The 112,330-nt window shown below is 64.4% G+C and carries 105 protein-coding genes, 1 tRNA gene, 2 pseudogenes and 1 riboswitch (1 of these 109 running past the window's edge); of the genes and pseudogenes, 57 read left to right on the forward strand and 51 right to left on the reverse strand.

All coding sequences use genetic code 11. From position 1 onward, the window contains the following. The first annotated feature begins 190 nt into the window (after nt 1-190). Nucleotides 191-1,504 (forward strand): DUF3422 family protein, encoded by a 1,314-nt coding sequence (locus tag ALVIN_RS01445; protein ID WP_012969527.1) that lies wholly within the window; start codon nt 191-193, stop codon nt 1,502-1,504. A 3-nt stretch (nt 1,505-1,507) separates the two neighbouring features. Here the strand turns inward: ALVIN_RS01445 and ALVIN_RS01450 are convergent, their stop codons facing one another. From ALVIN_RS01450 to ALVIN_RS01470, 5 genes are all read right to left on the reverse strand, one after another. Further along, on the reverse strand, nt 1,508-1,939 hold the full coding sequence (locus ALVIN_RS01450; protein WP_012969528.1) for an alpha/beta hydrolase: 432 nt from the start codon (nt 1,937-1,939) through the stop codon (nt 1,508-1,510). A gap of 90 nt (nt 1,940-2,029) precedes the next feature. After that, nucleotides 2,030-2,536, reverse strand: coding sequence for a retropepsin-like aspartic protease family protein (locus ALVIN_RS01455; RefSeq protein ID WP_050750265.1), 507 nt, complete (start codon nt 2,534-2,536; stop codon nt 2,030-2,032). Nucleotides 2,537-2,538: 2 nt separating this feature from the next. Beyond that, nucleotides 2,539-3,078: a retropepsin-like aspartic protease family protein gene (locus tag ALVIN_RS01460; RefSeq protein ID WP_012969530.1), complete on the reverse strand. Its 540-nt coding sequence runs from the start codon at nt 3,076-3,078 to the stop codon at nt 2,539-2,541. Beyond that, a complete protein-coding gene (gene odhB / locus ALVIN_RS01465; protein WP_012969531.1) occupies nt 3,071-4,336 on the reverse strand; it encodes a 2-oxoglutarate dehydrogenase complex dihydrolipoyllysine-residue succinyltransferase in 1,266 nt (421 codons plus the stop codon). Before odhB ends, ALVIN_RS01460 begins: the two co-directional genes overlap by 8 nt. Beyond that, nucleotides 4,333-7,206: a 2-oxoglutarate dehydrogenase E1 component gene (locus tag ALVIN_RS01470; RefSeq protein WP_012969532.1), complete on the reverse strand. Its 2,874-nt coding sequence runs from the start codon at nt 7,204-7,206 to the stop codon at nt 4,333-4,335. Before ALVIN_RS01470 ends, odhB begins: the two co-directional genes overlap by 4 nt. A 228-nt stretch (nt 7,207-7,434) precedes the next feature. On the opposite strand from ALVIN_RS01470, the gene ALVIN_RS01475 reads away from it, so the two are divergent. The 4 genes from ALVIN_RS01475 to ALVIN_RS01490 all read left to right on the forward strand — a co-directional run bounded on the left by ALVIN_RS01475 (nt 7,435) and on the right by ALVIN_RS01490 (nt 11,404). After that, nucleotides 7,435-7,701, forward strand: a complete 267-nt coding sequence (locus ALVIN_RS01475) for a hypothetical protein (protein ID WP_012969533.1) — start codon at nt 7,435-7,437, stop codon at nt 7,699-7,701. Between the two features lie 187 nt (nt 7,702-7,888). Further along, entirely contained in the window at nt 7,889-8,815 is a 927-nt protein-coding gene (gene hemC, locus ALVIN_RS01480; RefSeq protein WP_012969534.1) for a hydroxymethylbilane synthase, read from the forward strand. Between the two features lie 3 nt (nt 8,816-8,818). Then, a complete protein-coding gene (locus tag ALVIN_RS01485; RefSeq protein ID WP_012969535.1) occupies nt 8,819-9,574 on the forward strand; it encodes a uroporphyrinogen-III synthase in 756 nt (251 codons plus the stop codon). A gap of 48 nt (nt 9,575-9,622) precedes the next feature. Next, nucleotides 9,623-11,404 carry an AAA family ATPase gene (locus tag ALVIN_RS01490; RefSeq protein WP_012969536.1) on the forward strand — a complete coding sequence of 594 codons (1,782 nt, stop codon included), beginning with the start codon at nt 9,623-9,625 and terminating at the stop codon, nt 11,402-11,404. A 98-nt stretch (nt 11,405-11,502) separates the two neighbouring features. On the opposite strand, the gene ALVIN_RS01495 is transcribed toward ALVIN_RS01490, so the two are convergent. Together ALVIN_RS01495 and ALVIN_RS01500 are read right to left on the reverse strand one after the other, a co-directional pair. Next, a complete protein-coding gene (locus tag ALVIN_RS01495; RefSeq protein WP_012969537.1) occupies nt 11,503-12,123 on the reverse strand; it encodes a hypothetical protein in 621 nt (206 codons plus the stop codon). A 189-nt stretch (nt 12,124-12,312) separates the two neighbouring features. Beyond that, a complete protein-coding gene (locus ALVIN_RS01500) occupies nt 12,313-12,600 on the reverse strand; it encodes a 2Fe-2S iron-sulfur cluster-binding protein (RefSeq protein ID WP_012969538.1) in 288 nt (95 codons plus the stop codon). A 15-nt stretch (nt 12,601-12,615) separates the two neighbouring features. Between ALVIN_RS01500 and ALVIN_RS01505 the strand changes: the two genes are divergently transcribed. The 4 genes from ALVIN_RS01505 (at nt 12,616) to ALVIN_RS01520 (ending at nt 14,968) form a co-directional block, all read left to right on the forward strand. Continuing rightward, a complete protein-coding gene (locus ALVIN_RS01505; protein WP_012969539.1) occupies nt 12,616-13,512 on the forward strand; it encodes an SDR family oxidoreductase in 897 nt (298 codons plus the stop codon). 16 nt (nt 13,513-13,528) lie between these two features. Further along, nucleotides 13,529-13,927, forward strand: coding sequence for a Rap1a/Tai family immunity protein (locus tag ALVIN_RS01510; protein ID WP_012969540.1), 399 nt, complete (start codon nt 13,529-13,531; stop codon nt 13,925-13,927). A 90-nt stretch (nt 13,928-14,017) separates the two neighbouring features. Then, entirely contained in the window at nt 14,018-14,245 is a 228-nt protein-coding gene (locus tag ALVIN_RS01515) for a glycine zipper domain-containing protein (protein WP_012969541.1), read from the forward strand. Nucleotides 14,246-14,689: 444 nt separating this feature from the next. Further along, nucleotides 14,690-14,968, forward strand: coding sequence for an RNA recognition motif domain-containing protein (locus tag ALVIN_RS01520; protein WP_012969542.1), 279 nt, complete (start codon nt 14,690-14,692; stop codon nt 14,966-14,968). A gap of 16 nt (nt 14,969-14,984) precedes the next feature. On the opposite strand, the gene ubiD is transcribed toward ALVIN_RS01520, so the two are convergent. From ubiD to ALVIN_RS01540, 4 genes are all read right to left on the reverse strand, one after another. Then, the gene (gene ubiD / locus ALVIN_RS01525; RefSeq protein ID WP_012969543.1) at nt 14,985-16,469 is read right to left on the reverse strand and encodes a 4-hydroxy-3-polyprenylbenzoate decarboxylase; all 1,485 of its coding nucleotides are present in this window, start codon (nt 16,467-16,469) and stop codon (nt 14,985-14,987) included. 22 nt (nt 16,470-16,491) lie between these two features. Continuing rightward, entirely contained in the window at nt 16,492-18,534 is a 2,043-nt protein-coding gene (prlC, locus tag ALVIN_RS01530; protein ID WP_012969544.1) for an oligopeptidase A, read from the reverse strand. 143 nt (nt 18,535-18,677) lie between these two features. Continuing rightward, on the reverse strand, nt 18,678-19,247 hold the full coding sequence (locus tag ALVIN_RS01535; RefSeq protein ID WP_148217431.1) for a CNP1-like family protein: 570 nt from the start codon (nt 19,245-19,247) through the stop codon (nt 18,678-18,680). Nucleotides 19,248-19,341: 94 nt separating this feature from the next. Next, nucleotides 19,342-22,737, reverse strand: a complete 3,396-nt coding sequence (locus ALVIN_RS01540) for a transglutaminase family protein (RefSeq protein ID WP_012969546.1) — start codon at nt 22,735-22,737, stop codon at nt 19,342-19,344. Nucleotides 22,738-22,844: 107 nt separating this feature from the next. On the opposite strand from ALVIN_RS01540, the gene ALVIN_RS01545 reads away from it, so the two are divergent. Beyond that, nucleotides 22,845-24,146 (forward strand): sensor domain-containing diguanylate cyclase, encoded by a 1,302-nt coding sequence (locus ALVIN_RS01545; protein WP_012969547.1) that lies wholly within the window; start codon nt 22,845-22,847, stop codon nt 24,144-24,146. A 10-nt stretch (nt 24,147-24,156) separates the two neighbouring features. On the opposite strand, the gene ALVIN_RS01550 is transcribed toward ALVIN_RS01545, so the two are convergent. The 10 genes and pseudogenes from ALVIN_RS01550 to ALVIN_RS01590 form a co-directional block, all read right to left on the reverse strand. Next, on the reverse strand, nt 24,157-27,366 hold the full coding sequence (locus ALVIN_RS01550) for an EAL domain-containing protein (RefSeq protein ID WP_012969548.1): 3,210 nt from the start codon (nt 27,364-27,366) through the stop codon (nt 24,157-24,159). A 4-nt stretch (nt 27,367-27,370) separates the two neighbouring features. Continuing rightward, nucleotides 27,371-27,802 (reverse strand): response regulator, encoded by a 432-nt coding sequence (locus ALVIN_RS01555; protein ID WP_012969549.1) that lies wholly within the window; start codon nt 27,800-27,802, stop codon nt 27,371-27,373. Next, a pseudogene (locus tag ALVIN_RS18265) lies at nt 27,799-28,524 on the reverse strand (sensor histidine kinase); the annotation flags it as partial. The gene ALVIN_RS01555 and the pseudogene ALVIN_RS18265, both read right to left, overlap by 4 nt. A 210-nt stretch (nt 28,525-28,734) precedes the next feature. Further along, nucleotides 28,735-29,394 (reverse strand): annotated as a pseudogene (locus tag ALVIN_RS18270) (CHASE domain-containing protein); the annotation flags it as partial. Nucleotides 29,395-29,548: 154 nt separating this feature from the next. Continuing rightward, nucleotides 29,549-30,613, reverse strand: a complete 1,065-nt coding sequence (gene fba / locus ALVIN_RS01565; RefSeq protein ID WP_012969551.1) for a class II fructose-bisphosphate aldolase — start codon at nt 30,611-30,613, stop codon at nt 29,549-29,551. Nucleotides 30,614-30,681: 68 nt separating this feature from the next. Next, entirely contained in the window at nt 30,682-32,124 is a 1,443-nt protein-coding gene (gene pyk, locus ALVIN_RS01570) for a pyruvate kinase (protein WP_012969552.1), read from the reverse strand. Between the two features lie 106 nt (nt 32,125-32,230). Then, a complete protein-coding gene (locus ALVIN_RS01575; RefSeq protein WP_012969553.1) occupies nt 32,231-33,412 on the reverse strand; it encodes a phosphoglycerate kinase in 1,182 nt (393 codons plus the stop codon). Nucleotides 33,413-33,532: 120 nt separating this feature from the next. Further along, nucleotides 33,533-34,534 (reverse strand): type I glyceraldehyde-3-phosphate dehydrogenase, encoded by a 1,002-nt coding sequence (gene gap / locus ALVIN_RS01580; RefSeq protein WP_012969554.1) that lies wholly within the window; start codon nt 34,532-34,534, stop codon nt 33,533-33,535. Between the two features lie 87 nt (nt 34,535-34,621). After that, nucleotides 34,622-36,625 (reverse strand): transketolase, encoded by a 2,004-nt coding sequence (tkt, locus tag ALVIN_RS01585; RefSeq protein ID WP_012969555.1) that lies wholly within the window; start codon nt 36,623-36,625, stop codon nt 34,622-34,624. 279 nt (nt 36,626-36,904) lie between these two features. Beyond that, a complete protein-coding gene (locus ALVIN_RS01590) occupies nt 36,905-37,462 on the reverse strand; it encodes a thioredoxin family protein (RefSeq protein ID WP_012969556.1) in 558 nt (185 codons plus the stop codon). 212 nt (nt 37,463-37,674) lie between these two features. On the opposite strand from ALVIN_RS01590, the gene metK reads away from it, so the two are divergent. From metK to ALVIN_RS01625, 7 genes are all read left to right on the forward strand, one after another. Beyond that, nucleotides 37,675-38,865 (forward strand): methionine adenosyltransferase, encoded by a 1,191-nt coding sequence (metK, locus tag ALVIN_RS01595; protein ID WP_012969557.1) that lies wholly within the window; start codon nt 37,675-37,677, stop codon nt 38,863-38,865. Between the two features lie 190 nt (nt 38,866-39,055). Continuing rightward, nucleotides 39,056-39,808 carry a class I SAM-dependent methyltransferase gene (locus ALVIN_RS01600; RefSeq protein ID WP_012969558.1) on the forward strand — a complete coding sequence of 251 codons (753 nt, stop codon included), beginning with the start codon at nt 39,056-39,058 and terminating at the stop codon, nt 39,806-39,808. 70 nt (nt 39,809-39,878) lie between these two features. Continuing rightward, nucleotides 39,879-39,971, forward strand: a riboswitch (S-adenosyl-L-homocysteine riboswitch). Between the two features lie 21 nt (nt 39,972-39,992). Next, entirely contained in the window at nt 39,993-41,399 is a 1,407-nt protein-coding gene (gene ahcY, locus ALVIN_RS01605; protein WP_012969559.1) for an adenosylhomocysteinase, read from the forward strand. 80 nt (nt 41,400-41,479) lie between these two features. Continuing rightward, nucleotides 41,480-42,337 (forward strand): methylenetetrahydrofolate reductase [NAD(P)H], encoded by an 858-nt coding sequence (metF, locus tag ALVIN_RS01610; protein ID WP_012969560.1) that lies wholly within the window; start codon nt 41,480-41,482, stop codon nt 42,335-42,337. 208 nt (nt 42,338-42,545) lie between these two features. Beyond that, a complete protein-coding gene (locus ALVIN_RS01615) occupies nt 42,546-43,862 on the forward strand; it encodes an MFS transporter (RefSeq protein ID WP_012969561.1) in 1,317 nt (438 codons plus the stop codon). Nucleotides 43,863-43,955: 93 nt separating this feature from the next. Continuing rightward, nucleotides 43,956-44,204 (forward strand): FitA-like ribbon-helix-helix domain-containing protein, encoded by a 249-nt coding sequence (locus tag ALVIN_RS01620; RefSeq protein WP_043795821.1) that lies wholly within the window; start codon nt 43,956-43,958, stop codon nt 44,202-44,204. Further along, nucleotides 44,201-44,632 (forward strand): type II toxin-antitoxin system VapC family toxin, encoded by a 432-nt coding sequence (locus ALVIN_RS01625; RefSeq protein WP_012969563.1) that lies wholly within the window; start codon nt 44,201-44,203, stop codon nt 44,630-44,632. The genes ALVIN_RS01620 and ALVIN_RS01625 overlap by 4 nt, the downstream gene beginning before the upstream one ends. Nucleotides 44,633-44,665: 33 nt before the next feature. Here the strand turns inward: ALVIN_RS01625 and ALVIN_RS01630 are convergent, their stop codons facing one another. Continuing rightward, nucleotides 44,666-46,702, reverse strand: coding sequence for a sodium-translocating pyrophosphatase (locus ALVIN_RS01630; RefSeq protein WP_012969564.1), 2,037 nt, complete (start codon nt 46,700-46,702; stop codon nt 44,666-44,668). Nucleotides 46,703-47,004: 302 nt separating this feature from the next. On the opposite strand from ALVIN_RS01630, the gene ALVIN_RS01635 reads away from it, so the two are divergent. After that, the gene (locus tag ALVIN_RS01635) at nt 47,005-48,861 is read left to right on the forward strand and encodes a V-type ATP synthase subunit I (RefSeq protein ID WP_012969565.1); all 1,857 of its coding nucleotides are present in this window, start codon (nt 47,005-47,007) and stop codon (nt 48,859-48,861) included. A 60-nt stretch (nt 48,862-48,921) separates the two neighbouring features. Here ALVIN_RS01635 and ALVIN_RS01640 read toward each other — a convergent pair whose 3' ends face one another. From ALVIN_RS01640 to ALVIN_RS01660, 5 genes are read right to left on the reverse strand one after another with little or no spacing between them, the layout of a single operon-like run. Then, nucleotides 48,922-50,049, reverse strand: a complete 1,128-nt coding sequence (locus ALVIN_RS01640) for an FAD:protein FMN transferase (RefSeq protein WP_012969566.1) — start codon at nt 50,047-50,049, stop codon at nt 48,922-48,924. Between the two features lie 3 nt (nt 50,050-50,052). Then, nucleotides 50,053-50,472, reverse strand: coding sequence for a 4Fe-4S dicluster domain-containing protein (locus tag ALVIN_RS01645; protein ID WP_012969567.1), 420 nt, complete (start codon nt 50,470-50,472; stop codon nt 50,053-50,055). Nucleotides 50,473-50,477: 5 nt separating this feature from the next. Further along, a complete protein-coding gene (locus tag ALVIN_RS01650) occupies nt 50,478-51,560 on the reverse strand; it encodes a hydrogenase large subunit (RefSeq protein WP_012969568.1) in 1,083 nt (360 codons plus the stop codon). Nucleotides 51,561-51,563: 3 nt separating this feature from the next. Beyond that, nucleotides 51,564-51,968: an NADH-quinone oxidoreductase subunit C gene (locus tag ALVIN_RS01655; protein WP_012969569.1), complete on the reverse strand. Its 405-nt coding sequence runs from the start codon at nt 51,966-51,968 to the stop codon at nt 51,564-51,566. Further along, complete coding sequence (locus ALVIN_RS01660; RefSeq protein WP_012969570.1) at nt 51,965-52,429, reverse strand: NADH-quinone oxidoreductase subunit B family protein; 465 nt, start codon at nt 52,427-52,429, stop codon at nt 51,965-51,967. The genes ALVIN_RS01655 and ALVIN_RS01660 overlap by 4 nt, the downstream gene beginning before the upstream one ends. Before the next feature lie 796 nt (nt 52,430-53,225). On the opposite strand from ALVIN_RS01660, the gene ALVIN_RS17445 reads away from it, so the two are divergent. Continuing rightward, the gene (locus ALVIN_RS17445) at nt 53,226-54,362 is read left to right on the forward strand and encodes a DUF6575 domain-containing protein (RefSeq protein WP_148217432.1); all 1,137 of its coding nucleotides are present in this window, start codon (nt 53,226-53,228) and stop codon (nt 54,360-54,362) included. A 75-nt stretch (nt 54,363-54,437) separates the two neighbouring features. Here the strand turns inward: ALVIN_RS17445 and ALVIN_RS01665 are convergent, their stop codons facing one another. From ALVIN_RS01665 to ALVIN_RS01690, 6 genes are all read right to left on the reverse strand, one after another. Next, the gene (locus tag ALVIN_RS01665; protein WP_012969573.1) at nt 54,438-54,698 is read right to left on the reverse strand and encodes a Txe/YoeB family addiction module toxin; all 261 of its coding nucleotides are present in this window, start codon (nt 54,696-54,698) and stop codon (nt 54,438-54,440) included. Next, a complete protein-coding gene (locus ALVIN_RS01670; protein WP_012969574.1) occupies nt 54,695-54,946 on the reverse strand; it encodes a type II toxin-antitoxin system Phd/YefM family antitoxin in 252 nt (83 codons plus the stop codon). The genes ALVIN_RS01665 and ALVIN_RS01670 overlap by 4 nt, the downstream gene beginning before the upstream one ends. A gap of 196 nt (nt 54,947-55,142) precedes the next feature. Next, nucleotides 55,143-56,006, reverse strand: a complete 864-nt coding sequence (locus tag ALVIN_RS01675) for a respiratory chain complex I subunit 1 family protein (RefSeq protein WP_012969575.1) — start codon at nt 56,004-56,006, stop codon at nt 55,143-55,145. Further along, a complete protein-coding gene (locus ALVIN_RS01680; RefSeq protein ID WP_012969576.1) occupies nt 56,003-57,937 on the reverse strand; it encodes an NADH-quinone oxidoreductase subunit 5 family protein in 1,935 nt (644 codons plus the stop codon). The genes ALVIN_RS01675 and ALVIN_RS01680 overlap by 4 nt, the downstream gene beginning before the upstream one ends. 79 nt (nt 57,938-58,016) lie before the next feature. After that, the gene (locus tag ALVIN_RS01685; RefSeq protein ID WP_012969577.1) at nt 58,017-59,279 is read right to left on the reverse strand and encodes an SLC13 family permease; all 1,263 of its coding nucleotides are present in this window, start codon (nt 59,277-59,279) and stop codon (nt 58,017-58,019) included. 54 nt (nt 59,280-59,333) lie between these two features. Continuing rightward, a complete protein-coding gene (locus ALVIN_RS01690; protein WP_012969578.1) occupies nt 59,334-60,116 on the reverse strand; it encodes an alpha/beta fold hydrolase in 783 nt (260 codons plus the stop codon). Nucleotides 60,117-60,248: 132 nt separating this feature from the next. Between ALVIN_RS01690 and ALVIN_RS01695 the strand changes: the two genes are divergently transcribed. From ALVIN_RS01695 to ALVIN_RS01710, 4 genes are all read left to right on the forward strand, one after another. Beyond that, entirely contained in the window at nt 60,249-61,535 is a 1,287-nt protein-coding gene (locus tag ALVIN_RS01695; RefSeq protein WP_012969579.1) for a paraquat-inducible protein A, read from the forward strand. Next, the gene (locus tag ALVIN_RS01700) at nt 61,532-63,205 is read left to right on the forward strand and encodes a PqiB family protein (RefSeq protein WP_012969580.1); all 1,674 of its coding nucleotides are present in this window, start codon (nt 61,532-61,534) and stop codon (nt 63,203-63,205) included. Before ALVIN_RS01695 ends, ALVIN_RS01700 begins: the two co-directional genes overlap by 4 nt. A gap of 24 nt (nt 63,206-63,229) precedes the next feature. After that, nucleotides 63,230-63,895, forward strand: a complete 666-nt coding sequence (locus tag ALVIN_RS01705; RefSeq protein WP_012969581.1) for a PqiC family protein — start codon at nt 63,230-63,232, stop codon at nt 63,893-63,895. Nucleotides 63,896-64,012: 117 nt separating this feature from the next. Beyond that, a complete protein-coding gene (locus ALVIN_RS01710) occupies nt 64,013-65,218 on the forward strand; it encodes an ammonium transporter (RefSeq protein WP_012969582.1) in 1,206 nt (401 codons plus the stop codon). 120 nt (nt 65,219-65,338) lie between these two features. Here the strand turns inward: ALVIN_RS01710 and ALVIN_RS01715 are convergent, their stop codons facing one another. From ALVIN_RS01715 to ampD, 5 genes are all read right to left on the reverse strand, one after another. Further along, nucleotides 65,339-65,641 (reverse strand): TusE/DsrC/DsvC family sulfur relay protein, encoded by a 303-nt coding sequence (locus ALVIN_RS01715; protein ID WP_012969583.1) that lies wholly within the window; start codon nt 65,639-65,641, stop codon nt 65,339-65,341. Nucleotides 65,642-65,723: 82 nt separating this feature from the next. Next, nucleotides 65,724-66,506, reverse strand: coding sequence for a DUF3050 domain-containing protein (locus ALVIN_RS01720; RefSeq protein ID WP_012969584.1), 783 nt, complete (start codon nt 66,504-66,506; stop codon nt 65,724-65,726). Nucleotides 66,507-66,612: 106 nt separating this feature from the next. Further along, nucleotides 66,613-66,885 (reverse strand): energy transducer TonB, encoded by a 273-nt coding sequence (locus ALVIN_RS18130; protein ID WP_050750267.1) that lies wholly within the window; start codon nt 66,883-66,885, stop codon nt 66,613-66,615. Between the two features lie 632 nt (nt 66,886-67,517). Beyond that, nucleotides 67,518-68,078: a pseudouridine synthase gene (locus ALVIN_RS01730; protein WP_050750269.1), complete on the reverse strand. Its 561-nt coding sequence runs from the start codon at nt 68,076-68,078 to the stop codon at nt 67,518-67,520. A gap of 74 nt (nt 68,079-68,152) precedes the next feature. Further along, the gene (gene ampD / locus ALVIN_RS01735) at nt 68,153-68,764 is read right to left on the reverse strand and encodes a 1,6-anhydro-N-acetylmuramyl-L-alanine amidase AmpD (protein WP_012969586.1); all 612 of its coding nucleotides are present in this window, start codon (nt 68,762-68,764) and stop codon (nt 68,153-68,155) included. Between the two features lie 124 nt (nt 68,765-68,888). Here ampD and nadC point away from each other — a divergent pair, with 124 nt between their 5' ends. From nadC to ALVIN_RS01750, 3 genes are all read left to right on the forward strand, one after another. Continuing rightward, the gene (gene nadC / locus ALVIN_RS01740; RefSeq protein ID WP_012969587.1) at nt 68,889-69,752 is read left to right on the forward strand and encodes a carboxylating nicotinate-nucleotide diphosphorylase; all 864 of its coding nucleotides are present in this window, start codon (nt 68,889-68,891) and stop codon (nt 69,750-69,752) included. Between the two features lie 155 nt (nt 69,753-69,907). Beyond that, nucleotides 69,908-70,480, forward strand: a complete 573-nt coding sequence (locus ALVIN_RS01745; protein WP_012969588.1) for a PDC sensor domain-containing protein — start codon at nt 69,908-69,910, stop codon at nt 70,478-70,480. 72 nt (nt 70,481-70,552) lie between these two features. Continuing rightward, nucleotides 70,553-72,217: a methyl-accepting chemotaxis protein gene (locus ALVIN_RS01750; protein ID WP_012969589.1), complete on the forward strand. Its 1,665-nt coding sequence runs from the start codon at nt 70,553-70,555 to the stop codon at nt 72,215-72,217. 23 nt (nt 72,218-72,240) lie between these two features. Here ALVIN_RS01750 and ALVIN_RS01755 read toward each other — a convergent pair whose 3' ends face one another. The 3 genes from ALVIN_RS01755 to ALVIN_RS01765 all read right to left on the reverse strand — a co-directional run bounded on the left by ALVIN_RS01755 (nt 72,241) and on the right by ALVIN_RS01765 (nt 73,952). Further along, on the reverse strand, nt 72,241-73,167 hold the full coding sequence (locus ALVIN_RS01755; RefSeq protein ID WP_012969590.1) for a DnaJ C-terminal domain-containing protein: 927 nt from the start codon (nt 73,165-73,167) through the stop codon (nt 72,241-72,243). Nucleotides 73,168-73,233: 66 nt separating this feature from the next. Next, nucleotides 73,234-73,728: a DUF2442 domain-containing protein gene (locus ALVIN_RS01760; protein WP_012969591.1), complete on the reverse strand. Its 495-nt coding sequence runs from the start codon at nt 73,726-73,728 to the stop codon at nt 73,234-73,236. Continuing rightward, nucleotides 73,725-73,952: a DUF4160 domain-containing protein gene (locus ALVIN_RS01765; RefSeq protein WP_043795472.1), complete on the reverse strand. Its 228-nt coding sequence runs from the start codon at nt 73,950-73,952 to the stop codon at nt 73,725-73,727. Before ALVIN_RS01765 ends, ALVIN_RS01760 begins: the two co-directional genes overlap by 4 nt. A gap of 197 nt (nt 73,953-74,149) precedes the next feature. On the opposite strand from ALVIN_RS01765, the gene ALVIN_RS01770 reads away from it, so the two are divergent. The 3 genes from ALVIN_RS01770 (at nt 74,150) to sgpB (ending at nt 77,307) form a co-directional block, all read left to right on the forward strand. Continuing rightward, the gene (locus tag ALVIN_RS01770) at nt 74,150-75,700 is read left to right on the forward strand and encodes a 2-isopropylmalate synthase (protein ID WP_012969593.1); all 1,551 of its coding nucleotides are present in this window, start codon (nt 74,150-74,152) and stop codon (nt 75,698-75,700) included. Nucleotides 75,701-75,710: 10 nt separating this feature from the next. Next, nucleotides 75,711-76,706 (forward strand): uracil-DNA glycosylase, encoded by a 996-nt coding sequence (locus ALVIN_RS16850; RefSeq protein ID WP_012969594.1) that lies wholly within the window; start codon nt 75,711-75,713, stop codon nt 76,704-76,706. A 226-nt stretch (nt 76,707-76,932) separates the two neighbouring features. After that, nucleotides 76,933-77,307: a sulfur globule structural protein SgpB gene (sgpB, locus tag ALVIN_RS01780; protein WP_012969595.1), complete on the forward strand. Its 375-nt coding sequence runs from the start codon at nt 76,933-76,935 to the stop codon at nt 77,305-77,307. 66 nt (nt 77,308-77,373) lie between these two features. Here sgpB and ALVIN_RS01785 read toward each other — a convergent pair whose 3' ends face one another. Beyond that, on the reverse strand, nt 77,374-78,129 hold the full coding sequence (locus ALVIN_RS01785; protein WP_012969596.1) for a glutaminyl-peptide cyclotransferase: 756 nt from the start codon (nt 78,127-78,129) through the stop codon (nt 77,374-77,376). Beyond that, on the reverse strand, nt 78,126-80,144 hold the full coding sequence (gene uvrB, locus ALVIN_RS01790) for an excinuclease ABC subunit UvrB (protein ID WP_012969597.1): 2,019 nt from the start codon (nt 80,142-80,144) through the stop codon (nt 78,126-78,128). Before uvrB ends, ALVIN_RS01785 begins: the two co-directional genes overlap by 4 nt. A gap of 143 nt (nt 80,145-80,287) precedes the next feature. Between uvrB and ALVIN_RS01795 the strand changes: the two genes are divergently transcribed. Together ALVIN_RS01795 and ALVIN_RS01800 are read left to right on the forward strand one after the other, a co-directional pair. After that, the gene (locus ALVIN_RS01795; protein ID WP_012969598.1) at nt 80,288-81,478 is read left to right on the forward strand and encodes a pyridoxal phosphate-dependent aminotransferase; all 1,191 of its coding nucleotides are present in this window, start codon (nt 80,288-80,290) and stop codon (nt 81,476-81,478) included. A 41-nt stretch (nt 81,479-81,519) separates the two neighbouring features. Further along, nucleotides 81,520-81,595 (forward strand) — tRNA-Asn (locus ALVIN_RS01800). A gap of 165 nt (nt 81,596-81,760) precedes the next feature. On the opposite strand, the gene ALVIN_RS17455 is transcribed toward ALVIN_RS01800, so the two are convergent. Beyond that, nucleotides 81,761-83,602 carry a methyl-accepting chemotaxis protein gene (locus tag ALVIN_RS17455; protein WP_012969599.1) on the reverse strand — a complete coding sequence of 614 codons (1,842 nt, stop codon included), beginning with the start codon at nt 83,600-83,602 and terminating at the stop codon, nt 81,761-81,763. 360 nt (nt 83,603-83,962) lie between these two features. Between ALVIN_RS17455 and ALVIN_RS01810 the strand changes: the two genes are divergently transcribed. After that, a complete protein-coding gene (locus ALVIN_RS01810) occupies nt 83,963-85,318 on the forward strand; it encodes a PocR ligand-binding domain-containing protein (RefSeq protein ID WP_012969600.1) in 1,356 nt (451 codons plus the stop codon). 54 nt (nt 85,319-85,372) lie between these two features. Next, complete coding sequence (gene trhP, locus ALVIN_RS01815; RefSeq protein WP_012969601.1) at nt 85,373-86,725, forward strand: prephenate-dependent tRNA uridine(34) hydroxylase TrhP; 1,353 nt, start codon at nt 85,373-85,375, stop codon at nt 86,723-86,725. A 16-nt stretch (nt 86,726-86,741) separates the two neighbouring features. Here trhP and ALVIN_RS01820 read toward each other — a convergent pair whose 3' ends face one another. Next, nucleotides 86,742-87,176: a YcgN family cysteine cluster protein gene (locus ALVIN_RS01820; protein WP_012969602.1), complete on the reverse strand. Its 435-nt coding sequence runs from the start codon at nt 87,174-87,176 to the stop codon at nt 86,742-86,744. A 140-nt stretch (nt 87,177-87,316) separates the two neighbouring features. Between ALVIN_RS01820 and ALVIN_RS01825 the strand changes: the two genes are divergently transcribed. The 6 genes from ALVIN_RS01825 to ALVIN_RS01850 all read left to right on the forward strand — a co-directional run bounded on the left by ALVIN_RS01825 (nt 87,317) and on the right by ALVIN_RS01850 (nt 91,647). Further along, nucleotides 87,317-87,838: a methylated-DNA--[protein]-cysteine S-methyltransferase gene (locus ALVIN_RS01825; protein ID WP_012969603.1), complete on the forward strand. Its 522-nt coding sequence runs from the start codon at nt 87,317-87,319 to the stop codon at nt 87,836-87,838. Between the two features lie 7 nt (nt 87,839-87,845). Next, the gene (gene xerD / locus ALVIN_RS01830; protein ID WP_012969604.1) at nt 87,846-88,739 is read left to right on the forward strand and encodes a site-specific tyrosine recombinase XerD; all 894 of its coding nucleotides are present in this window, start codon (nt 87,846-87,848) and stop codon (nt 88,737-88,739) included. Between the two features lie 87 nt (nt 88,740-88,826). Further along, nucleotides 88,827-89,309, forward strand: a complete 483-nt coding sequence (locus ALVIN_RS01835) for a YajQ family cyclic di-GMP-binding protein (protein ID WP_012969605.1) — start codon at nt 88,827-88,829, stop codon at nt 89,307-89,309. A 12-nt stretch (nt 89,310-89,321) separates the two neighbouring features. Then, entirely contained in the window at nt 89,322-90,056 is a 735-nt protein-coding gene (locus ALVIN_RS01840) for a DsbC family protein (RefSeq protein WP_012969606.1), read from the forward strand. Nucleotides 90,057-90,083: 27 nt separating this feature from the next. Then, nucleotides 90,084-90,866 (forward strand): PP2C family protein-serine/threonine phosphatase, encoded by a 783-nt coding sequence (locus ALVIN_RS01845; protein WP_012969607.1) that lies wholly within the window; start codon nt 90,084-90,086, stop codon nt 90,864-90,866. A gap of 7 nt (nt 90,867-90,873) precedes the next feature. Further along, a complete protein-coding gene (locus ALVIN_RS01850) occupies nt 90,874-91,647 on the forward strand; it encodes a queuosine precursor transporter (protein WP_012969608.1) in 774 nt (257 codons plus the stop codon). A 158-nt stretch (nt 91,648-91,805) separates the two neighbouring features. On the opposite strand, the gene ALVIN_RS16855 is transcribed toward ALVIN_RS01850, so the two are convergent. From ALVIN_RS16855 to ALVIN_RS18135, 3 genes are read right to left on the reverse strand one after another with little or no spacing between them, the layout of a single operon-like run. Then, the gene (locus ALVIN_RS16855) at nt 91,806-92,018 is read right to left on the reverse strand and encodes a hypothetical protein (RefSeq protein ID WP_012969609.1); all 213 of its coding nucleotides are present in this window, start codon (nt 92,016-92,018) and stop codon (nt 91,806-91,808) included. Further along, a complete protein-coding gene (locus ALVIN_RS01855) occupies nt 92,015-92,437 on the reverse strand; it encodes a hypothetical protein (RefSeq protein WP_223295246.1) in 423 nt (140 codons plus the stop codon). The genes ALVIN_RS16855 and ALVIN_RS01855 overlap by 4 nt, the downstream gene beginning before the upstream one ends. Nucleotides 92,438-92,458: 21 nt before the next feature. Beyond that, nucleotides 92,459-92,593 (reverse strand): hypothetical protein, encoded by a 135-nt coding sequence (locus ALVIN_RS18135; RefSeq protein WP_263053325.1) that lies wholly within the window; start codon nt 92,591-92,593, stop codon nt 92,459-92,461. 640 nt (nt 92,594-93,233) lie between these two features. Here ALVIN_RS18135 and ALVIN_RS01860 point away from each other — a divergent pair. Further along, nucleotides 93,234-93,476 (forward strand): hypothetical protein, encoded by a 243-nt coding sequence (locus tag ALVIN_RS01860; protein WP_012969610.1) that lies wholly within the window; start codon nt 93,234-93,236, stop codon nt 93,474-93,476. On the opposite strand, the gene ALVIN_RS01865 is transcribed toward ALVIN_RS01860, so the two are convergent. Then, entirely contained in the window at nt 93,452-94,636 is a 1,185-nt protein-coding gene (locus ALVIN_RS01865; protein WP_012969611.1) for a glycosyltransferase, read from the reverse strand. The genes ALVIN_RS01860 and ALVIN_RS01865 overlap by 25 nt on opposite strands. A gap of 82 nt (nt 94,637-94,718) precedes the next feature. On the opposite strand from ALVIN_RS01865, the gene ALVIN_RS01870 reads away from it, so the two are divergent. The 7 genes from ALVIN_RS01870 to ALVIN_RS01900 all read left to right on the forward strand — a co-directional run bounded on the left by ALVIN_RS01870 (nt 94,719) and on the right by ALVIN_RS01900 (nt 102,042). Continuing rightward, on the forward strand, nt 94,719-95,132 hold the full coding sequence (locus ALVIN_RS01870) for a hypothetical protein (protein WP_012969612.1): 414 nt from the start codon (nt 94,719-94,721) through the stop codon (nt 95,130-95,132). Nucleotides 95,133-95,269: 137 nt separating this feature from the next. Next, nucleotides 95,270-96,313: a PstS family phosphate ABC transporter substrate-binding protein gene (locus tag ALVIN_RS01875; protein ID WP_012969613.1), complete on the forward strand. Its 1,044-nt coding sequence runs from the start codon at nt 95,270-95,272 to the stop codon at nt 96,311-96,313. Nucleotides 96,314-96,398: 85 nt separating this feature from the next. Beyond that, nucleotides 96,399-97,790: a phosphate ABC transporter permease subunit PstC gene (pstC, locus tag ALVIN_RS01880; RefSeq protein WP_012969614.1), complete on the forward strand. Its 1,392-nt coding sequence runs from the start codon at nt 96,399-96,401 to the stop codon at nt 97,788-97,790. Next, the gene (gene pstA / locus ALVIN_RS01885) at nt 97,783-99,087 is read left to right on the forward strand and encodes a phosphate ABC transporter permease PstA (RefSeq protein ID WP_012969615.1); all 1,305 of its coding nucleotides are present in this window, start codon (nt 97,783-97,785) and stop codon (nt 99,085-99,087) included. Before pstC ends, pstA begins: the two co-directional genes overlap by 8 nt. 94 nt (nt 99,088-99,181) lie before the next feature. Beyond that, entirely contained in the window at nt 99,182-100,024 is an 843-nt protein-coding gene (gene pstB, locus ALVIN_RS01890; protein ID WP_407637049.1) for a phosphate ABC transporter ATP-binding protein PstB, read from the forward strand. Nucleotides 100,025-100,043: 19 nt separating this feature from the next. Then, complete coding sequence (gene phoU, locus ALVIN_RS01895) at nt 100,044-100,802, forward strand: phosphate signaling complex protein PhoU (protein WP_012969617.1); 759 nt, start codon at nt 100,044-100,046, stop codon at nt 100,800-100,802. Between the two features lie 118 nt (nt 100,803-100,920). After that, the gene (locus tag ALVIN_RS01900; protein WP_012969618.1) at nt 100,921-102,042 is read left to right on the forward strand and encodes an extracellular catalytic domain type 1 short-chain-length polyhydroxyalkanoate depolymerase; all 1,122 of its coding nucleotides are present in this window, start codon (nt 100,921-100,923) and stop codon (nt 102,040-102,042) included. On the opposite strand, the gene ALVIN_RS01905 is transcribed toward ALVIN_RS01900, so the two are convergent. After that, complete coding sequence (locus ALVIN_RS01905) at nt 102,034-102,876, reverse strand: transglycosylase SLT domain-containing protein (protein ID WP_223295247.1); 843 nt, start codon at nt 102,874-102,876, stop codon at nt 102,034-102,036. The genes ALVIN_RS01900 and ALVIN_RS01905 overlap by 9 nt on opposite strands. Before the next feature lie 278 nt (nt 102,877-103,154). Here ALVIN_RS01905 and ALVIN_RS01910 point away from each other — a divergent pair, with 278 nt between their 5' ends. From ALVIN_RS01910 to dnaQ, 3 genes are read left to right on the forward strand one after another with little or no spacing between them, the layout of a single operon-like run. Continuing rightward, nucleotides 103,155-103,922, forward strand: coding sequence for a class I SAM-dependent methyltransferase (locus ALVIN_RS01910; RefSeq protein ID WP_012969620.1), 768 nt, complete (start codon nt 103,155-103,157; stop codon nt 103,920-103,922). Further along, on the forward strand, nt 103,915-104,358 hold the full coding sequence (rnhA, locus tag ALVIN_RS01915; RefSeq protein ID WP_012969621.1) for a ribonuclease HI: 444 nt from the start codon (nt 103,915-103,917) through the stop codon (nt 104,356-104,358). The genes ALVIN_RS01910 and rnhA overlap by 8 nt, the downstream gene beginning before the upstream one ends. A 2-nt stretch (nt 104,359-104,360) precedes the next feature. Continuing rightward, on the forward strand, nt 104,361-105,083 hold the full coding sequence (gene dnaQ / locus ALVIN_RS01920) for a DNA polymerase III subunit epsilon (RefSeq protein ID WP_012969622.1): 723 nt from the start codon (nt 104,361-104,363) through the stop codon (nt 105,081-105,083). On the opposite strand, the gene fnr is transcribed toward dnaQ, so the two are convergent. Continuing rightward, nucleotides 105,084-105,851, reverse strand: a complete 768-nt coding sequence (fnr, locus tag ALVIN_RS01925) for a fumarate/nitrate reduction transcriptional regulator Fnr (protein ID WP_012969623.1) — start codon at nt 105,849-105,851, stop codon at nt 105,084-105,086. Nucleotides 105,852-106,152: 301 nt separating this feature from the next. Here fnr and ALVIN_RS01935 point away from each other — a divergent pair, with 301 nt between their 5' ends. The 7 genes from ALVIN_RS01935 to truD form a co-directional block, all read left to right on the forward strand. Continuing rightward, on the forward strand, nt 106,153-107,796 hold the full coding sequence (locus tag ALVIN_RS01935; protein WP_012969624.1) for a CTP synthase: 1,644 nt from the start codon (nt 106,153-106,155) through the stop codon (nt 107,794-107,796). Beyond that, nucleotides 107,793-108,626, forward strand: coding sequence for a 3-deoxy-8-phosphooctulonate synthase (gene kdsA / locus ALVIN_RS01940; RefSeq protein ID WP_012969625.1), 834 nt, complete (start codon nt 107,793-107,795; stop codon nt 108,624-108,626). Before ALVIN_RS01935 ends, kdsA begins: the two co-directional genes overlap by 4 nt. A 126-nt stretch (nt 108,627-108,752) precedes the next feature. After that, a complete protein-coding gene (gene eno, locus ALVIN_RS01945) occupies nt 108,753-110,030 on the forward strand; it encodes a phosphopyruvate hydratase (RefSeq protein WP_012969626.1) in 1,278 nt (425 codons plus the stop codon). Between the two features lie 61 nt (nt 110,031-110,091). After that, complete coding sequence (gene ftsB, locus ALVIN_RS01950) at nt 110,092-110,394, forward strand: cell division protein FtsB (protein WP_043795474.1); 303 nt, start codon at nt 110,092-110,094, stop codon at nt 110,392-110,394. After that, nucleotides 110,391-111,092 carry a 2-C-methyl-D-erythritol 4-phosphate cytidylyltransferase gene (gene ispD / locus ALVIN_RS01955; protein ID WP_012969628.1) on the forward strand — a complete coding sequence of 234 codons (702 nt, stop codon included), beginning with the start codon at nt 110,391-110,393 and terminating at the stop codon, nt 111,090-111,092. The genes ftsB and ispD overlap by 4 nt, the downstream gene beginning before the upstream one ends. Before the next feature lie 12 nt (nt 111,093-111,104). Then, nucleotides 111,105-111,584: a 2-C-methyl-D-erythritol 2,4-cyclodiphosphate synthase gene (ispF, locus tag ALVIN_RS01960; RefSeq protein ID WP_012969629.1), complete on the forward strand. Its 480-nt coding sequence runs from the start codon at nt 111,105-111,107 to the stop codon at nt 111,582-111,584. An 8-nt stretch (nt 111,585-111,592) separates the two neighbouring features. After that, nucleotides 111,593-112,330, forward strand: the 5' portion of a protein-coding gene (gene truD / locus ALVIN_RS01965; protein ID WP_012969630.1) for a tRNA pseudouridine(13) synthase TruD. 348 nt of this gene lie beyond the right edge of the window; 738 of the gene's 1,086 nt are visible here — the first part of the coding sequence; the start codon lies at nt 111,593-111,595; its stop codon lies beyond the right edge, outside the window.

Genomic DNA, 112,330 nt, shown 5'->3' on the forward strand with positions numbered 1-112,330 from the left:
TTGTCCGACTTTGGGAGCCGGGATACCAGACCAAACGGATCTCACGTCCATGTGCCGTTCGCCCGTCCCCCCGCGGTCGGGTGCGTCCATTGCGTTCGAAACACTTGGATTCGGAATGGTTCTAAACGTCGTATTTCGAGGCGATACTTGCCGCCGATTCCAGCCTCATCCATTCAGGAGATCCAGATCCATGCCAGTGCCCTTCAAGGAGCATCCACTGCGCCATCAGCTCGTCACCGAGTTGCATGCACGCACCTATATCCCGTTGCAGGCGCCGGCGCGGCTGTCGCACATCGCGGCCGTCTGTGGCGAGCGCGGGAGCGGCCGTACCGTGCGCCATCTGTACGAGCTGCTCGAACACTATGGTGTGCCGCGTCCGGAGCGCGTCGAGCAGTATTATCTGGTCCACTTGGGCGACATCCGGCTGCTCTGGGAGCGTCACACCGAGTTCGTCAGCTATACCTTCAGTCTACCGGGGGCGTTTGCGCATCCTTTCGCCAATCCGGTCATCGCCCAGCTGCCGGCCGATTGGCTCGCCGGGATTCCGGGCGAGGTCGTTGCCGCCGTCTCGCTGGCACTCGAACCGGCCGGCGAGGCCGAGTATTCGCTCGACGAATTGAGCGCACTGTTCGGCGGCAATCCGGTGATCGGCTCCGAGGTGGTCGGCGGTCTGGCGCGCGCCTATTCGGATCTGCACATCCACAGTGATGGATTCTCGCGCATCCTGCTGCGCGATCAGGGGTTGTCGCCGAATCAGGCCGGGCGTCTGGCCAAGCGTCTCCTGGAGGTCAGTTCCTATCGCGCCATGGCGCTGCTTGGACTGCCGCCAGCGCGCGAGGCCAATGCCTGTCTGAGCGATGCCGAACGGCGTCTGGTGGCCGTCTCCTCGCGCATGGCCTGCCAGGAGGATCGCAGCCACGAGGTTCCCGAGAGCGAGCTGCTGGCCGAGCTGACCGATCTGGCCGCCGAGATCGAGGCGGTGGCCGCGCGCACCAGCTATCGCTTCGAGGCCTCGCGCGCCTATTACAGCGTGGTCATGCAGCGTCTGGAGCAATTGCGCCAGCGGCGTATCGAGGGGTTGCAGACACTCACCGAGTTTCTCGACGCACGTCTGACCCCGGCGATCGCGACCTGTGAATCGACCGCCAAGCGTCAGCAGGGACTGGCCGAGCGCGCGGCGCGTCTGACCAGTCTGCTGCGCGCGCGTGTCGAGGTCGAGCTACAGAAGCAGAATCGCGGTCTGCTCGAATCCATGAACAAGCGCGCCAAGCTGCAACTGCGCCTCCAGGAGACGGTCGAGGGGTTGTCGGTGATCGCCATCGGTTACTACGGCGTCGGACTGCTGGGCTATCTGTTCAAGGGGCTGGAGGCCCATGGTCTGCCGTTCATGTTCGATGCCACCTATGCCACGGGGCTGGCCGCTCCGCTGGTGGTGCTGATCGCCTGGCTCGGCATCCGGCGCATGAAGGCGCGCCTGCTCAAGTCCGAGCACGCCAATGTCTAGGGGTCATGTCGCCTGTTCGATCCGAGCGTTTTCGATTGCGGCGCAGAGGGATCGCAAGGCGTCCAGCGAATCCGGGTCGACCAGGCGATGATCGGCCCCGGTCGTGATCAGCCGCGAGGCGGGCAGGCCGCTGTGTGCCAGCAGCTGTTCCGAGTCGGCATAGGCCACGACGTCATCCTGCCGTGAGTGCAGAATCCAGGTCTCCGGTTTGACGCGATCGACCCGGCCGTGGTTGCGCCAGGCCGGGCACAGCAGGACCAGGGGTGTGTCGCGGGACTGGAGGTGCATGGCCACGGCCCCGCCGCGCGAAGAGCCGACGATGACATCGGGAGCGTGCCGGCCGTAAGCGGTCTGGGCGACGTCGACGGCCAACTGGAAGTCATCGTCATCCAGGGCGGGATTGAGTACCTCATGTCCCAGGCTTTGCAGAAACATGGGTTTCACGCCGCCTGGAGCTGAGTACCAGCCGTGTAAAAACAGGATTTTCATCGGGTCACATGCGATTGGGAGGAACGTCGATTCAATTCATGGGGTTACATACGGCCGCAACCGCATCCGCCCCCCAGCCAGCCACACCTCCATATGCTTGAGGTACGCCATCCCGAGCAAGGCTTGTTCACCGGCCATGTTCGGCAGCACGGTCGCCTTGACCTGATGCGCGACCACTCCCCCGACATCGACACTGTCGAGCCAGGCCGTCCAACTGCGCACATTGCCGTTGCCGGTCTTGCTCACCGCCCCCGGATGCAGCCGCAGACCGAGCCGCTGCGCCACCTCATAGGGCAGGGCGACATCCGCCGCGCCGGTATCGACCAGAAACTCGATACGCTCGCCATTGATGCGTCCAGTGACCACATACTGATCGAGCTGGTTCTGCTTGAGCACCACCTCGGGTACTCCATCGCTGCCCAGATAGGCCACCGGACGCGGATTGGGATTGCCCCGCCGACCGACCTGGCTCAGCACGAGCACGATCGCCAGCCCTAGCAGGGCCACGAGCGCCAGACGGCCATACCGAAAGGATCCAGGCATCTTCAAGGCAAGGTACCTCGCAGAGTCAGGGTATCGCCGCGCTGAATGAGTTCGAGCGGCTTGAGGAAGCTCATGCCCAGCAACACCTCGTCGCCCGGCATGTTCGGCAGCACGCTCGCGCGCACGCCATGCGCGACCAGTCCGCCGAGTTCGACCCGCGCCAGCCGCGTCGGCCAGGTGCGGGTGATGCCGTTGGCGGTGCGGCTGGCGCCCTCCGGACCGAGCCGCAGATCCAGCCGCCGCGCCAGATCCAGCGACAGCGCCACATCGGTCGCCCCCGTGTCGACCAGAAAGCGCACCGGCTCGCCGTTGATCTTACCGCTCGCGACATAGTGTCCGGCGCGATTGCGCTGGAGCACCACCTCGACCACGCCGTCGGCCCCCTGGACCGTGAGCGGATTCGGATTGGGATTGTTGTCCCGTTCCAGCCATTGATGGAAGAACAGCGCCAGCAACGCCAGCCCGGAGATCCAGGCCCCGAACAGCATGGCCCGACCGAGACGGGCGGGCCAGTCGTCGCGGACGCGCTCCTCGTCAGACACGCAGCAGCAGTCGCGCCGGATCTTCCAGCAGCTCCTTGATCGCGACCAGGAACTGCACCGCGTCGCGCCCGTCGATGAGCCTGTGGTCATAGGTGAGCGCCAGATACATCATGGGCGCGACCACGATCTGACCGTTCTCGACGATCGGACGCTCCTGGATCTTGTGCAGACCCAGGATGGCGCTCTGCGGCGGATTGAGGATCGGCGTCGACAGCAGCGAGCCGAACACCCCGCCATTGGTGATGGAGAAGGTGCCGCCGGTGAGTTCCTCATAGCTGAGACTGCCGTCCCTGGCCTTCTGACCGAAGTCGGCGATGCCCTGCTCGACCTCGGCCATGCCGAGCTGATCGGCGTTGCGCAGGATCGGCACCACCAGACCGCGCGGCGAGCTGACCGCAATGCCGATGTCGTAATAGCCGTGATAGAGGATGTCCTCGCCGTCGATCGAGGCGTTGAGCACCGGGAAGCGTTGCAGGGCTTCGACCGCCGCCTTGACGAAGAACGACATCAGCCCCAGCCGCACGCCATGCCGTTGCTCGAAGGTCTCTTTGTAGCGCGCGCGCAGGGCATTGACGGCGCTCAGATTGACCTCGTTGAAGGTGGTCAGCAACGCCGCGTTCTGCTGCGCCTGGAGCAGACGCTCGGCGATGCGCGCGCGCAAACGGGTCATGGGCACGCGCTGCTCGGGGCGGCCGGCCTCGCCACTGAGTGCCGGCGTTGGGGCGAGCGCGGGTTCGACCGGCGTCTGGGCGGCCGGTGCGGCGGCGAGATCGGGATGACGCTCCGGCGCCTGATGTTCGCGCGCATCCAGATAGGCCAGCACATCGGCCTTCTGGATGCGTCCATCGCGGCTGGGGATCTGGCTCGGCTCCAGGTGCAGTTCCTTGACCAGCTGACGTGCCGAGGGCGTGACATGGGGTGGTGCGTTCGGCTGGGTCGCTGCGGCGGGCGGCGTGGGCGTTGCGGTCGGAGCGGTGCTTGGCGTGCTCGCCGGCTTGGGGGCGGGCGCGACGCTCACCGCCCCCTCGCTGATCAGCGCCAGGACGTCATCGGTATGGACCATGGCGCCCTCTGCGGCCAGGATCTCGCTGAGCACGCCGGTACGCGGCGCCGGCACCTCCAGCACCACCTTGTCGGTCTCCAGCTCGACCAGATTCTCGCCCTCCCTGACCGCCTCGCCCGGCCGTTTGCTCCAGGTCAACACCCGTGCATCGGCGACGGATTCAGGTAGGGCGGGTACGCGGACTTCGAGACTCATTGCGGCGGGATCCTTTTGTTCATGGTCGGGTTGTACTGGCCGTTCAGGGCCTCGTCGATCAGACGCTCATGCTGTTCGACATGGGCGGCGCGATGACCGACGGCCGGAGCGGCGGAAGCGGGGCGGCCGACATAATAAGGCCGCTTGCCCTCCTGGATGAGGTTGTGGAAGCGATGCTTGATCTGGTCCCAGGCGCCCTGGTTCTGCGGCTCTTCCTGACACCAGACGATCTCCTCGACGTGCGCATAGGGTTCGAGCGCGCTCGCAAAGGCGTCCTTGGGGAAGGGATAGAGCTGTTCGATACGCAGCAGCGCGACATTGGTCTGACCGCGCGCGCGCCGGGCCTCCAGCAGATCGTAATAGACCTTGCCGCTACAGAAGACGACGCGTTCGACCTCGGCCGGATCGATGGGATCGGTCTCGGGGATGAGCACCTGGTACTGGCCGTGGGTCAGCTCGTCGAGCGAGGAGACGGCGAGCCGATGGCGCAGCAGACTCTTGGGCGTCATCACGATCAGCGGCGTGCGATAGGGCCGCACCATCTGGCGACGCAGCAGATGGAACATCTGCGCCGGCGTGGTCGGCACGCAGACCTGGATGTTGTGCCCGGCACAGAGTTGCAGGAAGCGCTCGGGACGCGCCGACGAGTGCTCGGCGCCCTGGCCCTCCATGCCGTGCGGCAGCAGCATCACCAGACCGCAGTACAGACCCCACTTGGTTCCGGCCGAACTGATGAACTGGTCGATGACCACCTGCGCGCCGTTGGCGAAGTCGCCGAACTGCGCCTCCCAGAGCGTGAGCGCATGCGGTTCGGCGGTGGCGAAGCCGTATTCGTAACCGAGCACCGCCTCTTCCGACAGGATCGAGTCGATGGCGATGAAAGCGCCCTGATGCGGCCCCAGATGCTGGAGCGGAGTGTAGGACTCGCCCGTCACCTGATCATGGATCTTGGCATGACGATGGACGAAGGTGCCGCGTCCGACATCCTGACCCGACAGCCGCACCGGGATGCCGGCATCGAGCAGTGACGCATAGGCCAGATTCTCGGCATAGCCCCAGTTGAGCAGCTGATCGCCCAAGGCCATCTTGCGCCGCTCCTCCCAGAGTTTCTCGACGCGCGGATGCAGCTCGAAGCCCTCGGGCAGCCGCAGCATGGCCTCGCTGAGCGTGCGCAACGTCTCCAGCGGCACGCCGGTGTCGATGTCCTGGTTCCAGTGCTTGCCGCGACAAAAACTCCAGTCGACCCGCGCGATGTTGTCCAGACCGCAGAGCACCGGACGCGCGATGAGCACGCCTTGTTCGATGGAGTCGCGATAGGACGTGACCATCGCCTGCTCTTCGTCGTGCGTGAGCAGCCCCTGGGCGATCAGCCGCTCGGCATAGACCGCGCGCGGCGTCGGATGCTGGCGGATCTTCCGGTACATCATCGGCTGCGTGACCGCCGGCTCATCGGCCTCGTTGTGCCCGAGCCGGCGATAGCAGATCAGATCGACGATGACGTCCTTGTGGAACTGGTTGCGGAAGTCGAGCGCCAGCCGGGTGACGAAGATCACCGCCTCGGGATCGTCGCCGTTCACATGGAACACAGGCGCCTGCACCATCTTGGCGACATCCGTGCAATAGGGCGTGGAACGCGCGTCGAGCGGATGGCTGGTGGTGAAACCGATCTGGTTGTTGATGACGATGTGCACCGTGCCGCCGGTGCCGTAGCTGCGCGTCTGCGACAGTTGCAGCGTCTCCATCACCACGCCCTGACCGGCGAAGGCGGCATCGCCGTGGATGAGCACCGGCAGCACCTGATCGCCGGTCCGATCGCCCCGGCGGCGCTGGCGCGCACGCACCGAGCCTTCGATCACCGGGTTGATGATCTCCAGATGCGAGGGATTGAAACCGAGCACCAGATGCACCAGCCCGCCGGGCGTCTCCACATCGGTCGCAAAGCCCATGTGATACTTGACGTCGCCGACCATCTGGCGCCAGTCCATCTGGACCCGGCCCTCGAACTCGTCGAAGATGTCGGCCGGCGGCTTGCCGAAGATGTTGGTGAGCACGTTGAGCCGGCCACGATGAGCCATGCCGATCACGATCTCCTGCATCCCCTGGCGTCCGGCGCGCTGGATCAGCTCGTCGAGCATTGGGATGAGCGCATCGCCCCCTTCGAGCGAGAAGCGCTTTTGGCCCACATAGCGCTGATGCAGATATTTTTCGATGCCCTCGGCGGCGGTCAGGAGCGTCAGCAGCCAGCGCCGCCCCGCAGCGTCCAGCTCGGGTTTGGCGCGATAGCCTTCCAGACGCTTCTGGATCCAGCGCTTCTCCTGCGTGCTGGTGATGTGCATGTACTCCGAACCGACCGTGCCGCAGTAGGTCTCCTGGACCATGCTGACGATCTCGCGCAGCGGCAGGCGATCCGGGGCATAGAGCGAGCCGGTGTTGAAGACCTGGTCCATGTCCTCCGGACCCAGATTGTGATAATCCAGGTCCAGGTCGGCGATGCGCGGCGCCTCACGCAGCCGGATCGGATCGATGTCGGCGACCTGATGGCCGCGGTAGCGATAGCCGTTGATGAGACTGAGCACGGCCGCCTGCTTCTCGGCGGCGGCCGGGTCCAGACAGTCGGCCGTGCGGCTGGAGGCGTGTGCGCGCGGCTCCTGGGCGAGACGCCGGAAGTTGTCGCGGATCGGGCCATGAGGCGTTTCAGCGGTGGCCGGCTCGTTGGCCGCCTCCTGGCGCAAGCCGTCGAAGCGCGCGCGCCAGGCGACATCGATGCTCTCCGGGTCGACCAGATAGCGCTCGTAGAGATCCTCGATGAAGGCCGCATTGCCGCCATAGAGCGCGCTGGAGCCTCGGAACAGGTCTAGGAGTGTGCTCATGCTTGAGTGCTCGATCGTCTTTGGTGGTATCTGTCGTTTTTATTGGGGATGGTTCGGACGACATCGGCGGATGCGGCCCGACGCGCGAGTTTTATAGCATACTCGACAGTGTACCCGACACGTCGTCACGGGTAGCTTGCGGTCAATGGAAGCAATTGAAACGATCGTTTCGTTAAATAGTCGGGCCGAACCGACAGTGATCGTGCAACAGACGAATCCGAAACAGCCATGCCAAACGATCTGGATTCCGCCGAACGTCTTGCGATCCCTGATTTCATGGAGGATCGTCAGAGCGATGCACTGGAGCGTCGTGAGGCACGCATCCGGCTGGCCAAGCTTGAGGCCGACATCGCCTATTTCCAGGCACGCCTCGAACTGATCGGCGAACCCAACAGCAGCCACCGCGCCGCGCAACGCAAGCTGTTCCATCTATTGCACAAGGCCACGGCCAAGCAGATCCTCGACACCAGGCGCCGTCATACCGAACTGCGCTGAGGTCGGTTCCGCGTACCGATCCGAGACCTGCTGCGTCATCCTGTGACACAATCGCCCCCCAAGCCGCGTCCTGCGAGCAGGCACTCACGCCGACGCGGTCGATCAATCTTGTTTTCAATCTTGAACCGCGTCGGCGGCGACGTCTGCGCCCGTTTCGGTCGAACGCGGTTTGACTCCAGGATCCAACATGTCCAACAGCATTCGTATCGCCACCCGCAAGTCCCCCCTGGCCATGTGGCAGGCCGAGCACGTCACCGCCCGTCTCAAGGCGCTCCATCCCGGTCTCACCGTCGAGATCATCGGCATGACCACCAAGGGCGACCAGTTGCTCGACTCGCCCCTGTCGAAGGTCGGCGGCAAGGGTCTGTTCGTCAAGGAGCTGGAGCAGGGGATGCTGGCCGGCGAGGCGGACATCGCCGTGCACTCGATGAAGGACGTGCCGGTCGAGTTCCCCGAGGGGCTGCATCTGGCGGTGATCATGGAGCGCGAGAATCCCTATGACGCCTTCGTCTCCAACACCTATGCCAATCTCGCCGAGTTGCCCGAGGGCGCCTGCGTCGGCACTTCCAGCCTGCGTCGTCAGTGCCAGCTCGCCGACCGCCGTCCCGATCTGCGCATCGAGCCGCTGCGCGGCAACGTCAACACCCGTCTGGCCAAGCTCGATGCCGGCGAGTACGACGCCATCATCCTCGCCGCCGCCGGACTGATCCGGCTCGGTTTCGAGTCGCGCATCCGTGACTGCATCGATCCGGTCGACTCGCTGCCGGCCATCGGTCAGGGCGCCATCGGCATCGAGTGCCGCGTCGACGACGAGCGCGTGCATCAGCTCATCGCGCCGCTGGCCGACCGCGACACCACCGACCGCGTGCTCGCCGAGCGTGCCATGAACGCGCGGCTCAACGGCGGCTGTCAGGTGCCGATCGGCGGTCATGCCGTGCTCGATGGCGATCGGTTGATCCTCAAGGGGCTGGTCGGGACCACCGACGGTTCGCGCATCCTGCGCGCCGAGGCGTCCGGTCCGCGCGCCGAGGCCGAGGCCATCGGCGTGCGCGTGGCCGACGATCTGCTCGGGCAGGGCGCCGATGCCATCCTGAGTGCACTCATGGGGCACTGAGCGATGAGCACGCCTGCCGATCTCGCCGGTCGCGGCGTGCTGGTGACGCGTCCCGCCGGTCAGGCCGAGCCGCTGTGCCGCCTGATCGAGTCGGCGGGCGGGCGCGCCATCCGCTTTCCGACCATCGCCATCGAGCCGACCCACGACCCTGAAGCCACGGCGCTCCTGGCCGAGTCCTGGGATCTGCTGTATTTCGTCAGTCCCAACGCGGTCGAGCAGGCGCAGGCGTTGGTCGCCGACGGCACCTGGCCGCGTGTCGAGCGGGTGGCGGCGGTCGGACGCGGCACGGCGCGCGCGCTGGAAGCTGCCGGGCGTGCGCCCGATCTGGTGCCGAACGATCGTTACGAGAGCGAAGCGCTGCTGGAGATGCCGGAGCTTTCTGACATGCGCGGTCGGCGGGTGCTGATCGTGCGCGGTGTGGGCGGGCGAGGACTCTTCGCCCAGGCCATGAGCGAGCGTGGGGCCGAGGTGCGCTTCGCCGAGGTCTATCGTCGCGCACGGCCGGCGGTCGATGTCGCGCCGCTGCTGGCGCACTGGCGCGAGGAAGTCGACTTCGTGATGGCGACCAGTGACGAGGTATTGCTCAATCTGGCCGAGCTGCTGGGGCAGGAGGGACAGGCGTCTCTGCTGGCTACGCCGCTGGTGGTGATCGCCGAGCGCACCGCCCAGACGGCACGAAATCTGGGCTTTCAGACTATCCGGGTCGCCGAGCGCGCCGACGACTCATCCATCGTGCGCGCACTGATCGCGTTGTCCTGACCGGAGTGTGCGAAAACCCGTCCTTCAAGGTGAGGAGGCTGTGAAATCATGCAATTTCCCTATGGTCTGAGCGATTTCGGCAAACTCATCCGTGGCGGTTACTGGTACCTCGACCGCACCGACCGCCTTGCGATCCTGGAAGCTATGGGGGATCAACTGATCTTCCTGCGCCCGCGCCGCTTCGGCAAGAGCCTGCTGCTGTCGATGCTGGAGCACTATTACGATCTCAATCGCGCCGACCGGTTCGATGCACTGTTCGGCTCGCTGGCCGTGGGGCGGAATCCCACGCCGTTGCGCAATCAGTATTTCGTCCTCAAATGGGACTTCTCGCTTATCCCCGCCTATGGCGAGATCGCCGACATCGAAGCGGCCCTGCATCGCTATCTCAACGGCTGTCTCACCCAGTTCGTCGCCGACTATCAGGATCACTGGACCCGCGAGATCCAGCTTCATCCCGGCGACGCGCTGGCCTCTTTCCAGTCCGTGCTGGGTGCCGTGCATGCGACCCCGCACCGGCTCTATCTGCTGATCGACGAGTACGACAACTTCGCCAACGAGGTGATGATGGCGGATCGTCCCGGCAGTCAGGATCGCTACCAGACCCTATTGCAGGGTGAAGGGCTGTTCAAGAGCGTGTTCAAGGCGGTCAAGGCGGGGGCCGGTGGACTGGGCGTGGATCGAGTGTTCATCACCGGCGTCTCGCCGATCGTGCTCAGCGACATGACGAGCGGCTACAACGTCGGCGAAGACATCTATCTGTTGCCCCAGTTCAATGATCTGTGCGGCTTCACTGAGTCCGAGGTCTCGGCCGTGCTGCGGCAACTGGCGGGGGAGGGCGGCGACTGGTCGGCGGATGATGCGCTGGCGACCATGCGTACCTTCTATAACGGCTATCGGTTCAGCGAGGACGCTACTGAGAGCCTCTACAATCCGACCCTGAGCCTTTATTTTCTCAAGGCGCTGGCGCATCAGGGGCGGTATCCGCGTCGGATGCTGGATGAGAATCTGGCGATGGACCGCAACAAGCTGATCTATATCGCGCAGTTGTCCGGCGGCGAGGAACTGCTGGTCGAGGCGCTGAGCGGCGAGGATCAGGTACTGGTGCCGGAACTGGTGCAGCGCTTCGGCGTGGCCGATGTGCTGGCGGCGGTGAAGGATGAGCCGTTCATGGCCTCGCTGCTCTATTTCTTCGGCATTCTGACGCTGGCGGGTCTGACGTCCTTCGATGAGTGTCGACTGCGCATCCCCAATCTGGTGGCGCGCGGACTCTATGTCGAGCGACTACGCGAACGCTGGCTGCCGTTGACCGAGAGTGCGCGTGAGTTGCCCGAGGCGACGCGCGCACTGGGGCAGCGAGGCGATCTGGTGCCTCTGGCTGAGTTGATCGAACAGCGTTACTTCCGGGTGCTCTCCAACCGCGACTATCGCTGGACCAATGAGCTGCTGGTCAAATTCGCCTTTCTGACCCTGCTGTTCGACGATCGGCTCTACATGGCCGTCTCCGAGCTGGAGACCGGGCGCGGATATGTCGATCTGGCGTTGATCGTGCGCCCGGACAAGCGTCGCTTCCAGGTGCTGGATCTGCTGCTGGAGTTCAAGTATCTGAGCCTGAAGGAACTGAATCTGACCGGCGAGCAGGTGCGCGAACGGTCACGCGAGGCGCTTGCCGAGCTGGCGCCCGTGGCGAAGAAGCTCGACGAGGCCGAGGCTCAGGCGCGTGCCTATGGGGCTGCTCTGAAAGAGCGCTATGGCTTCGCGGAGCTGCACGCTTTTGCTGTGGTTGCGCTTGGCCTTGAGCGTGTGGTGTGGCGGACATTGAAAGTCGGGTGATCCTGGCTTGTTCTTTCCGTTGATGTAGCGGCGGCACGTCGTATTGGAGCTTTGGTTTCGACGCTGAAGTCTTTCGTGCTATCTGCACGCTTGCGCCTTCAACGGCTTGGCAAAAAACCATCCCGCTGCATCTGAGCGACGATCTCCTCGATCACCTGACTGATGGTGGTGCGCTCCGAGGTGGGGTCGAGCGGTTGGGAGCGGCCGGACCAGACCAGCCGCTCCTGCTTGGCGTCATAGAGATTGGTTTCGAGCCGCAGCGACTTGAGATCGCTGTAGTAGCCCGGTGCGCAGACTTCCTCGTAGACCTGGCTGAAATAGCCGACCAGGTGGCGGTAGTGATCGGGCACCGAACCGATCCGCGCCGCCGGTCGGGGGTTGGGCGCTTCATCGGACACCAGATGGGTGATGAGGACGCCATCGGCCTTGACCTTTGCATAGCCCTCGGTCAGCCGCGTCAGTCGACCGAGATTCCGATCCGAGACCAGTTCATGTCCGGCCCTGGCCGTTACGCCAAGCGCCTGGAGCTGCTTGACGAAGTTGTCTTCATAGGCACGCCGTACCTTGGGACTGTTGGTCACGCCGAAGACTACCAGCCGCTCGTACTGTCTGGGCGTTTGGCCCGGCTGGGTCCAGACCGAGGAGACGGGGCCGGTGGCACAGGCGCTCATGAGCAGAGCGAGCAGACCAGCGAGGAAGACGCGCACAAAGGGATACATCAGTCGATCGACTCCAGTGTTGGCGCGGCATCCAGACATCGGGTGGATTCGGCGCCCTGTAGGCAAGGTGTCGTTGGGGGTTGACGGTCAGGGAATCGGCCAAGGCGACTCGGTTTGCTGCGACGCAACCGCGCGCCATCGGCGTCAGCACTCAGTATGCCGAAGCCGCCTGTCTTCTGGCTAGCACCGTCACAGTGCCAGCACGGGCGGCGGCTTGACCTCGATGGTCAGATCCGAGTGCGCGACCGCCTGACAGGTCAGACAGGTACCGGCCGGTCGGCCATGCAGCGCCTCGATCTCTCCACTGGGATAATGGATGAAGCCGCTCTTGAGCGTGATTGCGCAGGCGCCGCAATGGCCGCTGCGACAGCCATTGGGCAACTCGACGTCCTGACGCAGCGCGGCCCGGAGCAGGGTCTCGCCGGGATTGGCCTCGAAGCTCGGGCCATCGGGTAAGATCTCGATCTTGAAACTCATGGTGGAAGCAAACTCATGCAGCATATCGTGATTGTCGGCTGTGGCTATGTGGGCGAGCGTCTGGCGCGCCAATACATCGAACGGGGCGACTCGGTGCTCGGTCTGGTCCGGAGCCGGAGCGGACTGGAGCGTCTGGCCGCCGCCGGCATCCCGGCCGTGCGCCATGATCTGACCGGCGCCGATCCCATGCCCGGCTCACTGGCCGGAACACGCCTGTTTCATCTGGCCCCGCCGCCGGCTCAGGGACAAGAGGATCTGCATACGCGCCGGCTGGTCGCCTCCTTCGACCAGGCCGGTCATCCCCGCCGCCTAGTCTACATCAGCACCACGGGCGTCTATGGCGACTGCGCCGGTGCCTGGGTCGACGAAGACTGGCCGACTCAGCCTACGCTGGACCGTTCGCGGCGGCGCCTGGACGCCGAGGAGTGTCTGCGCCGCTGGAGCCGGGAACACGGCGGCGAGCTGATCGTGCTGCGGGTCGCGGGTATCTACGGCCCTGACCGCCTGCCGCTGGAGCGTCTGAAACGCGGTCTGCCCCTGGTGCGTCCCGAAGAGGCGCCCTACAGCAACCGTATCCATGTCGATGATCTGGTGACGGTCTGTGTCGCCGCCATGGAACGGGGACGCCATGGCGCCATCTTCAACGTCAGCGACGGCCAGCCGAGCACCATGACCGATTACTTCATCCGGATCGCCGAGGCAGCCGGTCTGCCCCACCCGCCGCTGATCACCATGGCCGAGGCCTCCGCGCATCTGTCCGAGGGCATGATGGGCTATATGAGCGAATCGCGACGGCTGTCCAGCCGCCGACTGCGCGAGGATTTGGGTGTCGAGTTGCGTTATCCGACCCTGAGCGAAGGGTTGGCTCAGGCACTCGGCGAACAGGGCCTGCACAGGCCGACGATGGCGTGACAATCTGGAGAGATCGATGATGAAGACACACGCTCTACCTCTGGCGCTGCTGTGCGCCGCGACCCTGGCCAGCCAGGGCGCTGGCGCAACCGACGAGGCGTCCTTCCGCTTCGACACCACGGCCAATCTCTACGAGGTTTGTGCCCTGACCGAGGACTCGCCCGGATTCGTGGTGGCCAATCAGGCCTGTCGTGCCTTCATCGAGGCGACCGTGCAGTATCACGACGAGATCAGTGCACGCCGCAAGCTCAAGCGGCTGGTCTGCTATCCCAAGGGCACGACCATCGAGGACGGCAAGCAGGTTTTCATTGCGTGGGCCGATCGCCAGTCCGACGATGCCAAGCTGATGGCCGAGCAGCCGGTCGTCGGATTGGTGCGCGCGCTGGCGGCCAAGTATCCCTGCGAGCGCCGCTGAACCCAGCGGGTGATCCAGGACTCAAAACGACGAGGGCCGGGTCAGAACACCCGGCACGTCATCGAACGCAACGATACGAGGTATCCAACCATGAAAGCGATGGCATTCATTGGCATTCTGTCGGCGGCTCTGGTGCTCGCCGGCTGTGGCACCACCACGGGTAGCCGCGCGGGAAGCGGCGCGGCCATGGGCGCGGCCGGCGGTGCGCTCATTGGCTCCATGAATGCCAACGCCGGTCGGGGCGCCCTGATCGGGGCCGGTGTCGGCGCGCTGGGCGGTTATCTCTACGACCAGCACGAAAAGGGCCATATCGACTAGGTGATAATACTTGGTCGAGAACTACGGTTTTTTATCGAACCCCGGTTGACGCAAGGACGCGCATCCACTAGCTTTCGCTCAAACTGCAATCGGTGGCCAAGGCCAGGATTCCAACAGCCCAAGCGAGCACTCAATACCTTGCCACTCCGGATGTTCCGGGGTTTGTCATTGGCCAGCGCGCCCGCCCATGCGTCCGCCGAGTCCATCAGACAGACCGGCTGTCTGGCCGCCAGCGGTCAGCCGCCCGCTCAAACTCCGCCCACTCCTGGTTTGGCCCGCTCGATCGGTCGATCCTCTGGTCCGTCTCCGACTCACGCCTGTTGTTGGCCCGCTGTCATCGAGGTCAGTACGGTGTTTCCATGGCTGTCGCGTCGGCTTGTGTGTTGGCCCGCGGCGGTATCGACCGATCGACACACACCACGATGAGCGTGAGAGACAGAAGCGATGAGGATCTACGTAGGCAATCTGCCCTATAGCATGAACGACGACGAACTGCGGAACATCTTCGGTCAGTTCGGTGAACTGGCCTCCGCCGAGGTGATCAAGGACAAGTTCTCGGGTCAGTCGAAGGGATTCGGCTTCGTCGACATGCCCAACAACTCCGAGGCCGACGCGGCCATCAAGGCCCTGAACGAAACCGAGATGAAGGGCCGCAAGCTGACCGTCAACGAGGCCAGACCGCGCGCCGAGCGTCCCCGTGGGGGCGGCGGCGGTCGCTACTGATCGACCTCGAACCGCGTCAGCCCTGGCGCGGTTCGAGCTGTATCCCCAAGTCTCCCCAGATCCGGTCGACCCGTTCGCGGACGCCTTCGTCCATGCGGATCGGCTGTCCCCATTCGCGCGTCGTCTCCCCAGGCCACTTGTTGGTGGCATCGAATCCGATCTTCGAGCCTAAGCCGGATACCGGCGAGGCGAAGTCCAGATAGTCGATCGGCGTGTTCTCGATCATCAGGGTATCGCGTGCCGGGTCCATGCGCGTGGTCATGGCCCAGATGACATCGGTCCAGTCGCGCGTGTTCACGTCCTCGTCGACCACGATCACGAACTTGGTGTACATGAACTGGCGCAGGAACGACCACACACCCATCATCACCCGCTTGGCGTGTCCCGGATACTGCTTGCGGATGCTGACCACCGCGAGCCGGTAGGAACAGCCCTCGGGCGGCAGATAGAAATCCTGGATCTCGGGGAACTGCTTGCGCAGGATGGGCACGAACACCTCGTTCAGCGCCACGCCCAGCACCGCCGGTTCGTCGGGCGGACGGCCGGTGTAGGTGCTGTGATAGATGGGGTCGCGCCGGTGGGTCATCCGCTCGATGGTGAAGACCGGGAAGGAATCGACCTCGTTGTAATAGCCGGTGTGATCCCCGAACGGTCCCTCGGGGGCCATGTCGTCCGGGTAGATGTGGCCTTCGAGCACGATCTCGGCGTTGGCCGGAACCTGGAGATCGGATTCCAGACAGGACGCCAGCTCGGTGCGGCTGCCGCGCAGCAGACCGGCGAAGGCATATTCCGACAGCGTGTCCGGTACAGGCGTCACGGCGCCGAGGATGGTCGCCGGATCGGCGCCCAGCGCCACCGCGACCGGGAAAGGTTTGCCGGGTTTGGCGCGCTGCCAGTCGCGATAGTCGAGCGCCCCGCCGCGATGCGACAGCCAGCGCATGATGACGCGGTTGGGTCCGAGCACCTGCATGCGGTAGATGCCCAGGTTCTGACGCGGCTTGTCCGGCCCGCGCGTGATGACCAGTCCCCAGGTGATGAGCTTCGCCGCATCCCCCGGCCAGCAGTGCTGGATCGGCAGGCGACCGAGATCGATCTCCGAACCGCTCAGTACGACCTCCTGACAGGCCGGGTTGCGCCGTACCTTGGGCGCCATGTCGAGCACCTTCTTGAAGATCGGCAGCGTCTCCCAGGCCTGTTTCATGCCCTTGGGCGGATCGGGCTCCTTGAGGAAAGCGAGCAGCCGACCGACCTCGCGCAAGGCTTCGACCGATTCCTCACCCATGCCGAGCGCTACCCGCTTGGGCGTGCCGAACAGATTGCCGAGCAGCGGAATCCGCGATCCCTTGGGCCGCTCGAACAGCAGTGCCGGACCGCCCGCGCGCAGGGTGCGGTCGCAGATCTCGGTGATTTCAAGATAGGGATCGACCTCGACGCTGACGCGGTGCAGCTCGCCGCGCTGTTCGAGCTGGTCGATGAAGTCGCGCAGATCGCGGTATTGCATCCTGGTTCGAGACTCCTGTTAGTTAAGCCGCTTCGGCGACGATGCCCGAATGACGCAGCAGCGCATCGGTCGTCGGCTCGCGTCCACGGAATTTGACGAACAGCGTCATGGCGTCTTCCGATCCGCCCTTCTCCAGAATGTTCTCCAGGAAGGAACGCCCGGTGTCGGCATCGAAGACGCCGTGCTCCTCGAACAGCGAGAAGGCATCCGCCGAGAGCACCTCGGCCCATTTGTAGCTGTAGTAACCCGCCGCATAGCCGCCGGCGAAGATGTGTGAGAACCCATGCGCGAAGCGGTGGAAGGCCGGCGGACGGATCACGGCGACCTGATCGCGCACGGCGTCCAGGATCTCGTAGATCCGCCCGCCGCGCGCGGGATCGTATTCGCGATGCATCCGAAAATCGAACAGCGCGAACTCCAGTTGACGCACCATCTGCATCGCCGACTGGAAGTTCCTGGCCGCGATCATGCGCGTATAGAGTTCCTCGGGCAGGGGCGCGCCGGTCTCCCAGTGCGCGGCGAACAGATCCAGCGACTCGCGCTCCCAGCACCAGTTCTCCATGAACTGGCTCGGCAATTCGACCGCGTCCCAGGGCACGCCATTGATTCCGGCCACGCCCGGATAGTCGACACGCGTGAGCATGTGATGCAGACCGTGCCCGAACTCGTGGAACAGGGTCTCCACCTCGTTGTGCGTCAGCAGCGAGGGCTGATCCCCGACCGGCGGGGTGAAGTTGCAGACCAGATAGGCGACCGGGATCTGATCGCAGCGGCTGGTGTGCATCCGGTTGGTGCAGACGTCCATCCAGGCCCCGCCGCGCTTGTTCGGACGCGCGAAGGGATCGAGATAGAACTGCGCACGCAGCTCGCCGGTGAGCAGGTCGCGGATCTCGAAGAAGCGCACGTCCGGGTGATAGGTCTCGAAGGCCGGCGCCTCCTGGATGTGGATGCCGAACAGTCGCTCGACCACGCCGAAGAGTCCGAACAGGACGCGCGTGATCGGGAAGTAGGGGCGCAGTTCCTCTTGGCTGATCTGGTAGCGATGGACGCGCAGCTTCTCGGAGTAATAGGTGATGTCCCAGGGTTCCAGCTGCTCGACGCCATGCTGTTCGCGTGCGAATGCCTCCAGTTCGGCCAGCTCGCGCCGTGCCTGTCCGACTGAGCGCGCGGCCAGATCGTCGAGGAAGCCCAGCACCGCGTCAGGCGAGCGCGCCATCTTGGTCGCGAGCGAGCGCTCGGCATAGTTGGCGAATCCGAGCAGTTGCGCCAGCTCGTGACGCAGGGCCAGGATGCGTTCCATCAGTTCGGTGTTGTCCCACTGTCCGGCGTGCGGTCCCTGATCCGAGGCGCGCGTACCGAAGGCTTCGTAGAACTTGAAACGTAGCTCACGGTCGTCGGCATAGGTCATGACCGGCAGGTAATAGGGCATGTCGAGCGTGAACAGCCAGCCGTCCAGTCCCTGACGTTCGGCGTTCTGACGCGCCAGCGCCAGCGCCGATTCGGGCAGGCCGGTGAGCCGCGTCTGGTCCGTGATGTGTTTACTCCAGGCGTTGGTCGCGTCCAGCACGTTTTCGGAATACTTGCTGGTCAGTTGCGACAGCTCCTGGCTGATCGCCTTGTAGCGCGCCTTTTTCTCTGGCGGCAGATCCACGCCCGAGAGATGGAAGTCGCGCAGCGCGTTCTCCAGCAGCTTGCGTTGCGCCGCGTCCAGATGTTCCTGGGCTGCGACGGCGCGATAGGCCTGGAACAGCGCCTCGTTCTGACCGACCTCGGTGCCGTACTCGCTGAGCTTGGGCAGACAGGCGTTGTAGGCCGCGCGCAGCGCCTCGCTGTTGAGTACGCCGTTGAGGTGTCCGACCGGCGACCAGGTGCGGTTCAAGCGATCGTCGACCTCGTCGAGCGGCTCGACGAAGTTCTCCCAGGTCGGCACCGCGACCTCGCGCGTCAGCCGTTCGATCGCTTCACGACACTCGGCCAGCCGGGCGTCGACGGCCGGCTCGATGTGCTCGGGACGGATCAGGTTGAAGGCCGGCAGACCGGCTTGATCGAGGAGTGGATTGGGCATGGATGGCGTGATCCGTGGTCGGTTGACGAGTGTTCGGTGGACGACCGCGCGCGTGGTCATCGAACGGTCATGATAAAGCCTTGCGCGTCAGACCGACAAAAGATCGCGGCTCCAAACCGTCATTCAAGGCCGTTCGAGGCGATTCAGTCCGGCAGGAAACCGCTGTTCTGGCGTGGGGCGATGTGCCCCTGGAGCGAGCGTTTGATGTCCTTGAGCGGCCTGGGTTTGAAGGCGCGCGGAATGCAGAAATGATGGCGCTGGAGTTCGACCCGATAGCGCTCGGTCGCCGGACCGATCCCTTGCCAGTCTTCGTTCACGGGCGTGAATCCGCTGCCGGTGCCATAGGCGAAGACCCGGTAGTGGCCCTGAGGCGTGCAGCGGATGCCCTCGAAGGAGAGGTTGCGCGCGCCCGTGCCGGAGCGCGCGACCAGGGTATAGCGCACCACCTCATCGGGACCGACGTTCAGATGCTTGCCGTCGATGAAATAGCGAAACGAATCCTGGGGGCCGTCGAGCCTGAATTCGATCAGATCCGCGTCGGCCGGCAACGGCGGCAACCGGGTCAGCGCCTCGGTCCAGGGTGTTCCGGGCTTGACGCTCGACGGCGTGAAGGGTTCCGGCTCGTGGATGAAGGGACTCTCCTCGGCGGGAACCGAGGTGGCCCAAAGAATGGCGAACAGGACATAGAGTCGTGTGAATCGGATCTGTCTCATTGGGTGCCATGGGTCATGCATCGAGAGGAGGCCGACCATGATGCGACAGGACTCGCCTTGGGTCGAGTCCATCGTCGCCGCTCCTTGGGCTGAATCAGCATCCGGGTCGATAGCGCAGATCCAGGGTATAGGGATGCTCGCCGGCCGGTTCCTCGGGCGGCGGGTCGATCTCGCCTGGGGTGTGCCCCATGACGCGGAAACGCGCGATGCGCCGGCTCTCGGCCTCATAGCTGTTGACCGGGAAGCTCGACTCACTGCGTCCGCCCGGATGAGCGACGTAATAGGTACAGCCGCCGAGACTGCGCCGGTTCCAGAGATCGACGATCTCGAACACCAGCGGATTGTGCGCCGGGATGGTCGGATGCAGACCGGACGGCGGACTCCAGGCCTTGAAGCGGATGCCGGCGACGAATTCGGCACGGCGTCCGGTCGGGCGCAGCGGCACGCGCCGTCCGTTGCAGACCAGGACGTGCCGATCGCCGACCATCCCGTTCACCTTGACCTGCATCCGCTCCACCGAGCTGTCGACGAAGCGCGCCGTACCCTGGGCCGTGACTTCCTCGCCGAGCACGTGCCAGGGTTCGATGGCCGCGCGCAGTTCCATGTCGATCCCGTTGTCGGTGATCAGATCGCCATAGTGCGGGAAGCGGAACTCGAAGAAGGGCTCGAACCAGTCCAGCTCGATCGGATACCCGGCGCGGCGCATGTCACAGATGACATCGGTGAAATCCTGACGCACGAAATGCGGCAGCAGGAAGCGGTCGTGCAGCTCGGTGCCCCAGCGGATGGGTTGGCGCCGATAGGGTTCCTTCCAGAAGCGCGCGACCAGGGTGCGCAGCAACAGCATCTGCGCCAGACTCATCCGATGATGCGGCGGCATCTCGAAGCCCCGGAACTCCAGCAATCCCTGACGCCCTGAGGCACTGTCGGGCGAATAGAGCTTGTCGATGCAGAACTCGGTGCGATGGGTGTTACCCGTCACATCGGTCAGCAGGTTGCGCAGTACCCGATCGACGATCCAGGGCTGAGGCACCTCGCCGGGCGGCATCTGCTGGAAGGCGATGTCCAGTTCATAGAGCCGGTCATCGCGCGCCTCGTCGACCCGTGGGGCCTGACTGGTCGGGCCGATGAACAGCCCCGAGAACAGATAGGACAGGCTCGGATGATGCTGCCAGTAGGTGATGAGGCTCTGCACCAGATCCGGCTTGCGCAACAGCGGACTGTCGGCCGGGGTCGGGCCGCCGAGCGTGACATGGTTGCCGCCGCCGGTGCCGGTGTGACGGCCGTCGAGCATGAACTTCTCGGTGCCGAGGCGCGCGAGCCGTGCTTCTTCGTAGAGGATCTGCGTATCCGAGACCAGTTGGTCCCAGCTCTCGGCCGGATGGATGTTGACCTCGATGACGCCGGGGTCCGGAGTGACGGCGAGCTTTTGCAGACGCGGATCGCGCGGCGGCTCATAGCCCTCGATGATGATCGGCAGTCCGAGTTCGGCGGCCGTGTCCTCGATGCACATGACCAGATCCAGCCAGTGTTCCAGATGCGTCACGGGCGGCATGAAGCAGTAGAGGCGGCCCAAGCGCGGTTCGATGCAGAGCGCGGTGCGGATCAGATCCGGGTGTGGGGTGTCGCTGGGTGCTGTCTGCGGACGCACGTCCTGATGGGCCTCGTCGCGCGGAGCGAGACGGCCGTAACGCGCCGCGAGATCGCGCGGCTGGACACCCTGCTCACGCAGCGTCTGGGGCGTCCGGGCCGGTTCGACCAGGCGGCTGTAGCGGCGCGCCACTTCGTCATAGGGCGAGCGCAGGGGGGCAACCGGCTCGAATGGGTTGCGCTCCAGTAGCGGTTCCTGATCGCCATCCGGGACATGGGGCAGGGCGTCGAGCGGCAGTCGCAGTCCCATCGGCGAGTCGCCCGGGATCAGGAACAGCCGCCCGTCGCGGAAGGTCCAGCGTCCGCTCTTCCAGCCCCCTTCGATCCCGAGTCCCCACCAGCGCAGCGGCAGCACGAAGCCGGCCACGCGGTTCAAGCCCTGATCGAACAGCCGGGCGATGCGTTGGCGTTCATTGGGGTCTTTGAGCTTGTTGTCGAGCGGATCGACGTTGACCGGCAGCCGCGCCTCGCGCCACAGGTAATACCAGGCGTCCTCGTGGGCCGGCGCGGCATGGTCCGGGTCGACGCCCAGATGCCGGGCAAGGGTGCGGATGAAGTGCTCGGCCTCGGCCGGGCCATGGCCGTAGTCGCCGTCCTCGTGCCCGAACAGCGCCGTATCGCGCCATACAGGTTCGCCGTCCTTGCGCCAGAAGCAGGACAGCGCCCAGCGCGGCAGTTGCTCGCCCGGATACCACTTGCCCTGACCGAGATGCAGCAAGCCACCGGGCGCAAAACGCGCGTGGAGCCGGCGCAGCAGATCCTCGGCGAGCACCTTCTTGGTCGGGCCGAGCGCGGCCGTATTCCATTCTTCCCCGTCCATGTCGTCGATCGAGACGAAGGTCGGCTCGCCGCCCATGGTGAGCCGCACGTCATTGGTCCGCAGTTCGGCGTCGACCTGATGGCCAAGCGCCTCGATCGCCGTCCATTGTTCCTCGGTATAGGGCTTGGTGACGCGCGGGTCTTCGTGGATACGCTCGATCTGGTTGTGGAAATAGAACTCGACTTCGCATTTGTCGGTCGCGCCCTCGATCGGTGCGGCCCCGCGCGGGGCGGGCGAGCAGGCGAGCGGGATATGCCCCTCGCCGGCGAACAGCCCAGAGGTCGGGTCCAGTCCGATCCAGCCCGCGCCCGGCACATAGACCTCGGCCCAGGCATGCAGGTCGGTGAAGTCCTGCTCCGGCCCCGATGGACCGTCGAGTGCTTTGACGTCCGCCGTCAACTGCACCAGATAGCCGGAGACGAAGCGCGCCGCCAGCCCCAGATGACGCAGGATCTGCACCAGCAGCCAGCCGGTGTCGCGGCAGGAACCGAGCCGTTTTTCGAGCGTTTCCTCGCAGCTCTGCACGCCCGGCTCCATCCGAATCACATAGCCGATGTCCTGTTGCAACCTCTGGTTGAGGTCGACCAGGAAATAGACCGTCTCGCGTTTGGTGCGGTCGACGCCCGCCAGCCACTCGCGCAACAGCGGGCCGTCATCGGTGATCTCCAGATAGGGCGCCAGCTCCTTGCGCAGATCGGGCGCATACTCGAACGGATAGTGATAGGCCGACTCCTCCAGGAAGAAATCGAAGGGGTTGATGGTGATCATCTCGGCGATCACATCGACCTCGATCGACAGCCGCCGCGTCTTCTCGGGGAAGACCAACCGGGCCAGATAGTTGCCGAAGGCATCCTGCTGCCAGTTGATGAAGTGTCCTTCGGGTTCGACCTTGAGCGAATACGCTCGGATCGGGGTGCGGCAATGGGGCGCCGGACGCAGCCGCACCACATGGGGCGAGAGTCCGACAGAGCGGTCGAAGCGGTACTCGGTCTTGTGGTTCAGGGCGACCAGGATAGACATCAGGTGTGCTTCCCGTAAGACGTGGCGTTTGAGCTTACGATCCCACAAAATGCCGCGCCTGTCTTGCCTCGGCGCATACGCGCGCTCCACAGATTCAGAGGAGGTCCATGGAAACCACAGACACCGTCATGCCCTACGAGGCGATCGACGCCAGCGCCCTGCTGAACTCGCTGCATGCAGGTGTCGTCGTGCATGGTCCGGGGACCGAGATCCTCTATGCCAATCCGCGCGCGCTGGAACTGCTGCGTCTGTCCGCCACCCAGGCCCTGGGCAAGGCGGCGCTGGATCCCGAGTGGCGTTTCCTCGACGAACACAAGCGCCTGCTGCCGGTGGAGCAATATCCGGTCAATCGTGTCCTGGCGCGCAACGAGGCCGTGACCAATCAGATCATCGGGGTCGTCGATGGCCGCTCCGCAGACATCACCTGGGTGCTGGCCAATGCCTATCCCGAACGCGACCAAAATGGAATCATCGCCAAGGTCGTGGTGAGCTTCATCGACATCACCGGCGAGAAGCGGGACATCCCGTTCGAGCAGATCGTCGCCTATGCCAGCGATCCGGTGGTCGTGACCGAAGCCGATCCCGTGGTCGGGCAGGGACCGCGCATCCTCTATGTCAACGATGCCTTCACCGATCTCACCGGCTATACGCCCGAGGAGGTCATCGGACAGTCGCCGCGCATCCTGCAGGGCGAACACACCGATCCAGAGGCCCGTGCGCGCATCCGTCAGGCACTCATCGATCGCGCTCCGATCCGCGAGCAGATCCTCAACTACACCAAGGGCGGCCAGGAATACTGGGTCGAACTCAAGATCGTGCCGCTGCGCAATGCCAGGGGCGAGGTGACGCATTTCGCCGCCATCGAGCACGACATCACCGTGCAGAAAGCCGAGGAGCTGGTCCTGCGCGAGCTGGCGACCACCGACCCGCTGACCGGTGTGCTCAACCGCCGAGGTTTTTCGGAGCAGGCCCAGGGGCGTCTGGCCGGTGCCTTGCGCGATGGGCAGGAACTCTCGCTGGCCATGATCGACATCGATTTCTTCAAGCGCATCAACGATACCCATGGCCATGCGGTCGGCGATCAGGCGCTCATCCATCTGGCGGGACTGCTACGCACCTCCTTTCGCGAGAGCGACGTCATCGGGCGGCTCGGCGGCGAGGAGTTCGCCGTCCTGCTGCCGGGCGCGACGCTGGAGCAGAGCCATGTGCTCATGGACAGGTTCAGGATGCGACTCGCGGCCACGCCGCTGAAGCTGCACGATGGCCGGTGGCTGGGGTTCACGGCCAGTATCGGGGTCGCCGAGCTGAATCCGGAGAAAGCCGGTCTCGCGGCGCTCACCAAGGCCGCCGACAGCGCGCTCTACGCCGCCAAGCACAGTGGGCGCAACCGGGTGTATCTGGCACCCTGAGGACGGACGATCAGCACGCCGTCGTCCCGCACGCACGCATCACCTGCGCGAACGCCTCGGCCGGCAACGGACGCCCGAACAGATAGCCCTGACCGGCCGTGCACCCCTGACGGATCAGGAAATCGCATTGCTCCGGCGTCTCGACACCCTCGGCGATGACGTTGAGCCTCAGATTACGGGCCATGGCGATGATGGTGGCCGCGATCTCCATGTCGCTCGAATCCTCCGGGATGTCGCGCACGAAGTCGCGATCGATCTTGAGCTCGTCGATCGGCAGGCGCTTGAGATAAGCCAGCGAGGAATAGCCGGTGCCGAAGTCGTCGATCGACAGCCGCACACCGAGCGCCTTGAGCGCGCGAAGACGCTCCAGTGCCTGCTCGCGCTGGTCCATGATCATGCTCTCGGTCAGCTCCAGCTTGAGCCGTTCGGCCGGCAGGCCGGTCTCGCGCAGAACCCGGGTGACGCGCTCGACCAGATCCGGACTGCGCAGTTGCCGGCCCGAGAGGTTGACGGCGACTGTCAGATCCGTCAGTCCGCGCGCGCGCCAGGACTGGCAATCGGCACAGGCCTGACGCAGCACCCATTCGCCCAGCGGCACGATCAGGCCGGTCTCCTCGGCCAGCGGAATGAAGCGGTCGGGAGCCACCAAGCCCTCGGTGGCCGAGTGCCAGCGCACCAGGGCCTCGCAGCCGATCAGACGCCCGTCGCGCATGTCGATCTGCGCCTGATAGTGCAGCACGAACTCCTCGCTGGCGAGCGCCCGGTGCAGACGCGCCTCCAGCCCCAGGCGCTCGCGGGCGGTCTGGGTGAGACTCGGGGTGTAGAAACGGTAGGTGTTGCGCCCTTCCTCCTTGGCCTGGTACATGGCGACATCGGCATGCTGGATGAGATCCGTCACCGTGTGTCCGTCGTCCGGGTAGAGGCTGATGCCGATGCTGGCGCCGACATAGAGTTCCTGGCCGTTGGGGAGATGGAAGGGCTGTTGCAGCAGGCTCAGGAGGGATTCGGCGACCGCGGCGGCATCCTCCGGACGCTGGAGGTTCTCCAGCAGCACCAGGAACTCGTCGCCGCCGAGCCGGGCGAGGGTGTCGTCCTCGCGCACCCGCTCGCTCAGCCGCCGCGCAAGCAGTTCCAGCAGCACATCGCCGCTCGGATGCCCCAGACTGTCGTTGACGGTCTTGAAGCGATCCAGATCCACGAAGAGCACCGCGACCCGTCCGCCCTGGCGGTCGGCGCGTTCCAGGGCGTGTTCCAGACGCGACTGAACCAGACGGCGATTGGGCAGATTGGTCAGAGGGTCGTAGTGGACCAGATGTTCGAGCCGTGCCTCGGACTGCTTGAGCTGGCTGATGTCGGTCATGACGCCGACATAGTGACTCGGCCGGCCCTGACTGTCGGCGACCGTGTTGATGGTGAGGATCTGCGGATAGAGTTCGCCGCTCTTGCGTCGGTTCCAGATCTCGCCCTGCCAGTGCCCGGTCGTCTTGAGGCTGTGCCACATGGCCTGATAGAACGCGTGATCCTGGCGGTTGGAGCGCAGGAGGCTGGGATTGCGGCCCAGCACCTCGGGTTCGCTGTAGCCGCTGATCTCGGTGAAGGCGCGGTTGACGTCGAGGATGCGCCCCTCCAGATCTGTGATGATGACACCCTCGCGAGTGCTCTCGAACACGGTCGCGGCCTGACGCAGCCGGGTGTCTGCCCGTACCCGCGTGACGGCCAGGCCGGCGATGCAGGCGCATTCATCGATGAGTTCGCGCTCGGTCGGCGTCGGAGCGCGCGGCTCGACATAATGGACAAACAGACGGCCGAGCATCTGTCCGGCACCATCCTTGAAGGGCGCGACCCAGTCCGCCGGACGTTCGGGAACCGTTCTTTCGGCGGGCAGGTGGGGGCCATCGCTGCCGATCTGGATGCTGACCCGCATGTCCGGTTCCATGCGCTCCAGGCGCGTGGCGATCTCACCGAGGATGTCGGTGAGCGAGTGCTTGTCGATCAGCGCGTCGAGCACCGCCAGGCGCGTCTCGCGCATCTGCTCGCCCGTCTTGGTCGCGGTGATGTCGTGCCAGGCACCCGTGGCCTCGTGGGTCGTGCCGCCATCGGTCTCCAGGAGCGTCACCTCGTCCTGGATCCAGCGCACCCGTCCCTGGGCATCGATGAGGCGATAGGCGTGCACCATCGCGCCGCCCCGGTCCAGCTCGCGCAGCCAGTCGAGTGCCGCCTCCCGATCCTCCGGGTGCAGCCGCGAATTCCACCAGCCGGGTTGGAGCGCCAGCGTCGGACTGTAGCCGAGCAGACGCGCGATGTTCTCGCTGATCCAGGTCAACGGACGCTCGTCCGGACCGAGCCGGCGGCTGTAGAGGATCACCGGGCTGGTGGCCAGCGCCAGAGCCAGCCGCTCGGAGGCGGCGCGCAGATTGGCGCGCTCACGCTCCAGTTGGGTCAGGCTCCAGGCCTTCTCCAGTGTGGCCGGGAGCTGGTGCAGATAGCCGGGGTGTTTGGAAAGGTAGTCGTTGACGCCCAGATGCATGGCGCGCGCGGCCACCTCCTCGCTGCCCTGACCCGAGACCATGACGATCGGGATGTCCAGCCCGCGTTCGGCGCGCAGCACCTTGACGGTCTCCAGGGCATCGAGTCCCGGCAGACGATAGTCCAGCAGCAGCAGATCGAAGGCCGTCGGTGTCAGCGGGTCGGTCGGCAGTCGCTTCAGGATCTGCTCGGCGTCGTCGACCACCGTCAGCCGGATGTGGGGCGCATAGCGTGCCAGATGGCGCCGGGTCAGGTCGATGTCGGCGGGGGTGTGCTCGGCATAGAGCACGCGCAGTGGGCGGGCCTGACGGGTCTGGGCCAGACGGAAGCGGCGCCAGGCGTCGCGCAGGGTCGTCGGCAGACGCTCGAAGGCGCGCTCACCCTTGGTCAGATAGTCGTCGGCCCCGGCCTGGAGCGCGGCGATGGCCGCATCCTGATCGCCCGAGCCGGTGAGCACCACCACGGCCAGCGGCAGACGCCGTTCGCGGATCCAGGCCAGCAGATCCAGTCCGGAACCGTCGGGCAGGCGCAGATCCAGCAGCGCCAAGTCGTAGCGTCCGGGAACGGGCAGGCGCTCCAGTGCGTCCGACTGGCGGTCGACCTGATCCAGTTCGATGTCGGGCGCGCGACGCGCCAGCCGCCGCCGGGTCAGATCGGCGTCGGCTGGATTGTCTTCGACGTGCAGGACGCGCATTCACTCACCTCGCTGGATGGTTGAGCAGACACCAGTACAGTTCGATCTGGGCCGCTACCTCGGTGAATTTCTCGAAGTCCACCGGCTTGACGATATACGAATTGGCGCCCAGACGGTAGGCGGCCTGGATGTCCCGATCCTCGCTGGAGGAGGTGAGTACCACCACCGGCAGATGCTCGCTGACCGGATCGGCGCGAAACTGGCGCAACACCTCCAGACCGTCCAGACAGGGCAGCTTGAGGTCGAGCAGCACGACCAGGGGCGTCGGCGCGCCGGCCGCCCAGCGCGGAATCCAGTCCAGCGCCTCCTGGCCATCGCGCGCGACCTCGATGGGGTTGGCCAGCTTGCGCCGGCGAAAGGCGCGCAGGGTCAGATCCAGGTCCATCGGATTGTCCTCCACCAGCAGTATGGGGCGCGCCCCCGTGGTATCGATCATCGTGGCAGCTCCAGATGGAAGGTGGTCCCGTGCCCCGGCCGGCTCTCGGCGTGGATGCGTCCCCCCATGCGCTGCATGGCCTTGCGCACCATGGCCAGTCCGACACCCGTGCCTGGAAAGTCTTCGGCGCGTTGCAGGCGCTGGAAGATCTCGAAGATGCGGTCATGGAAGCGCATGTCGAAGCCGATGCCCTGGTCCTGGATGTCGAGCCGAACGGTCGTCTCGGTCGCTTGGGCGCGGAGGCTGATGACAGGCGGCTCGCCCGGACGGTGGAACTTGAGCGCGTTGTCGAGCAGATTGCGCAGCACCAGCAGCAGGCCGTCCGGGTCGGCGTGCACGCTCAATCCGCCGAGATCGACCTCCAGGCGCGCGCCGCTGGCCTGGATGTCGTCCTGGAGTTCGCGGATCAGACGCTCCACCATCGGCTCCAGATCGATCTGCACGCCGTGCAGTTCGCGCCGCTCCATGCGCGAATAGTCGAGCAGATCCTCAATCAGCTGGCCCATCTGCGCCACGCCCTGGCGCACGTTGTTGAGAAAAAGCTGACCTTCCTCGTCGAGCCGATCCCGATGGTCTTCCAACAGCAGCCGGCTGTAGCCGTCGATGCCGCGCAGCGGCGCCTTGAGGTCGTGCGAGACAGAATAAGTGAAGGTTTCCAGCTCCTTGTTGATAGTTGCCAGCTCGGCGGTGCGCGCCGCAACGCGCGCCTCCAGGATCTCGTTGGCATGTACCAGCAGATAGGTCATGGCGGCTGCCGCCAGGGCGACCAGTAACCCCAGGAGTTGTATGGGCACGTGGCTGTGGATCGCGTTGTGCCAACCGGACCGTGGCACGGCCGACAGGCGCCAGACACCGCCGGGGATCTCGATGACGATCGATACCGGCTCCTGAGCCAGGGTCGCGGGATCGCCGAAGAAGACGGCTCCCCCGGCCTCTGTGCCGTCGATCGCCTGAAGCGCCAGCCGCAGCCTGGGCAAGACCTCCGGCAGACCGGTCTGACGATAGAGTCGGTCCATCTCGATCACGGCCGTGACCAGCCCCCAGGCACGCCTGGGCGCGTCAGGCGTCGCGGACGTGACGAAGACCGGGTCGCGCAGCAGGAAACCCATGCCGCCCTGGATCAGCGGCAGGGGACCGGCCAGCACCGACTGTCCGCTGTCCAGGGCTTTCAGCGCCGCCGGTCCCTGGATCGGGTGACGAAGATAATCCAGTCCGATGACGCTTTCGTTACCGGGCAACGGATAGAGCAGCGAGACGACCAGATCCGGTGCGCCGGCGATGTTGCGCAAGGCGTGGCGCTCGTCGACCAGTCCATGGGCGATACGACTGAACTCGGCTTGGCCGATGTCCGGGTGCGCCGAGATGACGGCCGTCAGACCATGCACCAGCAGCAGATGGGCATTGATGACGCCCTCGATGTGCGCCCCTAGGGCGGCGAGTTCGGTGATGAGGCCCAGCCGCTCCTGCTCCAGGTCGCGCTCGCGCGCGAGCCGCTCGATGAACTGAACCGTGGCCAGTACCAGGAGCAGCACCAACCCGGCCAGGAACCAAGAGCGTCTGGATGGAGTGGATCGGCTCGAACGCGCCTGCATGAAGGGGGTCCGGGATGTTCGATGTCGGAGTCGTGATTAAACCCGAAACCGGCCCCCGGCCTCCAGTCCCGCTCCGCTCCGATGTGTCTGCTCGCAAACAGGGCGCCCGCAGGCGCCCTGTGATGAACTGGGCGGTCTCGTGCCGCCCAGAACGTCAGTTGACCCGAGGATCGAGTTCGCCCTTTGCATAGCGCGCGGTCATGCCTTCGAGCGAGATCACCTTGATCTTGCTGGCGTTGCCGGCGGTGCCGAAGGCTTCGTAACGCGCCTTGCAGATGTCCTTCATCGCCTTGGTGGCGGCGGTGAAATACTTGCGCGGGTCGAAGTTCTTGCGGTCGTCGTGCAGGCTCTTGCGGATGGCGCCGGTGGAGGCCATGCGCAGATCGGTGTCGATGTTGACCTTGCGCACGCCGTGCTTGATGCCCTCGACGATCTCCTCGACCGGCACGCCATAGGTCTCGCCCATGTCGCCGCCGTGCTCGTTGATGATCTTGAGCCACTCCTGCGGCACCGAGGAGGAGCCGTGCATGACCAGATGCACGGTCGGGATGCGGGTGTGGATCTCCTTGATGCGCTCGATGGCCAGGATGTCGCCTGTGGGCGGACGGGTGAACTTGTAGGCGCCGTGCGAGGTGCCGATGGCGATGGCGAGCGCGTCGACGCCGGTCTTCTTGACGAAGTCGGCGGCTTCATTGGGATCGGTCAGGAGCTGGCTGTGATCCAGCGTGCCCTCGGCGCCGATGCCGTCTTCCTCGCCGGCCTGTCCGGTTTCGAGCGAACCCAGACAGCCCAGCTCGCCCTCGACGGAAACGCCGCAGGCATGCGCCATCTCGACCACGCGCCGCGTGACCTCGATGTTGTACTCGTAGCTGGTCGGAGTCTTGCCGTCCTCGCCCAGCGAACCGTCCATCATGACCGAGCTGAAGCCGAGCTGGATCGAGCGCTGGCAGACGGCGGGCGAAGTGCCGTGGTCCTGGTGCATGCAGACCGGGATGTGCGGCCACTCTTCGATGGCGGCCAGGATCAGGTGACGCAGGAAGGGCGCACCGGCGTACTTGCGCGCACCGGCGGACGCCTGGACGATGACCGGGGAGTCGGTCTCGTCGGCGGCTTCCATGATGGCGCGCATCTGCTCCAGGTTGTTGACGTTGAAGGCCGGCACGCCGTAGCCGTGTTCGGCGGCGTGGTCCAGCATCTGGCGCATTGAGATCAGGGCCATGAGTCGTCCTCGTTTTCTGTGGTTGGAGAAGTCGTTGTCGGGCAGGATTCAGTCGAGCGTTCCGTCCATCAATCCTCGTTCAGGAGCCGGTGCTCGCCGACGCGCATGATCTTCATGATGTTGGTCTGGCCCTCGACACCCGAGCGGTCGCCCTTGGTGATGATGACCAGATCGCCGTGCTGCACCGTGCCATGGCGCAGCAGCTCCTCGATCACCTCGCGGTTGACCTCGTGCATGTCGGTGCTGGCCACATCGAAGGCCACCGGATAGACGCCCCGGAACAGCCGCACCTTGCGCTGAGTCGGCACCGAGCGTGTCAGGCCGTAGATGGGGATGCCCGAGCTGATGCGCGACATCCACTTGACCGTCGAGCCGGTCTCGGTGAGTGCGGCGATCGCCTTCACACCCAGATGGTTGGCGGTATACATGGCCGCCATGGCGATGGCCTCGTCGACACGGCCGAACACCGAATCGAGCCGATGGCCCGAGCGGGTGGCGCTCTTCTCGGCCTCCAGACAGATGCGATCGAGCGCCTCGACCACCTTGGCCGGGTTCTTGCCGATGGAGCTTTCGGCCGAGAGCATCACGGCGTCGGTGCCGTCGAGCACGGCGTTGGCCACATCGAAGACCTCGGCGCGGGTCGGGATCGGACTCTCGATCATCGACTGCATCATCTGCGTGGCGGTGATGACGACGCTGTTGAGTTCGCGCGCGCGGCTGATGAGGCGTTTCTGGACCGCCGGCAGTTCAGCGTCACCGATCTCCACACCCAGGTCGCCGCGCGCGACCATGATGGCATCGGCGGCGTTGATGATGTCGTCGATGCCTTTGAGCGACTCGGCGCGCTCGATCTTGGCGACGATACCGCCGCGCCCGCCGGCCTCATAGAACAGCTCGCGTGCCAGACGCACGTCGTCGCCGTTGCGCACGAAGGAGACAGCCAGATAGTCGGCGTCGATCTCGGCGGCGAAGCGGATGTCGTCCTTGTCCTTGTCGGTCAGGGCCGGGGCCGAGAGTCCGCCGCCCTTCTTGTTGATACCCTTGTTGTTGGAGAGCGTGCCGCCGGTGACGACCTGACACGCGATGCGACCGTCGACGACCGCGTCGACCCAGAGCTCGATCGCGCCGTCGTCGAGCAGTAATGTATCGCCGTGGCGCACGTCATTGGCCAGCTCGACATAGGTGGTGCCCACGCGCGTCCGGTCGCCGGCGTCGATCGGACAGTGGGTGTCGATGGCGAAACGGTCACCCCGAGCCAGTTGGATCTTGCCGTCGGTGAATTTGCCGATGCGGATCTTGGGACCCTGCAGATCCATCAGGACCGCGATCTCCTGACCGGCGGCCAGCGCGCGCTCGCGAATGCGCGCGGCGCGTTCGCGGTGGCGGTCATGGGTGTCGTGCGAGAGATTGAGGCGAACGACGTCCACGCCGGCGGCGAGGATCTCGTCCGTGACCGAGACCGGATCGGTCGCCGGCCCCAGGGTTGCAACGATCTTGGTGCGTCTTGGCATGGTTGTAGTCGCGTCTCGTGCGTCCAGCATTCAGGGGTTTTAGCGTTCGGTCGTCAGCCGGTTTCAGGCGTGAACGACCGGACGCCCATGTTGCCGCGACGCCGGCTCAGTCCTTCGCCCGTGCTTCGAGCATGGCCACGGCCGGCAGGGTCTTGCCTTCCAGATATTCGAGGAAAGCGCCGCCGGCGGTCGAGATGTAGGAGACCTGATCGTAGATGTCGTATTTCTGGATCGCGGCGATGGTGTCGCCGCCGCCGGCCAGACTGAAGCCCGCCGCTTGGGCGATGGCCATGGACACGGTCCTGGTGCCTTCGCCGAACTGATCGAACTCGAACACGCCGACCGGGCCGTTCCAGACGATGGTGCCGGCCTTGGCGATGATGTCGGCCAAGGCTTGCGCCGAATCCGGGCCGATGTCGAAGATCATGTCATCCTCGGCGACCTCGGACGCGGCCTTGGTGACGGCCGGCTCGTTCTCGTTGAACTGCTTGCCGCAGACCACATCGGTGGCGATCGGGATGGACGCACCGCGCGCGGTCATCTTCTCCATCAGCGCCTTGGCGGTCGGGATCAGGTCTTCCTCGCACAGCGACTTGCCGACCGGGAAGCCGGCCGCCGCCAGGAAAGTGTTGGCGATGCCGCCGCCGACCACGAGCTGATCGACCTTCTCGGAGAGCGATTCGAGCACCGTGAGCTTGGTCGAGACCTTGGAACCGCCGACGATGGCGACCATGGGGCGTGCCGGGTTGGCCAGTGCTTTCTGGAGCGCGTCCAGTTCCTCGGCCAGCAGCAGACCGGCGCAGGCGACCGGGGCGAACTTGCCGGCGCCATGGGTCGAGGCCTGGGCGCGGTGCGCGGTGCCGAAGGCGTCCATCACGAAGACGTCGCACAGGGCGGCGTACTGCTTGGACAGGTCTTCGTTGTCCTTGCCCTCGCCCTTGTTGAAGCGCACGTTCTCCAGCAGCACCAGCTCGCCGTCGGCGACCGTCGGCGGGGTGTCCAGATAGTCGCGGATCAGTCGGATATCGCGGCCCAGCTTGGCGGCTAGCGCCTCGGCAACCGGCTGGAGCGAGTCGGCCTCGGAGAACACGCCTTCCTCGGGGCGGCCCAGATGCGACATGACCATGACCTTGGCGCCGGCCTTGAGACAGTGCTCGAAGGTCGGCATCGAGGCGGTGATGCGCGCATCGGACGTGACCTGGCCGTTCTTGACCGGGACGTTCAGATCCGAGCGGATCAGCACCCGCTTGCCGGCCAGATCCAGGTCGGTGAGCTTGATGAAGGACATGAGTCGTGTCTCCTCGTGAGTTTCGAATTGTGATGTCAAAGCGATCCGCAAAGCCCGGGGGCTTGGCGCATGGCTCTAACGCCTCTGGCTCCCACGCTCCAGCGTGGGAGCCACAGTCGCTTACTTCGCGACGTACTCGACCAGACGCAGCATGTTGCAGGTATAGCCGTACTCGTTGTCGTACCAGGTCACGACCTTGATGAAGGTGCCGTCCAGGGCGATGCCGGCCTCGGCGTCGAAGATCGACGGATAGGGGCAGCCACGGAAATCGGTCGAGACCACCTTCTCGTCGGTGTAGGCCAGGACGCCGGCCAGATCACCCGACGTGGAGGCGGCCTTCATGGCGGCACAGATCTCGTCGTACTTGGCTTCCTTTGACAGCTCGATCGTCAGGTCGACGACCGAGACGTCGGAGGTCGGCACGCGGAAGGCCATGCCGGTGAGCTTGCCGTTCAACTCGGGCAGCACCTTGCCGACGGCCTTGGCCGCGCCGGTGGAGGAGGGGATGATGTTCTCCAGGATGCCGCGACCGCCGCGCCAGTCCTTCATCGAAGGGCCGTCGACCGTCTTCTGGGTCGCGGTGGCGGCGTGGACCGTGGTCATCAGACCGCGCTTGATGCCCCAGTTGTCGTGCAGAATCTTCGCGACCGGCGCCAGACAGTTGGTGGTGCAGGAGGCCGCCGAGACGATGGCCTGACCGGTGTATTCCCTGTGGTTGACGCCATAGACGAACATCGGGGTGGCGTCCTTGGAGGGCGCGCTCTGCACCACCTTCTTGGCGCCGGCATCGATGTGTTTCTGGCAGGCTTCCTCGGTGAGGAAGAAACCGGTCGACTCGATGACCAGATCGACCCCGACTTCGCCCCACTTGAGGTTGGCCGGATCCTTCTCGGCCGTCAGGCGGATGGGCTTGCCGTTGACGATCATGGTGTGGCCGTCGACCGCGATGTCGCCCTTGAAGTTACCGTGGACCGAGTCGTACTTGAGCATGTAGGCCAGATAGTCCGGGTCGAGCAGATCGTTGATGGCCACGACCTCGATGCCGGGGAAATCCTTGGCGATCGCACGGAAGGCCATGCGGCCGATACGGCCAAACCCATTGATGCCAACCTTGATTGTCATGCGTTAAAGCTCCGTTCAGTGCTGGATTGAAAACGAATAGCGATTTTGAACCACACAGGCACTGTATGTCCTGTGCGGTTTCAGGATTCAAAGGACGCTCTGGACCTTGGAGATCAGGTTCTCGACCGTGAAGCCGAACTCCTTGAACAGTGCACCGGCCGGAGCGGACTCGCCGAAGCGGTCGACGCCGAGCACCGCGCCCGAGCTTCCGACGTACTTCCACCAGCCGTCGCTCACGGCCGCCTCGACCGCGACGCGCGCCGTGACGGCCTTGGGCAGCACGGATTCCTTGTAGGCTGCATCCTGCTGGTCGAAGGTGTCGGTCGAAGGCATGGAGACCACGCGGATCGCCTTGTCGCTCATGGCCTCGGCGGCCTTGATGGCCAGCTCGACCTCCGAGCCGGTGGCGATGATGATGGCATCCGGGGCGCCGGCGCAATCGCGCAGGATATAACCGCCGCGTGCGATGTTCGCCAGTTGTTCGTCGGAGCGCGGCATGTGAGCCAGATTCTGACGCGAGAAGATCAGACAGCTCGGCGTGCCCTTGCGCTCGATCGCCAGCTTCCAGGACACGGCCGATTCCACCGCGTCACAGGGACGCCAGACGCTCATGTTCGGGATCAGGCGCAGGGTCGGGATCTGCTCGACCGGCTGATGGGTCGGGCCGTCCTCGCCCAGACCGATGGAGTCGTGGGTGTAGACGAAGATCGAGGGCACCTTCATCAGTGCCGCCATGCGCAGCGCGTTGCGCGCGTACTCGGAGAACATGAGGAAGGTCGCACCATAGGGGATGAATCCGCCGTGCAGCGCGATGCCGTTCATGATCGCCGACATGCCGAACTCGCGCACGCCGTAGAAGATGTAATTGCCGCCGTCGGCCTTGCTCACGCCCTTGCAGCCCTTCCACAGGGTCAGGTTGGAGCCGGCCAGGTCGGCCGAACCGCCCATCAGCTCGGGCAGCAGCGGGCCGAAGCCGTTGAGCGCGTTCTGCGAGGCCTTGCGCGAGGCGATGGTCTCGCCCTTCTCGACCACGGACTTGATGAAAGCGTCGGCCTTCTCCGACCAGTCGGCGGGCAGCTCACCGGCCATGCGGCGCTTGAACTCGGCGGCCTCGGCGGGGAAGGCGTTGGCGTAGGCGTCGAACTTGGCGTTCCAGTCGGACTCGGCCGCCGCGCCGCGCTCCTTGGCATCCCAACCCTGACGGACGTTGTCCGGGATGACGAAGGGGGCGTGGTTCCAGCCCAGATTCTCGCGGGTCAGGGCGATCTCGTCGTCGCCCAGCGCGGCACCGTGACACTCTTCCTTGCCCTGCTTGTTCGGCGAGCCGAAACCGATGATGGTCTGGCAGCAGATGAGTGTCGGCTTGTCGGAGACGGCGCGCGCCTGCTCGATCGCGGACTTGATGGCCCCGGCGTCGTGGCCGTCGACCTTGGGGATCACATGCCAGCCGTAGGCTTCGAAGCGCTTGGGCGTGTCGTCGAGGAACCAGCCGGGCGTGTCGCCGTGGCCGCGCACCTCGCCGTCGATCGAGATGTTGTTGTCGTCATAGATCGCGATCAGCTTGCCCAGACCCAGGGCGCCGGCCAGCGAGCAGGCTTCGTGCGAGATGCCTTCCATCAGACAGCCGTCGCCGAGGAAGACATAGGTGTAGTGGTCGACGATGTCGTGACCCGGCTTGTTGAACTGCGCGGCCAGTGCCTTCTCGGCAATCGCCATGCCGACGGCGTTGGTGATGCCCTGACCGAGCGGACCTGTGGTGGTCTCGACGCCGGGCGCATAGCCGTACTCGGGATGGCCGGGAGTCCTGGAATGGAGCTGACGGAACTGCTTGAGATCCTCGATGCCCAGGTCATAGCCGGTCAGGTGGAGCAGGGCATAGATCAGCATCGAGCCATGGCCGTTGGACAGCACGAAGCGGTCGCGGTCGGCCCACTTCGGGTTGCTCGGGTTGTGGCGCATGAAGTCGTTCCACAACACCTCGGCGATGTCGGCCATGCCCATGGGCGCGCCCGGATGGCCCGAGTTGGCCTTCTGGACCGCGTCCATGGCGAGCGCGCGGACGGCATTGGCAAGTTCTCTGCGTGAGGACATGAGCCCCTCCTGAAAATTGAGTTGGCGATGGTGGTCGAAAAGCGTGCGCCTGTACCCCGCCGGCAGCGTCGTGTCGGTGACGACGGCCGGACGATCCGCTCGGCGGCGCGGCATCGGTGATGGGTTCGTGGGCGGGTAGCCACGAGGAGCCAGGGGACGTTCAGCGATTTGTGATTTTCTAATATTAAAAATTGACGCACGAAATGGCCAGCATTTTTATCGGGTACGCACGAACGGGCGTGCGCAACCGTCCAGACCGAGCGACCGGATGCAGGCGTCTCAGTGTGCTTTCCACTTGATCGAACAGCCCATGCTCGGGATCTGCTCAATGGGACCGGCGCCGGTCTCGGCGACCTGCTTCATCGCCTCGAACAGGTCGCGGCGCACGTCCGGCGGAGCGGCCTCCTTGCGGCTGGCGTCGAGCCGGCCGCGATACTGGAGGCCCAGCTCGCTGTCGTAGCCGAAGAAGTCCGGGGTGCAGACGGCGCCATAGGCGCGCGCGACCGCCTGGCTTTCGTCGTAGAGATAGGGGAAGGGGAAATGGAACGCTTCGGCCACCTGCTTCATGTGGTCGAAGGAGTCCTCGGGGTAGTCGTTGACGTCGTTGGAGCTGATGGCCACGCAGCCGATGCCGAGTGCGGCCAGCTCGCGCGCGTCGCGCACCAGGCGATCGCGGATCGCTTTCACGTAGGGGCAGTGGTTACAGATGAACATCACCAGCAGACCGCGCGGACCCTTGCACTGGTCGCGGGTCCAGATCCGGCCATCGACCCCGGGGAGTGCGAAGTCCGGAGCTGGGGCGCCAAAGTCACAGAGGGGAGTTTCGGTCGATACCATGGAAGTCCTCCGGAGCCTGTCGGTTCGATTTGTAGTGATCGGGCGATGGTACCGGAAGTCCGCCCGATTCAAAATCTTGCATCGCACAATAGGGCTGTGGACGTCTGTTTCCAGGCCCTGTATCTGGTTTCAACAGCCAAATCGACGCGCTATCATGCCCGGCTTCATCAACGCGCCATCCGGCGCCTCGAACCGCAGGTCTCGTGATCGATATGAGCAAGGACTACATCTTTACCTCCGAATCCGTTTCCGAAGGCCATCCGGACAAGATGGCCGATCAGATTTCCGACGCCGTCCTCGACGAGATCTATCGCCGCGACCCCAACCACGCCAAGGCGCGCGTGGCCTGCGAGACCCTGGTCAAGACCGGCTTCGTGATGCTGGCCGGTGAGATCACGGTCACGGACGCGGATCTCAAGATCGACTACGAGAAGGTCGTGCGCCGCGTGGTCAAGGAGATCGGCTACGACAACTCCGAGTGCGGTTTCGACGGCAACAACTGCGGCGTGCTGATCGCGCTCGGCGAGCAGTCCAGGGACATCAACCAGGGTGTCGACCGCGAGAGCGAGGAGGCCCAGGGCGCGGGCGACCAGGGCCTGATGTTCGGCTATGCCACCAATGAGACCGACATGCTGATGCCGGCGCCGATCGACTATGCCCATCGGCTGGTCAAGCGTCAGGCCGAGGTGCGCAAGAACGGCACCCTGCCGTGGCTGCGTCCGGACGCCAAGTCGCAAGTCACCATGCGCTACAGCAACGGCAAGCCGGTCGGTGTCGAGGCGGTGGTGCTCTCGACCCAGCACAGCGAGGATGTCAGCGAGAGCGTGCTGCACGAGGCGGTGATGGAAGAGATCATCAAGCCCGTGTTCGGCGCGACCGGCTGGCTCGACGCCAACACCAAGTACCACATCAACCCGACCGGCAAGTTCGTCATCGGCGGTCCGGTGGGCGACTGCGGTCTGACCGGGCGCAAGATCATCGTCGACACCTATGGCGGCATGGCGCGTCACGGCGGCGGCGCCTTCTCGGGCAAAGACCCGTCCAAGGTCGACCGCTCGGCCGCCTATGCCGGTCGCTATGTGGCCAAGAACATCGTTGCCGCCGGGCTGGCCGACAAGTGCGAGATCCAGGTGTCCTATGCCATCGGCGTGGCCGAGCCGACCTCGGTCTCGATCGACACCTTCGGCACCAACAAGATCAGCGAGGATCGCATCATCGAACTGGTCCGCGCCCATTTCGATCTGCGCCCCTACGGCATCATCCGCATGCTCGATCTGACCAACCGCGAGCTGATCAAGTATCAGGACACGGCGGCCTATGGTCACTTCGGACGCAACGAGCCTGGATTCACCTGGGAGCGCACCGACAAGGCCGACGAGCTGCGCGCGGCGGCGGGGATTTGAGCGTGACTTGAGTTGATGGACGGCGGGATGGGCGAGGGAGTGCCTGTCTCGCTGGTGTTGTGAATCGGTGGGGCACCGGCTCATCTACACCACAACTCGGGTGTGGTCTGCCGATGATCTATCGCATGGCCACCGGCTGGACGGAACTGGCGCCTACGGACATCTGAACCCAAAGCCCGAGCAACACATCATGAGCGAATATCGTCTGCTGATCGATCTGCACAAACAGGCCGAGCGCCAGGGACCGGGCAGCGATGCCGCGACCGAGAAGGCTATCGCCCTGGCCGGGCTGGCCCCGACGACACCGCTGAAGATCGCCGACATCGGCTGCGGTACGGGCGCCGCCGCACTGGTGCTGGCCCGCCGACTGAACGCCCAGATCACAGCCGTCGACTTCCTGCCGGACTTTCTCGACGTGCTCGCGCAGCGGGCCGAACGCGCCGGACTGTCGGAGCGGATCACGCCACTGGCCGGCTCCATGGACAGCCTGCCGTTTGCGGACGAAGAATACGATGTACTCTGGTCCGAGGGCGCGATCTATAATATCGGCTTTGCGCGCGGTATCGCCGACTGGAAGCGTTATCTGAAACCGGGCGGCCTGCTGGTGGTCTCGGAGATCACCTGGACCACGGCCGAGCGTCCGCCGGAACTCCAGGCGCACTGGATGTCCGAATATCCGGACATCGATCTGGCTTCGGTGAAGATCGGCCAGCTTGAACAGAGCGGCTATGCCCCCATTGGCTATTTCGTGCTGCCGCCGACGTGCTGGCTCGACAATTATTACCGCCCGATGCAGGAGCGCTTCCGCGACTTTCTCGCCCGTCACGACGACAGCGCCGAGGCCCGCGCGATCGTGGCGGCCGAACAGCGCGAGATCGAACTCTATGAGCAGTACAGCGCGCACTACAGCTATGGCGTGTATATCGCGAGAAAACTCGCTTAGCACAGCCGGATAAGACGAAACCCAAACCCGGAAGCCGGCGCCATGCCCAAGCGTTGACCCAGATTCACCCCCCACCGAGGAGCGTTGCAACCCGAATCCACGACGCTGGATTCCGGCCAGGCTCGGTGGCGGGATTTCACTGTTCCAACGGCGCTCACTCACGTTCTATCGAGGTTTGATTCACATGAGTGAGTTCACCGACTACAAGGTTGCCGACATCAATCTGGCCGGTTTCGGCCGCAAGGAGATCGCCATCGCCGAGACCGAAATGCCCGGTCTGATGGCCATCCGCCGCAAGTACGCCGCCGACAAGCCGCTGGCCGGCGCGCGCATCACCGGCAGTCTGCACATGACCATCCAGACCGCCGTGCTGATCGAGACCCTGGTCGATCTCGGCGCCGAGGTGCGCTGGTGCTCGTGCAACATCTTCTCGACCCAGGATCATGCCGCCGCCGCCATCGCCGCGCGCGGCATCCCGGTCTATGCCTGGAAGGGCGAGACCCTGGAGGAATACTGGTGGTGCACCGAGCAGGTCATCAACTGGCCCGACGGCAAGGGGCCGAACATGATCCTCGACGACGGCGGCGATGCGACCCTGCTGGTCCACAAGGGCGTCGAGTTCGAGAAGGCCGGTGCCGTGCCCGCGCCCAAGGCCGACGACAACGAGGAATGGACCGCGATCCTCGGCGTGCTGGGCCGCACCTTCGAGCGCGACCGCGAGCACTGGCACAAGATGGCCGCCGGCATCAAGGGCGTGACCGAGGAGACCACCACCGGCGTGCACCGTCTCTACGAGATGGCCAAGAACGGTTCGCTGCTGTTCCCCGGCATCAACGTCAACGATTCCGTCACCAAGTCCAAGTTCGACAACCTCTACGGCTGCCGTGAATCGCTGGTCGACGGCATCAAACGCGCCACCGATGTCATGATCGCCGGCAAGATCGCCATGGTCTGCGGCTATGGCGACGTCGGCAAGGGCTGCTGCCAGTCGCTGCGTGGATTGGGCGCGACCGTGTGGGTGTCCGAGATCGACCCGATCTGCGCACTCCAGGCGGCGATGGAAGGCTATCGCGTCGTGACCATGGAAGACGCGGCCCCGGTCGCCGACATCTTCGTCACCGCCACCGGCAACCTCAACGTCATCACCCATGACCACATGGCGGCGATGAAGAATCAGGCCATCGTCTGCAACATCGGTCACTTCGACAACGAGATCGATGTCGCCGGTATCACCAAGTATCAGTGGGAGGAGATCAAGCCGCAGGTCGATCACGTCATCTTCCCCGACGGCAAGCGCATCATCCTGCTGGCTCAGGGCCGTCTGGTGAATCTGGGCTGTGCGACCGGGCATCCGAGCTTCGTCATGTCCAACAGCTTCGCCAACCAGGTGCTGGCGCAGATCGAGCTGTTCACAAAGACCGAGCAGTATCCGATCGGCGTCTATGTGCTGCCCAAGCATCTCGACGAGGACGTGGCGCGGCTGCATCTGGAAAAGATCGGCGCCAGGCTGACGGAGCTGTCCAAGACCCAGGCCGACTATATCGGCGTGGCGGTCGAAGGACCGTACAAGCCCGATCACTATCGCTACTGATGGGCTGATCGCCTGTTGACTTGTATCGCCGGTCGCGTGCTTCGGTGCGCGACCGGCGTTGTCATGTTGGAGCCTGCTTTATGACGACTTCCACGACCCCGACGCGGGTCTACAGTGTCGAGCTGTTCCCCCCCAAGACCGCCGAGGGAATGGACAAGCTCAAGCAAGAAATCCCCAGGATCAATGCCCTGGGTCCGGCCTATTTCTCCGTGACCTATGGGGCCGGCGGCTCGACCCGCGAGGGGACGTTCGAGACTGTCGCCTGGCTGCGTGCGCAGGGCATCGATACGGCACCGCATCTGGCCTGCATCGGCTCGACGCGCGATCAGGTGCGCGAGATCCTGGCGCACTATCACGAGCAGGGCATCAATCGTCTGGTGGCGCTGCGCGGCGATCTGCCGTCCGGCATGGGCGCGGGCAACAGCGGCGACTTCCGCTATGCCAACGAGCTGGTGAGCTTCGTGCGCGCCGAGTTCGGTGACGCCTTTGTGATCGAGGTCGCGGCCTATCCCGAGTATCACCCGCAGTCGGGCAGCCCGGCGCGCGATCTGGAGAACTTCAAGCGCAAGGTGGAGGCGGGGGCCGAGGCCGCCATCACCCAGTATTTCTACAATGCCGAGGCCTATTTCGGCTTCGTGGAGAGCTGTGAGCGCGCCGGGATCACCATCCCCATCGTTCCCGGCATCATGCCCATCACCAACTACACCCAGCTCGCGCGCTTCTCGGATGCCTGCGGGGCCGAGATCCCGCGCTGGATCCGGCGGCGACTCGAAGGCTATGGCGACGATGTCGAGAGTATCCGCGCCTTCGGGCACGAGGTGGTGCTCGGCCTCTGTCGTCGGCTGATCGAGGGCGGCGCGCCTGGGTTGCACTTCTACACCATGAATCAATCCGGGCCGGTGACGCGTCTGTGGTCTGAATTGGGCCTGTCGGATTGAGAATTTTCAAATCATTCATGGTTCCGGGTTGCTAATCTCAGCCACGGAAATCATCCACTCCTCCTTGTTCAAGGCCGCTCACTGATTTGGGGCGGCTTTTTCTTTTCTGCATGACGGGTCGCTTCGGTCGAGACGTGCCGCGCGGCGGATGGAATAATGCGCCATTGTATCCATCAACCCCCCGGCCGCCCGGCCTGAGACCCAAGCCATGTCCGACCTCGATCGACTCTACCGACTCGGCCCGATCCATCTCGCGCCCAGCGTCACGCGCCTGCAGGCCGCGACCCTGCTGTTCAGCGCCTTCTTCTCCATCGGCCTGATGACCTTCATCGCCGTCGGGCAGACCTATATCCTCAATGCCCATCTCGGCATCTCGACCGACGTGCAGGGCACCATCAGCGGCGATCTGGTGTTCTGGACCGAGATCATCACCCTGGCGCTGTTCATCCCGGCCGGCATCCTGGTCGACCGTGTCGGCCGGCGTCTGATCTTCGCCATCGGTTTTCTGCTGCTGGCCGTGACCTATGTGCTCTATCCGATGGCCGGCTCGGTCGACGAGCTCTATCTCTACCGTATCGTCTATGCGCTGGGTGTGGTAACAGTCGCTACGGCGCTCTCGACCGTGATGGCCGACTATCCGGCCGAGCGCTCGCGCGGCAAGCTGGTGGCCACCGTGGGGGTGCTCAGCGGGCTGGGGATCGTCGTCATCAACCAGTTCTTCGGCGGGCTGCCGAAGACGCTGACCGCCGATGGGATGGACGGTATCCAGGCGGGCTATGTCACCCATTACATCGTGGCCGGCATCGCCGTCGTGGTTGCCGTCCTCGTCTGGCTGGGACTCCAGAAGGGCACGCCGACACATCACGAGGAGCGCCTGTCGGCGCGCGATCTGTTCGTCAGCGGTTTTGCTCAGGCGCGCAATCCGCGCATCCTGCTCGCCTATCTGGCCGCCTTCATCGCGCGCGGCGATCAGTCGGTCAACGCCACCTTCCTGATCCTGTGGGGCACGACGGCCGGGCTGGCGGCGGGCATGGACTCGGGCGAGGCGGTTAAGAACGGCACCCTCATCTTCGTACTGGCGCAGGTCGCGGCCCTGGTGTGGGCGCCGATCATGGGGCCGTTCATGGACCGGATGGACCGGGTGACGGGGCTGGCGCTGTCGATGGCGCTGGCGGCGGTCGGCAATCTGGCGGTGATCTGGATGGCCGATCCGACGCCCGGTTCGGCCTGGCTGTTCTGCGTGCTGCTCGGCATCGGCCAGATCAGCGTCTATCTGGCCTCGCAGTCGCTCGTGGGGCAGGAGGCGCCGCGGAACAAGCGCGGCTCGGTGATGGGCGCGTTCAACGTCGCCGGTGCGATCGGCATTCTGATCATCACGGCGATCGGCGGGCGGCTGTTCGATGGGGTCGCGCCCTATGCGCCCTTCGTGCTGGTGGGAGCCGTCAATGTGCTGCTGCTGGTGCTCTGCGTGGCCGTGCGGCTGAGTGGACCGGCCAAGCCGGCAGCGGCGCTGGAGAAGGTCTGAATCCTGGCGTTCGAATAGGCGCGTAGCATGCCCCAAGGATTGGCGTGCTATCATGCTATCTATTACGAAACACCGCTCATGGGTGAAGTTGTCATGGCACAAGTCATCGTCAGAGAGTTGGAAGACGTCGTCAAACAGGGACTCAAGCGCCGCGCCGCACGTCACGGAAACAGCATGGAAGAAGAGATCCGCGAAATCCTCCGCAATGCGGTTCGTCAAGAACAGGCCCCGCCCAGTCGGTTGGGTTCACGGATCGCTGCTCGCTTCAGAGACCAGGGACTCGACACGGATCTGCCCGAACTCCAGGGTTCCGAGGCGCGGGCGGCGACGTTCGGCGAATGATCGTCCTCGATACCAACGTACTGTCCGCCTTGATGCAATCGCAGCCGGAGGCCGGCGTCGTGGACTGGCTCGATCAGCAGCCGGCCGAGTCCGTCTGGACGACCGCGATCAATGTGTTCGAGATTCGCTACGGTCTGCATCGACTGGCGCACGGCAAACGACGGCGCGCCTTGGAGGAGGCTTTCACGGCCTTGCTCGACGAAGATCTGGAAGGGCGTGTGTTGGTATTCGACACAGCGGCGGCCAATCAGGCCGCACGGTTGGCCGGTGAACGGTGTCGAACAGGGCGTCCCGTGGATATGCGGGACACTCAGATCGCCGGAATCTGCGAAGCCCGCAATGCCACCCTCGCGACGCGCAACACGCGCCACTTCGAGGATCTCCGAACTCCAGTCGTCAATCCCTGGAACGAACAAGGCGCGGTCTGAGCCGCGCCTTGCTTCAAACGGGCCGGATCGCGATCAGAGCAACGGCACCAAGAGTAGCGCCACGATGTTGATGATCTTGATCAGCGGGTTGATGGCCGGGCCGGCGGTGTCCTTGTAGGGATCGCCGACGGTGTCGCCCGTGACCGCCGCCTTGTGGGTCTCGGACCCCTTGCCGCCGAAGTTGCCTTCCTCGACATACTTCTTGGCATTGTCCCAGGCGCCGCCGCCGGTGCACATCGAGATCGCCACGAACAGACCCGTGACGATGGTGCCGATCAGCATGCCGCCGAGCGCGCGGATGCCGGCGCCGTCGCCCATCAGAATGTTCATGCCGATGGCCACCGCGACCGGAACCAGGATCGGCAGCAGCGAGGGGACGACCATCTCCTTGATGGCGGCCTTGGTCAGCAGATCGACGGCGCGCGAGTAGTCTGGCTTGGCCGTGCCTTCCATGATGCCCTTGATCTCGCGGAACTGACGGCGCACCTCGATGACCACCGAGCCGGCGGCGCGGCCGACGGCCTCCATCGCCATGGCGCCGAACAGATAGGGCACCAGACCGCCGATGAACAGACCGATGATGACGGCCGGATCGGACAGGCTGAAGACCTGCATCTTGCCGGCGACTTCCAGGTTGTGGGTGTAGTCGGCGAACAGCACCAGCGCCGCCAGACCCGCCGAGCCGATCGCGTAACCCTTGGTCACGGCCTTGGTGGTGTTGCCGACGGCGTCCAGCGCGTCGGTGGTCTTGCGCACGTCCTCGGGCAGCCCCGACATCTCGGCGATACCGCCGGCGTTGTCGGTGATCGGGCCATAAGCGTCGAGGGCGACGATCATGCCGGCCATCGACAGCATGGCGGTCGCGGCGATGGCGATGCCGTAGAGATCGGCGGTCAGATAGGACGCCCAGATCGCGATACAGACGGCGAGCACCGGTAGGGCGGTGGATTTCATCGAGACGGCCAGACCGGCGATGACGTTGGTCGCATGTCCGGTCTGCGAGGCTTCGGCGACATACTGAACCGGATGATACTCAGTCGCCGTGTAGTATTCGGTGATGAACATCAGCGCCGCCGTCAGGCCCAGACCGATGAGCGCGCAGAACAGCAGCGAGAAGAAGTGCTCGCCCATCATCAATCCGGTGACGATGGCGAAGAAGACGAACGCCAGACCGCCGGCGACCGCGGTGCCGCGATAGAGGGCATTCATGATCTTGCCGCCCTCGTTGACCTTGACGAAGAAGGCGCCGACGATGGAGGCGATGATGGAGACCGCGCCCAGGGCGAGCGGGTAGAGGACATAGTCCATGTTCACGCCGCCGTCGGCGCCCTTGAACATGAGTCCGCCCAGAACCATGGTGGCGATGATGGTGACGGCGTAGGTCTCGAACAGGTCGGCGGCCATGCCGGCGCAATCGCCGACGTTGTCGCCCACGTTGTCGGCGATGACCGCCGGGTTGCGCGGATCGTCCTCGGGGATGCCGGCCTCGACCTTGCCGACCAGATCGGCGCCCACATCCGCGCCCTTGGTGAAGATACCGCCGCCGAGTCGGGCGAAGATGGAGATCAGCGAGCCGCCGAAGGCCAGACCGATGAGGGCATGGAGCGCCGTTTCATCGGCGCCCAGATACAGGAAGTAACCGGCCACGCCCAGTAGCCCCAGGCCGACCACCAGCATGCCGGTCACGGCGCCGCCGCGGAAGGCAACGGCCAGGGCCGATTCGAGACTCACGGTCGCGGCCTGCGCGGTGCGGACATTGGCGCGCACCGACACGTTCATGCCGATATAGCCCGCCAGACCCGAGAGGATGGCGCCGACGGCGAAACCGCCCGCCGTGGCCATGCCGAGGAACAGCCAGAGAACGACGAAGAGTCCTGCGCCCACCATGCCGATGGTGGTGTACTGCCGATTGAGATAGGCTCGGGCGCCGGCCTGGATGGCGGCGGCGATCTCCTGCATCCGTTCGGAGCCGGCCGACTGGGCGGTGATCCAGGCCACGACCGCGAGGCCGAAGACGATGGCCAGGCCCCCAGAGCCGATGGCGAGCCAAAGAACGAAATCTGTCGACATACGTATCCCCCCGTTTTACGGGTTAGCGTTGGAATGAGCCGAGCAGTGGCGACAATCGCAACGTCTGAAATACGGCTGCGGACGAACCGATCTGCCGCCAAAAACGGCACGGAACTTTAACACAGAGGCCGCTCGAATGGGTGAGCCGTGTTCGACGCCGTGGCAGAATGCGTTCGGTCGGTATCGCCATCGGAACCCTTGATCGAGCCGGCCCTGCTGATCCGACGCTGAGCTCGTTGCACCTGATCGGCCGGATTGTCGAACATCCGGCACTGAGCGGCTACGTAAGGAGGGTCGAGTCGATGTTGCGTTTTCGTCCAGTCCAGGCCCGATGGTTCGAGACCTATCTGCCCCATGAACAGACGGTGCGCGGGATCGAAATCATCGCCCAGAGTGGTGTGGTCGAGCTCGAAACGGACCCACGCCTCTCCGAACCGATGGATACCCATCGGTTGCACTACTTCGTTCAACGCGCCCGCACGCTCATCGACAGCCATCGCGACGATCTGCCGGGCGGGCGGCATCGACCGACCGCACTGCTCGGCAATCCGGTCCATCTCGCCAATCAGGCGCTGCACCGCATGCGCCTCTGGAGTGCCCGCGTCGACTTCCTCAAAGAGCAACTGGCCGAGCAGCAGGCGGAACGCAAGGAACTGCACCTGCTCGGCGAAGCCCTGTGGGCCATGCGTCGGGACGGTATCGAACTCCGGGAGCTGTTCTCGGAGACGCGCTTTTTGTGCAAATGCCTCTTCGTCTGTCCCAAGGCGTCCTGCCCGGAGGGTGATGAGGTCGCCGGCCAGACCGCCCTGATCGTGCGCGGCCCGCGCCATGACTTCCTGTTCATGCTGGGGCTGCGGGATCAGCGCGCCGTCATCAGTCATCTGGTCGTGGAGCAGGGCTGTGAACAGGTTGGCGTCCCCTCCTGGCTGAGCGGCGATCCGGCGCAGCGGGTGCGGCAGATCCGCGACCATGCCTCCGAGCTGGAGCGCGAGATCACGCGACTGGAGGCCGAGCTGCGCGCACTGCGCCACGACCCCGAGATCGCCGAGGCGCGCGCCAACCTGGAAACCCTGGCCTGGTATCTGGATACGGCTTCGCGCTATCTGGACGGTCTGGAACTGTGTCATGTGACCGGCTGGACCACGGCCGATGATCCCGAAAGGCTCCAGCGCGAACTCTGGGAGTCAGGCATCGAAGCCGTGGTGCGTTATCCGGACCCGCCACCCATGACCGCGCCTCCAGTCACCACATTGCAGAGCGGTTGGGCGCAGCCTTTTCGACCGCTCCTGCTGCTCTGGGGCACGCCCGGCCGTCAGGAGATCGATCCCAGCGGCCTGCTGGCGCTGATCGTTCCCTTGCTCTTCGGTTACATGTTCCCCGACGTCGGTCATGGGCTGCTGCTGACCGGCTTCGCCGTGCTCTTCTGGCGGCGCTGGCCCGACATCCGCTTCCTGCTGCCGTGCGGGCTGGCCGCCATGGTCTTCGGACTGCTGTTCGGTGAGGTGTTCGGTTTTTCGGAGTGGCTGCCCGCGCTCTGGGTCAGGCCGTTCGACGATCCGCTGCTCATTCTGATCGTCCCGATGGTCTTCGGCGTCGGACTTCTGTTGCTCGGGCTGATCTTCTCCGGAGTCGAGGCCAAGTGGTCGGGAACGCTCGGTCACTGGCTGGCCGTCGAGGCGGCGGTGCTGGTGCTCTATCTGTCCCTGCTGGCGGCCCTGTTCGACACACGGGCGCTGCCGGTCGCCGGTCTGGCGCTCGTGCATTATGTCGTCGGGAGTCTGTGGAAGGGGCGCGGTCGGGGACTCTGGGTTCTGGCTAGTGCCGGCGGGCGGTTGCTGTTCAGCCTCTTCGAGCTGATGTTGAACACGATCTCGTTTGCGCGTGTCGGCGCTTTCGCCCTGGCGCACGCCGCCTTTTCGCACACCATCATGACCCTGGCCGATGGCGTGGAGCAGCCTGTCGGATGGCTGCTGATCATCGTGCTCGGCAACTTTTTCGAGATCGTCATCGAGGGGCTGGTGGTCTTCGTACAGACCACGCGCCTGGTTCTGTTCGAGTTCTTCGGACATTTCCTGCAGGCCAAGGGCCGGCTGTTCCGGCCGGTGCCGAGGCCCGTCACCTCGGCCGAGACCGTGCGCCCGCCGCCTGGACACGGATGAAGCCGGCAGTCGTCGGGAACGCCTCTATCCTTGGCGCTGTGCAGACGAGCGGGATGGATTTCAGCGTTCGGTGTTGGTCAGCGCGGCTGAAGAAGCTTGCACCGCCGTGTCCAGATACGTTTGTAGTGCAGGTGAGGCGATGCCCCGGAAGTCCTCGCTCTCACGCACGATGAAATAGGCCGCGATTCCCTGCACTTCGGCGAGTGCCGGGCCGCGTTCCTCGCCCAGTACCATGAGCGCGGTGGCCAGTCCATCGACGACCATGCCGACATCGCCGATCACCGTGACCGATCCGAGCTGGCGGTCGACCGGGGTGCCGGTCATGGGGTCGATCTCGTGCGAGTAGCGCTTGCCGTCCTTCTCGAAGAAGTTGCGATAGTCGCCCGAGGTCGAGAGTGCATGACCCGAGACCGGAATCACCCGATGCACGGCGCGTCGATCGGGCAGCGGCTGTTCGATGGCGATGCCCCAGGGCTGGTCCTTGGCATTGAGTCCCTTGGCGCGGATGGCTCCGGCGATGGCAACCATGTAGTCGCTGACGCCGCGCGACTCCAGCCAGTCGACGAGCCGGTCGGCGCCATAGCCCTCGCCGAGTGACGAGAGATCGATGTAGAGATCGCCCCGCGCCTTGCGCACGGCAGGCGGCGAGTCGCGCAGTTCGAGCTTTTGATAACCGACCCGCTCGCGCGCAGCCTGGATCTCGGTCTCGGTGGGCAGCCGGTCGGGGCGGCGCTCGGGGCCGAAGCCCCAGAGGTTGACCAGCGGGCCGATGGTCACGTCATAGGCTCCATTGGTCAGTTCAGCGATACGCTGACCTTCGGCGATGACGGTGAGCAGATTCTCGGAGACGGGAATCCAGTCGGTGCTTGGATTGGCGTTGAGGCGCGACAGCTCCGAGTTCGGATCATAGGTCGAGATCTCCGCGATGACGGCGTCGAGTACCTGGATCAGTTCCGGTTCGAGGGTCTCGGCGCTCAATCCTTCGGGCGGACGGGCGATCTTGACCGAGTAATAGGTGCCCATGGTCGGGCCGGACAGCTCGATCATGGGGTCGGTGCGTTCGGTACAGCCGCTCAGGGCGAGCAGCGCGATGAGCAGCAGCGCGAGGACAGGGCGCCAGTGTGAATCGATCATGGGGAGTGCGTTCTCGGTCAGAATGTCGGCATCAAAAGTCGTTCTGTGGTCCATCCGTCACTCGCGTGCGCGCCGTTCGTCTTCCGGTGGCGCCACAGTCACCGTCTCGCGCGCAGGCGGCGGGGTGTGCTCCTGACGGAACGTCAGCACCTCCTTGGCGCGCATGGGCGGGCAGGGCAGCGGGCTGAGGGTGATACAGCCCTCGCGGCAGTCCTCGACACAGATGCTGCACAGGATGCAGCGGCTGTGGTCGATGGCCCAGGTCTTGTCCAGCTTGCTGACCTGGATGGCCTGCGTCGGGCACTTGTGGGCGCAGATAGTGCAGAAGTTACAGGTGTCGATCCTGAATTCGATATGACCGCGCGTGCGGGCATAGGGCGTGCGGCGTTCGGCCGGATAGAGGCGCGTGGCCGGTTTGGCGAGCGCACTGCGCGTCACCAGGGATGAGATGGGCTGGATCGACCAGGACCAGGACATGCGGATCACCTCTCGTTGCAGCTCACACAGGGGTCGATGGTCAGTACGATGACCGGCACGTCGGCCAGCTCACAGCCCTTGAGCATGTGGATCAGCGGCGCGATGTTGGCGAAGGTCGGGGTGCGCACCCGGAAGCGGTCCAGGTTCTTTTTGCCGCTGGCGCTGATGTAGTAGCAGACCTCGCCGCGCGGCTGTTCGAGCCGGAACATCGCCTCGCCCTTGGGTCGCTTGCCCTTGACTGAGATTTCGATCTCGCCGGTCGGCATCCGGTCGAGACACTGGGTGATGAGATCGAACGACTGATCGACCTCGCGCACCCGCACCAGACAGCGTGCATAGCAGTCGCCATCCTGCTCGACGATCGGCTCCCAGTCCAGCTCGCCATAGGCGGCATAGCCGAGTCGGCGTGTGTCGTGCGCTACGCCGCTGGCGCGCAGCACCGGACCCACGGCGCCGAGCGCGTGCGCATCCGCCGCGCTCAGGAGTCCGACCCCGACGGTGCGCTGCCTGACTGTCGGATCGTCGCGGAAGATGGTCGCGATCTCGTCGAAGGCGGCGCGAATCTCGCCGATCCGCCGCCGCACGCCGCGCAAGGTCTCGTCGTCGACGTCCTTGCGAATCCCGCCGACCTTGCATACGCCGAAGATGACCCGTCCGCCGGTGGTCTCCTCGATGATGTCGACCATCATCTCGCGGATGCGCCAACTGTGCTGGAACAGGCTCTCGTAGCCGAGTGCGTCGGCGGCCAGACCCAGCCACAGCACATGGCTCTGGATACGCGAGATCTCGGCCCAGACCGTGCGCAGATAGGCCGCGCGCGGCGGGATCTCCACGCCCATCAGTTGCTCGATGCCCTGGCAGTAGCCCTGACCGTGGATGAAGCTACAGATGCCGCAGATGCGCTCGGCGACATTGGCCATTTCGATGAAGTCGTAGCGCTCGGCGAGCAGTTCGAGACCGCGATGCACATAGCCGATCGAGGGCAGGGCGCGCACGACGCGCTCGTCGTCGAGTTCCAGATCCAGATGGATCGGTTCGGGCAGCACCGGATGCTGGGGGCCGAAGGGGACGATGGTGGTGTTGGACATGGCTCAGGTCTCCGGGGCGGACTTGGCTGCCGGCTTCGCGGGCTCCTTCTTGATCGTCACCGCGCCCGAGAAGGGGAGCTTGGTCTTGGTGCGCAGGAAGTTGCCGCCATAGTCGACCGTCAGTCCCGGAAAACTCAGGCCGAACAGATCCTTCAGTTCGTTCTCGTAGGTGAAGGCGGCTGGGAAGATGGCGCTCAGGCTCGGCAGTTCGGGTAGCGGGTCGCGCGGGAGCTGAACCCGGTAGTGGGTGCAGCGGTAGTCCTGCTCATAGCTGATCAGGATCTCGAAGTGATCGGCGCGCGCGGTGCCGGTCATCTGCACCAGCCGGAAGCCGTCGCGCTGATGCTGCTCGGCGGTCGGCACCCATTGGTCGGGTGTCAGTTCGTTGAATGGTTCGCCCAGGCTCATCGCGCTTCAAGCTCCTGACTGACGATCTTACGTTGACGTTTACGCGCTTTGGCGCGCTGCTCCAGGATATCGAGCGCCTGGACGATGCCGTCGATGATGCTCTCGGGACGCGCTGCGCAGCCGGGGACATAGACATCGACCGGAAGCACCTGATCGATGCCGCCATAGACGTTGTAGGCGTCGCGGAAGATGCCGCCGCTCAGGGCGCAGGCGCCGATGGCGACCACGACCTTGGGGTCGGGCATCTGGGCGTAGAGGTTCTCGACCACCTTGCGCGATTCCTCGTTGACCGAGCCGGTCACGAGGAAGATATCGGCGTGCTTGGGATTGCCGGTGTTGACGATGCCGAAGCGTTCGACGTCATAGGTCGGCGTCAGACAGGCCAGCAGCTCGATGTCGCAGCCATTGCAGCTCGTGGCCGCGTAATGGAGCACCCAGGGGGATTTCTTCAGGAAGCTCATGGATTCCGGCTCTTGGGGTGAGTCACAGGGGCTGGAGTGTAAGCGTACTCTTGGCTGCCTTCACCGTCACGCTCGGTATCGTGTGAGTGTAGGTCATCGTCGTGCGAACATCGCTGTGGCCCATCGCAAGCGTCTACACTCCGCCCTTGGTTACAACTCCCCGGTCCAGTTTCTCAAAGACTGGATCAAGACTCAGCAGGACGAAAAGCAGATGGCATCAGACCGTTCCCTTATAAGGCGAGAAACCGAGGGGGGCTTACTGCGGGATAATATGTGTTTTGCGAATGTTATCCTGCGGAGATATCAGTGTCCACGGCTGTATTGTCAAGGCTTCGTTTCGTGTGATAGGGTTTGGCCGGGAACCATACAAATTCTGGTACTGGTTAGGCATCAACGGAGATGAGGACGCAGCAATAATGTGGTTTGAGGTATTGCCTGAGAATTGTCCCCCAAATAAGTCAGTAAATCCAAACGGTGAGACTTACTATCGATTGGCGGAAAGTCCGGAAATTAAATGCAGCGATTTTTGGTCACATCGAAAGCTATGGCCCAAAAAGCTGTTTAAAGTTCCTGAGTGTAGAGCATGTTCAGTATCGGTTTTTTCAGAAATTGATGCATGCACTGATCTCCGAAAACTTAAAATTCATCAGGGCAAGCCCGTGGTAGCTATAATTCTAAATAATGATTCGGGTAAGGTTCAACAAACTGGCAATAATATTTTTCATTATTCTTGGTGGCGTGCTCTAAATTTTGATCCCCTGCTGTCATCAAGGTTGGTGAAATAATGGGTGTTGCTATGAATCTTCTAACTCCTAGATTAAATCTCCTGTTTTATGATTATCCGCAAGTATTTACGGCGAAAGATAAGGTAGATTGTTATTATGTTTGCATGGTAGTTGAAGAATTAGAAAGCGGGCCGTTATATTTGGCATTGCAAATATCTAATAAAAGACTTCGGGGTTTGCTTTCTGGTGCGCTGGACTTAAGGGCCATTTATCAGTTCCCTGAGATAAGCTTGTTTAGATTGGCTGAATTCCAAGAAGACGGGGAAACGCTCGCATTTACAGGTGCCGCCTATGACATGTGTCCTGTCGAATACTTGCCGGATGAGGGACTCTATTTTGATGGGGATGAAATTGCGGGCGAAGCGCTAGAGCATAATAGCCCTGTTTCGCATATTGGACTATCTGTAAAAGAAGCAGAAAAGAATGCCCAAATTGGTATCGCTAAATTATCAGAATTTTTGGCTTTATATCAGAATGTGTTAAAACACCTGGCGCGGATAGCTGCAAAAGAAATAAAGTGTAAAATAAACAGAAAAGAAACGCCTTTTAATGTTGATGTGTATGGTTTCTCGCACGGTTCATTCACTGTGCATGTGAAAAGTTCATATCAATGTGATTTGTTTGGAGATAACGCTCTCCTTGCTGCGGCATATTCAAAATTGAATGGCTTTATAGAGCTCGCCGAATCACCGGAGTCAGCAGTCATCGAGTTGCAAAAAATAAAGGGGCACGCGGCAAATAGTATTATAAAGCTTGTCGAGTTTGTCGACTCGCAGTGCTGTCCTTTAACTCACTCATGGGCCTCGCCGTCTACTGGGCGCTCTGAAAAAAGGGATCTGTCAGTTAGTTCGGCAAAGGCATTGGCTGAATTGTGTAGGCAGCGCAATGACCTATTTGATGAGGAGATAGTTTTGGAAGGATCGATTGTGCGAGCCAATGAAGAAGCTAATACCTGGAAGATGACTAACCTCAGGGATGGGAAAAGATATTCCGGTGAAGTAGATCCTGACTCTGGCTTGTCAATGACTGGGGTAATAATTGGCAAGGAAATATACCGCTTTTATTGCCGGGAACGAGTTGAAGTGGTTTTGGGTACCGGGCAGGAAGTTACTAGGCTGCGAGTTTATAAAATAGAAAAAAATGTATAACAAATTCATAAGATCGAGCCGCAAAACTACGCTGCGCTCCCTCTTCTGTGTCCGGTGATAGCTGGCTTTATGCGCTCAATAGGAATAGTGGTAACGGAGCTGAGCTATGAAAATCGAGTCTTCCACCACCTTGTAAACGATGCGGTGCTCGTCGTTTATACGTCGAGACCAATAGCCGGACAAACCATGTTTCAAGGCTTCGGGTTTACCAATCCCTTCGAAAGGGGTGCGCTTTATATCTTTGATCAACGCATTGATGCGCTTGATTACAGTTTTATCGGTATTTTGCCAATACAGGTAATCATCCCAAGCGTTGCTGGAGAAGGTGAGCTTCATTCTGCAATGGCCCGCACGGTCCCTTTGCCCGATTCGAGTTCAGCTATCGATTCGAGTAAACGCCGCGCGTTCGCGGGGGATCGCAGCAAATACGCGGTCTCCTCCATCGCTTGGTAGTCTTCGAGGGAGATCATGACCACAGGCGATTCGCTTTTTCGGGTAATGATCACAGGTGCGTGGTCGTCGCAAACTTTTTCCATCGTTTTCGCTAAGTTAGCGCGAGCGGCGGTGTAGCTGATGGCGTCCATAGTGGCTCCGACTGGAAGCATGTACATAAAAATGTACGGGTATGCTAGGGGCACATAACAAAGCCGTCAACAAGGACGCATTTTTCGTTTGCATGGCTCGCTTCACATGCGTCTGTTACGGCTGGCTGGTGTTCGGATGCCGTGCCGCGCGAGTATGTCGCCTCTCGCTGATCGTCAGGCCGCCGAAGCCGTTGCTTCACACCACCAGCGGCAACAGCATGAGATTGGTCACACCCGCCAGCAGCGTCACCCACCAGGTCGCCTTGAGCGTGCTCGACCAGGTCAGACGCGCATGGGTGTTGTCGACCAGCACCTCGACGAAGAACAGCGCAAAAGCGATCGGCAGCGCCAGCCACGGCCCCCAGGGCGCGAAGAACAGATACAGCCAGCCGAGCAGGATCACGTTCTCATACCAGTGCGCGATCTCGACCAGCGCCAGATCACTGCCCGAGAAATCCGTGGTCAGCCCCTTGACCAGCTCCTGATGCCCGTGATGCGAGGTACTGAGATCGAACGGCGATTTGCGCAGCTTGATCGTCAGCACGAACAGAAAGCCGACCAGGATGCCGGAGAGTTGCAGCACCTGCCAGGGACTGCCGGCGACAATGTCGGCGACCCGGAAACTGTCGGTGGTCAGATAGAACCCGAGCGGCACCAGGATCAGCATCGGCTCATAGGCCATCATCAGCATCAGCTCGCGCGATGAGCCGATGTTGCTGTAGGGCGAGTTGGTCGAATAGGCCGCCAGACACAGAAAGATCCCGGACACGGTCAGGGCGAACAGACTGAGCAGCAGATCACTGCCCAAAAACAGGATGAACCCCGAGATGACCATGAAGAACAGGAAGAACCACAGATAGAGCGTCTGCAACCGGGTCACGACCAGGGTGTCCTTCTCGAACAGCTTGAGCACGTCGTAGACCGGTTGCAGGATCGGCGGACCCTGACGCGACTGCATCCGCGCCGTCAGCCGTCGGTCGATGCCGGCGAGCAGAGCGCCGACCACCGGACCCAGCACAACGAAGGCGATGGCGAGCCACCAGGCGTAATGGGTGTTCATAGCGCCGCCCCCCCGATCATGAGCGCAATCAGCGCCGCCGCACCCAGGCCGCCGTAGCGGAGCAGGGTCGTCTCATGGAAGAAACCCGTCATGTAATAGCCCCGACTCTCGACCATCCGCTCGGCCCCCATCGCCCCGCGATACGACGCACTGCCGTCGACATTGGCCCCGCTCAGATAGCCGCTGACCTCGGCGAACCTGGGCGGTCGCCACCAGAACAGCAGCGGCAGCACGAACAGCACGCCGAGCATCAGGGTCATGAGCCAGACCGTCTCCCAGGGGATGACGGCCTGCACGTCCGGGATCAGACCCAGCACCGCCAGATAATGCGTGTAGGGAATGACGAACACCTTATCGGCCAGCGGAAAGAGCGCGCAGGCCACATAGGTGATGACGGTCAGCGCCCCCAGCGCCAGCAACTCGTCGCGCGCGATCGGCTCGGTGCTCGGTTGCGGCCGGCGCGGCATGGCCACCAGCTTGCCCATCCACTTGCTCCAGAAGAACAGCGTCGGCGCACTGCCGAAGGCCAGGATCGCCGCCAGCATCAGCCCGTCGCCGGGCATCACGCCCATGTTGAGGAATGCCTGAAAGGTGGTGTACTTGCTCAGCAGCATCCCGAACGGCGCCAGGAACATGCCGAGGATGCCGACCAAGAGCATCGCCGCCATCTCGGGACGGCGGTAGACCATGCCTTCCATGTCCTCGATGTCGCGGCTGCCGATCAGATGCTCGGTGGTGCCCACGGCCAGGAACAGCAGCGCCTTGGCCACCGCATGGAACAGGATCAGCAGGATCGCCGCCCACATCGCTGCCGCCGTGCCCACGCCCGCACACATCACGATCAGGCCCAGATTGGCGATGGTCGAATAGGCCAGCACCCGCTTGGCGTTGCGCTGGTTGACCGCGACCAGCGAGGTGACGAGGAAGGTCACGCCGCCGATGAGCGACAGCAGCAGTCCGGCGAAGGTGCCATAAAAGACCGGCGACAGCTTGACCAGCAGGAAGACGCCGGCCTTGACCATGGTGCTCGAATGCAGCAGCGCCGAGATCGGCGTCGGCGCGACCATGGCCCCGAGCAGCCAGGAGGAGAAGGGCAGTTGCGCCGACTTGGCCAGTCCGGCGACCGCGATCAGCGCCGCCGGGATCAGGGCCAGCGCACTACCGGCGGCGACCAGTCGGTCCAGCTCCCAGGTGTGCAGTCCAGGCCCATAGGTCAGCCAGGCGATCGCCGCCGCGAAGGTGACGCCGCCGATCAGGTTCAGCCCGAGCGCACGAAAACCGTTGCGGATCGCCTCGTCCGTCCCCGAGTACGAGATCAGCCAGAACGAGCACAGCGTCGTCACCTCCCAGAACACGAACAGCCAGGTGAGATGGTTGGTGAAGACGATGCCGAACATCGCGGCCAGGAACAGGAAGATCACGAAATAGAACGCCGGCTGGCGGTCCGCGACGGCGTGCTCATGGGCGTGATAGTCGCGCATGTATTGCACGGCGTGCAGACAGATCAGCCCGCCGACCACGCCGACGATGAGCGCCATCAGCAGCGTGAAGCTGTCGATATAGAAAGGATGCGCGACCTCGGGATGGACGGGCGCGAGTTCCGCGCTCAGCATCAGCCCGGTCTGGAGCAGGATCAGCACCGGGATGTACCACTCGCGCGCTACGATGCGCCGACAGAAATAGAGCAGCACCAGGGCGAGCGCCACACCGGCGAGCATGAAGAAGTGGTCGAGCGTCGAATGCAGCCAGCCGGGGATGGAATAGAACTCAGGCCCCAAGCCCAGATGCAAAAGGGTCAGCAGGATGGTCGCCACGGCGATGGCCCCGGCCGACCACCGGACCCGCTGGGCGCGGATCGTGCTGTCGGGCGCGCGGGCGATAGCGAGGCCCGCCAGCAGCGGAAAGAGGATGAGCAAGCCGATCGAGTACATGGAACCGCGTCCTTTGAGTGAGGAATGGAGGTCGCGCGGAAGATCGAAGCGGCATGGTACGCCGCATCGAGTGGATCGCCTAGCCCTGGAGGACGCCCAGCCACAGGGCCGCGATGGCGAGCGTGGTCAGCGTGACCGGAAGGCCGACCCGCGCATGGGCGCGCCAGTCGATCAGCAACCCCTGCCGCGCGGCGGCCTGGACGACGATGATGTTGGCGATGCTGCTGACGATCAGCAGATTGCCCGCCAGCGTGCTCGACAGGGCCAGCACCGGGCCGCTCATGGGCTCGGTCGCCGCCGGCAGCAGGAGCATCACTGCCGGCACGTTGGAGACCAGATTGCTGAGTATGGCGCCGGCGCCGAACAGCGGCGCCGGGTCGTGCAGATCCATCCCCAGACCGGCGAGGGCCGTGATCGCCCGAGCCGGCAGTCCGGTCTCCTGGAGCGCGTGATTGACGATGAAGAGTCCGACGAAGAGCACCAGCAGTTGCCAGTCGACCAGACCCAGCATCCGGTGCGAGTGCAGACGTCGGCTCGTCAGCAGCAGGCCCGCCCCGGCGAGCGCCAGCAGATCGCGCGGCCAGGGCGCGAACAGGAAGGCCAGAAGGAGCACGCCCGCCACACCCAGCCCTTTGATTGTCTGCCAGCGGTCGAGTCCGGGCGCCTGATCCTCCGCGCGTTGCCGGTGGCTCGTCGCTTCGCTCTCAGGTTCCGGGTTCGCCGCCACGGGCGCGGCCAAATGCCAGCGTCGGCGCGAGAGTCCGAGCAGGATCACCCAGGTCGCCGCTAGCCCGAGTCCGACCGGCATGGCGGCCAGACGCAGATAGCCGCCGAAATCTAGCGCCAGTCGCTCGCCGATCAGCATGTTCTGCGGATTGCCGATCAGGGTCGCCGCCGAACCGAGATTGGCGGCACAGGCGAGCGCGAGCAGAAAGGGCACCGGATCGAGCCGTCGCGCGCGGCAGGCGTCGGCCAGCACCGGCGCCATCGCCAGACAGACGATGTCGTTGCTGAACACCGCCGAGAGCAGCGCCGAGGTCAGGATCACGGCGCCCAGCAGGGCCGAGGGCGGCAGATCGAAGCGATCGAGCCGCCACACCACCCAGTCATAGAAGCCGCTCAGACGCAGTTGCGCCGAGATGACCATGAAAGCGAACAGCAGGGCCAGTGTCGGCGGATGCACCGCCTCCCACACCTGATTCATGTCGACGACATCGGTCGCCAGCAGCACGATCGCCCCGAGCAGCGCCACCCCGGTGCGATCCAGTTGCAGGAAGGGCAGGCCGCCGAGAAAGAGTCCGAGATAGACCAGCAGGAAGACGAGGACGATGAGCGTGGTCAAGGCGGCGGGCCGGGTCGGCTGTCGGTGGCGTGGATGGAGCAGGCGGGTGCGCGATCAGGCGCGAGGCAGAGCCGGATAGAGCCAGGCGCGCGCGCCGGTGCGCTCGAAGGGTCGCCAGGCATCCTCGGGTTGCGCCAGCCGGTCGGCGATGGCGTGGAGAGAGAGCGGATTGAACGCCAGCCCGAGATGGCTGGATTCGACCAGGATGTTCTCGGTGATGGGGCCTTCGCGTTCGAGGCTGTCGGTCCAGTGCACGATGCCGTCGCTGCGGCTGAGGATGGAGGTCGTCGGCACGGGCGGTGCCTGGTCGAGCGGGCCATGGCGCAGCGGCAGACCGATGGACTCGCCGGTCATCCGCTCCTGGAGTCGCCACAGCTCGCTCGGGTCCGACTGATCGCCCGCGAAGGGTGTGCCGAGCGTGATGACCAGCCGCACCTGCTCCGGCGCTTCCTTGGCCAGCTCGCGCGCATAGAGTCCGCCCAGGCTCCAGCCGATCAGACTGACCCGGCGTCCGTGGGTCGCGTGCAAGTGCTCCAGCCGCTCCAGACAGGCGTCCATGACACCGGCGCGCGGCCCCAGATTGACGCCCAGCCCCCAGGGTTCGGCACGATAGCCGAGCCGGTCGAGGAAGTCGCGTAGCGGCTGGGTGGAGAGATCGCAGCCGAGAAAGCGCGGCAGCACCAGCACCGGGTGCCCGTCGCCCCGAGGCGATTGGGCGAGCCAGGGTTGCGCAGCGAACAGGGCGCCGAACTCCCAGCCCACACGCCCTTCCAGAGCGAGCCGCAGTGGGCCGAGCGTGCTCAGCCAGTGATCGAAAGCTTGATGGGCATTGGACATGGGGGTGTCGGATCGGCTCGATGGACAGGTGTGAGAAGCCGGATTCTAAACCGCCCGCAGGTCGCGGGGTTCTATAATCGCACCTCGACCAGCGCCTCATCGTCCAGAGGTCACCGCGACGCCGGCTGTCATATGTCCCACCCCTCACTCACTGAATGCCCCGAATGCGGCCTCTTGCAGCGCCACAAACCTCCGCCGCTCGGCGGCCTGATCGAGTGCGCGCGCTGCGGCGCCGTGCTCCATCGCGACCGGCCGGACAGCCTCAATCGCACTCTGGCCCTGACGCTGGCCGGTCTGCTGCTGTTCGTCATCGCCAACAGCTTCCCCTTCATCGCCTTCAATCTACGCGGCAACGAGACTCACACCACGCTGCTGACCGGCGTCCTCAACCTCTATGACGCCGGTCAGTGGGGCATTGCCGCCGTGGTGCTCTTCACCAGCGTGCTGGCGCCTGGGCTGCAACTGACCCTGCTGCTGGCCGTCCTGGTCCCGCTGGCGCTCGAACGGATGCCGCCCTGGCTGCCGCGTCTGTTCCGGCTGGTGCGCACCCTGGCCCCATGGGGCATGATGGACGTCTTCATGCTCGGTATCCTGGTGTCGGTGGTGAAGCTCGCCGAGATGGCCAGCATCGTCCCCGGCGCCTCGCTGTTCGCCTTCGCGGCGCTGATCCTGGTGCTGGCGGCGGCCCAGGCCGCGCTCAATCCGGATCTGGTCTGGTCGCGCGTGCCGATGCCGAACCCCAATCTCGCCGCCGTGCGTCCGGGCGACGATCATCTGGCCTGCGATGTCTGCGAGCTGGTGATGCCGCGTACCGCCGCTATCCGTGAAGGCGACCGTCTGCGTTGTCCGCGCTGCACCCATGTCCTGCACCGACGCAAACCCGAGAGCCTGCAACGCACCTGGGCCTTGGTGCTGGCGGCGATCCTCTGTTATATCCCCTCCAACCTGTTGCCGATCATGACTCTGACCTCGTTCGGACGCGAGCAATCGGATACCATCCTCAGCGGTGTAATCTTTCTGCTGGCGCATGGAATGTGGCCGCTGGCGCTCATCGTCTTCGTCGCCAGTCTGGTGGTGCCCCTGCTGAAACTCCTGTTGCTGACGCTGCTGCTGCTCTCGGTCCAATTCCGCTGGAACTGGAACCCGCGCGAACGCACCCGACTCTATCGCCTCACCGAAACGGCCGGACGCTGGTCGATGGTGGATGTCTATGTCGTCACCATCCTGGTCGCGCTGGTGCAGGTCGGCAATCTGGCCAATGTCCAGGCCGAGGCCGGCGCGGTGTTCTTCTGTGCCGTGGTGGTGCTGACGATGCTGGCGGCGATGTCGTTCGATCCGCGCCTGATCTGGGATCGGCTGGAATCCGTCGAACCCGAGCACGCGCCGATGACCCTGAACGAGGCGGACAAGCCGGCATGACCGAGACCGAACGCGAACCGGACATCCGTTCGCCCGACCCGATCCCCGAAGCCGTCGCCAGATCGCGCGGCCGGCTCTCGCTGGTGTGGCTGATCCCGCTCGTGGCGCTGGCCGTCGGCGTCTGGCTGGCGGTCAAGACCTGGAGCGAGCGCGGGCCGATCGTCACCATCGAGTTCAAGAGCGCCTCCGGACTGGCGGCCGGTCAGACGCGCGTCAAGTTCAAGGACGTCGACATCGGCCAGGTCAAGTCCATCGACTTCAGTCCGGATCTCAAGACCGTCATCGTCTCGGCCGAACTCAAGCGTACCTTCGCCGATTTCCTCACCGAACACACCCGTTTCTGGGTCGAGCGCCCGCGCGTGACCCTGAGCGGCGTTTCGGGACTCGACACCCTGGTCTCGGGCGCCTATATCGCGCTCGATCCCGGACAGGCCGGGCGCTCGCGACGGCATTTCACCGGGCTGGAGCAGCCGCCGGTGATCACGACCTTCGAGGATGGCGGACGCTTCCGGCTGCGTGCGCCCACGCTCGGTTCGCTCAACATCGGTTCGCCCGTCTACTACCGCCAGATCCAGGTCGGCCAGGTGATCGGCTATGGTCTGGAGCCGGACGGGCGCGCGGTCGGGATCGAGATCTTCGTCGCCGCGCCGCACGATGCGCTGGTGACGCCCGATACGCGTTTCTGGAACGCCAGCGGGCTGGATGTCTCGCTCTCGGCCGCCGGTGTCCAGGTCGACACCCAGTCGCTGCTGTCGGTGGTGCTCGGCGGCATTGCCTTCGGCACGCCCGATACACTCGACCCGGCTCAGGCCCATGATCCCTATCCCGAGGTCTTCCCCCTCTACCGCAATCGCGAAGCGGCCCACGCCCGGATCTATGCGCGCAAGGAACGCTATCTGCTCCTGTTCGAGGGGGCCGCGCGTGGTCTGACGAGCGGGGCGCCGGTACGGCTCAAGGGGATCGACATCGGGCGCGTGCTCGACATTCAGCTCCAGCTCGACACCGAGGCGTTGGAGTTTCGGATTCCGGTGCTGATCGAGATCGAACCCGAGCGCATCGTGCGGCGCGGCGAGGCGGAAGCGCCCGATGAGCGCCGGTTGGTCGAGCGTCTGGTCGAGCGCGGTCTGCGTGCTCAGCTCAAGCTCGACAGCGTGCTGAGCGGGGCGCTCTATGTGGATCTGGATGTGGACTCGGGCGCACCGGCAGGACGGCTCGTCCGGCAGGGCGAGCATCTGGTGATCCCGACCCGGCCCGGTTCGCTGGAGGCCATCACGACTCAGCTCGCCAGTGTGCTCGAAAAGCTCGACACCATCCCCATCGAACAGATCGGGCGCGATCTGAGTCAGACGGCGGCGGGCGCCAATGCCCTGGTCAACGCGCCTGAACTCAAGGGCGCCGTGATCGAGCTGGAGGCCACGCTCGCCCAGGTGCGCGCCACGGCCACACGGCTCGATCGCGAACTCGGTCCCGAGCTGACCAAGACCCTGCGCGAGAGCACGGCCACGCTCGAACGGGCGCGCGCACTGCTCTCGGATCGCTCACCGCTCTATGTCGAGACCCAGCGGATGCTGCAAGAGGTCGCCAATGCGGCGCGTTCGATGCGGCTGCTGACCGATTATCTGGAGCGTCATCCCGAAGCGCTGTTGCAGGGCAAGGGGCGTGGGCGTTGATCTCAAGTCTGAGGAACTGAACGGATGACGCTATCACTCGCGCGCTGGATTCCGCTGAGTCTGGCACTGTCGATCGGGCTGCCGGGTTGTGCGAGCACGCCGCCCTCGAACTTCTATACGCTCGCGCCGATCCCGGCATTCGAGGCGAAGTCCTCCAGCGTCGATCGCGAGGGCCGGGACGATCGGCTCGAAGAAGAGTTGGCCATCGGGCTTGGTCCAGTGACCTTCCCGCTCTTTCTCGACCGGCCGCAGATCGTCTCGCGCGCCTCGGCCAATCGGCTGTCGATCGATGAACTGGAGCGCTGGGGCGGGACGCTCCAGGACGACTTTCTGCGTGTCTGGAGCGAAAATCTGGCACTGTTGACCGGCTCCAGCCGCATCCTGATCCTGCCGAGCGAGATCCGCTACCCGCTCGACGTGCGCCTGAGCGCCGAGATCCTGGCCTTCGAGGGCACGGCCGAGGGTCAGGCCGAGCTGCGGGTGCGTTGGTCGGTGCTGGAACCGAATATGGATCAGGTGTTGCTGACCCGCGAGAGCCGCTACCAGCGCGCCATCGCTCAGCCGGGCGATGCCCAGGCGTTACTGGCGGCGCTCAGTCTGACCCTGGCCGACTTCAGTCGCGAGGTCGCCGAGGCGCTCAGGCACATCTTGGTGCAAAGGGAGTGGATCGGCACCCAATCAGTGCATTGACAGTGTTTGTCATGGCGAGCGATCGCCGGTTCAGGCTCCAATCGAGTGCCCTGGTCGATCATGGTCCGATCCATGCTTATGGGTCGCACCAAAACTGAACAACCGGGTTTCGAATCTATGGAGTCCTTGCAAGCAGGTACTGATGTTCTCTTCATCCTGATCGGCGCCGTGATGGTGCTGGCCATGCACGCGGGTTTTGCCTTCCTGGAGGTCGGCACGGTGCGCGCCAAGAATCAGGTCAATGCCCTGGCGAAGATCATGACCGACTTCGCCGTCTCCACCATCGCCTATTTCTTCATCGGCTACAGTCTGGCCTATGGGATCGATTTCTTCTCCGGCGCTCAGGTGCTCCAGGACCGCAACGGCTATGAACTGGTGAAGTTCTTCTTCCTGCTCACCTTCGCGGCGGCGATTCCGGCGATCATCTCGGGCGGGATCGCGGAGCGCGCCCGGTTCTATCCGCAACTGCTGGCCTCGTTCCTGATCGTCGGCGTGCTCTACCCGTTCTTCGAGGGACTGGTCTGGAACGGCAATCTGGGGGTGCAGGATTTCATCGAGTCCATCCTGGGCGCCAAGTTCCACGATTTCGCCGGCTCTGTCGTGGTGCATGCGGTCGGCGGCTGGATCGCGCTCGCCGCCGTGCTGTTGCTGGGGCCGCGTCAGGGGCGTTATCGCAAGGATGGCAGCATGACCGCGCATCCGCCGTCCTCGATCCCCTTCCTCTCGCTGGGCGCCTGGACGCTCACGGTCGGCTGGTTCGGATTCAATGTGATGTCGGCCCAGACGGTGGAGGCCGTCAGCGGGCTGGTGGCGGTCAATTCGCTCATGGCCATGGTCGGCGGCATCCTGGCGGCCCTGATCGCCGGCAAGAACGACCCCGGCTTTCTGCACAACGGCCCGCTCGCCGGTCTGGTCGCCGTCTGCGCCGGGTCCGACGTCATGCATCCGATGGGTGCGCTGGTCACGGGGGCGGTCGCCGGGGCGCTCTTCGTCTATGCCTTCACCCTGACGCAGAACCGCTGGCGGATCGACGACGTGCTCGGTGTCTGGCCGTTGCACGGGCTGTGCGGACTCTGGGGCGGGATCGCCGCCGGTGTGTTCGGACTCGAGGTGCTCGGCGGTGCGGGCGGCGTCAGTCTGCTGGCTCAGGTGGCCGGTACCCTGGCCGGCGTGATCATCGCGCTCCTGGGCGGGTTCCTGATCTACGGCCTGCTCAAATGGGCGTTTGGACTGCGTCTGACGCAGGAGGAGGAATATCTCGGCGCCGATCTGAGCATCCACCGCATCACCGCCCAGCCCGACTACAATCGGGGCGAGGTGTGAAGCACGCCTGACGCCGGTCAGGTTGCGCTTGGGGCGATGGCTGGCGGTGGATTCGACTTCAGCCAGTCATCGACCCTGATCTCAGGGGCGGACCGAGCCGACGCGATCTGGGATCAGCGTTCAGACGCATCCCGTGGGTTTCGGCAGTCCGCCCCATTTGCAGATGAGCTTCATGGGGCCTTTTTTGAAGATGTCGTAGAGGTCTTTGGTCGAGACCTTCTGCTTCTTGGCGAAGATCCGGATCGGCGGCACCACGCCATCCTCCTCGTACATGGCGCGCGCCTCACGGATGAAGTGCATCACCTGCTCGGTCATCTCGAAGCCATCGCTCTGCGCCAGCTCGACGGCGACCTCTTCGCTCCAGTCGTCGCGGTCGAGAAGGAATCCCTCATTGTCCAGGGCTACGCTCAGGGTTGCGCTCATCGTCTCTATCTCCGGGAGGGTTGGGAAGCGAACGTCCGTGCTCCAGAGATAGCGGCGGATGATAACTTATCAAGTCGATCGGTTATTGGGTTGAGCGTCCGGACTCGATCGCCTCCAGCACGCCATCCCAGAAGCGGATGCGCGCGCACAGTGCCTCCTCGGCGGCAATCTCGGCCTCCTCGATCCGCTCCGGGTCGTCACCGCACAGGGTTTCGAGCAAGCGCATCGAGAGCGGGCCGTGGAAGTCCTCGTCGAGGTGGATGTGGCGCTTGAGATAGGCGTGGAAGATCGGCGCCTGCGTCTCGTCGATCCCCATGCGGTCGAGGAGCTGGCGGAACATGGTCGGGATCAGGTTTTCGCGGCCCAGGGTCAGTGCGGCGGCGACCAGATGCGGCTTGTCCTCACGGATGAAGCAGAAGGTGGTCTCGCTGAAATAACGTGCCGGCAACGGAACCAGGGGTGAATAGAGCGCCTTGTCGAGTCCCTGTTCGTTGACCAGTGCCAGAAAACGTTCGGGTAGCCCGCCATCGGCGCCGATCTCGTTCATGGCACGACAGTAGAGTTCGAAATGGCTCGCGTACAGCACCTCGCCCGAGCCGAGCGGGATGGCATCCGATTCCTCTTCCTGGATCAGTTCATTGATGAAATAGCGCAGGCTCGGGTCCGAGGTCGGCTGCCAGGGCACGGCGACCGGGGCGATCTGGCGTTGCAGATATTTGATCAGCGACATGAAGTCCCAGACCGAGAAGACGTGATGCTGCATGAAGATGCGCAGATCCTCGATGCGCTGGATGGCGCCATAGATGGCGTGTCCTTCGAGTTGATCTTGCAGGGGACGCAGATGATCGAAATTGAGCGCTGCCATTGAGTCGAGTCCTCGGTGAGCCGGTCGAAACGATGCGTATTTTAGCCGATGCTGAAGTACAGGCTGCCTCAGGTCAAGCACGCCGGCTTGCAGGATGGCACACGCCTCATTTGAGGTCGAAGCGGATCGGAATGCGCAGCGACCAGCGACTCCGGCCAATCGATCTGGGGATGGGGTCGAAGCGGCCGAGCCGTGTGAGCGCCTGGAGTGCCGCCTGATCGAGCGACGCGTGACCGGAGCTCTGCGCGAGCCGGATCTGGCCGATGCGTCCATCGGCCTCGATGACGAAGGCGAGTGTCGTCACGCCAGTCTGCCCATGACGCCGGGCGCCGGCCGGATAGCGCTGATGGCGGGCGATGGCGCGTTGCAGGGCCGTCAAATACGCGCGCTCGGCGGCGCGCTGGCCGGCGGCGGACTCGCCCGGCTGTGTGGTCTGCGTGCGGCCCGGGCTTACGGGACTCGCGCTGTTCCTGGCGCTCGCTGCCTCCGTGGCCGATCCGGTGGCCGCCGAGTGTCTGGTCGACGGCGGGCGGGGGCGTTGGTTCCTCGGTTCGCTCGCCTGGGTGGATCGGGGCGCGCTGGCCGGGGGGGGATCTGCCTGCTTGGGCGTCGGGTCGGACCTGACAGGGCGCGTGGGGCGTTGCGATGTCTTCGGCACGGGTTTGGTCGCTCGGGAGGCGAAGGCCACGGGATCGACCGGGGAGCGGGCGGGAGTCTGCACGGGCGCTGGTGGTACGGGCATGGCGTCATCGTTCGCAGACGCAGACGGCACTGACGCCGTTTCTGGGGATGACGGTCGGTGGTCGTGCGGCGGCTCGTCGGTCGCTGCCTCGTCGGCCCCAGGGCGCACGAGTTCGAACACCAACGGCCGCGCCTCGGGTTCGGTCGAATAGGATCGCTCCGTCCGCCAGAGAACGGCGGCCACGGCGACATGCAGTGCCGCTGAGAGCAGCAGGGCCAGCCATAACCAGGTTCGGCCGGCCGGCCGATCGGCCGCATGCGGCATGGCACTCACGAGCGCGCTCGCGAACGCGGCTGATTCAGTACACGGTATTCGCCGGGACGCAGACCGTCGAGCCGCCAGTCGCCGACGGCCACGCGCACCAGCCGCAGCGTCGGCAGATCCACGGCCGCGGTCATGCGCCGTACCTGACGATTGCGCCCCTCGTGGATGGCGATCTCGATCCAGGTGGTCGGGATGCTCTGACGAAAGCGGATCGGCGGATCGCGCGGCCAGAGATCCGGCTCGGGGATCGCCCGCACGCGCGCCGGGCGGGTTGGGCCGTCCTTCAGGATCACGCCCTGTCTCAGCCGTTCGAGCTGGTCGTCCGTCGGTTGGCCTTCGACCTGTGTCCAATAAGTCTTCCAGGACTTGTGGCGCGGATGGCTGATGCGATGCTGGAGCGCGCCATCGTCGGTCAGGAGCAGCAGGCCCTCGCTGTCCTTGTCGAGCCGCCCGGCCGGATAGACGCCGCGCAGGGGAATGAAATCGCGCAGCGTCCCGCCTGAGCCGAGCGGATCACTGGTGAACTGGCTGAGCACGCCATAGGGTTTGTTGAAGAGCACGAGCATACGGGGCTACTGGAACAGCGCGAGGCGTTAGGGTGCAAAGCGTCGATGATGGCGGTTGGAGAGACAGGACTCGATCAGCGGTGTTCCGTGCCCGATGGCGAGGCGCCGACGGCGCGTCTGTAACGCAACCAGTCGAAGGCCGGGCCAGGATCGGTCTTGCGGCCAGGAGCGATGTCCGCGTGTCCGACGATACGCGCATCCGTGATGGCCGGATAGTGCCGCCGGATTTGATGGGTACAGGCGACGAGGCGCGCATATTGCGCCTCGGTGAAGGGGGTCTCGTCGGTTCCCTCCAGCTCGATTCCGATCGAATAGTCATTGCAGCGCTCGCGCCCCTGGAAGCTGGAGACTCCGGCATGCCAGGCCCGGCGCTCACAGGAAACGTACTGGATCAGACGCCCGTCGCGCCGGATCAGCAGATGGGCCGAGACGCGCACCGAGGCGATGGGCGCGAAATAGGGATGTGCGTTCGGATCGAGCCGGTTGAGAAAGAGCGCGTCGATCCAGTCGCCCCCGAACTCGCCCGGCGGCAGGCTGATATTGTGGATCACCAGCAGGTCGATCGCCGTCTCGGGCGGACGGGCGTCCTGGTTCGGCGAGGGGCGCTGCTCGGCGCCGACGAGCCAGCCATCGGCATCGAGGCCTGAGCCGGACGACGAATCAGCGCTGTTGGAAATCGCGACCATGTCGAGGGCATACCTGAGTTGTCTGGATGACGGAGTGTTTTTGTGACGGATTATTGAGCCGTACGCACGCAAGCTGTCCTATCCTATTTCACTTCGCTCACTCCAGTCATCGTCGGTATCGCCCATGTCTCGCACCTCTGCCGTCCCTCAGCTTTCCATCCCCTTCGATCCAGCCCTGATCGAGTCCCAGGTGCGCGCCGCCCTGGACGAGGACGTGGGGTCGGGTGACCTGACCGCTTCACTCCTGCCGGCCGATCAGGAGGCGCGCGCCGAACTCGTCACACGCGAGTCGGCCGTGCTCTGTGGTACCGCCTGGTTCGAGACGGTCTTTCGCCTGCTCGATCCCGCCGTCCAGATTCACTGGGAAGCGAGCGATGGCCAGGGCATCGAGCCGGGCCAGCGTCTGTGCGTGATCGAGGGACGGTCGCATGTTCTGCTGACCGCAGAACGCACGGCGATGAACTATCTCCAAACGCTCTCCGGCACGGCGACTCTGGCTCGACGCTATGCCGATGCCGTGGCGGGGCTGCCGGTGCGGGTGCTCGACACGCGCAAGACACTCCCAGGGCTGAGGCTGCAACAGAAGTATGCCGTGCGTTGCGGCGGCTGCCACAATCATCGGCTCGGCCTGTTCGACGCCATCCTGATCAAGGAGAACCACATCCTGGCCGCCGGCTCCATCCCGGCGGCACTGGAGGCGGCGCGGACCCTGCATCCGGGTGTCCCGGTCGAGATCGAGGTCGAGTCACTGGAGGAGCTGGAGATCGCGCTCGACGCCGGCGCCTCCATCGTCCTGCTCGACAACTTCGCGCTCGACGACCTGAGACGCGCCGTGGCCGTGACGTCCGGTCGGGCGCAACTGGAAGCCTCGGGCGGGATCAGTCTGGATACGATCCGTGCTATCGCCGAGACCGGCGTCGACCGGATCTCGGTCGGCGCCCTGACCAAGGACGTGCGCGCGGTCGATCTGTCGATGCGCTTTTCATGAGCAGTCAAGCGCCGCTCACCGGGATGTGTGCTGACTTTCGGGGTATCGATGGCGGATGTCCTGGCTGGCACAAGGACGTTTTACGGCCTAATCTAGCGGGCAGGATGGAAGCCGTTTTCCCGTTCCGCAACCGCCACCTGAAACGGAGACTCCCGATGATTCGCCATCGCCCTATTGCGCGCCTCCTGCTGCTGTCAGCCCTGACCCTGTCATTTTCGGCGACCGCCGAAGAGTTGCCGGAGTCCGCCCAACGGATCGTGCCGCAGCTCCAGGAGTGGGGAGCCAACCCGATCCTCGTCGAGGCCGTGCGAGAGCAAAATGCGCTTGGCCGATCCCTGGAGGACGTCCAGCGCCTTGATGCGGACTGGATGGGCGCCAGCACTGTGACCCCGTTCATGCAGACGCTCATGGACAACGCGCCCGCGCGTGAACTCAAGCGGCTGGAGCAGACCAGGCCCTATTTCCTGGAGCTGTTTCTGATGGACGGTCAGGGTGCCAATGTCGCGATGACCAACAAGACCTCGGACTATTGGCAGGGCGACGAGGACAAGTTCGTCGAATCCTTCAAGCAGGGGCAGGGTGCGGTGCATCTGGGCGAGGTCGAGTTCGACAGCAGCGCGCAGGCGTATCTGGTTCAGATCTCGGTGCCGGTGATGGATGAGGGGCGGGCGATCGGAGCCTTGACCGTCGGGATCGATCTCGATCGGCTCGAACAGGAGACACCCTAGCCAAGCGGGTGCGGGTGCGGGTGCTCGCGGTCGACACGGCCGCTGGTGATGGTCGCTGGAGGAGTGCTATCCATGAAGTGGTTTCAGAATCTTGCTTTTCGTTACAAATTGATCCTGCCGCTGGGCGTTGTCGTTCTGCTGTTCTTCCTGTTCGCCGCGAGCACCCTGTACCGCATCGATACCCTGGGAGAGGAAGTGGCCAACCTCGTTCAGTCCGATATGCCGGTGATCAACGATCTCTTGCAGGCGGATCGGGATCTCTATCAGGCACTGGTCGCGGAGCGGACGCTGATTTTCATGGATGTCGGCTCCGAGAACTATGCGGCGACGGCCGCACAGCACGCCGAGAACGTCCAGCAAGCATATGAGCGGATCACACGCGCGGCGGCGACCATCGCGTCCTCGCGACTGGTCGCGCTCCCGGACATCACCGAAAAGCTGAAAGCGTTCGAGGCGAGCTATCGGAGCTGGGAGCCTTTGAGTCAGCAGGTGGTCGAGTCGCGTTCGAGCGACACCCGGGCGGGGCGGTCGACGGCCATCGGCCTCACGCTGAACGAATCGCGTGCGGCCTTCGAGTCGATGCGGGATCTCCTGGACCAGATCGAGACGGTCGTCATCATGAGTTCGGAAGAGTCTGTGCAGCGGACCGAGACCGACGTGTCCGCGACTCAGCGCGATACGCTCATCCTGTTGGCGGTCTGTCTGATCGTCATGGGCGCGATGGTCTTTGGATTGCCGCCGATGATCGTCCGGCCGATCCGGCGCATCCTGGATCGCGTGGAGGATATTGCCGAGGGTGAGGGCGATCTCAGGGCGCGTCTGGACGAGGACAGCCGCGATGAGACGGGCCAGTTGGCGCGAACCTTCAACCGCTTTCTCAACAGGCTGCACCAACTGATCGGGCAGTCCGTATCATCGGCCGGGCAGCTCGCTCAGGCGGGCGAGCGTCTGAAAACGGTGGCCGGTGAAAGCGACCGTGCCATCATGGAACAACTGACCCAGATCCAGATGGTTGCCACGGCCGTGCATGAAATGGCGGCGACCGTGAACGAGATCGCGCGCAATAGCGCGCGCGCGGCCGACAGTACGCAAGCGGCCGAGGCCGGGGTGCGTTCAGGAACGCATGTGGTGGGCGAGGCCTCGGTGGCGATCGGCCATCTCGCGGAGGTCGTCACCCGCGCCTCCGAGGCCATCGTGGCGCTGGAATCCGAATCCAAGAGCATCGGTGCCGTACTCGAAGTCATCAAGGGCGTGGCCGAGCAGACCAATCTACTGGCGCTGAATGCGGCCATCGAGGCGGCCCGCGCGGGCGAGAGCGGGCGCGGCTTTGCCGTGGTCGCGGCCGAGGTGCGGAATCTCGCGTCCCGGACCCAGCAATCCGCCGGTGAGATCGAGTCGATGATCGCCGCGCTCCAGTCCAGCGCCCGCAACATGGTCGGCATCATGCAGAGCGGTCAGGGCATGGTGGAGACGACGCTGCAAAAGGCCGAACAGGCCAGCCGTTCGCTCGATGACATCACGCACGCCGTGACGGCCGTAAACGATATGATAACGCAAATCGCCAGCGCCGCCGAGGAACAGAGCGTCGTCACCGAGGAGATCAACAAGAATACGCTCAAGATCCAGCAGCTGGCCGAGCATGCCGCCTCGGCCAGTGATCAGACCGCTACCGCGCGTGAGGATCTGATCGTGCTCACCCAGGATCTGCATGCCAGCCTGGCCTGCTTCAAGGTGTGAGTGCTGCGGCGAGACCGGGCGGATCAGACTCCGAGTTGGGCGCGTGGGTCGAACGGCAGTTGCTCGGCCATGCGCCGGTAGAGGTCGCGCGCCGTCTCGGTCTCGGCCGGCGGGATGACGATCTCCAGTTGCACGATCTCGTCGCCCGGCGGCGTGCCCGGCAGACCGCGTCCCTTGAGCCGCAGCTTGCGCCCCGACTGCGAGCCGGGCGGGATCTTGAGGTTGACCGAACCGCCCAGGGTCGGCACCTGAACCGTGGCGCCGAGTGCGGCCTCCCAGGGCGCGACCGGCAGGCGCAACTGGATGTCGCGTCCGTCGGGAGTGAACAGCCGGTGCGGTTTGAACGCGATCTCCAGATAGAGATCCCCGGCCGGTCCGCCGTGGCGTCCGGGCAGACCCTGACCGGCGAGGCGGATCTGGCGCCCCTGGGTGACGCCGGCCGGGATGCGCACATTGAGCGTTCGGGAGCGCGCCGAACTCTGACCGTTGGAGCCGGTTGCGGGCAGATCGACCTTGATCTGACGGGTCGCGCCCTGGTGTGAGTCTTCCAGATCGATGGCGAGCGTGATGGTCTGGTCCTGGCCGCGCTGGCGACCGGCGCCGCGCCCCTCGGGACGAAAGGCGCGGCCGAAGATGCTGGAGAAGAAGTCGCTGTAGTCGCCGGACGCGCCGCCGGTTTTGAAGTCGAAGTCGCCCCAGCGGCCCGGTGGCGGACGGAAGTCGTCGCCGGCGCGCCAGCCGCTGCCGAGTGCGTCATAGGTGGCGCGTTTCTCCGGATCCTTCAGCACCTCGTTGGCCTCGTTGATCTCCTTGAAACGCGCCTCGGCGTTGGGTTCCTTGCTGACATCCGGGTGATACTGGCGCGCCAGCTTGCGATAGGCGCGCTTGATCTCCTCCTGTGAAGCGGTGCGCGATACGCCGAGGGTCTTGTAGTAATCCTTGTATTGCATCGAGGGGTCTCAACGGGGGACGAGGCTGAAGCGGATTCGTGATCGAATGACTGGGAGCGCCGGCCGTCAGGCATGCAGCGCGGCGTACTCATGCGCGCTGGGTACGCGGCGCGGCATCACGTTCGCGTCGGGCTTGACCGCCTCCCAGCCCAGACAGGCCAGCCAGGTTTGACGCGGAATCGGTTTGTGCGCGGTTCGATAGTAGCTGACCATGCGTCGGCTGATGCCCAGGGCTTCGGCAGCGCGGCTCAGCGACAGTCCGTTGCGGGTCATCCATTCGTCGAACATCTCATGACTGACTTCGCCGTTCTGTTCCTTGGCCCAAGCGTAGAGATTATCGGCTCCGAACTCTTCATCGAACCATTCGACGCTCTGGCCCCAATCGCTGATATGGACTCCGGCGAATACGGCGGGGTCGAGGATCGGAGCCAGTGCCGGATGGCGGCGCAGACGTTCCTCAACGTCGAGTTCCAGCACCTCGCCGGTGCTCCAGGTCGTGCGCAGACGGTAGGGTGCCAGGGCGACGACGGACTCTAGCCGTGGGAAGAAGTATTCGCTCATGCGTGGTTCCTGTGCCATTGCTCCAGAAGAACGGATTGCCGTGCCCGGATCCAGTCCAGCGCTTCGCGGATCTCACGCGCGGCGACGCGGCCCTGAATCTCGAAGCTGTTCAGATCGACGATGCAGTCTCGACCATCGCGCAGCTTGACGTGGACATGGGGTGGCGGGTGGTCATCAAAATACATGACGACTCGACTGTCGTTGAAACGCTGAAGCGTGCTCATCGAGCTAGATTAGTGCAATGATTGCTCTAATTCAATCGATTCGGGCGGCAGGCGCTGGATGTCGTGGTTGGCCCCTGGCGGCGAATGCGGCACGATTAGCAGCAAACCGGGCCGGACTCAAGCGCTTGCTTGCAGGGATCGCCTAAAATAAGCCCCAGACTCACGCCAATGCCGATCACGGATCACAGAGACCCATCATGAGCGCCAAAGACCATCTGATCATCTTCGATACCACGCTGCGCGACGGCGAGCAGAGCCCAGGCGCCTCGATGACGCGCGACGAGAAGGTGCGCATCGCCAAGGCGCTCGAAAAGCTGCGGGTCGATGTCATCGAGGCCGGCTTTCCGATCGCCAGCCCCGGCGACTTCGAGGCGGTCAAGGCCGTGGCCGAGGCGGTCAAGGACAGCCGGGTCTGTGGTCTGGCGCGCGCGCTGGATGCCGACATCGACCGCGCGGGCGAGGCGCTCAAGAACGCCAATGCCGGGCGTATCCATACCTTCATCGCCACTTCGCCCATCCATATGGAGAAGAAGCTGCGCATGAGTCCGGATCAGGTGCTGGAGCAGGCCGTCTATGCCGTCAAGCGCGCGCGCAATCTGACCGACGACGTCGAGTTCTCGCCCGAGGACGCCGGACGCTCCGAGATCGATTTCCTGTGTCGGATTCTGGAAGCGGTGATCGACGCCGGCGCCCGAACCCTGAACATCCCGGATACGGTCGGCTACAACATCCCGGATCAGTTCGGTTCGCTCATCGCCACCCTGCGCGCGCGCATCCCGAATGCGGACAAGGCGATCTTCTCGGTCCACTGTCACAACGATCTGGGGCTGGCCGTGGCCAACTCGCTCGCCGCCGTGCGCAACGGGGCGCGTCAGGTCGAGTGCACCATCAACGGACTCGGCGAGCGCGCGGGCAACGCGGCGCTGGAAGAGATCGTGATGACGGTGCGTACCCGTCAGGATCTGTTCGACTGCGACACCCGGCTCGACACCACCCAGATCATGAACTGTTCGCGGCTGGTCTCGGGCATCACCGGCTTTGCGGTCCAGCCGAACAAGGCGGTCGTCGGGGCCAACGCCTTCGCGCACGAGTCGGGCATCCATCAGGACGGCGTGCTCAAGCATCGCGAGACCTACGAGATCATGCGCGCCCAGGACGTCGGCTGGAGCGAGAACCGCATGGTGCTCGGCAAACACTCGGGTCGTAATGCCTTCCGCGCGCGCTTGCAGGAGCTGGGCGTGGTGATGAACTCGGAGGAAGACTTGAACGCGGCCTTTGCGCGATTCAAGGATCTGGCCGACAAGAAGCACGAGATCTTCGACGAAGACTTGCAGGCCCTGGTGACCGAGACCACGCTGGAGACGGCCAACGAGCGCGTCAAGCTGGTGTCGATGCGCGTCTGCTCCGAGACCGGTGAGACGCCGAGCGCGGCTCTGGTGCTGGCCGTCGATGGTCAGGAGCGTTCCGGCACCGCCACCGGCGGCGGTCCGGTCGATGCAACCTTCAAGGCGATCGAAAGCCTGGTTCAGACCGGTTCCACACTCAAACTCTACTCGGTCAACGCCATCACCAGCGGCACAGATGCGCAGGGCGAGGTGACGGTACGGCTGGAGAAGGGCGGGCGCATCGTCAACGGCCAGGGCGCGGATACCGACATCCTGGTCGCCTCGGCCAAGGCGTATATCAACGCCTGCAACAAGATCCTGCATCCGGCCGAGCGCGCCCATCCGCAGGCGGCCGATGTCTGAGGGGCGCGCAATGGTCGAGCGTCCGCCGCTCGATGAGGAACGGCGCTTGGCCTATCTGGAGGCCATGGGCGTGAGCGTCTGGGCGCTGCGTTCGCCCTGGGTGGCGATGTCTGATTCGCGAGCCGCCGAGTCCGGCGACTCGGTGCCGTCCGCGACCGCGTTGCCGCTTCTCGACGCCTCGGGAACACCGCCGCGAGTTGTCGCTGAGTCGACGCCCCGTGCGTCCGCCCCGGTCGAGCCGGCACCGATGACGGTTGAAACTGCGGCACGACCGGCGCCCGCGTCCGCAGCTCGCGAGGCGCCATCCACCCTGGCTGACGCGCCCTCAGCCGAGCCAGAGTCCTGGCCATTTCCCGACTGGGACGAGACGCCCGAGTATTCACCGTCGCTGATGGATGAATGGGACGCCATGGGCCATCCGCCCGCGTCCGAGGCCGAGGCGGTGAACCCGATCGAGCGCATGGACTGGGACGCGCTGGACGCCGCCGTGCGCGGCTGCCGCGCCTGCCGACTCTGGGAGACACGCACCAAGACCGTCTTCGGCGTCGGCGACCGGCGCGCGGATCTGATGATCATCGGCGAGGCGCCGGGCGCCGACGAGGACCGCCAGGGCGAACCCTTCGTCGGGCGGGCCGGCCAGTTGCTGACCCGGATGCTGGCGGCGATCGGCTTCAGCCGCGAACAGGTCTACATCGCCAATGTGCTCAAGTGCCGTCCGCCCGGCAATCGCGATCCCAAGCCGGACGAGGCGCTGGCCTGCCAAGCCTATCTGCACCGTCAGGTGGCCCTGATCGAACCCAGGGTCATCCTCTCGGTGGGACGGATCTCGGCGCAGCAACTGCTGAAGACGGATACCCCGGTCGGTCGACTGCGTGGACAGTGGTTCGACTATGGTCCGGCACATATCCCGCTGCGCGTGACCTATCATCCGGCCTATCTGCTACGCTCTCCCGAGCAGAAGGCCAAGGCGTGGGACGATCTGACCGAGGTCTGGCGGCGGCTGTGACCCGACGGGCGGTGGCGGGTGTGTCTTGAATCGCGCGGTTACTTTTCGAACAATGCCACACGAAACGAGTGGCTGGACATCTCGATCAGCTTTGCCTATGATTTTTATGGTTGCGATCGTTAAATAAGATTTCTTATTTAATTATTTTCTAATATACACTCTTCCCCGTGGTCGATGCAGTGCTGGCCACGCTTGCTGCCAACGACAAAATGATCGGAGAGAACAGATGAAAAAGCTTGCTACCGCTGCTGCCGTCGCCGCCCTTCTTGGTGCTTCCGCTTCCGCTTCCGCCTGGTGGGGTCCGGGCTGGGGCGGTCCGGGCTACGGCTCGGGCATGGGCGACTGGATGAATGACATGTTCGGCGACGGCTACGGCGACTTCAACATGAGCATGAGCGGGGGCGGTCGCGGCTATGGTCGCGGTAACGGCTACGGTCGCGGTTATGGCTACGGTAACCCCTACTATGGTTACGGCTATCCCTACTACGGCGGCTACGGCGCTCCCTACGGCGCGTATGGCGCTCCCTACGCCTTCCCCTATGGCGCACCTTACGGCGCACCGGTCGCTCCTGCGGCTCCGGCTCAGTCCGAGTCCAAGTAAGCGCGACATCTAAGTCGGGGAAAGAAGCCAGGCGCTCTGCCTGGCTTCTTTCGTTTCAGGGCTTCGCTATTCGATCACGATTTCGTAGAGTCGGGGCCAGTGCTTGCCTGTGACGAACAGCCGACCTGTCGCGGCGTCATGAGCAATGCCGTTCATCACCGCTTCTGGCCCCACTCGCTCGCTGGATGGATAGAGCGTCGTCAGATCGACCACGGCTGTCACCTGGCCGCTGTCGGGTGCGATTTGCACCAGATGATCACTGCGCCAGACGTTGGCCCAGATGGCGCCATTGATGTATTCCAGTTCGTTGAGCCTGTGCACCGGGCGCTTACCGGCGCGGACCTTCACCCGTCGCACGACGTTCCGGGTCTCGGGATCGAGAAACCGTAGCTCGTCCGTACCGTCGCTCATGATCCAGTGCTGTCCATCCTGGGTCAGACCCCAGCCTTCGCCGGTATAGCTGAAGGTTTCCAGTCGCTCGAAGGTCTTGGCGTCGTAGATGATCCCGAGCCGTTCGCGCCAGGTCAGTTGCACCAGGCGTCCGCGCCAATCCGTGAGGCCCTCGCCGAACAGATTGGGGGCGAGCCGGATGTCCTGCTCCACGCGCCCGGTTTCCAGATCGACCCGGCGCAAGGTCGAACGGCCATAGTTGCCGGTGCTCTCGTAGAGCGTGCCGTCGATGAAGATCAAGCCCTGGGTGAAGGCGCTCGAGTCGTGCGGATAGCTCGCTACCACCCGATAGCCGAGTACCGGCGCTGAGTCGGCTAAAGCGACACCACACCACAGCATCAACAGCGCGACCAAACCGAGTCCCGACTTCATGCGGCCAGTCCTCGCGCCTGCAACTCGCGGATCTGGTCGCGAATCGCCGCCGCCTCCTCGAACTCCAGATTCTTAGCGTGCTGGTACATCTGCTTTTCCAGCGTCTTGAGACGCTTGGCCATCTGCTGGGGCGTCAGACGACCGTACTCGGCCACCTGCTCGGCGACCCTGGCGTATTCGCGGGCCTTCATCGGTGCGCCGGGCGTGTGGGCTTCCAGGATGTCGGCAACCGCCTTGCGGATGGTCTGGGGTGTGATGCCCTGGGCTTCGTTCGCCGCGATCTGCTTGGCGCGGCGCCGCTCGCTCTCCTCGATCGCGCGCTGCATTGAGCCGGTGATCCGGTCGGCATAGAGGATCGCCTTGCCGTTGGCGTTGCGCGCCGCGCGGCCGATGGTTTGGATCAGCGAATCGGTCGAGCGCAGAAACCCCTCCTTGTCGGCATCCAGGATCGCCACCAGCGACACCTCGGGCATGTCCAGCCCCTCGCGCAGCAGATTGATGCCGACCAGCACGTCGAAGGCGCCGAGCCGCAGATCGCGGATGATCTCGACCCGCTCGACGGTGTCGATGTCCGAATGCAGATAGCGCACCTTGACGCCGTGCTCGTCGAGATACTCGGTCAGATCCTCAGCCATGCGCTTGGTGAGCGTCGTCACCAGCACCCGCTCGTCGGCGGCCACGCGCGGGCCGATCTCGGACAGCAGGTCGTCGACCTGACTGAGCGCCGGGCGCACCTCGACCTCGGGATCGACCAGCCCGGTCGGGCGCACCACCTGTTCGATGACCGCGCCCGAGTGCTCGATCTCGAAGGCGCGCGGCGTGGCCGAGACATAGATGGTCTGCGGCTGGCGTGACTGGAACTCCTCGAACTGGAGCGGGCGGTTGTCAAGCGCCGAGGGCAGCCGGAAACCGTAGTTGACCAGATTCTCCTTGCGCGAGCGGTCGCCGCGATACATGCCGCCGAGCTGGGGCACGGTGACATGGCTCTCGTCGATGACGAGGATCGCATCGGGCGGCAGATAGTCGTACAGGGTCGGCGGCGGCTCGCCGGGTTGGCGTCCGGAGAGATAGCGGCTGTAGTTCTCGATGCCCTGGCAGTAGCCGACCTCCAGCATCATCTCCAGATCGAACAATGTGCGCTGTTCGAGCCGCTGGGCCTCGACCAGCTTGTCGTTGGCGCGCAGCCAGTCGAGCCGCTCCCTGAGTTCCGGTTTGATGAGATCGATGGCCTTCAGAATGGTCTCGCGCGGGGTGGCATAGTGGGTCTTTGGGAACACCGTGTAGCGCGAGACCTGCCGCCGCACCTCGCCGGTGAGCGGATCGAACAGCGACAGCGTCTCGATCTCGTCGTCGAACAGGGCGATGCGCAGCGCCTCGTCGTCGGACTCGGCCGGATGGATGTCGATCACGTCGCCGCGCACGCGATAGGCGCCGCGCGACAGCTCGATCTCGTTGCGGGTGTATTGCAGCTCGGCGAGCCGGCGCAGGATGGCGCGCTGGTCGATGCGCTCGCCGCGCTTGAGGATCAGCACCATCTTCAGATAGGCCTCGGGATCGCCCAGACCGTAGATCGACGAGACGGTGGCGACGATGATGACGTCGCGCCGTTCCAGCAGCGCCTTGGTCGCTGAGAGGCGCATCTGTTCGATGTGCTCGTTGATCGCGGCGTCCTTCTCGATATAGGTGTCGGTCGCCGGGACATAGGCTTCGGGCTGGTAGTAGTCGTAATAGGAGACGAAATACTCCACCGCGTTGCGCGGGAAGAACTCGCGCATCTCGCCATAGAGCTGGGCGGCCAGCGTCTTGTTGGGTGCGAGGATCAGGGCCGGACGCTGGACCTGGGCGATGACGTTGGCGATGGTGAAGGTTTTGCCCGAGCCGGTCACGCCGAGCAGGGTCAGGCCGGCCTCGCCGTCGTTCAGGCCCTCGACCAGACGGCGGATGGCTTCGGGCTGGTCGCCGGCCGGGGCGAAGGGGCTGACGAGTTCGAAGGCGGGACTGGACGGGTTGGACATGCCGGGAAACCTCGGGGATGCGCACAGCGGGCGCAGGTGGGGGAGGGGCGTTCGATTCGAGTGTCGGACAGCGGACGATTCGCTATTATTGTGGGCCTCCAACCACGAATCCAGCCATCAGGGCCATCCAGGTACTTTCGTCCATGACCACCAAGCTCGCTGCCCGCGTCCAGGCCGTCAAGCCGTCCGCGACCCTTGCCATCACCGCCCGCGCCGCCGCGCTCCGTGCCGAGGGTAAGGATGTGATCGGACTCGGCGTCGGGGAGCCGGATTTCGATACCCCCGAGCACATCAAGGCCGCCGCCATCCGCGCCATCGAGTCCGGCTTCACCAAATACACCGCCGTCGACGGCACGCCGGATCTCAAGCGCGCCATCATCGCCAAGTTCCAGCGCGAGAACGGGCTGGACTATGCGCCGAATCAGATCCTGGTCTCGTGCGGCGGCAAGCAGAGTTTCTTCAATCTGGCGCAGGCGCTGCTCGATCCGGGTGACGAGGTGGTGATTCCGGCACCCTATTGGGTGTCCTATCCGGACATGGTGCTGCTGGCCGGCGGCCTGCCTGTGTTCGTGCAGGCGGGCGCAGCGCAGTCGTTCAAGATCACCCCGGCCCAGCTCAAGGGGGCGATGAACGAGAAGACGCGGCTGGTGGTCATCAACAGTCCGTCCAATCCGACCGGGATGGCGTACAGCCGTGAGGAGCTGGAGGCGCTCGGTGAGGTGTTGCGTGATTTCCCGAAGGTGATCATTGCGACCGACGATATGTATGAGCATATCCGTTGGAGTTCGGCGCCTTTCGTGAACATTTTGAATGCCTGTCCGGATCTGGCGCCGCGCACGCTGGTGCTGAACGGGGTGTCGAAGGCGTATTCGATGACGGGCTGGCGGATCGGCTATGCGGCTGGGCCGGCGCACATCATCAAGGCGATGAACACCATCCAGTCGCAGAGTACGTCCAATCCGACGTCGATCTCGCAGGTGGCGGCGCAGGTGGCGCTGGACGGGCCGCAGGAGTGCATCGGGGTGATGCTCAAGGCGTTCATGGAGCGGCACGATTTCGTGGTCGAGCGGCTCAACCAGATTCCGGGCATCGAGTGTCTGCCGACCGATGGGACGTTCTATGTATTTCCGAAGGTGCAGAAGCTGATCGAACGTCTGGAAGGGGTGAACAACGATCTGGAGCTGGGCGAATATCTGATCGAGAAGGCGGGCGTGGCGGTGGTGCCTGGGTCGGCGTTCGGGTTGGGCGGGTATATGCGGTTGTCGATCGCCACCAGCCGCGAGACGCTGGAACGGGCGTTGGATCGGATCGAGCAGGCAGTAAAAAACGCTTGACGCGGGTCGGGTCGGGCACTACCATGCGCGGCTCATGACTTTCCCTGGTAGCTCAGTCGGTAGAGCGGGTGACTGTTAATCACTAGGTCGGCGGTTCGAGCCCGTCCCAGGGAGCCATATAAGTAGAAGAAATCCCTGCCTTCTTGCGGAGGCAGGGATTTTTTTGCCTGCCTGATCGCTGGACTCCGGCGCATGTCCGGGACGTTGCCGGATCTTCCACAGTTTGAGATGTAGAGCCGCTTGAAGAGATTGCGGTGTACGACAAGCATCGCTGACGCAGCTCTAGCATCGGAAGCGACTGATGCTATGTGCGAGTTCCGTGGCGCTCTGGGCGATCTGGGTCGAGGTGCTGGCATTGGCGTCAGCAGCCGAGGCGGTGTGGTCGGCGATATCGCGGATGGCGACGATATTGCGGTTGATCTCCGTCGCCACATGCGTCTGCTCCTGAACGGCGGCGGCAATCTGCGTGCTCATCTCCTGGACGCCGGCCATGTCTTCGGTGATGCGCTGGAGAAAAGCGCCCGCCTCGTTGGCTTGGGCCGAACCGGCGAGTCCTTCTTCGCGACACTCCTGGATCAGGGAGACGATGGTTCCGGTCTTCTGCTGGAGCGCGCTGATGATGCCGCCGATCTCCTCGGTCGCCGTCCGGGTGCGCATGGCGAGGGTTCGTACCTCACCGGCGACGACGGCAAAGCCGCGTCCCTGTTCACCCGCGCGGGCGGCTTCGATCGCGGCATTCAGGGCCAGCAGATTGGTCTGTTCGGCAATGCCGCGAATGACGTCCAGCACTGAGCCGATGGTGGTCGAACTCTGCACCAGTTCGTCCGCCGCCTGGGTGGAGCCGGCCAGACGGGTGGCCAGGGTGTCGATGCGCTGAATGGTCGTATCGACTTGGACCCGCCCCTGCTGGGCATGGAGGCTCGCCCGGTGTGTCCGGTCGGCGGCTGTCTCGGTGTTGCGGGCGATCTCCTCGACGGTCGCCACCATCTGGGTGATGGCCGTGGCGAGCTGATCGGCCTCGCTGAGCTGATGGCGGCCGCCGACCGAGGTTTGCTCTGCATTGGCCGAGAGCTGTGCCAGCGTCTGGCTCAGGTCATCGATGGTGCGCTGACACTGGAGGATCACTCGGGCCACGCTGTCCAGCATGCTGTTGAGATGCTCGCCCATCCGGGCCAGCTCGTCCTTGCCGCTGACGTCGAGACGCAGGGTGAGATCGTGATCGTCTGCGATGTTCTGGATGACGCTGACGGCCCGACTGATACCGCGGTTGAGACGGCGGGCGATCAGCCACGTCAGCAGCCCCACGAGCACCATCACGGCCAGGCCGAAGGCGGCGAGCCTCCATGCCGCACGGAGCTCGGCCGACTGAAGATGGGTTTCGAGGTTCGTCCTGATGGTATCGATTTGGGACTGAAGGCCTTGCATCTGAGCGTTCAGATCGGCCCTGAGTCCCTGGTCGGCGCTGAGTCCGACACGGATCTGGGATTCGACCAGATTCAGGAAATCCTGATGATAGCGCGCCAGGGCACGGGTGACCGTCTCATCGATCTCGGGCCGGGCGATCAGAGCGGCGTAGTTGGCTTTGAAATTGTCCACATACTTGGTGCTGGATCTCAGCATGAAGTCCTTTTCATCGCGACGCAGTTGCAGGATTCCGGCCAGCAGGTCGTCGCGCCCTGTCTCCTTGACGCTGGCCTCGGCGTGGTGCACCGCCTCGCGCAGGCTGCCGTAGAGTCCGGACTCGTGATCAAGCCCGATCGTCTTGGACTCATTGAAAAACTGTTCGAAGCGCTCCTGGTACTGAGCGATCTCCTGGCGGAGCGCATCGAACTGGGTGGCTGGTATCGCATCCTGGCCCAGCAGGCCGGCGAGTCGCGCGATATCCTGGTCGAGCGCGCGCAGATGCTCGCGCAGTTCCACGGCATCCCGCTCCGCATGCTGAAAGAAGAAGTCTTGCCCGTGGCGCTCCACCTTGAGGATCCGGCTGGTAAGCTGTGCGGTCAGTTGCCCGGCCGACGCCAGTCTTTCGAGCTGGAGCCAGGTCCACCAGGACGCCAGCAAAACGATCAGCAGACTGATGACGGACAGCGCCGAAAGACCAACGAGCTTGTGTTTGATCAGCATGAGGACGCTTCTCCTGATTTATGCGTCATTTGGTTGGCAGGCGGCTGCCGGAACGATCCTAAATATTTGTATTCCATAGCCTTGTTTGTATATCGAGCGCCCTTGGCCAAAGGCCGGGAGATGGCCGACGCCCGAGTGCTTTGCGGTTCCACGGCGTGTCTGATGCCGACAGCCAGCAACCTCCGAACGCGCCTGTAGCGCGAGAGCGGCAATCCGGCAACCACATTGCCATCCCCTTGGCAATTGTAGCGGAGCGCATCGCGGCCTATGCTGACACTGAATCCGGGGCGGCGCCTTGATTCGAGGTGATTCAGTTGGGATAGCCTGTCCGAGATGTATTCGTACACTTTTGGGGCGTGCATGAGACTGATGAAACTCAAGGACCTGGTCGATCTCGACGAATTGCGAGAACTCTGCGAGAGCTTCACCGCCCTGACCGGTGCCGTGACAGCCGTCCTCGATTTGGACGGGAACATCCTCGTCGCTACGGGGTGGCAGCGGATCTGCACCCAGTTCCACCGGGCACATCCTCGGACCGCCCTGCGGTGCCGCCAGAGCGATACCATCCTCGCCGGCTGCCTGGGGCGCGGGGAATCCTACAATGTCTATCGCTGCCAGAACGGCTTGGTCGACGTCGCCGTCCCGATCCATGTCGGGGGCGAACACGTTGCCAACTTCTTCACCGGGCAGTTCTTCTTCGAGCCACCGGACATCGACTATTTCCGACGTCAGGCCGAGGAGTTCGGCTTCGACGAAGCCGCCTATCTGGCGGCACTGGCTGAAGCCCCCATCTTCACCGAACGTCAGGTGCGCTCGATGATGGACTTCCTGACCCGGCTGGCCCGGGTCATGGGCGAGATGGGGCTGGCTCGGGTGCGGCAACAGGAGGCCAATCGCACACTCCAGCAACACCGCGACCATCTCGAGGAACTGGTGCAGGCCCGCACGGCGGAACTGTCTTTGGCCAAGGAGCAGGCCGAGGCCGCCAACCGGGCCAAGAGTGCCTTTCTGGCCAACATGAGCCATGAACTGCGCACGCCGCTCAACGCCATCACTGGGATGGCCTATCTGGTGCGCGCCAGCGGCGTCAGTGTGAAGCAGGCCGGTTGGCTCGACACCCTGGATGGGGCCAGCCGGCACCTGCTGGAGATCATCAGCGCGATTCTCGAACTCTCCAAGATCGAGGCGGGCGGCATGGAGCTGGACACCGTCCCCATCCGCCTCGACACCCTGGTGGCGAGTGTCGTTGACACGATCCTCCCCCAGGCCCGGGCGAAACACTTGCACATCGGTCTGGAGCTGGACCCCGTGTCGACCCCACTCATGGGCGATCCGGCCCGCTTACGGCAGGCTCTGCTCAACTACGCCGCCAATGCGGTGAAGTTCACCGCAACCGGTTCGGTGACGCTGCGCACCAAGGTCATCGAACAGACTCCGGAGTTCGTCATGATGCGCTTCGAAGTCGAGGACACCGGGGTCGGCCTCCCAGCCGATGTCATCGACCGCCTGTTCGAGAATTTCGAGCAGGCCGACAATTCCGCCACGCGCCGGTTCGGAGGTACTGGACTCGGTCTGGCCATGACACGTCGCCTGGCCCATCTCATGGGGGGAACGGTGGGTGTCTCCAGCACTCCGGGTGAAGGCAGCACCTTCTGGTTCACCGCGCGCCTGGGTGCGCGGCCCGCCGCGTTTCAGATTCAGTGCGCCGAACGGTAGACTGTTGGACGATCACGTCGCTCTCTGCATAGACTCCCACAGGCCAAGCGTCACTTGAACTCGAATCACCCAAAGCCTCCAGAGCTCCTGTCCCCGGCCGGCACGTTGCGCAATCTGCGTTACGCGCTCGCCTATGGTGCGGATGCCATCTACGCCGGTCTGCCGCGCTACAGTCTGCGCGTGCGCAACAACGACTTCGACCTGTCCAATCTGGCCGTCGGGATCGCCGAGACGCATCGACAGGGCAAGCGGCTCTATCTGGCGGCCAACCTCATGCCGCACGGAGCCAAGCTCAAGACCTTCATCGACGACATGCGGCCCATCGTCGAGCTGGGGCCGGACGGGCTGATCATGGCTGATCCGGGCCTGATCCTGATGGCGCGTGAGCAGTGGCCGGAGTTGCCGATCCATCTCTCGGTGCAGGCCAATACGGTCAACGCGGCGGCCGTGCGCTTCTGGCAGCGGCAGGGACTCAAGCGCGTCATCCTCTCGCGCGAACTGTCGCTCTCGGCCATCGCCGAGATCCGTGACGCCTGTCCCGACATGGAACTCGAAGTCTTCGTCCATGGCGCGCTCTGCATCGCCTATTCGGGGCGCTGTCTGCTCTCGGGTTACTTCAATCATCGCGATGCCAACCAGGGCGCCTGCACCAACGCCTGTCGTTGGGAATACCGGCTGGGTGTAACGGCCGGCGAGGCCGAAGCCGGGCCGGGGGGCGAACCCGATCACTGGCACGAGCACGCCGAAACCGAACCGGCTCCAGCGCGCCGCCACACGGCGGCTGAGTCGGTCTATCTACTGGAAGAAGCCCAGCGCCCCGGCGACTATATGCCGATCTTCGAGGACGAGCACGGCACCTATATCCTCAATTCGCGCGATCTGTGTGCTATCGAGCATGTCGAGCGTCTGGTGGCCATGGGGATCGACTGTCTCAAGATCGAGGGGCGCACCAAGTCGCACTACTATGTTGCGCGTGCCACTCAGGCCTATCGCGCCGCCATCGACGATGCCGTGGCCGGACGGCCCTTCCGGCCCGAACTCAAGCATGATCTGGAAGGGCTGGCCAATCGCGGCTATACCGAAGGCTTCTATCGTCGTCACGCCCCGAGCGAGACCCAGAACTATGCCTATGGCGCCTCGCGCAACCAGCGCCGGATCTTCGTCGGCGACCTGGGTGATGCCGGGCCGGGTTGGGCCGAAGTCGAGGTCAGGAACCGCTTCGCGCTCGGTGATACACTGGAGTTGATGACGCCGAACGGCAACCGCACCTTTCGACTGGAGCGCCTGGAGACGCTGGCCGGCGAGCCGCTGGAGGTGGCGCCCGGCTCAGGCTGGCGAGTCCGTATCCCCGTGCCCGAACCCGTCGGCGACAGCGCCTTGCTGACGCGCGCGCTGGAGCCGGGTTGACGCGCGTGGGTGAACGTTAGCGAATCCAGTCGATGAGGTTCATGAGCGGGTCTTCGCCCGTCTCGGGTCCGATGACGCGCCCGCGCACGCTGTGTCCGGCGTCCACGACCGAAGCCGGATCGCCGCTGATGAGCGGATGCCAGACCGGCAGCGGCCGACCTTCGGCCAAACGCCGGTAGGCACAGGTCTCCGGCAGCCAGTTGGGCCAGGCCAGCACCTGGGGGACGATGGTCACGCAATCGGGCATGTGCTGGGCGCGCTCGGCGTACCGACGGCAGCGGCAGGTCTCCAGATCGAGCAGGGCACAGGCCACGCGCGAATAGACGATGTTTCCGGTCTCTTCATCCTCGAACTTTTCCAGGCAGCACTTGCCGCAGCCGTCGCAGAGCGACTCCCACTGCGCGGCGGTCAGTTCGGTCAGGGGCGTGGTTTCCCAAAAGCGTTCGTTCATCGGGCGAGGACTCGTGTTTGGCTTGGCGACCATGGTTCATGGTCGGTGAGGCTGGATCGGAATGACGATTCTGAGGCCAGGATGTCCGGCCGTCGACCGCATTCGATCTCGATCGACATCGACGTGGAGGAGAACGAGATATGTGTCATGACGCTCAGTGCCTGATCGAGACGCCGATCGGCCGGCTGGGCCTGCACTGGCGGGGCGATGTCCTGACCGGCATCGAGCTGGACCCGCTGCCAGCCGATGGCCAGTCACCGTCAGAGTGCGAGCCGCCACAGGCGATCACGCGCCAGCTCGACGCCTATTTCCAGGCGCCCGAAACGCGCTTCGAGCTACCGCTGGAGCTGGCCGGCACGGCGTTTCAGCAACGGGTGTGGGCGCTGTTGCGCGCCATCCCGGCCGGTCAGACGCGCACCTATGGCGAGATCGCCCGCGAACTCGGCAGTGCGGCGCGCGCGGTCGGACAGGCCTGCCGTGCCAATCCATGCCCCATCGTGGTGCCCTGTCATCGGGTCGTCGGCCAGCGCGGACTTGGCGGTTTCGCTGGAGACCTGTCGGGCCGGCGGCTCGCCATCAAGCGCCGGCTGTTGGAGCACGAGGGTATTTTGCGGTATTCGACGCTGGTCGACAGCACGCTCGGACCGACGACGGTCCTCTGAAGACAGGATGGACGACCGCGCACTGATCGAAGGCTTCGCCGACGCACTCTGGATGGAACGCGGCCTGAGCCGGAACACGCTCACCGCCTATCAGTCCGATCTGCGTGCTTTCGCGCACTGGCTGAGCCAGGAGCGCGGGCGCACGCTGATCGCCGCCGAACGGGCCGATCTGCTCGACTATCTGGCCCGGCTCGCCAAGCAAGGCCGCAACCCGCGCTCCAGTGCACGCCTGCTGTCCTGTCTGCGCCAGTTCTATCAGCATCTGCGCCGGCGCGGTCTGATCGAGGCCGATCCCAGCGCCCGCGTCGAGGCGCCCAAGCTTGGGCGCCCGCTACCCAAGAGTCTGAGCGAAGCCGATGTCGAAGCCCTGCTCAACGCACCGGATACCGAAGACGCGCGCGGCCATCGCGACCGCACTATGCTGGAGGTGCTCTATGCCAGCGGTCTGCGCGTGAGCGAACTGGTGAACCTCACCCCCAGTCAGGTCAGCCTGACCCAGGGCGTGGTGCGCATCCTCGGCAAGGGCGGCAAGGAGCGTCTGGTGCCGCTCGGCGAGGACGCCTGCAACTGGCTGCGCGACTATGTGCGTGGTCCCCGGTTCGACATCCTCGGCGGCCGGGCCAGCGACTTCCTGTTCCCGACCCGCCGCAGTGACTGCATGACGCGCCAGGCGTTCTGGCAGCTCATCAAGCGCTATGCCATTCTGGCCGGGGTCGCCAAACCGCTCTCGCCTCACACCCTGCGCCACGCCTTCGCCACCCATCTGCTCAATCATGGCGCCGATCTGCGCGTGGTGCAGATGCTGCTCGGCCACAGCGATCTCTCGACCACCCAGATCTACACGCATGTGGCGCGCGAGCGGCTCAAGCAGCTCCATGCCCGTCATCATCCGCGCGGCTGACGTGATCGCGTGCGCCAGAGTCGTGTCGAATGGGTTAAGATTCGGGGCATTCTTCACGCAACAGCATTGTCGAGAGTCTGTACATCCATGCCTTCCTTCGACGTCGTCTCCGAGATCGATCTGCAAGAGGTGCGCAACGCGGTCGATCAGTCCAACCGCGAGATCGGCACCCGCTTCGATTTCAAGGGCGTCAACGCCAGTTTCGAGCTGAGCGACGACAAGATCCTGCTCACCGGCGAGCAGGAGTTCCACCTCCAGCAGATGATGGATATCCTGCGCCAGAAACTGGTCAAACGCGGGATCGACCTGGCGAGCCTCGACCCCGGCGAACCCGTGACCAACCTGAGCAGTGCGCGTCAGGAGGTCAAGCTCAAGCAGGGCGTCGACTCCGACACCGCCAAGACCCTGGTCAAGGCCATCAAGGCGAGCAAGGCCAAGGTGCAGGCCCAGATCCAGGGCGATCAGCTCCGCGTCACCGGCAAGAAGCGCGACGATCTCCAGGAGGTCATTGCACTGCTGCGTGGCGGTGACTGGGGGCTGCCCTTACAGTTCAACAACTTCCGCGACTAGGGTTTCGACGCCATGAACAGACTGACTCAACGCCTCCTGATCGCCGCCGCCCTGGTCCTGTCCAGCGGCCTGGCGCTCGCCGCGCCCGAGCAGAAGATCCGTGAGGCACTCAAGGAGATCGCTCCCGATCTCGAGATCAGCAACATCCAGCCCTCGCCGATCAAGGGACTCTACGAGGTCATGGCCGGCACCGATCTGATGTATATCACCGCCGATGGCCGTCACTTCATCAGCGGTCACATCGTCGATCTCAAGACGCGCGAGGATCTCACCGAGCCGCGTCTGTCCGAGGCGCGCAAGCGGCTGATCGACCGTATCGGCGAGAACGACATGGTCGTCTTCGGCGACAAGGATGCCAAGCACACCATCACCGTCTTCACCGACATCGAGTGCGGCTACTGCCGCAAGCTGCACAGCCAGATCGCCGACTACGAGAAGGAAGGCATCCGGGTGCGTTACCTGTTCTTCCCGCGTGCCGGCAAGGGCAGTCCGGCCTTCGACGAGGCCGTCTCGGTCTGGTGCGCCGGTGACGCTGAGGCCCGTCGCACGGCCATGACCAAGGCGAAGGCCGGTGAGCCGGTCGCCTCCAAGACCTGTGACAATCCGGTCGAGGAGCACATGGCACTCGGTGCCGATCTCGGATTGCGTGGTACGCCGGCCATCCTCACCGACACCGGCGAACTCATCCCCGGCTATGTCGAGCCCAAGCGTCTGGCTGCTCAGCTCAACAGCCAGTCCGGTGGCTGAGCGCCCCGCCAGCCCGAGCGCGCCGTGATGGATGCCAATCCCATCAGTGCCTTCGAACTGGACTTCGCTTGGTGCACCGATCAGGGACGGGTGCGCCAGCGCAACGAGGACGCCGTGGTCGTGTGTCCCGAGTTCGGTCTGATCGTGGTCGCCGATGGTGTCGGCGGGGCCTCGGCCGGTCATGTCGCCAGCCGTCTGGCGACCGGGACCATCGCCGAGCGCTTCGGCCGGCGCGTCGGCGCCAGCGCCAATGCCGAGAAGGCGCGGCTCTATCTCCAGGCCGCCGTCGAGGAGGCCAACATCACCATCCTGCGCCATGCCAAGGAGCATCCCGAGTGCGCGGGAATGGGCACGACCGTGGTCGTCGGTGCGGTCGGGCAGGACTGGCTGGCCTTCGCCCATGTCGGTGATTCACGTCTCTACCGGCTGCGCGGCGAGGAGCTGGTCCAGCTCTCGCGCGACCATTCGTTCATCCAGGAGGTCGTGGATCAGGGCTTCTTCAACACGCGCGAGGATGCGCGGCGCTATGGCATCGGAGAGAACATCCTGACCCGCGCCCTGGGGTCGACGCCCAGCGTGGCGGTGTCGTCCGATGTGATCGCGATCGACAGCGGCGATCTCTTCCTGTTCTGCACCGATGGACTGAGTGGTCTGGTGCCGGACGACTGGCTGAAGCAGATCCTGAGTTCGATCGGGGACGACGCACTCGAATCGGCGGCCGATGCCCTGGTGCGGCTGGCCAACGAGCGCGGCGGAAACGACAACATCACGCTCGCTCTGCTGCGTGTCGGAGAGCGGGTGGCGGTCTGAGGCCGGAATGTTCGACCGACCGACCCGGCTGTTCATCGTTCTCGGCGGTTTCTTCGTCTGTAATGCTCTGATCGCCGAGTTCCTGGGGGTGAAGATCTTCGCCCTCGAAGCGACCCTGGGACTGGCGCCACTCGACTGGAATCTGTTCGGTCAATCCGGCTCTTTGAGCTTCACCGCCGGCGTGCTGCTGTGGCCGGTGGTGTTCATCATGACCGACATCATCAACGAGTACTACGGCCGGCGCGGCGTGCGGCTGCTCTCCTATCTGACGGTCGGGCTCATCCTCTATGCCTTCGCTTTCGCCTATCTGTCGATCGGGCTTTCGCCGGCCGACTGGTGGGTCGGTATCCAGTCCGGGCAGGGCGTGCCGGACATGCAGGCGGCCTTCAGCGCCATCTTCGGTCAGGGCATGTGGATCATCGTCGGCTCGGTGGTCGCCTTCCTCATCGGCCAGATCGTCGATGTCACTGTCTTCCATCGCATCCGGCGGCTGACCGGCGGGCGCCATGTCTGGGCGCGCGCGACCGGCTCGACCCTGATCTCGCAGTTCATCGACAGCTTTGTGGTGCTCTATGTCGCCTTCGTGCTCGGGCCGCAGCAATGGCCGATGGAGCTGTTCCTCGCGGTGGGCACGGTGAACTATGTCTACAAGTTCGTCGTCGCCATCGTGCTCACGCCCCTGATCTATCTCGGGCGTGCGCTGATCGATCGCTATCTGGGTGATGAACTCTCCGGAACGCTTCGCGAACGCGCGGCGGCGGCTGAAGGGTTGGCCTGGTAGTGGGCCTCCAGTTCGGGGTGCAGGCCGTGGGCGAGTGGAAAAAGGCGAGTCGCGGTGTCCTGCCGAAGCACTTGGGGCAGCGGCCCAGGGTAGCGAACGTGATAACCGCTGGTCGGCAGCGTGGCTTCGATGGCGGTTTAGAAAGCGGCTTCACGGGGTCAGCTCCCGAGTAACCCGATTTCTGTTTCGTGGTTGCTTGCAGCCGACTGCGGTGCGTCTTCACCTAGCACGACCGGTTTGCCACCTTGCCAGATCACAGCGTACTGACCTAGCCGCCGCTTTCTTTCCAGTGCCTTGTCCACGGCTTGGCTGAGTGCACCCAGTAGCCGGCGACCTTCCTCCGATGGCATGGTTTTACGATGAATGTTCATGATTGTGACTCCTTGAGCAGACGCTGAAAATGATCCTCGTGCAGGATGTCTCGGTTTTCCGCTTGCTGTTCGAAGACCAGCATCGGGTGTTCTCCAGCGTTCATGAAACAGGTGCAGCGGTCCACGCGGTGACTGAAGTCGTTGAGTAGGTGGCGCAGGCCGCGTGGAAAGCGCCGTTTGATATCGACCTCTGGAATATCATGTCCGCCGTGGGCCACACGTTCGGCGACTCGCAGCTTCGACATTTCCACGCTGGGTAGGGCCAGGTAGATGATTTCCACCCACCAACCCTCCCGCCGTAAGCGTTCGACCGTGCGTAGATGGGTTCGTCCCGCCAGGGTTGTTTCGAAGGCGAAATCTTTGCGGTCCGTTATGCAGACTTCGATTTCGCGCAGAAAAATCCGGCTGGCGGCCAGCAACTCGCGTTCGGGTGCGAGCGGTTAAAGTCCGGCGGCGATTAGATCGGCGTTGATGAAGCGGGAGCAGCCGGCAACCTGGGGCAGGTAGTCCAGAGCGAAGGTGGTCTTACCCGCGCCATTAGGGCCGGCGACGATCCAGCACTTGGGCGTCGTCATGTCCGCATCGCCTCCAGCGGAATATGGCCGTTGACGGAGGCGGTCATGAGGGTGACGCGGTGTTCTTTGACAAAGGATATGGAATCGCAAACCGCTTTCAACCTAACGCCATCCCGCTCGTCAGGTAGCGAAGCGAGAAGGTCGATGGCGTTCACTCCATTCATATGCCCCCCATTCGCCGATCCCATTCACCGCACAGCTTGCGGAACGAGCGACTGCGCTCGAACGCCTGCTGCAAATCCATGCGCGCAGTGAAAGCCGGCTGGTCGGTAGGTGTCACCTCCCGCAACAGCGCGTCGTGGCGCTTGAGCACGGCGCAGCATGTTCAATGGTAACATCACGAGCTCATGCTCATACTGCAGTGGACGATAGGGACCGCATGGCAGGTCGGCCACCGACCAGATGAAGTAGGCGAGTTGATGGAAGCTGGCGCTCATGGAGGCATCCGGGCAGAATTTCACATGTCTTGTCGATCAGGCGCAGTCTAGCAGGCCGCGATCGGTGCAGTCAGTGTGCCGGCGGCGTGTCTTGCGCACGCTGTCCGTGAGACAGGCCGCGAATCGGTGCGCGATCCCAGCGCCTTCGACCCGTCTGGACTAAGCTTCCATCAAGGCAATGATTTTTTGACGGAGGAACCGAGATGATCACCGGAATCGTCGGCCAAGCCGGTTGGATGGGGATGCAGCGGGGTATGGATGGGTTGAGTCAGAACGCCAGCGAGATCGCGGGCGCCGGCGTCAAGCCGCTGGAAGGCACCACGGTGCGCGACATCAGTGAGCCGCTGATCGATCAGACCGAGAACCTGCGTCAGGTCGAAGCCTCGGCCAAGGTGCTCCAATCCTCGACCGACGCCTTCGATCATCTGATCGATATCCTCGCCTGATCGATCACCCGCTCGTAGAACTTCAGCAGGCGGTCGGCCAGCACCGGGGCTGACCAGTCGTGTGCGTGTTCGACCGCCTCGCGCGCCAAGCGCTTGCGCAGCGTCGGATCCTTCAGCAGCCGCACCGCCTTGCCGGCAAAGTCCACCTCGTCTTCCTCGGCGATGAGCGCGCCCTGCCCCTCGCCCAGCACTTCCTTGGTGCCCATGACCGCCGTCGAGACCACGGGCACGCCGAGCGCCATGGCCTCCAGCAACACCAGTCCCTGGGTCTCGGTGCGTGAGGCGAAGAGAAAGGCCGTACCGGCCCGATAACAGTCCTCCAGACTGCCGTCGCGATTCAGATAGCCCAGAAAGCGCGTGTTGTCGGCCAGCCCCAGTTGTTCGGCCAGACGCTCCAGATCGCGCTGCGCCGGTCCCTCACCGGCGATCACCAGCAGCACGTCCGGCACCTCGGCCTTGATCCGGACCAGTGCGCGCAGGATGAATTCGATGTTCTTCTCGAAGGCGAGCCGGCTCACCAGCACCAGCACCGGACGCTCGGGCGGGATGTCATGACGCGCCCGGAAGCGCTGACCGTCGCCCTGGCTGAACTGATCCAGATCGATCCCGGTGGGGATGACCTCCGCCGCAGTCTGGATCCCATAGTCCCGGAGCACGTCGAGCATCGCCTGGGAGGGCACCACGAGCGCATCGACACCGTTGCATTGGCTGGTCGAGAAATGGCGCGCGGCACCATGCATCCAGCGCGCCGGTACCCAGGGGACATAGTGATGCAGATACTGCTCGAAGAAGGTGTGATAGCTCTCGACCACGGGCAGTTCGAGCCGCTTGGCCAGCCCCAGGCCGGAATAGTGGGCGATGAAGGGCGTCTGGATGTGGAGCAGATCGAATCCGCGCCCTTTGAGTGTATCCGTCAGGCGGCGGATCTTGAATGGCTGGAGGATGCGATCCTCGGGGTCGATCGGCAGATAGCGCGAGGGGATGCGGATGATCTCGAACGACTCGTTCGCGCTTGCATCATAGTCACTCGAACCATAATCGGGCGCGATCAACGTGACTTCGTGCCCCTTGGCGCCGAATTCACGCGCGAAGGTCTGGATCGACGTCGAGACGCCGGTCACGCGGGGAAAATAGACATCCGAGATCATCAAGACGCGCATGGATCATTGCCCGAAACCGAAAAATCCGGCGATCATACCTGATAAATCGTCTTCATCGCTTCCAACCTTTCAGGAGCCAGTCATGGTAGATCGGTCACATCTCGTTCGGTTCATACGCACGGCAGGTCTGGTTTGGATCCTCGGGTGGCCGGCCCTCGCCGGCGCGCAGGGGCAGCAGACCGTCGTGCCCGCGCTCTGGGGGCAGGGAGTCAAGAGCTGCGCGGACTATCTCGCCAGTCGACCGGGACCGGGCGCGCCGGCCGGGATCGCCGGTGAGGAGTATCGACTCTACCGCCAGTGGCTGGCGGGCCTGGTCACGGGTCTGAACCTGGCCGTGGGTCGCGACGTGCTTGCGGGCAGTGAACTGGAGGCGGCCATGCTGCGCATCGGCTCGCTCTGCGAGAAGCAGCCTCAGGAGGATTTTTTCAATACCAGTCTGCGCCTGATCCGCTCGCTCGGACAGTTGCAGAGCGCTCCAGGCCAGGCAAAGCCGTAGAGATCCGGGTTGACAGCGCGGTCTCGCCGGATGCGCGCTGTCACGTAATCGTCATCTTGTCTTCATACAATGGGAACCAGCCGTGACGACAATAGCGCCCCGTGCGATTTCGTCCACTTTCAGGAGATTCCCAGCGCATGAACAAGACTCTGATCGCCGCGGCCGTGACTCTGGCCGCAACCACGCTCTCGACCCAGGCCATGGCCCGCGACACCATCAACATCGTCGGTTCCTCGACCGTGTTCCCGTTCTCGACCGCCGTGGCCGAGACCTTCGGTCGCACCACGAGTTTCAATACCCCCAAGGTCGAGTCCACCGGCACCGGCGGCGGCATGAAGCTGTTCTGCGGCGGCGTCGGCGTCGATCATCCCGACATCACCAACGCCTCGCGTGCCATGAAGACCAGCGAGTTCGAAGCCTGCCAGGAAGCCGGCGTCAAGGAGATCACCGAGGTCAAGATCGGCTATGACGGCATCGCCATCGCCAACTCCAAGACGTCCGGTGCCTGGGATCTGAGCCTCAAGGACGTCTATCTGGCGCTGGCCAAGGATGTTCCGGACGGCAAGGGCGGCTTCATGGCCAACCCCTACAAGACCTGGAAGGACGTCAACGCCGATCTGCCCGAAGTCAAGATCGAAGTCCTGGGGCCGCCGCCCACCTCAGGCACCCGTGACGCCTTCGTCGAGCTGGCCATGGAGGGGGGCTGCGACAGCATCCCCGAGATCAAGGAACTCAAGAAGACCGACAAGGACAAGCACAAGGCCGTCTGCCACGGCATCCGTGAAGACGGCGCCTATATCGAGGCCGGCGAGAACGACAACCTGATCGTGCAGAAGCTGGTGGCCAATCCGAGCGCGCTCGGCATCTTCGGCTACAGCTTCCTGGATCAGAACGCCGACAAGGTCCAGGGTGCCAAGATCGATGGCGTCGATCCGACCTATGACAGCATCTCCGACGGCTCCTATCCGGTCTCGCGCTCGATCTACTTCTATGTCAAGAAGGCCCATGTCGGCACCATTCCCGGCATCGAGGAGTTCGTCAAGGAGTTCACCAGCGACAAGGCCTGGGGCCCCGAGGGCTATCTGGCCGACAAGGGTCTGATCGCTCTGCCGGATGACGAGCGCGCCGCCGTCGCCGAAGCCGCGCAGTCGCTCAAGCCGATGGACAAGCCGGCCAAGTAAGGCCGCGCCGGAGACTTCCCGCTCGTTGCCGATGCCCGGTTCTCTCGGGCATCGGCCTTTGCATTCAAACCCAGACGAGATACCGATGTACTCCTGGATCCTCATGCTCGTCGTGCTCGCGGCCATGGCCGGGGCCTATCAGATCGGGCGTCAACGCGCCATCGCCAGCGCCGGCGGTCCGACCCGGATCAAGCAACTGCATTCACTGCCGACCTACTACGGACTCTATGCCGCGCTCTGGGCCGGGTTACCCGCCTTGATGCTGATGGGGCTGTGGATCGGACTCCAGGACCAGATCGTCATTGGTCTCGTGACCTCGCATCTCCCCACCGAAGTGGTCTCGGGGCTGTCCGAAGGACGCCTGGGACTGCTGATCAACGATATCCGCAACCTGGCCACCGGCAACATCGTCTCGGCCGAGGTCACGCCCGAGATCCAGGCGGCAGCGGATCAGTACAATCGCTTGAACCTCATTTCGCAGTGGGCCATGTGGGCGGTGGTGCTGGCGGTGGTGCTGGCCGGGCTGGCCTATGCCTGGATGCGTACTCAGCCGCGTCTGCGGGCACGCAACCGGGTCGAATCGGCCTTCACCGTCATGCTGATCATCTTTTCCTCGATCGCGATCCTGACCACGCTCGGGATCGTGCTCTCGGTGCTGTTCGAATCGCTGCTGTTCTTCCAGAAGGTCTCGCCGCTCGAGTTCTTCTTCGGTACCAACTGGAGTCCGCAGATCGCGCTGCGTGCCGATCAGGTCGGGGCCTCGGGCGCGTTTGGCGCCATTCCGCTGTTCACCGGCACCCTGATGGTGTCGCTGATCTCGATGCTGGTGGCCGTGCCCATCGGGCTGCTGTCGGCGATCTATCTGTCCGAATACGCCCACCGCCGGGTGCGTGCCATCGCCAAGCCGACTCTGGAGATCCTGGCCGGTATCCCGACCGTGGTCTACGGCTTCTTCGCCGCCCTGACCGTCGCGCCCTTCATCCGCGAACTGGGGATGAGTTTCGGGCTGGACGTGGCCTCGGAGAGCGCGCTCGCCGCCGGTCTGGTCATGGGCATCATGATCATCCCCTTCGTCTCCTCGCTGTCGGACGATGTCATCAACGCCGTGCCCCAGTCGCTGCGCGACGGCTCCTATGCCTTGGGCGCGACCCAGTCCGAGACCATCCGCCGCGTCGTCATCCCGGCGGCGCTGCCCGGCATCGTCGGCGGCATCCTGCTCGCCGTCTCGCGCGCCATTGGCGAGACCATGATCGTGGTCATGGCCGCCGGACTGGCCGCCAACCTGACCGCCAATCCGCTCGACAGCGTCACCACGGTGACGGTGCAGATCGTGACCCTGCTCACCGGCGACCAGGAGTTCGACAGCGCCAAGACGCTCGCCGCCTTCGCTCTGGGACTGACGCTGTTCCTGGTGACACTCACGCTCAACGTGATCGCCCTGTCGATCGTGCGCAAGTATCGAGAGCAATATGAATAATCCAGCCGACACGACGCCGCCGCGTCGCGCCATCGACATCGTCAACGCCTCGCTCAAACGCCGCTATGCCCGCGAGCGCCGCTTCCGGTGGCTCGGGGCCACGGCGGTCACGCTGGGCATGGTGTTCGTGGTGCTGCTGTTCGCCGACATCATCCTCAAGGGTTATACGGCCTTCCAGCAGACCTATATCCAGCTGCCGATCGAGCTGGCCGCCGCGACCATCGATCCGGACGGCGCGCGCGATCCGGCGACGCTGGCGCGCGCCGATTACATGAAGCTGATCCGCGAGGCGCTGCGCGAGCGCTTCCCGGAAGTCACCGACCGTCGCGACCGGCGGCTGCTCAACTCCATGATCAGCGTCGGCGCCCCCGATCTGCTGCGCGAGCGGGTGATGGCCGATCCGGCGCTGATCGGCACCACGCAGGAGCTGTGGATCCTGGCCGACGACGACATCGACATGCTGGTCAAGGGCTACATCGACCGCAACGCCCCGGCGTCCGACCGTCGCGTCGGCGATCAGATGATCGCCTGGGTCGACCGGCTGGAGGCCGAGGGCCGGGTCGCCAAGCGCTTCAACACCATCTTCTTCACCCACGGCACGTCGCGTGAGCCGGAACTGGCGGGTATCGCCGGGGCGCTCATGGGGTCGTTCTACACTCTGGTGCTGACCTTCCTGCTGTCGTTCCCGATCGGTGTCGGCGCGGCGCTCTATCTGGAAGAGTTCGCGCCCAAGAATCGCTGGACGGATCTGATCGAGGTCAATGTCAACAATCTTGCCGCCGTGCCCTCGATCGTCTTCGGTCTGCTGGGCCTGGCGGTGTTCATCGGCTTCTTCGGCGTGCCGCGCTCCACCCCCCTGGTCGCGGCGCTGGTGATGACGCTCATGACGCTGCCGACCATCATCATCGCCAGTCGGGTGGCGCTCAAATCGGTGCCGCCCTCGATCCGCGAGGCCGCGCTCGGCGTCGGCGCCTCGCCCTTGCAGACCCAGTTCCATCATGTACTACCGCTGGCCTTGCCCGGCATCCTGACCGGCTCGATCATCGGCATGGCGCGCGCGCTCGGTGAAACCGCGCCCTTGCTGATGATCGGCATGATCGCCTTCATCGTCGACATCCCCAAGGGATTCAACGATGCCGCGACCGTGCTGCCGGTGCAGATCTTCCTGTGGGCCGACAGTCCCGAGCGCGGCTTCGTCGAGCGCACCTCGGCAGCCATCCTCGTGCTGCTGGCCTTCCTGTTCGTCATGAACCTGGCCGCCGTGTTGCTGCGCCGCCGGTTCGAGCGGCGCTGGTAGGGCCTGAACCCCATCGTCTCGCCTCGCGTTCAGGTGTTCGGCACGCTGGCGCGGTTCGAGCTAGAGGCTTTTTATGAATACCATGGTTGAAGTAATGGACAAGACGACAGGCGCCATCAGCTCCGCCGACTTGGCGCAAGACCGGCCGTCCGCGGCCACCGTCGGCGACGTCACTGTCGCCGATCCGCGCATGACCTGCCGCAATGTCGATGTCTGGTATGGTCCCAAACAGGCCATCAAGGGCGTGAGCCTGGACATCGGCAAGAACGAGGTGCTGTCGATGATCGGCCCCTCGGGGTGCGGCAAGTCGACCTTCCTGCGCTGTCTCAATCGCATGAACGACACCATCGACGGCTGCCGGGTCACGGGGTCGATCCAGCTCGACGGTCAGGACATCTATGACAAGGGACTCGACCCGGTGCCATTGCGCGCCCAGGTCGGGATGGTGTTCCAGAAACCCAATCCCTTCCCCAAGTCGATCTATGAGAACGTCGCCTATGGGCCGCGCATCCATGGTCTGACCAACAACAAGGCCGAGCTGGATGAACTGGTCGAGACCAGTCTGCGCAAGGCCGGGCTCTGGAACGAGGTCAAGGACCGGCTCGATCAGCCCGGCACCGGATTGTCGGGCGGTCAGCAGCAGCGTCTGTGCATCGCCCGCACCATCGCCGTCTCGCCCGAGGTGATCCTGATGGACGAACCCTGCTCGGCGCTCGATCCCATCGCCACCGCCATCATCGAGGAGCTGATCGACGAGCTGCGCGCCAACTACTCGATCGCCATCGTCACCCACTCGATGCAGCAGGCCGCGCGCGTCTCGCAGCGCACCGCCTACTTCCATCTCGGCGATCTGATCGAGGTCGGCGAGACCAATCAGATCTTCACCAATCCTCAGCACCGGCTCACCGAGGATTACATCACCGGACGCTTCGGCTGAGTCCGGCGCGGAGTCCAGGATGAGCGACCCAGCCATCGACAAACCGGCCGGCGATCTCATGGCCGGTCATACCGTGCGCCGTTACGACCAGGAACTGGCCAAGCTGCGCGCCATCATCCTGCAGATGGGCGAGCGCGTCATCGATCAGACGCAGGCGGCCGTCGCAGCCCTGATCGAGGGCGACGAATCCCAGACCTATCGCGTGCTCGATCGCGAACCGCTGATCGACTATCTCTCGCTCGATGCCGACGAAGAGGTGTTTCGGGTCATCGCCCGCCGTCAGCCGACGGCCGTGGATCTGCGCATCGTGCTGGCGCTGTCCAAGATCGCCGGCGAGGTCGAGCGCGCCGGCGACAAGGCCGTGCGCATTGCGCGCGAGGCGCTGGAGCTGCGCCAGCAGGAGCAGGACGGCGAATTGCTCGTCGAACCACTGCGGGCCGCCTTCCAGGCACTCGACGACAGGGCCTGCTGCATGTTCGAGCGCAGTGTGCATGCCGTCACCGGCTTCGATGTCAACCAGGCGCTGACGATCTTCGAAAACGAGCCGGCGCTCTACGCCGCCGCGCACGATCTGCGCCAGTTGTTGGGCGAGTCCGACAGCGATGGCCTGGTGCCGCGTCAGGCCATCGCGCTGTTTCACTGTGCCCAAGCGCTCAAGCGCATCGGCAATCATGCCTCCAATATCGCCGAGCAGGTCATCTATGTCGCGCTCGGTCAGGATGTCCGGTATCGCAACCGCGAGATCCTGATCGAGACACTGCGTCATCGCGGCTACTGACGCCCTGATTTCGTCCGTGATGCGGACCGCGCTGGTTTTCAGCTCGATCGACGCGGCTGTCGAGGCGGTTTAAGCTGTCTCGACTCGGCCCGAGCGGCCAGCCATCGATGAGCGCGTCATGAATGAAACTCTGAAGACGATCCTGGCCGAGGCCATGCACCTGGGGCGAGAGGGCCGCTTCACCGAGGCCACGGCCCTCATCCAGCGCGGGCTGCACCTGACACAACCGCTGCCCGAACAGCGCGAGTCGCACCCGAGTGCGGGCGATCCGGATCGCCGCCCGGTCGTCGAGGCCGATTTCGAGGTCATCGAGGACATCGGCCGAACCGGCGGGCGCTCGATCCATGGCCACTTCACCCACGGAATCGAGACCCGCGACTATCGTGTCTATGTTCCGGCCGGCGCGGATGACAGGCCGCGTCCGCTGATCCTGATGCTGCACGGTTGTCAGCAGGACGCCGAGGACTTTGCGCGTCTGACCCGCTTCGACCCGCTCGCCGACGAGCTGGGGTTCATCGTGCTCTATCCAACCCAGCCGCGCACGGCCAATGCCACCGGCTGCTGGAACTGGTTCCTGCCCGAGCATCGGCGCGCCGATCAGGGGGAGGCCGCCTGGCTCATCGCCCTGACACAGGCGATCGCCACGCGCTACCAAGCCGACCCACATCACATCCATGTCGCCGGACTCTCGGCCGGGGGCGCCATGGCCCTGACGCTGGCGGCGACTCAGCCCGCACTCTTCAGGTCCGTTGGTGTGCATTCGGGGCTGCCGCATGGTCTGGCGCAGGATCAGCTCTCGGCGCTGACGCTCATGCATCAGGGGCCGACGGCCGTCAGCGGCGGGAGAACGGCTATGGATGGCATCGGTGTCCCGGTCATCGTCTTTCAGGGTGATGCCGATCTCAGGGTCAATCCGGCCAATGCCTCAGGGATCATCGAGCAGGCGCTGTCGGGAGCGCCGGAGGCTCGATCAGGGCTGGACGCGTCGGGCGTCGAACGTGAAACGGGACGGGCGCCGGGTGGACTGGGCTATACACGCACCCGTTATCTGGCGGCCGACGGATCGAGTCGGGCCGAACTCTGGATGGTCCAGGGCGGTGGTCATGCCTGGTTCGGCGGCGATCCGGCTGCTTCCTTCGCCGAGCCGCGCGGACCGGATGCCTCTCGCGAGATGGTGCGCTTCTTTCTGGAGCGCAGCGTACCTGACGCCAGGGCGACGGGGACCGATCGCTCAGGATGAGCGATCCCGTTCGCGGATACGCACCTGTTCGTTGTTCTCGACCACGCGGCCGCGTGCGCCGCTGAGCGTGTCGGTGTTTTGGCGCCGAGCCGTCCGCAGCTTACCGAGACGATCCGGGATCGCGGGCAGATGCTGGCCATAGCGTCCTGATCCGGCCACCAGCTTGGAGGCGGCCAGGATCTGCGGGACATATTGCTTGGTCTCGTTCGGCAGGTCGAGCGACCAGAAGTCGGTTGGCCGACCGGCGCGGCGGTTGGCTTCGATGGCCGAGGACACGCAGCCCGGACCACAGTTGTAGGCCGCCATGGTCAGCTCCCAGTCGCCCTCGAAGCGCTTGTTGAGCCGTTCCAGATAATCCAGTGCGGCGCGGGTCGAGGCGACCACGTCGCGCCGCTCGTCGGTGTAATCGTCCAGACGCAGTCCCATCTCGCGCGCGGTCGAGGGGATGAACTGCCACATACCGGCGGCGGCCTTGGGCGAGGTGGCGGCCGGGTCGTAGCGGCTCTCGACGTGCGGCAGCAGGGCCAGCTCCATCGGCAGGCCGCGGCGCTCGATCTCGGCCACGATCAGCGGCAGATAGGGTGCGCCGCGCCGTGAGAGGCGCTCCAGATAGCGCGGGTCGCGGCGGAAGCGTTCGAGCGTGGCGTCGATGCGCGCATTGGCCTGGAGATTGAGCTGCATCCCCGAACGCACGCGCTGCCAGAGATCGCCGCCCGAGGCGCCGCGTTCCACCACCCGCGAGCGTCCCCGAACCCTGACGTCGAGCGCCGGCCTGACATAGCCATACTCGCGCGCCGAGACCACGCCTTCATAGAGGTCGTATGAGCCATTCATCGCGGTCGAATCGTTGCTGGCACAACCTATGAGCAAAACGGGCAGGACGAGCGCGGACAGCAGGCCGACCGCTGGCCCCAGACGCTTGACTTCTGGCATGTGAACCCCGACTAAATAAATATAAGTCTTTGAATGATTTAATTATTATTAAAACAACCCGGCTATCATACGCAAAGGCTGCAGTGAATTCCAGGTTTAGGCATTCGGCTCGAACGATCCGGTGCCGGGACAACGGGCGTCGATCGCGGTTAACATGTGCGCCCCGATGAGGCGCAGGCATGACCACAGATCCGCTCCAGCCCGACCAGTCCGATCCATTGCAGGCGTGGTATCGCTCGGCGCTCGGCGCCGAGGTGGCAAACCATGAGGGCGACTGTGTCCGGCGTCTGCTGGCCAACACCTTCGGCTACTATCTGGTCCAGGTCGGCGCAAGCGAGCGCTTCGGCGAGGCCCTGACGGCGAGCCGGATCCGGCATCGCGTGCTGCTGCCCGGTACGCCGCCGACCGGGGCGGTCCAGGGGCTGAGCATCGTCGGCGAGCCGGACGCCCTGCCGTTGGCCTCCGACAGCATCGATGCCGTCCTCCTGCCCCACGTCCTGGAGTATTCGGATCGCCCGCGCGCGATCCTCGCCGAGGTCGAGCGCGTGCTCATCCCCGAGGGGCGACTGATCCTGCTGGGGTTCGACCCGCTGAGTCTGTGGGCGCTGGGACGTCTCTGGTGGCCGGCCTGTCGGCGTGCGCCCTGGAACGGACGCTGGCGGCTCGCCGTCCAGGTCGAACACTGGCTGAACGAGCTGGGCTTCGAAATCGAGGTGTGCGAGCGGGCGCTCTTCTGTCCGCCCATCGTCTCGCCTGCGGGGGCGCGCTGTGCGACCATCGAATCGCTCGGTCGCCGGTTCTGGCCGCTGTTCGGCGGCCTCTATGTCATTCGCGCCGTCAAGCGCGTGGCGACCCTGACCCCGCTCAAACCCTATCGCACCAGCCGCCACGCTCTGCTGCCGGGCGGCGCCGTGCGTCCCACCACCCGAGGAACCGGGCATGTCTGACTGTGTCGAAGCCTTCACCGACGGCGCCTGCAAGGGCAACCCCGGCCCAGGCGGCTGGGGCGTGCTGCTGCGCTGGGGCGAGGTCGAGAAGGAACTGCACGGCGGTGAGCGCGAGACCACCAACAACCGCATGGAGCTGATGGCCGTGATCATGGCGCTCGAAGCGCTCAAGCGCCCGACCCCGATCCGGATCACCACCGACTCGCAATACGTCAAGCGCGGAGTGGGCGAATGGATGCCGCGCTGGAAGCGCAACGGCTGGCGCACCGCCGATCGTCAGCCGGTCAAGAACCGCGATCTCTGGGAGCGTCTGGACCGGGCGCTCGGCCAGCACGAGGTGAGCTGGCGCTGGGTCAAGGGCCACGCCGGGCACGCCGAGAACGAGCGCGCCGACTGGCTCGCCAATCTGGGCGTTCCAACCACAGGAGGACGCTGACGATGCGTCAGATCGTCCTGGATACCGAAACCACGGGTCTTGAGCCGCGCGAGGGCCACCGGATCATCGAGATCGGCTGCGTCGAGCTGGTCGACCGCCGCCCGACCGGACGCAACTTCCACGAATATCTCAACCCCGAGCGCCAGATCGACGCCGAGGCCGAGGCCGTGCACGGCATCAGCAACGCCTTCCTCGCCGACAAGCCGCGCTTCGCCGAGCGTGCCGAGCGGCTGGTCGAATATCTGCGCGGCGCTGAACTCATCATCCACAACGCCGCCTTCGACGTCGGCTTCCTCGATCACGAGTTCGGCCTGTGGCGCGGCGCCGAGGCTCCGCGCATCGCCGATCTCTGCACCGTGACCGACAGCCTGCTGATGGCGCGCAAGCTCCATCCGGGCCAGCGCAACGGACTCGACGCGCTCTGCAAGCGCTATGCGATCGACAACTCGCACCGCACGCTGCACGGAGCGCTGCTCGACGCCGAGATCCTGGCCGATGTCTATCTGGCGATGACCGGCGGGCAGGTCTCGCTGTATCTCGGTGGCGAGGGAATGAACGGCTCGGGCGTGGGCGAGGGTCCGGTGCATCGCGGTCGCCTCGACCCCGAACGCCCGCGCCTGCGGGTGGTGCGGGCGACCCAGACTGAGCTGGAGGCGCATCGCGTGCGGCTGGACGCGATCTGGAAGGCGAGCGGCGGTTGTGTCTGGCTCGGCGGGACGGATTGATCAGGTGTGATGTTGACGTTGGGGCTGGCGTCGTCCTGGGCCGACACCGCCGAGGATCTCTTCGAGTCCCTGGAGATCGAGCAGTTCGATGTGCTTGCGCTCGACGCGCACCAGGCCGTCGTCCTGGAAACGGGTGAAGAGACGGCTGACGGTCTCGACGGCCAGCCCCAGATAGTTGCCGATTTCGTGCCTGGACATGCTCAGGTGAAAGTCAGTCGCCGAGAGTCCGCGTTTGTGCAGGCGCTGCGAGAAGCTGAGCAGAAAGGCGGCGAGCCGCTCCTCGGCGTTCTTCTTGCCGAGCAGGAGCAGCATGTCGGTGTCCTGGCCGATCTCCTTGCTGAGCAGCCGGTACATCTGGTGCTGGAGGCTGGGGATGATCGCGGTCAGCTCCTCCAGCCGCCCGAAGGGGATCTCGCAGATGGCCGAGGTCTCCAGGGCGCTGGCCGAGCAGGCGTGCTCGCCCTTGTCGATGGCGTCCAAGCCGAGGATCTCACCGGGCAGATGGAAGCTGAGCACCTGTTCTCCACCCTCGCTGCTCGGGGCGAAGGTCTTGAGCGAGCCGGTCTTGACGACGAACAGCGAGCGGAAACGGTCGCCCTCGCGAAACAGGATGTCACCGCGATGCAGTGGCCGTGCGCGCTTGACGATGTCGTCGAGACGTTCGACGTCCTCGGGCGTCAGTCCCATGGGCAGGCAGAGCGAGGAGAGGGTGCAGTGGCGGCACGCCACGCGGATGGATTCGATCGAGATCACTGTACTCTGATTCAAGACTTCCGCCCTCATTCCTCATCATGGCCCGATGTTGGGGCTATATGATTTTGTTTTTGATCTAGATCAAGTGCCGGCGTTTTTTAACCCGTTCCCCTCTGAAACTCAAGTGCTTATGTTTTCTTACACTTTTGGTTTCAGGTCGTTCCGGATGCGCGACTCCGCCAAAGCGTCCGAGGCGCCTGCAACAAACCACGCCATGCAGGATCGGATTGAGCCGGTGCGGCGATTTTGGTAGTTTGTCCAGGCATCCGAGTCACGATTCCCGACTCCCTCGACCCTCCCTCGGCTCCCATTCACTATGACAAAGTTCATCTTCATCACCGGCGGTGTGGTTTCATCGCTGGGCAAAGGCATTGCATCGGCCTCGCTGGCGGCGTTGCTGGAGGCGCGCGGTCTGCGCGTCACCATGATCAAGCTCGATCCCTACATCAACGTCGATCCGGGCACCATGAGCCCCTTCCAGCACGGCGAGGTCTATGTCACCGACGACGGCGCCGAGACCGACCTGGATCTGGGCCACTACGAACGCTTCCTGCGTACACGCATGGGGCGTAACAACAACTTCACCACCGGCCAGATCTACGAGAGCGTGATCCGCAAGGAGCGCCGGGGCGACTATCTCGGGCGCACGGTGCAGGTCATCCCGCACATCACCGACGAGATCAAGGCCAGCATCCGGCTCGGCGCCGAGGGTGCCGACATCGCCATGGTCGAGATCGGCGGCACCGTGGGCGACATCGAGTCGCTGCCGTTCCTGGAGGCCATCCGTCAGATGCGGGTGGAGGAGGGGCCGGAGAACTCGCTGTTCATGCATCTGACCCTGGTGCCGCACATCCGCACCGCCGGCGAGATCAAGACCAAGCCGACCCAGCACTCGGTCAAGGAGCTGCGCTCCATCGGCATCCAACCCGACATCCTGCTGTGCCGCGCCGAGAAGCTGCTGCCGGACGAGGAGCGGCGCAAGATCGCGCTCTTCACCAATGTGTCGGAGAAGGCGGTCATCTCGGCCATCGACGCCGACAACATCTACCGCATCCCGCGCCTGCTCCATGCTCAGAGCCTCGACGAGCTGGTGGTGCGCCAGTTCCATCTCGATGTGCCGGAGGCGGATCTCGCCGAATGGGATCGGGTGATGGACGGCTTCGATCATCCCGAGCAGTCGGTACGCATCGGCATGGTCGGTAAGTACATGAACCTGACCGAGGCCTATAAGTCGCTGTCGGAGGCGCTCGCGCACGCCGGCGTGCACACCAACACCAAGGTCGAGATCGTCTATGTCGACTCCGAGGTCATCGAGCGCGAGGGCACCGACTGTCTCGACGGGCTCGATGCCATCCTGGTGCCGGGTGGATTCGGCGAGCGCGGGGTCGAAGGCAAGGTCATGGCCGTGCGCTATGCGCGCGAGCAGCGCGTGCCCTATCTCGGCATCTGTCTCGGGATGCAGGTGGCGGTGATCGAATATGCGCGTCACATGGCGGATCTGGAGGGCGCGCACAGCACCGAGTTCGACCGCCAGACCCCGCATCCGGTCATCGCGCTCATCACTCAGTGGCGCGATGAGCAGGGGCGGATCGAGACCCGTTCGGAGAGCGACGATCTGGGCGGCACCATGCGGCTCGGCGGTCAGAACTGCCGGCTGGAGCCGGGCAGTCTGGCGCGCTCGGTCTATGGTCAGCCGCAGGTGCGCGAGCGCCATCGCCACCGCTATGAGTTCAACAACGCCTATCTCGACACCCTGAAGGATGCCGGGATGCGCTTCTCGGGCTGGTCGCTCGACAACCGGCTGGTCGAGATCATCGAGATCCCGGATCATCCCTGGTTCATCGCCTGTCAGTTCCATCCCGAGTTCACCTCGACCCCGCGCGATGGGCATCCGCTGTTCGAGGGCTTCGTGCGCGCGGCCCTGGTACAGCGTCAGTTCAACGGAGAACCCGCCGCATGATGCCGCTGGCCGGTTTCGAGGTCGGTCTCGACCGGCCGCTGTTTCTGATCGCCGGACCCTGTGTCATCGAGAGCGAGACGCTGGCACAGGAGACCGCCGGGGCGCTGAAGGAGCTGACCGAGGCGCTCGGCATTTCCTTCATCTACAAATCCTCGTTCGACAAGGCCAACCGTTCCTCGGGCGCGAGCTTTCGCGGGCCGGGCCTGGAGGAGGGTTTGCGGATTCTGGAGTCGGTGCGCGCGACCATCGGTGTGCCAGTGCTGACCGATGTGCACGAGGACACGCCGCTCGCTGAGGTCGCCGCCGTGGTCGACGTGCTCCAGACCCCGGCCTTTCTCTGTCGCCAGACCAACTTCATCCAGGCCGTCGCCCAGCAGGGGCGGCCGGTCAATATCAAGAAGGGTCAGTTCCTCGCGCCCTGGGACATGAAGCATGTGGTCGAGAAGGCGCGCGCGACCGGCAACGATCGGGTCATGGTCTGCGAGCGCGGCGTCTCCTTTGGCTACAACAATCTGGTCTCGGACATGCGCTCGCTGGCCGTCATGCGTGAGACCGGCTGTCCGGTGGTGTTCGATGCCACGCATTCGGTGCAGTTGCCGGGCGGGCAGGGGACCAGTTCGGGCGGGCAGCGCGAATTCGTTCCGGTGCTGGCGCGGGCGGCGGTTGCGGCGGGTGTCGCCGGACTCTTCATGGAGACCCATCCCGATCCCGATCGCGCGCTGAGTGATGGCCCGAATGCCTGGCCGCTCCGTCGGATGCGTGACTTGCTGTCGACCCTCGTCGAGATCGATCGCTTGGTCAAAACGGCTGGATTCGTCGAGCAGGGTTAGGCGTTTGCTGTCCATAGGGTGGTGTGCTGACCGAATTCACCAGACCATCCTCTGCACAAACCGCATCAACATATCGAATAATACCGAGCTATCCGTAGCTCTTGAATCCTCAAGGAGTCATCCACCATGTCCGAAATCGTCGACGTCCGCGCCCGTGAGGTGCTGGATTCCCGTGGCAATCCGACTGTCGAGGCCGACGTCATCACCGCCGACGGCGCCATCGGCCGCGCCATCGTGCCCTCCGGCGCCTCCACCGGCTCGCGCGAAGCGCTGGAACTGCGCGACGGCGACAAGTCGCGCTACAACGGCAAGGGCGTGCTGACCGCCGTGGCCAACATCCGCAGCGAGCTGCGCGAGGCCATCGTCGGTATGGACGTCGCCGATCAGACCGCGATCGACCGCTGCATGATCGAACTCGACGGCACCGACAACAAGGCCCGTCTCGGCGCCAACGCCCTGCTCGGCGTCTCGCTCGCCGTCGCCCATGCCGCCGCACAGGAAAAGGCCCTGCCGCTCTATCAGTCGCTCGCCAGCGGCCCCTACCGCCTGCCGGTGCCGATGATGAACATCATCAACGGCGGCGAACATGCCGACAACAGCGTCGACTTCCAGGAGTTCATGATCCTGCCGGTCGGCGCCGGCAGTATCCGCGAAGCCGTGCGCTACGGCGCCGAGGTCTTCCACGCGCTCAAGTCCGTCCTGCACGCTCGCGGTCTGGCCACGGCGGTCGGTGACGAGGGCGGCTTCGCGCCCGATCTGGCCTCCAACGAGGCGGCGATCGAGGCCATCCTCGAAGCCATCCACAAGACCGGCTTCAAGCTCGGCTCCGACATCTATCTCGGGCTGGACGTGGCCGCCTCCGAGTTCTATCAGGACGGTCAGTACGTCCTCAAGGGCGAGGGCCGTACCCTCAGCTCGGACGGCATGATCGACCTGCTGGAGCAGTGGGTGTCGAAGTATCCGATCCTCTCGATCGAGGACGGTCTGGCCGAGGGCGACTGGGACGGCTGGAAGCGCCTGACCGAGCGTCTGGGCGACAAGGTGCAGATCGTCGGCGACGACCTCTTCGTCACCAACACCCGCATCCTCCAAGAAGGCATCGACAAGGGCATCGCCAACTCGATCCTGATCAAGGTCAACCAGATCGGCACCCTGACCGAGACCCTGGAAGCCATCGCCATGGCGCACAAGGCCGGTTACACGGCAGTCGTCTCGCACCGCTCGGGCGAGACCGAGGACTCGACCATCGCCGATCTGGCGGTCGCCACGGGCGCGGGTCAGATCAAGACCGGCTCGCTGTCGCGTTCCGACCGCGTGGCCAAGTACAATCAGCTGATGCGCATCGAGGACCAGCTGGCCGACGAGGCTGTCTATGCCGGTCGCGATGCGTTCAAGTGGCTCTAAGGCCATCCGTCGGGGTCTCGGAGCCTGGCGTTCCCTGACCCTGAGTCGCATGGTTTTGCGTATGCACTGGCTGATCCTGGTGTTGATCCTGCTCCTGGGCGCGCTCCAGTACCGCCTCTGGGTTGGTGAGGGGAGTATCGCCGAGCTGCACAGTCTCAAGCGTGAGATCGCCTTCGAGGAGTCGGAGCTGGAGCGTCTGCGCACGCGAAATCGTGAACTCCAGGCCGAGGTCGACGATCTGCGCGAGGGTTCCGAAGCGATCGAGGAGCGCGCGCGCAGCGAACTGGGCATGATCAAACCCGGTGAGATCTTCATCCAGGTCATCGAGCGGCCTGCGCCAGTCAACCCTGAGGGCAAACCATGACGACACGACTCTGGGCCATTCTGCCGGCGGCCGGTGTCGGGCGGCGCATGGGCAGCGCCGTGCCCAAGCAATATCTGGAACTGGCCAGCCGCACCGTGATCGAGCACACGCTCGAACTCTTCGTCGACCACGCGCGCATCGCGGGCGTGGTGGTGGCGCTGGGCGTCGAGGACGGCTACTGGGAGGCGACCGCCTACGCCACTCATCCCAAGGTGCGGCGTGCGCCGGGCGGTGCCGAGCGCTGTCATTCGGTGCTCAATGCGCTCGCGGCTCTGGATGGGCAGGCCGACGCCGACGACTGGGTGCTGGTGCACGATGCCGCGCGTCCCTGTCTGCGTCTGGACGATCTCGAACGGCTGATCGACGGTCTGCTCGACGACGACGTCGGCGGTCTGCTCGGTATCCCGGTGCGCGACACCATGAAGCGCGCCGGGTCCGGTGAGCGCATCGACACCACGGTGGACCGTTCCAGTCTGTGGCATGCTTACACGCCGCAGATGTTCCGGCTCGGTCTGCTGCGGCGCGCACTGCACGAGGCGCTGGAGGCCGGCGATCTGGTCACGGACGACGCCTCGGCCATCGAACGTCTGGGACTGGCCCCGCGTCTGATCGAGGGCCATGCCGACAACATCAAGATCACGCGGGCCGAGGATCTGCCGCTCGCGCACTTCCATCTACAACGCCAGGGACGGATCTGACGAGGCTCCAGAATGTTGATTGGTCAGGGTTTCGATGCCCATCGTTTCGCGCCGGATCGCCGGTTGGTGCTCGGCGGGGTCGAGATCCCGCACGATCGGGGGATGCTCGCCCATTCCGATGGCGACGTGCTCATCCACGCCTTGTGCGACGCCCTGCTGGGCGCGGCCGGGCTGGGCGACATCGGACGCCACTTCCCGGACACGGACGCCGCCTATGCCGACATCGACAGCCGCATCCTGCTGCGGCGCGTGATCAACAGCCTGCGTGAGCGCGGTCTGCGCGTCCACAATGCCGACATGACGCTCATCGCGCAACAGCCCAAGCTGGCCCCTTACATCCCGGCCATGCGTGAGACCCTGGCCGCCGATCTGGAGTGCGATCCGTTGCGCGTCAATGTCAAGGCGACGACCATGGAGCACATGGGCTTCACCGGGCGCGGCGAAGGCATCGCAGCCTCGGCGGTGGTGCTGCTGGTCGAGGCGGACGGCTGAAGCACGCGATGTCCGATTCGACGCTTCCCCGCTGGACGACCTTCAACGATCTGCCGCGCGCCCATGGCGAGCCGCTCGGCTCGGGTCAGCTGCGTGTCGAACCCGAAGACTTCCAGGTCACGGAGGTGCTGGGCTTCGAGCCGGACGGGGAGGGCGATCACTGCCTGCTCTGGGTGCGCAAGACCGGCGCCAACACCGAATGGGTGGCGCGGCGGCTGGCGGCCACGGCGGGCGTGCCGCTCTCCACAGTCGGCTACGCCGGACTCAAGGACCGCTGGGCCGTCACCGAGCAGTGGTTCTCACTGCCGCGTCCCCGTGCCGGTGAACCCGAACCGGACTGGGGACCGCTGGCCGAGCAAGGCATCGAGGTGCTCGAAGTCCATCCCCATCGACGCAAGCTGAAGCGCGGTTCCCTGTCCGGCAACCGCTTTCGGATTCGGCTCCGTGACTGCCGGCTCGACCCGGCGGCACTCGACGCGCGTCTGGAATCCATCCGTGCGCGCGGCGTACCCAATTATTTCGGCGAGCAGCGCTTCGGCCATGACGATGGCAACCTCCATCGCGCTCATGCGTTGCTGACGGGCGCGGCCCGACGGGTGCCGCGTCATCAGCGCGGTCTCTGGCTCTCGGCGGCGCGCTCTCAGATCTTCAACGAACTGCTGGCCGAGCGCGTGCGCCGTGGCGACTGGGATCGGCTCCAGCCCGGCGACTGTCCGCAACTGGCCGGCCGTCATTCGTTCTTCCTC

Origin of the sequence: Allochromatium vinosum DSM 180 (assembly GCF_000025485.1) — a bacterium.
In the GTDB taxonomy this organism is placed as follows: domain Bacteria; phylum Pseudomonadota; class Gammaproteobacteria; order Chromatiales; family Chromatiaceae; genus Thermochromatium; species Thermochromatium vinosum.

Bases quoted from the DNA above. Each gene is read 5' to 3' on its own strand.
- ALVIN_RS01445 (WP_012969527.1), top strand. From the start codon at position 191: ATGCCAGTGCCCTTCAAGGAGCATCCACTGCGCCATCAGCTCGTCACC.
- ALVIN_RS01450 (WP_012969528.1), bottom strand. From the start codon at position 1,939: ATGTTTCTGCAAAGCCTGGGACATGAGGTACTCAATCCCGCCCTGGAT.
- ALVIN_RS01455 (WP_050750265.1), bottom strand. From the start codon at position 2,536: ATGCCTGGATCCTTTCGGTATGGCCGTCTGGCGCTCGTGGCCCTGCTA.
- odhB (WP_012969531.1), bottom strand. From the start codon at position 4,336: ATGAGTCTCGAAGTCCGCGTACCCGCCCTACCTGAATCCGTCGCCGAT.
- ALVIN_RS01470 (WP_012969532.1), bottom strand. From the start codon at position 7,206: ATGAGCACACTCCTAGACCTGTTCCGAGGCTCCAGCGCGCTCTATGGC.
- ALVIN_RS01475 (WP_012969533.1), top strand. From the start codon at position 7,435: ATGCCAAACGATCTGGATTCCGCCGAACGTCTTGCGATCCCTGATTTC.
- hemC (WP_012969534.1), top strand. From the start codon at position 7,889: ATGTCCAACAGCATTCGTATCGCCACCCGCAAGTCCCCCCTGGCCATG.
- ALVIN_RS01485 (WP_012969535.1), top strand. From the start codon at position 8,819: ATGAGCACGCCTGCCGATCTCGCCGGTCGCGGCGTGCTGGTGACGCGT.
- ALVIN_RS01490 (WP_012969536.1), top strand. From the start codon at position 9,623: ATGCAATTTCCCTATGGTCTGAGCGATTTCGGCAAACTCATCCGTGGC.
- ALVIN_RS01495 (WP_012969537.1), bottom strand. From the start codon at position 12,123: ATGTATCCCTTTGTGCGCGTCTTCCTCGCTGGTCTGCTCGCTCTGCTC.
- ALVIN_RS01500 (WP_012969538.1), bottom strand. From the start codon at position 12,600: ATGAGTTTCAAGATCGAGATCTTACCCGATGGCCCGAGCTTCGAGGCC.
- ALVIN_RS01505 (WP_012969539.1), top strand. From the start codon at position 12,616: ATGCAGCATATCGTGATTGTCGGCTGTGGCTATGTGGGCGAGCGTCTG.
- ALVIN_RS01510 (WP_012969540.1), top strand. From the start codon at position 13,529: ATGATGAAGACACACGCTCTACCTCTGGCGCTGCTGTGCGCCGCGACC.
- ALVIN_RS01515 (WP_012969541.1), top strand. From the start codon at position 14,018: ATGAAAGCGATGGCATTCATTGGCATTCTGTCGGCGGCTCTGGTGCTC.
- ALVIN_RS01520 (WP_012969542.1), top strand. From the start codon at position 14,690: ATGAGGATCTACGTAGGCAATCTGCCCTATAGCATGAACGACGACGAA.
- ubiD (WP_012969543.1), bottom strand. From the start codon at position 16,469: ATGCAATACCGCGATCTGCGCGACTTCATCGACCAGCTCGAACAGCGC.
- prlC (WP_012969544.1), bottom strand. From the start codon at position 18,534: ATGCCCAATCCACTCCTCGATCAAGCCGGTCTGCCGGCCTTCAACCTG.
- ALVIN_RS01535 (WP_148217431.1), bottom strand. From the start codon at position 19,247: ATGAGACAGATCCGATTCACACGACTCTATGTCCTGTTCGCCATTCTT.
- ALVIN_RS01540 (WP_012969546.1), bottom strand. From the start codon at position 22,737: ATGTCTATCCTGGTCGCCCTGAACCACAAGACCGAGTACCGCTTCGAC.
- ALVIN_RS01545 (WP_012969547.1), top strand. From the start codon at position 22,845: ATGGAAACCACAGACACCGTCATGCCCTACGAGGCGATCGACGCCAGC.
- ALVIN_RS01550 (WP_012969548.1), bottom strand. From the start codon at position 27,366: ATGCGCGTCCTGCACGTCGAAGACAATCCAGCCGACGCCGATCTGACC.
- ALVIN_RS01555 (WP_012969549.1), bottom strand. From the start codon at position 27,802: ATGATCGATACCACGGGGGCGCGCCCCATACTGCTGGTGGAGGACAAT.
- fba (WP_012969551.1), bottom strand. From the start codon at position 30,613: ATGGCCCTGATCTCAATGCGCCAGATGCTGGACCACGCCGCCGAACAC.
- pyk (WP_012969552.1), bottom strand. From the start codon at position 32,124: ATGCCAAGACGCACCAAGATCGTTGCAACCCTGGGGCCGGCGACCGAT.
- ALVIN_RS01575 (WP_012969553.1), bottom strand. From the start codon at position 33,412: ATGTCCTTCATCAAGCTCACCGACCTGGATCTGGCCGGCAAGCGGGTG.
- gap (WP_012969554.1), bottom strand. From the start codon at position 34,534: ATGACAATCAAGGTTGGCATCAATGGGTTTGGCCGTATCGGCCGCATG.
- tkt (WP_012969555.1), bottom strand. From the start codon at position 36,625: ATGTCCTCACGCAGAGAACTTGCCAATGCCGTCCGCGCGCTCGCCATG.
- ALVIN_RS01590 (WP_012969556.1), bottom strand. From the start codon at position 37,462: ATGGTATCGACCGAAACTCCCCTCTGTGACTTTGGCGCCCCAGCTCCG.
- metK (WP_012969557.1), top strand. From the start codon at position 37,675: ATGAGCAAGGACTACATCTTTACCTCCGAATCCGTTTCCGAAGGCCAT.
- ALVIN_RS01600 (WP_012969558.1), top strand. From the start codon at position 39,056: ATGAGCGAATATCGTCTGCTGATCGATCTGCACAAACAGGCCGAGCGC.
- ahcY (WP_012969559.1), top strand. From the start codon at position 39,993: ATGAGTGAGTTCACCGACTACAAGGTTGCCGACATCAATCTGGCCGGT.
- metF (WP_012969560.1), top strand. From the start codon at position 41,480: ATGACGACTTCCACGACCCCGACGCGGGTCTACAGTGTCGAGCTGTTC.
- ALVIN_RS01615 (WP_012969561.1), top strand. From the start codon at position 42,546: ATGTCCGACCTCGATCGACTCTACCGACTCGGCCCGATCCATCTCGCG.
- ALVIN_RS01620 (WP_043795821.1), top strand. From the start codon at position 43,956: ATGGCACAAGTCATCGTCAGAGAGTTGGAAGACGTCGTCAAACAGGGA.
- ALVIN_RS01625 (WP_012969563.1), top strand. From the start codon at position 44,201: ATGATCGTCCTCGATACCAACGTACTGTCCGCCTTGATGCAATCGCAG.
- ALVIN_RS01630 (WP_012969564.1), bottom strand. From the start codon at position 46,702: ATGTCGACAGATTTCGTTCTTTGGCTCGCCATCGGCTCTGGGGGCCTG.
- ALVIN_RS01635 (WP_012969565.1), top strand. From the start codon at position 47,005: ATGTTGCGTTTTCGTCCAGTCCAGGCCCGATGGTTCGAGACCTATCTG.
- ALVIN_RS01640 (WP_012969566.1), bottom strand. From the start codon at position 50,049: ATGGACCACAGAACGACTTTTGATGCCGACATTCTGACCGAGAACGCA.
- ALVIN_RS01645 (WP_012969567.1), bottom strand. From the start codon at position 50,472: ATGTCCTGGTCCTGGTCGATCCAGCCCATCTCATCCCTGGTGACGCGC.
- ALVIN_RS01650 (WP_012969568.1), bottom strand. From the start codon at position 51,560: ATGTCCAACACCACCATCGTCCCCTTCGGCCCCCAGCATCCGGTGCTG.
- ALVIN_RS01655 (WP_012969569.1), bottom strand. From the start codon at position 51,968: ATGAGCCTGGGCGAACCATTCAACGAACTGACACCCGACCAATGGGTG.
- ALVIN_RS01660 (WP_012969570.1), bottom strand. From the start codon at position 52,429: ATGAGCTTCCTGAAGAAATCCCCCTGGGTGCTCCATTACGCGGCCACG.
- ALVIN_RS17445 (WP_148217432.1), top strand. From the start codon at position 53,226: ATGAATCTTCTAACTCCTAGATTAAATCTCCTGTTTTATGATTATCCG.
- ALVIN_RS01665 (WP_012969573.1), bottom strand. From the start codon at position 54,698: ATGAAGCTCACCTTCTCCAGCAACGCTTGGGATGATTACCTGTATTGG.
- ALVIN_RS01670 (WP_012969574.1), bottom strand. From the start codon at position 54,946: ATGGACGCCATCAGCTACACCGCCGCTCGCGCTAACTTAGCGAAAACG.
- ALVIN_RS01675 (WP_012969575.1), bottom strand. From the start codon at position 56,006: ATGAACACCCATTACGCCTGGTGGCTCGCCATCGCCTTCGTTGTGCTG.
- ALVIN_RS01680 (WP_012969576.1), bottom strand. From the start codon at position 57,937: ATGTACTCGATCGGCTTGCTCATCCTCTTTCCGCTGCTGGCGGGCCTC.
- ALVIN_RS01690 (WP_012969578.1), bottom strand. From the start codon at position 60,116: ATGTCCAATGCCCATCAAGCTTTCGATCACTGGCTGAGCACGCTCGGC.
- ALVIN_RS01695 (WP_012969579.1), top strand. From the start codon at position 60,249: ATGTCCCACCCCTCACTCACTGAATGCCCCGAATGCGGCCTCTTGCAG.
- ALVIN_RS01700 (WP_012969580.1), top strand. From the start codon at position 61,532: ATGACCGAGACCGAACGCGAACCGGACATCCGTTCGCCCGACCCGATC.
- ALVIN_RS01705 (WP_012969581.1), top strand. From the start codon at position 63,230: ATGACGCTATCACTCGCGCGCTGGATTCCGCTGAGTCTGGCACTGTCG.
- ALVIN_RS01710 (WP_012969582.1), top strand. From the start codon at position 64,013: ATGGAGTCCTTGCAAGCAGGTACTGATGTTCTCTTCATCCTGATCGGC.
- ALVIN_RS01715 (WP_012969583.1), bottom strand. From the start codon at position 65,641: ATGAGCGCAACCCTGAGCGTAGCCCTGGACAATGAGGGATTCCTTCTC.
- ALVIN_RS01720 (WP_012969584.1), bottom strand. From the start codon at position 66,506: ATGGCAGCGCTCAATTTCGATCATCTGCGTCCCCTGCAAGATCAACTC.
- ALVIN_RS01730 (WP_050750269.1), bottom strand. From the start codon at position 68,078: ATGCTCGTGCTCTTCAACAAACCCTATGGCGTGCTCAGCCAGTTCACC.
- ampD (WP_012969586.1), bottom strand. From the start codon at position 68,764: ATGGTCGCGATTTCCAACAGCGCTGATTCGTCGTCCGGCTCAGGCCTC.
- nadC (WP_012969587.1), top strand. From the start codon at position 68,889: ATGTCTCGCACCTCTGCCGTCCCTCAGCTTTCCATCCCCTTCGATCCA.
- ALVIN_RS01745 (WP_012969588.1), top strand. From the start codon at position 69,908: ATGATTCGCCATCGCCCTATTGCGCGCCTCCTGCTGCTGTCAGCCCTG.
- ALVIN_RS01750 (WP_012969589.1), top strand. From the start codon at position 70,553: ATGAAGTGGTTTCAGAATCTTGCTTTTCGTTACAAATTGATCCTGCCG.
- ALVIN_RS01755 (WP_012969590.1), bottom strand. From the start codon at position 73,167: ATGCAATACAAGGATTACTACAAGACCCTCGGCGTATCGCGCACCGCT.
- ALVIN_RS01760 (WP_012969591.1), bottom strand. From the start codon at position 73,728: ATGAGCGAATACTTCTTCCCACGGCTAGAGTCCGTCGTCGCCCTGGCA.
- ALVIN_RS01765 (WP_043795472.1), bottom strand. From the start codon at position 73,952: ATGAGCACGCTTCAGCGTTTCAACGACAGTCGAGTCGTCATGTATTTT.
- ALVIN_RS01770 (WP_012969593.1), top strand. From the start codon at position 74,150: ATGAGCGCCAAAGACCATCTGATCATCTTCGATACCACGCTGCGCGAC.
- ALVIN_RS16850 (WP_012969594.1), top strand. From the start codon at position 75,711: ATGGTCGAGCGTCCGCCGCTCGATGAGGAACGGCGCTTGGCCTATCTG.
- sgpB (WP_012969595.1), top strand. From the start codon at position 76,933: ATGAAAAAGCTTGCTACCGCTGCTGCCGTCGCCGCCCTTCTTGGTGCT.
- ALVIN_RS01785 (WP_012969596.1), bottom strand. From the start codon at position 78,129: ATGAAGTCGGGACTCGGTTTGGTCGCGCTGTTGATGCTGTGGTGTGGT.
- uvrB (WP_012969597.1), bottom strand. From the start codon at position 80,144: ATGTCCAACCCGTCCAGTCCCGCCTTCGAACTCGTCAGCCCCTTCGCC.
- ALVIN_RS01795 (WP_012969598.1), top strand. From the start codon at position 80,288: ATGACCACCAAGCTCGCTGCCCGCGTCCAGGCCGTCAAGCCGTCCGCG.
- ALVIN_RS17455 (WP_012969599.1), bottom strand. From the start codon at position 83,602: ATGCTGATCAAACACAAGCTCGTTGGTCTTTCGGCGCTGTCCGTCATC.
- ALVIN_RS01810 (WP_012969600.1), top strand. From the start codon at position 83,963: ATGAGACTGATGAAACTCAAGGACCTGGTCGATCTCGACGAATTGCGA.
- ALVIN_RS01820 (WP_012969602.1), bottom strand. From the start codon at position 87,176: ATGAACGAACGCTTTTGGGAAACCACGCCCCTGACCGAACTGACCGCC.
- ALVIN_RS01825 (WP_012969603.1), top strand. From the start codon at position 87,317: ATGTGTCATGACGCTCAGTGCCTGATCGAGACGCCGATCGGCCGGCTG.
- xerD (WP_012969604.1), top strand. From the start codon at position 87,846: ATGGACGACCGCGCACTGATCGAAGGCTTCGCCGACGCACTCTGGATG.
- ALVIN_RS01835 (WP_012969605.1), top strand. From the start codon at position 88,827: ATGCCTTCCTTCGACGTCGTCTCCGAGATCGATCTGCAAGAGGTGCGC.
- ALVIN_RS01840 (WP_012969606.1), top strand. From the start codon at position 89,322: ATGAACAGACTGACTCAACGCCTCCTGATCGCCGCCGCCCTGGTCCTG.
- ALVIN_RS01845 (WP_012969607.1), top strand. From the start codon at position 90,084: ATGGATGCCAATCCCATCAGTGCCTTCGAACTGGACTTCGCTTGGTGC.
- ALVIN_RS01850 (WP_012969608.1), top strand. From the start codon at position 90,874: ATGTTCGACCGACCGACCCGGCTGTTCATCGTTCTCGGCGGTTTCTTC.
- ALVIN_RS16855 (WP_012969609.1), bottom strand. From the start codon at position 92,018: ATGAACATTCATCGTAAAACCATGCCATCGGAGGAAGGTCGCCGGCTA.
- ALVIN_RS18135 (WP_263053325.1), bottom strand. From the start codon at position 92,593: ATGACGACGCCCAAGTGCTGGATCGTCGCCGGCCCTAATGGCGCGGGT.
- ALVIN_RS01860 (WP_012969610.1), top strand. From the start codon at position 93,234: ATGATCACCGGAATCGTCGGCCAAGCCGGTTGGATGGGGATGCAGCGG.
- ALVIN_RS01865 (WP_012969611.1), bottom strand. From the start codon at position 94,636: ATGCGCGTCTTGATGATCTCGGATGTCTATTTTCCCCGCGTGACCGGC.
- ALVIN_RS01870 (WP_012969612.1), top strand. From the start codon at position 94,719: ATGGTAGATCGGTCACATCTCGTTCGGTTCATACGCACGGCAGGTCTG.
- ALVIN_RS01875 (WP_012969613.1), top strand. From the start codon at position 95,270: ATGAACAAGACTCTGATCGCCGCGGCCGTGACTCTGGCCGCAACCACG.
- pstC (WP_012969614.1), top strand. From the start codon at position 96,399: ATGTACTCCTGGATCCTCATGCTCGTCGTGCTCGCGGCCATGGCCGGG.
- pstA (WP_012969615.1), top strand. From the start codon at position 97,783: ATGAATAATCCAGCCGACACGACGCCGCCGCGTCGCGCCATCGACATC.
- pstB (WP_407637049.1), top strand. From the start codon at position 99,182: ATGGACAAGACGACAGGCGCCATCAGCTCCGCCGACTTGGCGCAAGAC.
- phoU (WP_012969617.1), top strand. From the start codon at position 100,044: ATGAGCGACCCAGCCATCGACAAACCGGCCGGCGATCTCATGGCCGGT.
- ALVIN_RS01900 (WP_012969618.1), top strand. From the start codon at position 100,921: ATGAATGAAACTCTGAAGACGATCCTGGCCGAGGCCATGCACCTGGGG.
- ALVIN_RS01905 (WP_223295247.1), bottom strand. From the start codon at position 102,876: ATGAATGGCTCATACGACCTCTATGAAGGCGTGGTCTCGGCGCGCGAG.
- ALVIN_RS01910 (WP_012969620.1), top strand. From the start codon at position 103,155: ATGACCACAGATCCGCTCCAGCCCGACCAGTCCGATCCATTGCAGGCG.
- rnhA (WP_012969621.1), top strand. From the start codon at position 103,915: ATGTCTGACTGTGTCGAAGCCTTCACCGACGGCGCCTGCAAGGGCAAC.
- dnaQ (WP_012969622.1), top strand. From the start codon at position 104,361: ATGCGTCAGATCGTCCTGGATACCGAAACCACGGGTCTTGAGCCGCGC.
- ALVIN_RS01935 (WP_012969624.1), top strand. From the start codon at position 106,153: ATGACAAAGTTCATCTTCATCACCGGCGGTGTGGTTTCATCGCTGGGC.
- kdsA (WP_012969625.1), top strand. From the start codon at position 107,793: ATGATGCCGCTGGCCGGTTTCGAGGTCGGTCTCGACCGGCCGCTGTTT.
- eno (WP_012969626.1), top strand. From the start codon at position 108,753: ATGTCCGAAATCGTCGACGTCCGCGCCCGTGAGGTGCTGGATTCCCGT.
- ftsB (WP_043795474.1), top strand. From the start codon at position 110,092: ATGCACTGGCTGATCCTGGTGTTGATCCTGCTCCTGGGCGCGCTCCAG.
- ispD (WP_012969628.1), top strand. From the start codon at position 110,391: ATGACGACACGACTCTGGGCCATTCTGCCGGCGGCCGGTGTCGGGCGG.
- ispF (WP_012969629.1), top strand. From the start codon at position 111,105: ATGTTGATTGGTCAGGGTTTCGATGCCCATCGTTTCGCGCCGGATCGC.